The following is a 91,706-nucleotide window of genomic DNA, read 5'->3' as shown; positions in this document are numbered from 1 at the left end:
CTGGGAGAAAGGAAAAATCCAATTACCATCTAAGATAATTGGATTATACGTGAAGTCAATGAACACGCAAATCATTGCCATTGCCAACCAGAAGGGCGGCGTTGGCAAAACCACCACCTGTGCCAATCTTGGAATCGGTTTGGCGCAGGCCGGAAAGAAAGTCCTGCTGATTGACGGAGACCCGCAAGGAAGCCTGACGATCAGCCTGGGCAATCCCCAACCGGACAAGCTGCCCTTTACGCTGTCGGACGCTATGGGTCGTATCCTGATGGATGAGCCGCTTCGTCCCGGCGAGGGTATCCTGCACCACCCAGAGGGCGTAGACCTGATGCCTGCGGACATCCAGTTATCCGGTATGGAGGTATCTCTGGTAAATGCCATGAGCCGTGAGACTATCTTGCGGCAATATCTGGATACGCTGAAGGGACAATACTCCCATATCCTCATCGACTGCCAGCCCTCCCTAGGGATGCTCACAGTCAATGCGCTGGCCGCTGCAAACAGGATCATAATTCCCGTTCAGGCGGAGTATCTGCCCGCCAAAGGGCTGGAACAGCTGCTCTCCACGGTAAACAAGGTAAAGCGGCAGATCAACCCCAAGCTCCAGATAGACGGTATCCTGCTGACGATGGTGGACAGCCGAACCAACTTTGCCAAAGAGATCTCCGCGCTCCTGCGGGAGACCTATGGCAGCAAGATCAAAGTATTCGGCACAGAGATCCCCCATTCTGTCCGGGCAAAGGAAATCAGCGCCGAGGGAAAAAGCATTTTTGCCCATGATCCCAGTGGCAAGGTGGCAGAGGGCTACAAAAATCTGACGAAGGAGGTGTTGAAACTTGAAAAGCAGCGCGAAAAAAATAGAGCTGGCCTCGGTAGATGATCTGTTTTCCACCGAAGAAGGCCGCCAGGATGCAAAGCTGGAAAAGATTCAGGAAATTCCGCTGTCTGAACTGCATCCCTTTAGGAACCATCCATTCAAAGTCAAGGATGACGAAGCCATGATGGAGACCGCTGACAGTATCAAGCAGTATGGCGTTCTGGTTCCGGCCATTGCCCGACCGGACCCGGAGGGCGGTTATGAGCTGGTAGCCGGACACAGGCGGCACAGAGCCAGTGAACTGGCAGAAAAGGAGACCATGCCGGTCATTGTTCGGGATTTGGACGATGATGCCGCTACAATCATTATGGTTGACAGCAACTTGCAGCGAGAAAGCCTGCTCCCAAGCGAAAGGGCCTTTGCCTACAAAATGAAGCTGGAGGCCATGAAAAGACAGGCTGGCAGACCGAGTAAAGAAAATTGTTCCCAAGTTGGGAACGATTTTGGGAAGAAGTCCAGCGAGGTTTTGGCAGAGCAAGTAGGTCAGAGTAAAAACCAGATTTTTCGCTATATCCGTCTGACAGAGCTGATTTCTGAATTGATGGATATGGTGGATGAAAAGAAGATTGCCCTGAACCCTGCCTATGAACTGTCCTTTCTCAAAAAGGACGAACAGGTAGACCTGCTGGATGCCATGGACAGTGAGCAGGCTACCCCTTCCCTTTCCCAAGCCCAGCGGCTCAAGAAATACAGTCAGGAGGGGCATCTGACCCTCGATATGATGCGTGTCATCATGGGTGAGGAAAAGAAAAGTGATCTGGACCGAGTAACATTTACCTCTGACACTTTGCGGAAGTATTTCCCCAAAAGCTATACGCCCCAGCGGATGCAGGAAACCATCATCAAGCTGCTGGAGGCATGGCAGAAAAAGCGTCAGAGAGACCAGGAACGATGAAAGGAGCCGCCTATGAGGGATATTTCAGCCCGTGAGCTGAAAGGACACAACATTCTCGCCGTAGAGAGGTTTTGGGATAACACCCGCTGGATGATCGAGTTTTCCGTCCTGCGTCCCAGCACTGCTTACGGAAGCCCCGGAGATGAAATGCGGTTGTTTTTGACTGAGGACGGGTATCAGGCCGCCCTGCAAAGCCAGCAGCGCCGGGAGATCAAGATCAAGCGTTACGCTCGTGTGATTGAGGGACATATCCTCGATTTCAAACCGGGAAAACGCCGCCGCTCATAAACCCATACAACGAAAGGAAAGGAATGACTATGTGTACGGTAAAGGAAATTCAAGAAGCAATCCGGGAAGATTGCAGATCTCAGCATGACATGGATTCAACGGATATTGACCGCGTGATGCAAACACTTCCTTTCGCCCAGGATGAGCCATTTACAGAGGTGCGTCCCCAAAAGCCGCTGTTTTGGTTCTATGCAAGAAAATTTGAAAAGCGCTAAACACCGCAATTTTTTGAAATGAGGATTGCGGTTTTTTTGTACCCAAAATTCGGAAGGAGTGAGGTCGATGGCCGTTTTTCGCATTGAACGGACCCGTGATTATACTGTGATGAGCAATCATCATTTACGAAATGCAAACCTGTCGTTAAAAGCCAAGGGGCTGCTTTCCATGATGCTGTCTTTGCCAGAGGACTGGAACTACACCACCCGTGGCCTTGCAAAGATCTGTAAGGAGGGCGTGGATGCCATCGGTGCTGCCCTGCGTGAACTGGAAGGAGCCGGATATATCGTGCGCCATCAGAGACGCGATAAAAGTGGGCGGATCACAGATACCGAGTATGTCATCTATGAACAGCCCCAGCCAGATATGTCCCAGCCGGATACGGCTTCACCAGATACGGAAAACCCGGATATGGTAAAACCGGATACGGAAAAGCCCGCAGAATTAAATATAGAGAAATCAAATACAGAAAAATCAATTACTTATGGATCAAGTACCGATTCCATTCCCTTCCGGGAAACAGCGGCGGAAAGACCGCCGGAACGGAAAGGAAGGGATGCGATGTCTGTCACAGAGATAGAAAATTATCGGGAGTTGATTTTGGAGAATATCGAGTATGACTGCTTGAAGCAGCGTTATCCTCTCTACCTGGATGACCTGAATGAGATCGTAGAGCTGTTGGTCGAAACGGTCTGTGCCAAACGAAAGACCACCCGGATCTCTGGGGCAGACTTCCCTCACGAGATCGTGCGTTCCCGTTTTTTGAAACTGGACAGCTCCCACATCGAGTTTGTCATGGACTGTCTGCAAAAGAATACCACCCAGGTACGCAACATGAAGCAGTACCTGCTTGCGGTGCTGTTCAATGCGCCTACCACCATGAATAACCACTACACTTCACTGGTCAATCACGATATGCACGCAGGCGGCTGGTAAAGGCCGCCTTTTATCATGCCAAAGGAGGCACGACATGAACCAGATGGAAATTTTCAAAAACCCGGAGTTTGGCAGTATCCGTGTCATTGAGGAAAACGGCAAATACTTGTTCAGCGGAACGGATGTGGCTGCTGCGCTGGGGTACAGTAATCCCCGCGATGCAATTATCCGCCATTGTAGGTATGTCGTGAAACGCGACGCACCTCACCCACAAAGCCTCGACCGCAAAATCAGTATGACTTTTATCCCAGAAGGCGATTTGTACCGCCTAATCGTTCACAGCAAATTGCCATCGGCAGAGCGGTTTGAACAGTGGGTATTCGATGAGGTCTTGCCTACTATTCGTAAGCACGGGGCCTATCTCACAAAAGAGAAGCTGTGGGAGGTTGCCACTTCCCCGGAGGCTCTGATGAAGCTCTGCTCAGACTTGTTGGCTGAGCGTGAAGCGAATATTTCTCTGCGTAAGGAAAATGCACAGCTGGAGGGCAAAGCCGCTTTCTATGACCTGTTCATCGACTTAAAGCACAGCACCAATCTCAGGACTACCGCCAAAGAGTTGGATGTCCCGGAGCGCCGGTTTGTTCGGTTTCTGATAGAACGGCGGTTTGTGTACCGCACGGCATCCGGCAATGTGCTGCCTTATGCCAATGTGAAAAATGCAGGGCTGTTTTGCGTCAAAGACTACTGCAACCACGGTCATACCGGTTCCTACACGCTGGTCACGCCCCAGGGCAAGCTCTATTTTGCTCAGCTGCGGGAGATGATCTTGCTGGTCTTATAAGAACAGAAAGGAAGTGGGTTTTATGCAGGAAGGAAAAACAATCGGTCAGCTGATGGAGGAAATGCGTCAGAAAGCCGGGGCGCAGAACTATCACGGCCATGACTACATGGATCTTCAGCGATTTGCGGAGAACACCCGGCACATGATTATTTTTGATGTGCTGACGAATGACTCCCCGGTGGGCTGGAAAGGAGAACGAACCCGCCTGTTTTTGTCAGATATAGGCTATGAAAAAGCTCTGGACAGTCAGGCAAAGGGGCAGATCAAGATTCTCAGCCATGCAAAGGTCAGAAATGGAGATTTGTTTTATGACCACAAAGAACAGATACGATAGGAGGAATCTGATATGAATGAGGAAAAGAAAGTCCCCTTCAAGTGGGAATATGGGGAAGAAACCATATCGCTGCAACTTGGGATGTATGCGAATAATCAGCGGCTTTATATCGGCATGATTACCCATACAGAAGATGGAGCAGAACCGTTTGCAGATATGACGGTGAACCTACCGGGATATTCCCTGGACCCCGGAGAGGCGTTTATTTCCGGTGACATCAGCAAGGACCTGCTGCGATTCATCAAAGAGAACAAATTGGGGAAGGTGCTTCCCTATCAGGTGCAGTCCGGTTATGGAAAATATTCTGCCGTTGCCTTTGATCTGGAGAAGTTGAAGGTATTTGATCCCAAAGGTGTGGCAGAGTTTCGGGAAGAGTGGAATTTGCCGGATAAGAAGCCGGTAAAGAAAAAGAGCCGCGGGATGGAGCGATGAAGAAATATTTTCTCCGGCGGCTGGTGGTCCCGCCTTAGAAGAAAATGCACCACCCCTGCACATTTTGTGGAAAGGAGGCGATGAAAATGCAGGAAGAAGTGGAAAACAGAACTTTAACGCTGGTTGTCAGTGGAACAAAGTTCACCGGCAGGCTGCTCAAAGCCGCCATCAGCAAGTACATGGCCCACCGCAAGGAAAAGAAGCTGCAAAAGCAAAGAAGCCGTGACGCTCCTGTGACACCCCACGGAAAACAGACCGTCAAGCAGCTCATTGGTCAGAATCAGGGGATCTCCAATATCGAGATCACAGACCCTTCCATCAAGGAATTTGAGAAGATCGCCCGGAAATATGGTGTGGACTATGCGGTGAAGAAAGACCGCAGTAGCTCCCCACCCAAGTACCTGATCTTTTTCAAAGGCCGTGACGCCGATGCGCTGACCGCTGCATTTACCGAGTACACCAGCAAAAAGGTCAAGAAGGCCGAGAAAACAGAACGCCCGTCTGTGCTGGCAAAACTCAGTCAGTTCAAAGAGATGGTCAAAAATGCCGTGGTGGACCGCACCAAGCGAAAGGAGCTGGAACGATGAAAAAGCAGTTTGACATCAAAAAGCTCGTTTTGCTGAACCTGCCCTATCTCCTGATGGGGCTGTTTACTACCAACTTCGGGGAGGCATGGCGACTGGCTCAGGGGGCAAATGCTTCAGAGAAATTCCTTTCTCTGTTTGCTGTCCTGCCTGGGGCGCTGCAAAGCTTCTGGCCCAGCCTGCACCCGCTGGATCTGCTGGTGGGGCTGTGCTGCGGTGCTGGCCTGCGTCTGGCGGTGTATCTCAAAAGTAAAAACGCCAAGAAGTACCGTCACGGCATGGAGTATGGTTCTGCCCGTTGGGGAACCCGTGAGGATATTGCTCCCTACATCGACCCGGTGTTCCAGAACAATGTCATTCTCACAAAAACCGAAAGCCTGACCATGAACAGCCGCCCCAAGGACCCAAAGACCGCCAGAAACAAAAATGTGCTGGTGATCGGCGGCTCCGGTTCCGGTAAGACCCGCTTCTGGCTCAAACCAAATCTGATGCAGATGCACAGTTCTTATGTGGTCACAGACCCAAAGGGAACCATTTTGGTGGAGTGCGGGAAAATGCTCCAAAGGGGCGCACCCAAACTGGGAAAGGACGGAAAGCCCATGAAGGATAAGCACGGCAAGGTCATTTATGAGCCTTACCGGATCAAGGTCCTCAATACCATCAACTTCAAGAAATCCATGCACTATAACCCTTTCGCCTATATCCATAGCGAAAAGGACATATTGAAGCTGGTCACGACGCTGATCGCCAATACCAAAGGCGAAGGCAAGGCCGGAGACGATTTCTGGGTCAAGGCAGAAACGCTTCTCTATTGTGCGCTCATTGGCTATATCCACTATGAGGCTCCGGTGGAGGAGCAGAACTTCTCCACCCTTATTGAGTTCATCAACGCCATGGAGGTCCGGGAGGATGACGAGGAGTTCAAAAATCCCGTGGATCTGATGTTTGACGCATTGGAAGCAGAAAAGCCAAACCACTTTGCGGTGCGCCAGTATAAGAAATATAAGCTGGCGGCAGGAAAAACAGCCAAGTCGATCCTGATTTCCTGTGGTGCGCGCCTTGCGGTATTCGACATTGCAGAGCTGCGTGAGGTCACAGCCTATGATGAGCTGGAGCTGGACACTCTGGGAGACCAGAAAACTGCCCTGTTCCTCATTATGAGTGATACAGATGACAGCTTTAACTTCCTGATCTCTATGTGCTACACCCAGCTGTTTAATCTGCTCTGCGAAAAAGCCGACGATGTGTATGGCGGCAGGCTCCCGGTCCATGTGCGCTGTCTCATTGACGAGTGCGCCAATATCGGCCAGATCCCTAAGCTGGAAAAGCTGGTGGCCACCATCCGAAGCCGTGAGATTTCCGCCTGTCTGGTGTTGCAGGCACAGAGTCAGCTGAAGGCGATCTATAAGGATAACGCAGATACCATCATCGGCAACATGGATACTTCCATCTTCCTGGGCGGTAAGGAGCCAACCACCCTCAAGGAGCTGGCTGCCGTGCTGGGAAAGGAAACCATCGACACCTACAACACCGGAGAGAGCCGTGGGCGTGAAACTTCCCACTCTCTCAACTATCAAAAGTTGGGGAAAGATATGCCATACTTGTTCGTGAAGAGTTCAGTTGCCTTGAATTTATCATGAACAGGGACACGATCAACTGGATTCTGAAATAACTGAATACAGGAGGTCGAACATGGAGCATTTACCAAAGAAAATCCATCAAAACGGAATCAGCTACACGCTGGTGGGAGACTACTACATCCCCGATCTGGAGCTACCGGAGGAAAGCCGCCCCATTGGGCGGTGGGGCCGGATGCACAAAGCGTTTCTGCAAGAACACCGGCCCGGCCAGTACAATGCCCTGCTTCTGTCGGGAAAACTCTGGACATATCTTGCTGACCTGAACGAACAGGCCGCTGACCGGCTGGCGTGTATCGTCTCGCAGATGCAGGAGGCGGAGGGTGTCACCGAGGAACTGAAAGCCCGTGACCAGCTTGCGTGGGTCGGGGGCATGAACAGCATTCGCAGCCGAGCAGAGGAAATCATCCTCTCTGAGATGATTTTTGTTTAAGGAGGTGCCTGTCTATGAGATACCGTATCGAATACGCCGATGGGCGTTATTGTAACTTTGCCAACGGCAGGGCTGAGCTGCTGAAATGGCTGAAACTGCTGAAGCAAGAGGAAATCTCCGACATCCGCAAAGTATATAAAAGCGGTGTGTCAGATTCCGTCCTGGAAACATACCGGAATTATATCCGCCCAGCATAAGGAGGGGCGCTTATGGGTACAGATATAGAAAAATTGGTTGATTTGATGATTCAGGAGCGGATGCAGAGCCAGTTTGCTAAGTGGCGGGAGGCAGAAACCGGCACGGAGAAAAAAGAGGACTGCCTTCGCTTGGAAAACGAGTATGAAAAAGCAATCAGCGCATTGTCTGAGGAACAGAAGGACGCTGTAAGACACTACTGTGATTCTATTTTCGATTCTGGTGCAGAAAGCGAGTGCTTCTTTTACCGGCTGGGCCTCAAAGATGGCATCCGTCTCTGGAAGTTTATGAAAAAGCTGATGAAAACGGTCAGCTAACGGATGTATAACCACATATTTTATTCCGCCCACAAACGGGTCGAAAGCCGTCCAACGGTACAGATTGGGCGGCTTTCCTGTTATCTGCGTTTCTTCCGCTTGGGCGCATAGTACGGCTGCGGCTTGGCCTTTCCTCTCATGTTGTTGGGATTTTTGAGCATTTTGGACAGGCTCAGTATCCGCAAAAATGCAGAGAAGTCCTCTGAGGAAATCTTCTCGAAGGGTATCTGCATTCTGTCGCAAAATTCGTGGATTACCACTTCCTCTTGGCTGCCCTGTTCGAGCGCCTGTTCAAACTTTTCCTTGACGTCATCCAGCGTGGGCTGCGGGTCGGCGGTGGTCTTGTCCTTGCGGTGTGCTTCCCGGATGTCCCGGACGATGCTGTCCAGATCATCGTGCATGACATGGCTGTAAAAATCGCTTTCCTGCACCTGCCCCAGTTCCAGCGTCCGCATATAGAGGTCATCTTCTCCGGGCGCATACTTGCTCATGACGGTCTGCCGGGTGGCCTCCAACACCAGATTCATCTGCTCCACCCGCATATTGGCGATCTGGTCGATGCAGATTTCCATATCTATCATCAGCCGCCGGAAATTCGGGTGGGCAGCCAGTTCGCAGAGAAGCCGGTTGTTGATTTTGCCGCTGCTCAAAAGTTCCACCATATCATCACTCAGATGCAGAGATTGAAGTTCTGTGTTTGGGTGATTTTTATTTTCCGTCAGCCCCATCAGATAGTCGGTGGACACGCCGTAAAAGTCCGCCAGCGTTGCAATCGCAAACGGGCTGATGTCCTTGTAGTCATCGGTTTCGTATTTTCCCAGCGCGGATTTAGACAGGCCGGTCTGCTCCGCCAGTTGTTCCAGCGTCAGGTGCTTGTCCACCACCCGCAGGTCTTTGAGCCGCTCCGGGATTGTCAGCTTTGCGTACATCCAAAGCCCCCTCTCTCGTTATCTTTTTCAGTGATTACACCCATTATAGCACGATTCCATAAGCGTGGAAATATGCGGATTTCGAGCGTTTTTCCGACGTTTTGGATATACGGGAAAGGGCCTCTTTTTTCGGTAAACTGGTTCTTGCAGACAGGCACAGAACCTTGAAAATCGAATGACCGGCTGCAAGGGGTATGGCCTCCGGGGAAGTGACGCCAGGACAGAAATCGAGCACACCAAAGAGGCCGATACGCCGGGAGAAATTCCGGGCAGGAGCGGCTTGCAGGCAGACCGGCGGACAGGAAACAAGTTTATCATGCGGGGCGCATGGCTCCGCAGCAAAGAAATGGAGGAAATCATTATGACACTGAGTATGAAAGAAAAGAAGATTCTCTACGCTTACGGCTGTCTCAGCCACCACAATACGGTGACACGGCTGAAATGGCTGACGGCTCTGACGGTTGACCCGGAGGCCAAACGCCGGATGCTGGGGCTGGCCCGGAAGGTGGAGACGGAGATGAACGAAAGCTGGTACGAGGATTTTTATCACCATCTGCGCATGGAGATGGACGAGTACCGCCGTCTCAAGCGCAACCTGCGTGTGCTGAAATCTTACACCGATTATGAGGAGGATCTGTATGAAGAAGCTGTCTAAGTATGAGAAAGAAACCATCATCAACTGGAACGAGGCGGAGAACCTTGCCAGCGTCTACACCTTCAACGCCAGCTTGAAGCGCAGGCTGGCTGATTTCAGCCGGAAGTACCCACTGTTGTGCCGGTTGGAGCGCAGCACGCCGGAGGGCAGCGTGACCTATGTGCTGGACAAGTCCCGGCTGTCGATCCGGCTGGTGCCTCCGTACAGCGAAGAACGGAAAGCCGCCGCAAGGGAGTACGCAAAGGAGCATGGCTTTCAGGTGGTGGTAACGGAAGAAAAAATCGCCTAAAATCGGGGTGTTTACGGGAAAAATGACGGGTCTGCACCCGATGTTTTGACCGGCAATCCCCGCAGGCGTATTCCGTATCCACTCCCCGCCTATGGGCGCAAATGTGTGGATACGGAGCCGGTGAAACTGGCAAACACCGTTCCTGCGGTGGAAGCCAGCTTCGCCGGTGCGGAAGTACAGAGGGCGGCCAGCCCTTTGTGGCGGGGTGCAGGGGCGGCAGCGCACTGCTGGGGTCAAGGGGCAACGCCCATTGGCAGGTTAAGGGCGGCAGCCATTATCGGGTCAAGGACGAAGTGCCTTGGCAGGTTGAGGGCAGCCGCCCCATCGGGTCAAGGGTGAAACGCCTTGCCCAGGGAAAGTTGATGCCTGCGTCAACTTGTATTGGGTATTACCTGACGCAAAATTCGCAGGATTTGCGGCTTCGCCGCCCCTTCCCCGGCCCCAGAACATCTTCGCAGGAAGGAGGAAATCTGTTTGAAACTGACACGACACAATGGACGCTCCGGCAAGCATGGCACCTATAATCCCCGCCACAATGACCGCCGGTTCGATGTGGAGAACAGCGAACACATTGACGCAGAACGGGCAAGGCAAAATGTCTACTGGGACTGCTACCGGGGCTTTACCACCCATGAGTTCCGGGAGAACCCGGAGCAGCCGGATTTCAGCTTTGAGGAAATCGAGCGGATGTATTACTACGAGCATTACGGCGGCTATGTGGAAGCTCAGAACGCCCGGAATGAGAAAACCCGGCACACCGAGCGCAACCGCACTGTGGAGGACTTGCTGAAAAACAACAAGACCTGCCCGGAGGAAAGTATCTACCAGATCGGCACGATGGGAGAATCCGTCTCGCCGGATACGCTCTTTTCCATCGTCAATGAGTTTTATCAGGAATTTGAGCGCCGCTTCGGTTCCCATATCCACATCCTGGACTGGGCGCTCCATCTGGACGAGGGGACGCCCCACATCCATGAGCGGCACGTCTTTGACTGTGAGAACCGCTATGGGGAACTGTGCCCCCAGCAGGAAAAGGCGCTGGAAGAACTTGGCATCCCTCTCCCCAACCCGGAGAAGCCCAAAGGCCGGAACAACAACCGCAAGCAGACCTTTGATGCGGTCTGCCGGACGATCCTGTTTGACATCGCCAGACGGCATGGGCTGCATCTGGATCAGGAGCCGTCCTACGGCGGGCGGGACTATCTGGAAAAACAGGATTATATCCTGATGAAGCAGAAGGAGCAGCTTGCGGCGCAGGAGCAGAAGCTGGAAGAACTGACGCTCAAAATCGAGGACGTGGAGACGCTGTTAGATGATGTTTCCGATGCGGCCTATGACAAGGCGGTGGAGGTGGTGACCGATACCGTCCGGCAGGAGACACACAAGGAAGATATTCGTCTGGTGGAAGAATCGAAAAAATGGGTGCTTTCGCCGGAGCGCAAGGCCCCGAAGAAGGAGCGTGACTACGCTGCCGCCCGTCTGGATGGAGTGATTACCAAAATCAAACGGGTCATGCAGAACGCCCTGGCAAAAATCCAGAAAACTCTCATGCAGCCGGAGGTCAAGAAGGCCGGTAAGGAGCAGATTAAGGAGAAGGCCAGAGAATCCATCCGGGAGAAGCTGGCGAAAGGCAGGCTGAACGCTGACCGAGATAACCGGGAACGCTGGGAACGTGAGGGGCGGATTGCTCCGAAAAAGAAACACGATATGGAGTTATGAGGCACCTGATTTTCTGCGGAAACGGGTGCTTTTTTCTCTGCCTGGAGGTGAGAAAATCGAATATATTTGAAGCGGTGAAGGAGTCTGTCACCACAAGGCAGGCTGCGGAATATTACGGGGTGCAGGTTGGCAGGAATGGCATGGCCTGCTGTCCCTTCCATGATGACAAACATCCCAGTATGAAGATTGACCATCGGTTCCACTGCTTTGGCTGTCAGGCAGATGGGGATGTGATTGATTTTACCGCCCGTCTGTTTAGTCTGAGCAGTAAGGAGGCGGCGCTGAAGCTGGCGGAGGATTTCTCTGTCCACTATGACGCCAAAGGCCATGACCCGCCCCGCAGGAGGCCGGTCAAGCGAAAAATCAGCGAGGAACTGCGTTACCGGCAGGCGGAGCAGAAATGTTTCCGGGTGCTGTGCAATTACCTGCATCTGCTGGAACGCTGGGAGAAGGAATACGCCCCGCAGACGCCGGATGAAGCGTGGAATCCGCTGTTCGTGGAGGCCCTGCAAAAGAAACCGTACACGGAATATCTGCTGGATATTCTCTTGTCCGGCAGCATGGAGGAACGTGCTTCCGTGGTCGCTGAGTATGGAAAAGAGGTGAGGAAGATTGAGCAGCGAATATCAGAGTTTACCGCTAGCCACCCGGCAGGCCGCCATGAGCGCAGCCGAAGCCTTAGCGCCGGAGCGGAGCGTTGATGAGGTGCGGGAAAGCCTGTCCGTCACCGAGAAGGGCCAGCCCGCCAACACCATCGGCAACTGCCGGACGGTGTTCTGCCATGACCCTCTCCTGCGTGGGGCGATCCGCCTGAACCTTTTGACTGACCGGGTGGACATTGTACAGGATTTAGGCTGGCGCAGGAATACCAGTGCCCTGACGGATACGGACGTGAAATATCTGCTTCTCTATTTTGAGCAGACCTATGGCCTGACCAGTGAGAAAAAGATGACGGCGGCGCTCTCCATCGTGGCGAATGAGAACTGCTACCATCCCATACAGGACGTGCTAAACGGCCTTGTCTGGGACGGGACGCCCCGCATCCGCTCCTGTCTCCATCATTTCTTAGGTGCGGACGAGAGCGACTATGTGGAGGAAATGCTGAAACACTTTTTGCTGGGGGCTATCCGGCGGGTATTCCGCCCCGGCTCCAAATATGAGGAAATGCTCTGTCTGGTGGGCGGTCAGGGGGCTGGCAAGTCCAGCTTCTTCCGCTTGCTGGCGATCCGGGACGAGTGGTTCAGTGACGACCTGAAAAAACTGGACGATGACAGGGTGTATCTGAAGCTGCAAGGACACTGGATTATCGAAATGTCGGAGATGCTGGCTACCAGCAGCGCCAAAAGCATTGAAGAAATCCGCTCCTTTATCAGCCGCCAGAAGGAAACCTACCGGACGCCCTACGAGGCCCAGCCCAAAGACCGGCTGCGGCAGTGTGTGTTCGGCGGTTCGTCCAACACACTGGACTTCCTGCCCCTTGACCGGGCCGGAAATCGGCGCTTTTTGCCGATCATGATTTACCCGGAGAATGCAGAGGTTCACATTTTGGAGGACGAGGACGCCTCCAGAGCCTATCTTTTACAGGTCTGGGCGGAGGCCATGACGATTTACCGCAGCGGCCACTACTCTATGAAGTTCAGCAAGTCCATCCAGCGCCAGCTGGTGGAGGTGCAGAAGGATTTCATGCCGGAGGACACCGAGGCCGGACAGATACAGGGCTTTCTGGAACACTACACCGGCAGCATGGTCTGCTCCAAACAGCTGTTCAAGGAGGCGCTGGGCCACACCTACGATGAGCCGAAGCGGTGGCAGCTGCACAATATCAACGAGATCATGAACACGGTGGTGACGGGCTGGAAACCATTCTCCAATCCCCGGATGTTCACCGGATATGGCAGGCAGAGGGGCTGGGAACGGGACGTTTCCGGCAACGAACTGCCCGGCAACGAAGATGGATTTGTGGAGCTGACCGAGGAAGAATGCTGCCAGCTGGAACTGCCGAAGGAGTGGATCGCATAAAATTAGCGGTCTGTTGCCGGGATGGTTGCCACTTGGTTGCCGGGTTTGTTGCCGGGGATTCTCCGGTCTGGATACGGAAAAAGCCTGTAAATAAGGTATTTTCTAATATCTATCTCTATCTCCGGCAACGAAAACAACGAGATTTTTCAAGAAAATTGATAAAGTAAGATTTGCAGGTCAGACGGTAGTTTACAGGTTTTCAGAGGTTCGTTGCCGGACTTCGTTGCCAGTGCTGCCGTCTGGCCTGCTACTCTATGGAGGTAGCCTATGGAAAAAAGCAAACAGCAGAAAAATAAAGTCCGTTTTGTGGTGGTGCGGGAGTTCTCCGGGGAGAAGTCCATGCGGGAAGCCTTTGAGCAGCTGATTGAGCGTCAGACCTGCGAACACTTCGAGGAATGGCGTCAGCAGCGGGAAATGGCCGAAAACGCTGCGTAAAAACGGTTGATTCAGGGGCAGGGACATGGTACTATAATGGTATCGTGTCCCTGTTCATAGAAGGAGAACGCTATGAGCAGGAAAAAACAAGTCTATGAGAAAATCACCGCTCTCTACTGCCGCATCTCTCTGGATGACGGCGGCGACAACGAGAGTATGAGCATCAGCAACCAGAAAATCATGCTTCGGGACTTTGCTGAAAAGCATGGAATGTTCCAGTATGAATATTATGTGGATGACGGCTATACGGGCCGCAATTTCAACCGCCCTGCCTTCCAGCGCATGATCGCTGACATTGAGGCGGGGAAGATCGGCTGCGTCATCACCAAAGACCTATCCAGGCTTGGTAGGAACTATATTGAAGCTGGCAGCTATATCGAAATCTTTTTCCCCAAACACAATGTACGCTATATCGCCATCACGGACGGCGTGGACAGCCTGACCCGTCAGGAGATGGACATTACGCCCTTTAAGAATATCCTGAACGATATGTACAGCCGGGATATTTCTAAAAAGGTGCTGGCAGGCATCACCACCCGCTCCCGGCAGGGGAAGTTCTGCGGAGGGACGCCGCCCTTCGGCCTGATGCGTGACCCGGAGGACAAGGGGCATCTCATCATTGACCCTGAGACAGCGCCAATCATCCGCAAAATCTATGACTATGCCCTTGACGGGCTGGGCTGCATGAGGATTTCCAAACGTCTGATGGAAGAAAAAATCCCAATCACCCATGTCAAAGCCAACACGGAGTTTGACGCCAACTATTATTTCTGGGGCGGAGCCAGAATCAGTCACATCCTGAGAAATCCATTCTATAAGGGCGCACATTTGGTCTTTCGGACGCATCAGAAAGGCATCCGCTCCAACACCTATGACATTATTCCCCGTGACCAGTGGGAAGTGATCGAGGGCTGCCATGAGGCCATTGTGACGCCGGAGGAATGGGAACAGGTGCAGGAACTCATTGACCGCAGGCCGACCATTCAGGGGAATTCCTGCCCCTTTTATAATCTGTTCCACGGTCTGGTCTACTGCGCCACCTGCGGGAAGTCCATGCAGGTGCGGTATGAGAAAGTGGGCCGAACCGGGAAGAACCGCTTCACCGGCGAAATGCGGGAGCCGATTGACAAGGCGTACTATATCTGCCAGACCTACAACCGCATGGGCTGCAAGGTCTGTTCCAGCCACAAGATCGAGGCCAGGGATTTATACAATCTGGTGCTGAAAGACATTCAGGAACTGGCGGCGCAGGCTATGAAGGATGCCGATGCGTTCTACCAGCGGCTCAGCCGCCGGATGGAGCACCGGTATCTGGTGGACGCCTCCCAGACAGAAAAGGAACGCCTGCGGCTGGAAGCCCGAAATCAGGAAATTGACGGGATGTTCCTGAGCCTGTACACCGATAAGGCCAAAGGCATCCTGACCGAGCAGCGGTTTGTGAAGCTGACGGCGGCGCTGGAACAGGAGCAGGAATCCAACCAGAAACGCCTGCATGACCTGGCAATGATGCAAGGTCGTGCCGATGCGCAAGAAAGCGAAGTCCGCACTTTTATCAAGGAAATCCGGCGCTATGCCGCCATCGAGGAACTGGACGAGGCGGTGCTGAACCGGCTCATTAGCCGGATTCTGATTGGAGAAATCAAGAAGATTGATGGTCAGAGGACACAGGAGGTTAAGATTATTTACAATTTTGTTGGGGAAATGTCAAGGTAGAATTTAGACGCTAAATACTTTTAATTTATATCAAAAGTGATACAACAATTTTCTTTTAATGCTATCAGGCAATAAAGTTATTCCTTTGGCCAGAGTAAAAGGGATAACTTTATTTTGCTAAAGCATACTAAAAAGGGCGCGTTGCAGAAAATTATCCGCAACACGCCCTCTTCTATAAGTCCTTATGTCAAAATCAAATTATTGGTAATCTTGAATATTGGGATAAGCGGCACCGTTATTATGCGCGTAAGCTGCTTCAAAGTAGTCGAGGCTTTCAAAAGTAATGCCCTGATAGTTTCCGACATTCAACACATCAAAAGTTAGATTCAGAACATCACCAGCGGAATATTGGTCAAGAAGATTTCCTGCAAATTTCCATCCTATGTTTTCCTCATAAGTATCCTCGGTAAAATAAAATGTAGTCGCATCCTCAGTCGCATCATAACTAATGTCAATAATTATATCAGAGAAATGAACTTGATCTCCAGCATTAAAGTCTTTGAGATAATCTACAGTTTTTCCATCAGCAGGATTAATAAATTGAGCATTAAGTTGTGTCATATCAACAACCTCTGGAGGAAGAGAATTAAGTCTGTAAGATTCTGCAACAGAGAATTGATAAACTCTGTTATTATCCCCAAAGTAAAATCCATCTTCCGTCATAGGAACACTTGAACGAGCATTGGCATTGTAATAATGGGCATAATACAACTGCCATTTGTATGTCTCAGTTGAAACAAACTGTGCTTTCCATGTACCAGAACTGTCTCCTGCTTTCTTTGTATAAAACATATACTGATTTGTACCAGTAGTTGCTTGACTTACCGTATCACCAGAGGCATCTGACAAGATGAGTGCAATCTGTGTAAAAATATCGACAAAGATAATCCTATGTCCATGCATACGGATAGAACCAACGCTGTTATCTACTTCTGGACGAAAATAAACCTCAGGCCCCATATCACCCGTGTTATATTCTATGCTAGGTGAAACAAGATAGGCCCAACTACTATCCTTTTCACTCTGTCCATCGAGATCGATAAGCTTTTCCACATAATCTGAAAGGATAATCCAGCCAATCTTCCACCAATTCACTTTGCTTGCTTCAGCAGAAGAACTGATATTCTCGTTGTCGGCATAAGCAAAAGTAGTGTTAGAAAAACTTATGCACATAACCAAGGAAAGAGTAAGTGCAACAATCTTACGTGTTAGCTTTTTCATTAAAAGCCCCCCTTCTCTTATAAAACCAAAACAATAATGCAAATGATGGATGCAATAAAAAAGAATACTCCAGCAACCCGCATCAAACCAAGATATAAATCTGTAGGTTCACCGCCTTTTACAGAAAAGAAGTGTTCAATTTTCCATAAAAGTTCCGGCTTAAAAATCATAAAAAAACTTAATAGAAGCAAAAGGATAAGCCATATGTTATCTATGTATAACACTTCCTTTCTGCTAATACTGAAAATTCAAATAAAAAAGCGCATAAGTAGACAAATAATCATGCCTAACTTATGCGCAAATAGAAACAATTTTAATTCTAAGCCTCCAAAGCTGGCAGCGTCGGTAAAAATGCTCCATTATTAAGTTAGGCAACTTAACCTTAAAACAAATCATCGGTCTTACCTCCCAACAATATAAATTTCGACTTTTCACTTTTATTTTATCACCTAAAGCAGAACTTGTCAATGAATTTGTCTAAAATAAGTCGATTTTCTTTTTTGATTATGTGCATTTTTAACTAATAGAAAGAAAGTTGTATTGAGGGCGATTGGTGTTCCTTATTCCATATGTCGGAACTGTATGAAGTGAAAATAGTTTATCCGTTGAAGAGTCACTCCACAGGTTATGCTTGATTCTTTCAAAGTTATGTTTCTATAATATGCATCCGTACTGTCATATTATAATTCACATTATTGGATAATATAAATTGACAAGTATAAGATAAACAGACAAGGAGTCGCTGCCACCCGTAAAACGGGTGGCTCGGGACGCAGGCTTTAAGCCCACTCTACTTGGCCGCGCCTCAAGGCGCTAGCTTTCTCTTTTAGGCTATACTAAAGTTTTTATTTCCCTGGTACAACCGGGGATTTTTTTGCTTCAAGCCGCCAATTAGAACGGCAGCCACAAAGATTTTTCTTTGCGGCTGCCGTTTTCTTGAATTCATCACTTGACAATGTGGCAAAGAGCTGATGAGCCAGGATGAGCTTGCTGTTATGGATGGCGGCAAGTGTATTCTCCAGCTGCGCGGTGTGCGTCCTTTTCTTTCGGACAAGTACGACATTACCAAGCACCCCAATTTCAAGTACACTGCCGACGCGGATGACAAGAACGCTTTTGATATTGAAGCATTCTTGTCCGCAAGGCTGAAACTCAAGCCCAATGAGGTCTGCGATGTATATGAAGTAGACACAAAGGGCGCTTAATTTCGTTCCGCTTTAGAAGGGAGTGATCTTATCTATTCGCCGCACCTGCCCTCTATGGGCCATTGGCGTACAAAGCGGACAATCGCAAGAAAAAATAATGAAAAAGGAGGACAGCCGGAATCATGCCCCCCGGAAACCGGGCGGCAGATTGTTCCGGCTTTTGTATGCCTATGAAACATGACAAACCTATTTTTTAATCAGATTCCGGCTAACAAACTATATGGCATTTTTTGAACAGGCAATCACCGTTCTTCAGACCCTCGTTATCGCGCTCGGTGCCGGTCTCGGTATCTGGGGCGTTATCAACCTGCTGGAAGGTTACGGCAACGACAACCCCGGCGCCAATGCTCATGTGCCATAAAGTAACACACAAGAAGTTGATAGACAACAGCCCGTTATTCCGTAAAAATTTCAAAGTAGAATTTCATGGAAGCCATACAAATTGTGTGGCTTCTTTTGCTTAATAAGCAAAGATAAATTTTCTAATACCCTATTGACAAAAGCGTTTGCCTTGAATATAATGTACTTGTACGATAAGTACATTATAGAACAAAGGAGGGGCGTTGTGGAAATTATCATAAGCAGTAATACGAGCAAGCCAATTTATGAGCAGATAACTTCACAGATAAAAGCCATGATTATGAGTGGCGAGTTAAAAACCGGCGATCCTATTCCCTCTATGCGGGCGCTGGCAAAGTCCATTCATGTGAGTGTTATTACCGTTCAAAAAGCGTATGAAGATTTGCAAAGGGACGGTTTTATTGAAACAACGGTAGGCCGAGGAAGTTTTGTGTCGGCACAGAACAAAGACTTTTATCAGGAAGAACAGCAGAGATTGGCCGAAGAACATTTGCAAGAGGCCGCCGATATTGGGCGGATAAGTGGAATATCGTTGGAAAAACTGATTGAATTACTGACGATATTTTATCAAGAGGAGGATTAACTATGAACGCTATTTTGCAGGTTGAGAACTTGACAAAGCAATACGCCGATTTCAAGTTAGACCATGTTTCGTTTTCGGTTCCGAAAGGAACAATCATGGGGCTTATTGGCGAAAATGGAGCCGGAAAAAGCACAACTATCAATGCTATTCTTGATTTAATTCATAAAGATGATGGAACAGTTACTTTTTGGGGGCAGGAATTATCGTCCACAAAACAAATCAAAGAGGATGTTGGCGTAGTGTTTGACGGAATTAACTTCTATGAAACGCTCACTCCGGCCAAAGTCGGGAAAATTGCTGGTGCTGCCTACAAACAGTGGGACGGCCATCTGTTTCAAGACTATCTAAAGCGGTTTCAACTTCCAGCGGATAAGGAAATTAAATCTCTGTCCAAGGGAATGAAGATGAAGTTGTGTATTGCCGTCGCCCTTTCCCATAACCCCAAGCTACTGATTTTGGACGAAGCGACAAGCGGCCTCGACCCTGTAATGCGTGATGATATTCTTGATGTATTTCTTGAATTTGTTCAGGACGAAAATCATTCCATTTTGATGTCCTCGCATATCACAACAGATTTAGAAAAAGTCGCAGATTACATTACATTTATCCATCAGGGCAAGGTTCTTTTTTGTAAAACGAAAGATGAACTTCGTTATAACTATGGTATTATCCGCTGTGGCGCAGCACTGTTCGACCAGCTCGATAAAGCGGAAATTCTGGCTTACCGCAAAGATGATTATCAATGGAATGTGCTGGTAGCTGACAAGGAAAAAGCCCGGAGGAAATATAAAAATGCCGTAGTGGACGACGCAACAATCGACGATATTCTGCTGCTGTATGTGAAAGGAGAGCAAGCAAAATGAAAAGTCTTGTTTTGAAAGATTTATTTAATATCGGCCACAATGCGAAATCTATGCTATTCATCCTTGTGGTTTTTGCCGTTGCGCTTATTCCGTTTTCCGGCGTAGAAGGCTATATTTTTGTATGTGCGATTTTGTGCAGCATGATGATTGTAACAACCTTTTCTTTTGATGACAGTTCTAAATGGACACGGTATGCTATGATAATGCCAGTTTCCAAGAAAGAATTGGTTGCTGGAAAATTTATGGTGCTGGCTATCTTCTGCGCCATTGGCAGCCTCTTTGGGCTGATTATTGGTTTTATCGGTGGCCTAATCACAGATAAAATCGTACTCGACATAGTAGGGATTGGAGAGCTTCTGTTTTTGACACTCGTTGCATGGGTAATCTCCCTTATTTTTGGAAGTATGTCAATTCCTCTTGTGTTCAAGTTTGGCGCAGAAAAAGGCCGTGTTCTGCTATTAGTATCATTCCTCATTCCGGCAGGGATTTGCTTTGGAATATATCAGCTTCTTACTATGCTGGGAGTTGCATTGACAGACCAGATTGTATTTATTCTTCTCTGCTGCTCACCGCTTCTGGCGTTGGCATGGTGCTATGTGATGTATCAAATCAGTTATCGCATTTTTGTAAAGCAAGAGCTTTGATTTCTATTGGGAGGTATCTATATGGGAAGCAGAAGATTTGAAATTACTGAAACCGCAGGAAGTGTGAAAGGCTTTTATGTGGTAGTGGACAGAGAAACCGGGGTCAATTACCTTGTGGCAAAGTTTGGAACTGGCGGGGGGATTTGTCCCTTGATTGACAAAGACGGAAAACCGATTATCAGCGAGTAGCAAAGCCAGCCGAGCCAGTCAACGGTCAAGATAAACAGCGCATACTGCGCTGCCGTTGACAGCCCCGCCCGCCTTTGCAGATAGGCAATCAAGGGGCGACAGCAAGGAGTGCTGCCGCCCTTTCCCATAATCGAAGAAAGGGGGATTTTCCATGACTGAATACGAAGCCTATCAAGAACATATCCGCTATACCCATGATACCTATTGCCGGATTGTTATTCGCCATGCGTCCTTTGACGCTGCCCGTATGCTGGCGGCGAGATGGAAACGGGAAATCTCCCTTGAATATCTGACCGAAGAAAAGTTTGTCCAACTAAGCACCACAGACGAGTATTTTCAAGTGCCGGACTATGGCGAAACTTATCCGTTCTCTGTCCGGGGGCAGACGATACTTTTAGATAGCTGTTCTCTTGCGGCTGCTCTTGCCCGATTGCCGGAACAGACGCAGGAAGAAATCTTTTTGTACTACTTTCAGCACTTGACGCAGAAAGAAATCGGAGAACAAAGCGGCTGGACACGCAGCACAATCGGGCGGCATATACGGCTTGCCTTGAAGCGGCTGAAAGAGGAAATGGAGGTGCTGTCCCATGAGTAACCGACTTCTCCCCTATGACACTATCATAAAGGCACATGAGGGCGACCCCATAGCGATACAAGCCGTCCTTGACCGATACGCTGGATATATCCGCTACTTCTCTAAGATGAACGGCTATTACAACTCTGATATGGAGGACTACATCAGAACAAAGCTGATTGAAAGCCTGTTCAAGTTCCGGCTTGACCGATAACATAGAAACTGAATATCCCGCCGCCCCGCAGCGGCACATGAAGCAGTAAATCCGAAAAAGATTTGCTGCTTTTTTTGCGCTCATTTTTGGCAAATTTCCAAAAGTTCCGTATTAGATAGTGAAACCAAAAAATGCCGTTTTTTTTAGACAGCGGGCAAAACGCAGCTTCCGAAACGCCTTATTGTCGGGAAAGACCGAGCCGCCGGAAAAGTTCTTGCCGGAAAGTCCGTCATTTTTGCTTTTTGCGGTGTTGTAGGGAGTAAGGGAAGAACGCCAGCCCGCAGCCTTTTATAAAAAAGCTGGTTGCGATTTCCTGAAAAAGTGGCAGTAGGAAGTGAGTGGCAGTCTGGCAGTTTCTTAGAGCAAGATTCTACCGAGGTGCCAAAATTCGCTTTTCGCTCATTTTGCCCCTGCGGGAATCTTGTTGGGGAGTGCCTTCCCCAAACCCTGCTTATGCGGCTTGCGCCGCTTAAAAATCCCTCAAAATATTTTTTCGGATTTTTTCAAAAACAGTTCCGTTTTACCCCCTGTTTTTCTCCTATTAGTGAGAGAACACCACGCACAGAAAGGAGGTCTGCCGACCATGAAAAGATACAACACACCGCACCGCAGCCGGGTAGTCAAGACACGCATGACCGAGGAAGAATACGCCGAGTTTGCGGAAAGGCTTTCTGCTTACCACATGAGCCAAGCCGAGTTTATCCGGCAAGCCATAACCGGGGCAGCCATACGCCCCATCATAACCGTTTCCCCCGTCAATGACGAGCTGCTTGCCGCTGTCGGGAAGCTGACCGCCGAATACGGCAGGATCGGCGGCAACTTAAACCAGATAGCCCGGACGCTGAATGAGTGGCACAGCCCCTACCCGCAGCTTGCCGGGGAGGTACGGGCGGCGATTTCCGACCTTGCTGCCCTAAAGTTTGAAGTCTTGCAGAAAGTGGGTGACGCTGTTGGCAACATTCAAACATATCAGCTCTAAAAATGCCGACTATGGCGCAGCGGAAGCCTACCTCACATTTGAGCATGACGAGTTTACCATGAAGCCCACCCTTGATGAAAACGGGCGGCTGATACCGAGGGAGGATTACCGCATTTCTTCCCTCAACTGCGGGGGCGAGGATTTCGCCGTTGCCTGTATGCGAGCCAATCTCCGCTATGAGAAAAACCAAAAACGGGAAGATGTGAAAAGCCACCACTATATCATCAGTTTTGACCCACGGGACGGGACAGACAACGGCTTGACCGTAGACCGGGCGCAGGAGCTGGGCGAGCAGTTCTGCAAAGAGCATTTCCCCGGACACCAAGCCCTTGTATGCACCCACCCGGACGGGCATAACCACAGCGGCAATATCCATGTGCATATCGTCATCAACTCCCTGCGGATTTACGAAGTCCCGCTTCTGCCCTACATGGACAGACCAGCCGACACACGGGCGGGCTGCAAGCACCGCTGCACCAACGCCGCTATGGAATATTTCAAGAGTGAAGTCATGGAGATGTGCCACCGGGAGGGGCTTTACCAAATCGACCTCTTGAACGGCAGCAAGGAACGGATAACGGAACGGGAATACTGGGCGGCAAAGAAAGGGCAGCTTGCCCTTGATAAAGAGAACGCTGTCAGAGAAGCCGCAGGACAGCCGACCAAGCCCACCAAGTTTGAAACGGACAAGGCGAAGCTGCGCCGGACGATACGGCAGGCACTTTCCCAAGCTGGCAGCTTTGACGAGTTTTCTTCCCTTTTGCTGCGGGAGGGCGTAACTGTCAAGGAGAGCCGGGGGCGGCTTTCCTACCTCACGCCGGACAGGACAAAGCCTATCACAGCCCGGAAGCTGGGGGACGATTTTGACAAGGCTGCTGTCCTTGCCCTGCTCACGCAGAACGCCCACAGAGCCGCCGAACAGACCAAAGCCATACCCGAATACCCCCACACCCAAAAGGGACGCTTGCGGGAGGAAAAAGCCGCAAAAACCACCCCGGCAGACAACACCTTGCAGCGCATGGTTGACCGGGAAGCCAAGCGAGCCGAGGGCAAGGGCGTGGGCTATGACCGCTGGGCGGCAAAGCACAACCTAAAGCAAATGGCAGCTACTGTTACCGCCTATCAACAGTACGGCTTTTCTTCCCCGGAGGAACTGGACGAAGCCTGTTCTGCCGCTTATGCCGCCATGCAGGAAAGCCTTACAGAGCTGAAGCAGGTGGAAAAGACGCTGAACGGGAAAAAGGAGCTGCAACGGCAGGTGCTTGCCTATTCCAAGACCCGCCCTGTCCGGGACGGGCTGAAACAGCAGAAAAACGCCAAAGCAAAAGCAGCCTACCGACAGAAGCACGAAAGCGACTTTATCATAGCAGACGCAGCCGCCCGTTATTTCAAGGAGAACGGCATTTCCAAGCTGCCGAGCTATAAAGCCCTGCAAGCAGAGATTGAAGCCCTTATCAAAGAGAAAAACAGCGGCTACAACGATTACCGGGCAAAACGGGAGGAATACCGCCGCTTACAGACTGTCAAGGGCAATATCGACCAGATTTTACGCCGGGAGCGCAAGCCTGTGAAAAGGCAGGAACAGGAACGATAAAAACCACCCCAAAATGTACCCGAACCCATACAGAACAAGGGGGCTGCCCCGTACTCTACCCGCAATACCAAAGGATTTTTTAACGGGCTTACAGGGCAGAAAAACCCCGAAAATGATACCGAGATGATACAGAATTACCGTCGATACCGCCACACCAGCGGAAACGGCAGAAAGGAGCGCACCCATGCCAAGAATGAGCAAGAAACGGCGGCTGGAATGGTCTTTTTTCCTGCGGCAAGTAAAAGTCGGGAATACCACCTGCGACCGTATCACATACAACGACCTCTGCCGGGGCTGTACCCATAGCTGTAAGCAGAGCTTCCGGGCGGTTATCATACTTTGCCCCCGCTACTACTCCAAACGCCGGAAAAAGGAGGACAGGGACAATGGCAGATAACCGCAAGTATTACTACCTCAAGCTGAAAGAGAATTTTTTTGACAGCGACTCCATTGTGCTGCTGGAAGATATGAAAGACGGGATTTTATATTCCAATATCCTCTTGAAGCTGTACTTAAAATCTCTGAAAAACGGCGGGAAGTTGCAGCTTGACGAGCATATCCCCTACACAGCGCAGATGATAGCGACACTGACCCGCCACCAGATAGGGACGGTTGAAAGGGCTTTAGAGATTTTCCGGCAGTTGGGGCTTGTGGAGCAGCTTGACAGCGGGGCTTTTTATATGACCGATATTGAGCTGATGATAGGACAGTCCTCTACCGAAGCCGAGAGAAAACGGGCTGCAAGGCTGGAAAACAAGGCACTTTTACCGCCCCGGACAAAAGGCGGACATTTGTCCGACATTCGTCCACCAGAGATAGAGATAGAGTTAGAGAAAGAGATAGAAAAAGAGAGAGAGGGAGAAACGGGACACCCCGCCCCCGCCGCTTATGGCAGATACAACAATGTGATACTGACCGATACAGAGCTTTCCGGGCTGAAAACAGAGCTGCCCGACAAGTGGGAGTATTATATTGACCGGCTTTCCTGCCATATCGCTTCCACCGGGAAGCAGTACCAGAGCCATGCAGCCACCATTTACAAGTGGGCGCAGGAGGACGCTGCCAAAGGCAAGGCTGCCCCGAAACAGGGCATACCCGATTATTCATGTAAGGAGGGCGAGAGCTTATGAAAAACGAGATTGAAGCTATGATTACGGATATTACAACCACTACCGCCGAAGCGGAGGACTACACAGGCGAGGACGGGCTTTTATACTGCGGCAAGTGCCATACGCCCAAAGAAGCCTACTTTTCAAAAGAAACCGCCCAATGGTTAGGGCATGACCGACACCCAACAGACTGCGACTGCCAGCGGGCAGCCCGTGAAAAGCAGCAAGCCGCCGAAAGCCGACAGAAGCACCTTGAAACAGTGGAGGACTTGAAACGCCGGGGCTTTGCCGACCCCGCTATGCGGAACTGGACATTTGAGCATGACAACGGCAGAAACCCACAGACCGAAACCGCCCGCTTTTATGTGGAGAGCTGGGAAACCATGCAGGCTGAAAATATCGGCTACCTGTTTTGGGGAGGCGTGGGGACAGGAAAAAGCTACCTTGCCGCCTGTATCGCCAACGCCCTTATGGAAAAAGAGGTTGCCGTTCGCATGACAAACTTTGCAACGATACTCAATGACCTTGCTGCCAGCTTTGAGGGCAGGAACGAATATATTTCCCGCCTTTGCAGCTACCCCCTGCTGATACTTGATGATTTCGGTATGGAGCGAGGGACAGAATACGGGCTGGAACAGGTTTACAGCGTGATTGACAGCCGTTACCGAAGCGGCAAGCCGCTGATCGCCACGACCAACCTCACGCTGGAGGAATTGCAGCACCCGCAGGACACACCCCACGCCCGTATCTATGACAGGCTGACTTCCATGTGCGCCCCTGTCCGCTTCACGGGCAGCAACTTCCGAAAGGAAACCGCACAGGAAAAGCTGGAACGCTTAAAGCAGCTGATGAAGCAGCGAAAGGAGAGCCTATGACAGAAACGAAACAGACAAGCACCACCAAAACAGACCGCCGCCCGGACTGTGTAACGGAAATCCGCATGGGCAACTCCGTCCTTACCGTTTCCGGCTTCTTCAAGCAGGGCGCAACCGACACCGCAGCCGACAAGATGATGAAAGTGCTGGAAGCGGAAGCTGCTACACAAAAAACGGCGATTTGACCGACCATAAAGAAGCAGATTTGACGCTTTTGCCGCTATACAGACAGCCGCCCCATGTGGTACAATCAAGGTACGGAATAGTGGGGCTGGCTGTCGGAAACGGAGGATTTTATGTTAAGACAGACCAACCAACAACCAATTACCGCCCTTTACCCAAGACTTTCCCATGAGGACGAGCTGCAAGGCGAGAGCAATTCCATTTCCAATCAGAAGCGTATCCTTGAAACCTATGCAAAGCAGAACGGCTTTTCCAATCTGCGCTGGTACACGGACGACGGTTATTCTGGTGCGAACTTTCAAAGACCCGGTTTTCAAGCCATGCTTGCGGACATTGAAGCCGGAAAAGTCGGGACAGTTATCGTAAAGGATATGTCGAGGTTAGGGCGAAACTACCTGCAAGTGGGAATGTACACAGAAATGATTTTCCCACAGAAAGGTGTCCGCTTCATCGCTATCAATGACGGAGTGGACAGCGCACAGGGCGACAATGACTTTGCCCCGTTGCGGAATATATTTAACGAATGGCTGGTGAGAGATACGAGCAAGAAAATCAAAGCAGTAAAACGCTCAAAAGGTATGAGTGGCAAGCCCATCACAAGCAAGCCTGTGTATGGCTACCTCATGGACGAGGACGAAAATTTTATTATTGACGAGGAAGCTGCACCCGTAGTCAAGCAGATATACAACCTCTGCCTTGCTGGGAATGGTCCGACTAAGATAGCCCGTATGCTCACAGAGCAGCAAATCCCCACGCCGGGGACGCTGGAATACCGCAGGACGGGCAGCACCCGCCGCTACCACCCCGGCTATGAGTGCAAGTGGGCGACTAATACCGTAGTGCATATCCTTGAAAACCGGGAATACACAGGCTGTCTGGTAAATTTCAAGACAGAAAAACTTTCTTACAAAGTCAAGCACAGTGTAGAAAATCCCCTGGAAAAGCAAGTGATTTTCGAGAACCACCACGAGCCTATCATAGACACCCAAACATGGGAACGGGTGCAGGAGCTTCGCAAACAGCGCAAACGCCCCAACCGCTATGATGAAGTGGGTTTGTTCTCCGGCATACTGTTCTGTGCGGACTGCGGCAGCGTGATGTATCAGCAGCGATACCAGACGGACAAGCGCAAGCAGGACTGTTATATCTGCGGCAACTACAAGAAGCGCACCCATGACTGTACGGCGCACTTTATCCGCACCGACCTCTTGACCGCTGGTGTACTCTCCAATCTGCGGAAAGTGACAAGCTATGCGGCAAAGCATGAAGCCCGGTTTATGAAGCTCTTGATTGAGCAGAACGAGGACGGGGGCAAGCGCAGGAACGCCGCCAAGAAAAAGGAACTGGAAGCCGCCGAGAAACGCATAGCCGAGTTATCCGCTATCTTCAAGCGGCTGTATGAGGACAGCGTGACCGGGCGCATATCAGACGAGCGTTTCACAGAGCTGTCGGCAGACTATGAAGCAGAACAACGGGAGCTGAAAGAAAGAGCCGCCGCTATCCAAGCGGAGCTTTCCAAAGCACAGGAAGCCACCGTGAACGCAGAAAAGTTTATGAATGTTGTCCGGCGGCATACCAGCTTTGAAGAACTTACCCCTACTCTGCTGCGGGAGTTTGTAGAGAAAATCGTTGTGCATGAGTGCAGCTATGACGAGAACAAGACCCGCAGACAGGACATTGAGATTTATTATTCTTTTGTTGGCAAGGTGGACTTGCCCGAATAACCGCCCGACCTATCCGACACAATGCGCAAGTGCCGGATAGGAACGGCAAAATTTTTTACACTTCTTTTACTTCTTTATCTCACTTGAGCAAAGAGCCAGGGCATGAAGCAGTTCATGGCTAATTAGTTGGAACAAAAAACGAAAGGAAAAGCACAATCCAGACGGTATCAGCGGCAGGCTACAAGAATAAATTGTGATTTCACAAGATTGGTGCTATAATAAGAGAAAAGTTCCTGCCGGGGCAGCCGCCCCGGTGGTATAGATAGAAAGGCAGGAAAACAATATGCACATCAGCTATAAGCCACTCTGGCACACACTGTTAGAGCGTGATATGAGAAAAGAGGATTTAAGGCTTGCCGCTGGTATGACAACAAATATGATTGCCAACATGAGCAAAGAGGGAAAGCACATCAGCATGGATACATTAGCCCGTATCTGCGAAACGCTGAATTGTGAGATTACCGATGTGATTGAGTTAGTACCAGACGAGCCTGCTTCCACAGGAGGTAAGGAACATGAGCGAATTGAAACCAAGAATAACGGAAAACGGAATTGATTATATCCTTGTCGGAGATTATTACATCCCGGACTTGAAACTGCCGGAGGAACACCGCCCTATCGGAAAGTACGGACGGATGCACCGGGAATATTTAAGGGAAGTCCACCCAGCCAGATTGAATACATTGATACTGACCGGGGAATTGTGGACATATCTTGCAGACCTGAACGAACAGGCACAGGAACGGTTAGACACCATCATGGAGCAGATGAAAACTGCCGAGGGCGTAACCGAGGAATTGAAGCGTACCCACCAAATGGAATGGGTGCAGCGTTGCAATAACATTCATAACCGGGCAGAAGAAATTGTTTTGCATGAGATGATTTATTCATAACGGGAGCAATTAAATCGGAGGTATATAAGATGATTGAAATTGTATTTGGTGAAAGTGCCTGTGGAAGTTTGAAAATTGCCCAAACTTACGGCAAGGGAAAGTATAGAGGAAGTGCTGTTTCAATATTTATGAGGCATGAAGACGGGAGTGTTCCATCTTCAGATGAAATGAAAAAAGCACAGCTTCAAGCACAGGAACAAGAACGCATTGCTTGGGAGAATGCTATTCCATTGGGAGGCAAGAGCTGTGATGTTTATTGTTTTGATATGGCTCTTAGTGTGGGAGATATTTCTGATAATGGAATTGGCGAACAGCGGAAAAATGTTTTCAAGAAAATGCTGTCTGTCTGCTTTGTAGAGGATTTAGATTATCAGGTTGAAGAAAAAATACAGAAAATTAAAACTACATTGACCTCAGTGATTGAACGATATGTAGCTGGGGAAGAAATTCGCATTTGGTATAGCTATAATCCAGATGAGCTTTGTGGTATGTATTGGCTTATGAAACAACTTCAACCCTTAAACTGCCAGACAACAATTTATTTGGTTAAGTTACCTACATGGGAATATGGAAAAGAAAATACTATGACATCCAAAATAGCATGGGGCGAGGTCTCTCCTGGCGAATGGGGAAACTATATAACTCTACAAGAGAAAGCTAATCCTGTATTTCTTTCAGCTTGTGCTATGAAATGGAATCAACTTCAAAATGAAAATGCACCTTTGCGTGCAATGTTAAATGGTAAATTGCAAAGCGTTTCAGAAGATATATATGATAGTTTCATTCTTCGTGAAATTGCGGAACAGCCAGAGCAATTCAAAATGGCTATTGTCATAGGTAATGTTTTAGGAAAATATCAACTTGGAATTAGTGATGTATGGATTTCCAATCGCATTGATAAAATGCTTGAAGATGGTGTGTTGGAAATTATACAGGACGCACCAAAGGGAGAAACAAATTATCGCCGAATATTAAGAAAACGAATGAAGTAATAACCACAGCACAAACCGCTGCTACATGGAATCCAACAAACCATGCAACAGCGGTTTTCCTTTACCGTTTTTTCCTCTGGTTGATAGGCGTTCCCGTTTTCTTTGATTTTTGGAGAATCCGAATAAGCCAGCGAAATTCTTCATCTGACAGATTTTTATAGTTGATACCGAGCTGCTTGCAGTAAAGCACTGCCAGTTTTTCCAAACGGCTGCCCTTGAAATTTTCGACCGCTTCCAGATTTTCTTTCAGTTCATTGGCAACAGTGGTCTGGGGCGCACTCTCACTATCCTTTTTATGGGTTTCCCGAATATCCCGGATAATCAGGTTTAGGTCATCCAGAACCATGTGGCTGAAATATTCATCATCACTGATATGGGCGGCTTGCAGCACTTTCAAATGTGGGTCATCTTCGCCAGGGCGATACCGTTCTATGATTTCATGTCGGACAGTATCGACAAGGGTGTTGAGGTTTTGAATCTGCATGGTGGCAATCCCATCCACATAAATCTCAATGTCCGCAAGAAACTTGATAAAGTCCTTATGGGTGGCAAGTTCGCAGAGCAGACGGTTGTTGATCCGACCGCTTTTCAGAAGTGCAACCATTTCATCGTTCAAATGCAGCTCCGTCAGTGGCGTGTTGATCTGCTCCCTGTTCTCTGTCCGGCACAGCAGATAATCGACGGAAACCCCATAGAAGTCTGCCAGCGTGATAAGGTTGCCATGATTGATTTCCTTAAAATCTTCTTTTTCATAACTGCCAAGGGCTGATTTAGAAATACCCGTTAGTTTTGATAGTTCTTCCAGATTTAAGCCTTTGTCCTTGCGGAGTTCCCAAAGGCGTTCCTGTATGCTTGTTGCTCCTTTCATGGGCACACGCTCCTTTCCAACGGTTTCATTGCTGCCGCTTATCTGGATTATATCACACTTTCCGTAATCGTGGAAATTTCTGATTTTTACCCTTAATTCCTACTTTGTGGACATACGGCACAGGGCACAAAAATGTTCTATGATACAGGTAGTTCATCGATGGATTATTCCAATCGAATGACCAGCCTGTGTGGGATATGCTTCCCCGGCGATGTAGCGCCATGAATTTTGGCAGGGATATGGAGGAACCCTGACCAAAACGAGCGTACCAAAGGGAGCGATACGCCGCTGTGAGATTCAGGGGAGGAACGACACCGGGGAGAACTGGCGAACTGACACCGAAATGATACCGAAACACAACAATCTGATAGGGGGACAGTCTACCCTATCGCTGATACTTCGGGAGATTTTAAGCGGCTCTATGGCTGTAATTTTACCGAAAATCGCCCCGAAACCATACACTAAAACGGGAGGAAGCGCAATATGCCGAGAATGAGCAAAAAGAGGAAGTATGAGCTTTCCTTTTACCTCAATGACCGGGGGCGTGTCACTTACAACGAATTATGCCGGAAATGCCAGCATGGGTGCAAGCAGAGCTTCCGGGCGGTTGTGATTGACTGCCCCTGTTATTTATCCAAACGAGCAAAGAAAAAGGAGGAACACACAGAATGAATTTTGAATTTATGACGATAGACACACCATTGCCGCCCTGTATGCCTTTTCCCAGAGCGTTGACAGGATTTCCAGTCAGCAGCACCGCAAAGGTCATGTACTGCCGGATGCTGGACGCTATGCTCTCCAAAGGGCAGGAGGACGAGAACGGAATCCTCTTTGTCTGCTTCCCTGTCACAGCCATTGCCGCAGTCCTGTCCCGCAGCTCCATGACGGTCAAGCGTTCTCTGAATGAACTGGAAACTGCCGGACTTATCATGCGGGTGCGTCAGGGCATTGGAGAACCAAACCGGATTTATGTGCTGATACCGGGAAAGGAGGACGCTGCCCTTGCCTGATACCTCAAAGCTGGAAAAACTCAATCGGGAGTTGGAAAAAAGCGAAAAGAAACTGCGGAAAGCCATCAATGATGAAAAGGCATTGCAGCACCAGTTGAAACAGCTTACCCGAAAGGAACGGACGCACCGGCTCTGTACCCGTGGCGGTATGCTGGAAAGTTTTCTGCAAGAGCCGGAACGCCTGACAGATGATGATGTCATGCTGTTGTTGAAACTCATTTTTCACAGACAGGACACGCAGGAACTATTGAAAAAACTGCTGGAACGGGAGATGCCGGAACCCCCTTAGTTTACTAAGGGCGCAATTATACACCACCCAAAGGTTGGTGCATTGCGTTCTCCGAAGGCTCCTCGCCGGAGGGCTGTGATTTTCCGCAGTCATGGTCTGCTCCAAATCATACAGGGGACGCTACGCTTCCCCTGCGCTGGCTGTCGCCAGCTACCCTTTTGTGGACTTGCCGCCCGGAAACACCTTGCGCTGCAAGCTGTTCCCGTCCAGCAAGTTTTATCAGTCGAGCTATCCTTATCTACGGTAATTTAGTATAATAAGGTCAAAAAACAGAACGCTATCATTGTGCAACCGATATGCAACTGATAATTGCTTGATAGTTGGTGGTAGCAACACGGTAATTCAGATAGAATAAAGCCAACAAAGAAAGGAGGTCATCCAAATGTTAGTAAACATCATTATGATTGTAGTCGGAATAGTTTTCTCATGTATCTTTGTCGGCTTGCTTATCCTTGTTATTCGTGCATTGCTTAAATATATCCGTACAGAGAAATGAAGCCAACAGCAACATTAGGAGGTGGTCAAATGAAAGTAACCGTATTTATGATAATCGTTGGAATAATTTTCTTATGTATCTTTGTTGGTTTGCTTACCCTTATTGTTCGTGCATTACTCAAATATATCCATTCAAAAGATGTACGGCAGGAAAAATCCGTAGTGAGGAAATCGTTGGGTGAAGCACTCAAAGTACACAGAACACAGTGCAAAATGACGCAGGAATTTGTTGCTGAAACGATTGGTGTTAGCAGGCAGGCTGTTTCAAAATGGGAAAATGGAGTTTCCCATAGTTAAAGATACCACACCAAACATAACAACACCACGCTTATACGGGACTTAGCACACCCCAAAAGAACATACAGAAATCCCCCATAAGCAACAAGGTTTGCTTTATGGGGGATTTCTTGTTTTAATTGTCGTTTTTGATATTATTCAACAGTCTCAATAGAATCCACAATGCTCATTCTTGCAATAGAACGCAGAGGAATTGCCGTTGCAAGCAGGCAGGCCACAATAGAAATAATCGCAGCTTCCACAATCGCCATAACCGGAACAGCGACAAGCTGTAAAGCATCGGTCTGTGCTGCTCCGACAAAGATACAGCAGACATAGCCAAACACTGCTCCAATCACTGACGCAATGATACCGTAATAAGCGCCCTCTCACAGAAATGTTTTATAAAGGCTTGCGGCACTCATTCCAATAGCCCGCTGCATCCCGATTTCACCGACACGAGTATGAATATTGCTGTAAACGGTATTGATGATGTTCAGGATGCCAATGATACCGATAAAGATGATAAGCACCCAGCACAGCATTTTGATCTGTTCAAAGCTTTCTATCATCTCATTGCTGCTTTGGAGATAGGAAAGCCAATGTGTTCCTGGATAATTGCTGCACCAGCTATCCAACCAGCTTTCAAAGGTATCTGTATCGGCGTTATCCTGTAATGTAGGATAGACTTCTGAATAACTGTCGTTTCCGAGCAGTGAACAGTATATTTCGTCATTCACGATGAGTTGAACACCATTCGTAAAGCCATCATTATTGATTGTGATTGCTGTATCGATCAATCCTAATACAGGAAGTGTTCTGTCTCCCAGTTGAATGGTATCACCTACGGTAAGATCAGTCTGCTGAACAGTTGTATCTCCATAAGAAAAGGCAATGGGATTTTTTACAAGGCAGCCTGTTCCATCTTTCAAAGCCTGTTTATCCTGAGCAGACAAGTTAGGAGCATAGATTTGTAATTGTGCTTCATCCACATTTACAAGCTGCAAGGTTTCATGGCTCTGTACGGAAAGATCAGTTTCAAAGGGCAGTATATCACCGGCACCTGGCATAAATACAGAAAGCCGTGTAGTGGAAACACTTTCTACTGCGTCATTTTCCGCTAATGTTTTTACGGCTTCTGATGGGATGCCAACGGTTTCATTTGTAACTGCATAGTCGCTGAAATACATGTCCTGAACGGAACTGCTGGCATCAAGCAGCCCTGTAAAGCTCTGCAAGGCAACAAATACGGTAATACTCATAACCAAAGACAGAATGGTAACTGCTGTTCTTCCACGCCCTCGTTTTAGGTTGAGCCTTGCATAATAGGCTTCAAAATTACGGATGTTGCGGTTCCTTTTTATCCTGCGTTTGATTTTCACAGTCTGCCCCGACATAGCAACAGTAGGAGATACATGGGATGCGTACCGGGCAGCAGGAAAGGCAGCCAGCAGAGCAAACAGAAGTATGACTGCGATACTGGCAAAGAGCATCGGTAGTTTTACCGTACTGGCGGTGTTGATTGCAGAGTTCAATTCGGAAGTGCTGTTTGCCATGAACAGATCGGGATTGAGAAGCCCCGTAGCCGCAATCAATACACCTTTTGCCGACAATATACCGAGCAGCAATCCGATAGGAATACCGGCTCCACAGAGAATCAAAAGCTGCAAAGAAACCAAACGATAGATTTGCCCTCGTTCTCCACCAATCGCACGAAGTGTTCCGTATTCTTTGATGCGTTTTGTGATAGAGATTTTCAGAATGTTGTAGATTACCAGCCCAGCCGCCAGCAAGACCAGAACACCCACCAAAATACACGCCGCAGTCATAAATGAAAATCCCGTACCGGTATCGCTGTCTGCCGCTTCATCATAGGAAATACCAATAGCGTCAAGCAAAACCCAGTTATATTGGATATACCGTTCATCCACGTTCAAATCTTCTGCGAGAGCATAAATGATGCTTTGAAAATTTTGCTTGTCATAAGTCTTAAAATCTGTGGAATAAAGCAGATACTCTTCTGGCAACAGTTCTTCTGCGGTTCCCTCACCGACAATCCCCTCAACCGTACCAGATGCGTAGCCGATATAGCTGCTTTCCAGAATGCCCGTCAATACAAAATCAGCAGAATATTCTAACTCTGACAGCGATCCATCCATAACGGAAACACTCAAATCCAGAGAAACGGTATCGCCAATTACAGCGTCCAATCCAAGATATTGAAGCGCATCCTCCGACAGGGCAATCTCAATCGCTTCCTCTGGTAATCGTCCCTCTTTTACGTTTCCGATTGCCGGGTACATAGATAATGCGTTATCGTGATATTCCCGAAGATATAAAGATAAACTACTGTTGCCTAATGGTGTGCTGCCGATAAAGATCGTATCGCCTACATCATATAGGCGATCATCTTCATGCAGCTTTTGCGCTTGTTCCTTGCCAAGCTGATGAAAGGTTGCATAACGGTTTCCGTTCAGACCCGCCGCCTGCTGAATACGCATGGATTGCAATATACCAATAGACTGACCGATCACTGTCGTCATAATCGTGGACATGATAACTGCAACCAAGATCAGGATTGCCGTGATTTTCTGTGCTTTCAGTTCTTTCCATGCAAGAGCTAAATAAGATTTCATCTTGCTGTCACCTCCGAAAGAACACCGTCCACAATTACAAATTGCCGGTCTGCCATTCTTGCAATGCGGCTGTCGTGAGTGATGATAACAAGCGTTTTCCCCATCTTTTTCCATATGCTTTGCAGCATTTCCATAACCTCGCCGCCGCTCTTGCTGTCCAGATTTCCAGTCGGTTCGTCAGCAAAAATAATATCCGGCTTTGCGATCAGGGCGCGGGCAATCGCTACACGCTGTTGCTGACCGCCGGAAAGTTCATGGGGCAAATGGGTCAGCCGTTCACGAATACCTAACAAATCCGTAAGCTGATTTAGATATACTTCGTCCGGCTGCTTTTTGTCCAGAAGCAGGGGCATGATGATGTTTTCTTTTGCGGTCAGCACAGGGAGAAGATTGAATTGCTGAAAGATAAATCCGATGCGCCGACGGCGAAATGAGGACAGTTCTTTGTCATTAAAACGATAAATGTCTTTTCCATCGTATGTCAGACTGCCGGAAGTCGGCTTGTCCAGTCCAGACAGCAGGTGGAGCAAGGTACTTTTGCCGCTGCCAGATGGTCCCATAATAGAAATAAAATCGCTGGATGCAATTTCAAGGTTGACTTTATCCAACGCAACGACACGGCTCTCGCCGCTGCCGTAGATTTTCGATAGTTCCTTTGCTTCAATGTTCATAAAAAACACTCTCCTTGTTTATAATATAAGGAGAGTGTAAAACAGAAATCTCAAAAAACGCTCAAGGTTTCTGATTTATTTGGAAAGAAGCAGTAGCCGTTGCGCCATAACTTTTGCTGTTTTCCAGTGTAAGTGTTCCTCCATGCTTCAGACATAGTATCTGGCTGCTGTATAGCCCCATACCAAAGTGTGCGGAGTCTTCTTTCATTTTTCCAAACGGTTTCGGGCCGCTTTGTATTAACTCCACAGGATAGCCTGGCCCATCGTCTGTAACTGATAGATGCAAGAAGTTTCCTTTCCGTTCCAAATGAATTTCAATTTTACTCTTTGCAAACCGAGCCGCATTTCCAATTAGATTTTCAGCAACGGTTAAAACCAATCCATGATCTAATTGTATTGTCCCCTTATCAGGTGCGGAAACAGACGGTTCTAATGCTCCTGCAAGAATTTTTGCTGTTTCCTCTAATTCAGAATGTAGCAGTGAATAGGAATACTCGTTTATCCGCACCGGCATTTGTTCTAATCGTTGGATGCTACTCATAGCTTCTGCATACTGTTCAATCCGTAATGTATAGCTTTCCAATCTGTCAATGGCTTGTTCATCTGCTGTTCCCTGCCGCAGTAATTTTATAGTTCCCTTTAAGACCGTGATCGGATTGCGCAAGTCATGGGAAAAGGCGGCATTTAGCCTTTTCCGTTCTTCTGCCTGCCGCCACAGTTCCTGATTTGATTTCAGAAGTTCTTCGCGCATAGTATCAAAGGCGGTGCAGAGCTGCCCCAATTCATCATCAGAATGGACAGGCATAGAAAAGTCAAGGTCATGGTTCCGAATCCGTGAAATCCCATTCCGTAGCGTGGAGATCGGCTGTTTCAATTTGATATGATAATATAATATGCCGGATAGAGCCAGCCCGCCCATAGGGAGAACAATGCAGGACACAATTTGAATGATTCCAAGCATGGACAATATATTTTGCTGGGTCTCTGTGGGGGTTTCCATTTTAACGATTGAACCGTCTGCTAAAATTTCTATTCCACCGGAGGGAAAGTTGCTGCTGATTGAATTGCATATCATAAAGACTAAGCCTAACATCAGGAGAGCCACCAAAACACAGGAAGCAGATAGGACGAGAAAAGTTTTCTTTAATTCCATATTTTTCAGACGTTCCACCGATAACCACACCCCCAAACTGTATCAATATAACTGTGAAGCGTACAAGCAGCCAGCTTCGCCCGGATTTTCCTGATATGTTCCATGACAGTATCACTGTTACCCTCGCCGTCAAGTCCCCACACTGTTTCATAAATACGCTCCCGGTCAAATACCTGTCCGGCATTCAGCGAAAGCAGCTCCACAATATCAAATTCCCTTTTTGATAAAGCAACAGGTTCACCCGCCACTGTGACGGTTCGGGCTGAATAATCAATCGTCAGTTCACCAAAGAAGCGAATTGTCGCTTTATTCCTGTGTCGCTGCTCCCTCCTCAGATGTGCGGCAACTCTCGCCCCTAATTCGTCCAAATCAAAAGGCTTAATGATATAATCGTCGGCACCTGCCTGAAAGCCGATGATTTTATCGGCAGATTCGACCCTTGCCGTCAAAAAAAGAATGGGGCAAGTAATAAGCTCCCGAATTTTCTGACAAAGGGTCAATCCGTCTATGTCCGGCATATTGATGTCGAGCAGGATTAAATCGGGCTGTCTTGCTAATTTTTGAAGTGCTTCATTTCCGCAATAAGCGGTCAACACCTCATATTGAGAAGAAAAATAACTCGCCATCATATCTACAATTCCCGGTTCATCATCAACAATAAGAAGCCTTTGTTTCATGCTATCATCTCCATTTGCAATTCATAATATTTATCGTAACAGCCAAATCTCAAAAAACGCTCAAACTTTTGCCGTCAGGAAAGTATAAAATCAATAGACTGATAAATTTATTATAATATTACTCTGCTGATACAGCCAGTCCGTAAATTCTTTCGGGCTGGCTGTCTTTTCTTTTACAGCCTTTTTTCTCTTCAATGCTTCTTTCTTGAACGCTTCAAAAGCAGTCAGCATTTCTTCCAGCTGGTCAGCCGGGAATCCCGCTGTCCTCTTCGCTTTGTTGATCTTATTGCGCCAGTTCTGGCATTCATTTTTATAAAGCAGGTCATAGTTATTTTCTCTTGCCCTCTCGTCAAATTCCCGCTTGTTTTGAAGCGCCTGTGCTTTTCGGCAATTGTCGCTGCACAGCTCATACCGCTGGCTCTTTGCCAGAAAATATTTTCCACAAACCTTGCACCGCCGGAAGCAAAGCCCCCAGTCATTCAGCCTGTTCAGATAATAGGTAATCAACGGGTAGAGGGACGCATAGGCAGACACACATTCTTCTGTGCGCCGGTTGTCCGGGAACCAGAGGTCAAGCCGGGTATCTTCTGACGGTGCGCCTTTGAAATAAAGGCTGCCAGCTTGAAAATGTTTCGGTTTTCCTGTCTCCCTGTCAAAGCTCATGGTTTCGTTATGGAATACACCGGTCAGGCTGCTCATTTTATCCATGAAGCGGTCACAGGCAGCGTTACGGTCACGGGGTTCTCTGGCAAGCAGATAGCTGTTCCAGATACGGAACGCCACATACATTTTCAGAGGGTCGTTGCTAAGATATTTCTCCCAAAGAAATTCGCTTGCCGCCTGCTCCAGCTCCGGCTGTTCCCATCGGTTGGAGTGGAGGGCTTGCCGCAGCGGAGAAAGCCCGTATAAGTTCCAGTCTCTGTCCGTGTCACGCTCAAAGTTTATCAAAAAAGTTCCCAGTGGGCGTGTCATATCACAAAGCACCTCTGCGTTTTGGCTCCCGTTCAAACGGAAGCGGATCTGCTGTTCTTCCCCAATCAAAATCCGTTCTTTCATTTTCTTCCTGTCCAGCGTCAGGACAAACAAAATCCTTTCAAAACATGGCTCATGCCGTATAAATTGATTCTCCATCCCTATCCCCTGCCTTTGTTTATGGTAATTATATAATTTAGTTATATCCATTACACTCATGGTATCGCAGAAGCATTGTTTTGTCAAGGATAGTCCGCTATGATGATTGCAGTTGGTAATTTCGTACCAAACAGTACTTTGACAAGTGAATGACCGTCCAAAAAGGATATGACCGGCAGGAGAAGTGACGCATCCGGCGCACCAATGCAGGGAAACACCGCAGGAATGGGGCAGGAAAACGGATTTTGGGGAGAACGGCAACAGGAAGCATTTTAACCTATTTGATTTATGGGAGGAACAGAATGAACGATAAAAAGAGATTGAACAGCTACGAGGATTTACCGCTGGTTCTGGATGTGGCGGACATCCAGCGGATTATGGGAATTTCAAGAGCGAGCGCCTATGAGCTGGTACACACCCCCGGCTTTCCGGCGTTCCGCAGGGGCAGGCTTATCAAGGTCAGCAAGATTGCTTTCTTTGAATGGATGGCAAAAGGCTCCGAAACCGTACCGGGAAGTGACAAATAAGCGTGAGGTATCATTCCCTGACTGCAATACTGCCGCACTTTCCAAAGGGGCATACAGAGGGAAAAACCTTAAAAATGATACCGAGACGCTACACCAAAACAGCCTATCTGCGTACATCAGATAGAAACGGAGAAAGGAGCCGGTTATGGCAAGAATGAGCAACAAGCGACGGCTGGAATGGTCTTTCTTCTTAAATGACCGCAGCCGTATCACTTACAACGAACTGTGCCGGAAATGCCAGCACGAATGTAAACAGAGCTTCCGGGCGGTTGTGGTTGACTGCCCGAAGTATCTTTCCAAGCGTTCCAAGAAAAAGGACAAGACTGCCGGAAACGGCAAAATCCCTTAGGAACTAAGGGCGCACTTCTATACATAGTCTAAAGACCATGTATCGTGCGTCCTGCGGAGCTTACCTCTGCCGCTGATAAAATCAGCAATCCGAGGTCTGCGTTCGCTTTGCTCCGACAAGGTGGCTACACCCCCTTGCGCCGCTAAAGCGGCTATCCCCTGTGTACCCGCCGCAAAGAGAAATCCGCTCTGTGGTTTTCCCTTTTCATCGGGCTTTATAGAAGCACTGACACAGACTGTCTGCGGATGGTCTTTCTTTATCTTATAAGCAAAGGATGTGAGAACATGGAAAAATCTTTGGAACAGTTAAAGCAGGAATATGAAAAAACCACTGTCCTGCTGGAACGGGAAAAACGGAAAATGCAGCGTTTGAAAAACCGGCAGGCGTATCTGGAAAGCGGTTCCCGGAAACAGAGGACGCACCGGCTGATTACCCGTGGGGCAGCCGTTGAGAGCATTGTGCCACAGACAAAGGAGCTGACCGAAACGGAATTTTATTCCCTCATGGAAAGCATTTTGAATCTGCCGCAGGCGGAGCCTTTCATCCGGTCTGCCGCAGAAAACCACGCCCGTATTTCCGGGCAGGAGAAAGGCGGTGACTAAGGATAGCACTTTATCATTTTTCAATCGCACAGATAAAGCGCAGCGCCGGTCAGAGCGCCATTGCCAGCGCAGCCTACCGAGCCGGGGAGCGTCTTTACAGCAGCTACTATGGAGAAGTCAGCGACTACACCAAAAAGGGCGGCGTGATCGCTTCGGAAATCATGCTGCCGCCCCATGCGCCGGAAATATATCTTGACCGGGCGACCCTCTGGAATGCTGTGGAGAACTGCGAGAAACATCCAAAAGCACAGCTTGCCTATTCATTTGATATTGCCATGCAGAATGAATTGACGCTGGAAGAAAACATGGAGCTGGCGAGGAAGTTCGTGCAGGAGCAGTTTGTGGCAAAAGGCATGATTGCCGATCTTGCTTTTCACAGTCCGGAGAAAGAGGACGGCGGTATCCCAAACCCGCATTTCCATGTGATGACAACAATGCGCCCTTTGAACCCGGATGGCACATGGGGACAAAAACAGCGGCGGGAATATCTTCTTGATGAAGATGGAAACCGAATCCGGGATAAAAATGGCGATTATATGTTTAATGCTGTCCACACAACAGACTGGCACGAGCCGGAAACACTGGAACACTGGCGGGAGCAGTGGGCGGCTGCCGTTAATACAAAATTTGAGGAAAAAGGACTGGATGTGCGTATCGACCACCGTTCCTATGTGCGGCAGGGGCTTGACCTGATACCTACTGTCCACGAGGGAGCTAATGTCCGGCAGATGGAAGCAAAGGGCATCCGCACCGAGAAAGGGGAACTGAACCGCTGGATTAAAGCCACCAACCGGCTCATGCAGGATGTGAGGAAGAAGATCAAAGCCCTGTTTGTCTGGATGGCAGAGGTAAAAGAAGAACTTTCCAAACCACAGACACCGAACCTTGCCGACCTGCTGATCGCTTATTACAACCAGCGCAACGCAGGGGCATGGAGCAATAAAGCCAGAACCGGAAACTTAAAGCAGTTTGCCGAAGCCGTCAATTATCTGACGGAAAACAAGCTGCTCACATTAGAGGATTTGCAGGAGCGTCTTTCCTCTGTCAGTGAAGAATTTGAAGCATTAAGCGGCTCCATGAAAAAGAAATCTGCCAGGATAAAGGAATTGCAGGAATTGATACGGGAGGGCGAGAATTACCAGCGGCTAAAACCTGTCCATACGGAATTGAACAATATCAAGTTTAAGAAACAGAGGGAGAAATTTGAAACATCCCACGATGCGGAGTTACGGCTGTTTTATGCCGCCCGCCGTATTCTGAAAGAAAAACTGGACGGAAAACCCATTGCCCTGAAAGCATGGAAACAGGAATACGCACAGTTAAAAACAGAGTATGCCGAACTGTCTCCGCAGCACAAGCCACTCCGGGAGGAAGTCATACGGCTGCGGCAGGTGCAGAACGCCGTAGATACCGCACTGCGCCGGAGGGAGCAGCCACAGGAAGTACAGAGAAAGAAACATGAGATGGAGCTATGATATAACCGGCAGCTTTACCGCTACCGGTATTTTTACGGAGGGAGCATTTGAATGTATTTGAAGCGGTGAAACAGTCTGTTACCACACGGCAGGCTGCTTCATTCTATGGAATCCGGGTGGGGAGAAACGGCATGGTCTGCTGTCCATTCCACAATGACCGCACGCCCAGCATGAAAGTGGACAGCCGCTTTTACTGCTTCGGCTGCGGGGCTTCCGGGGATGTGATCGACTTTGCCGCTTTGCTGCATGGATTGGGGAAACGGGAAGCTGCGGTCAGGCTTGCGGAGGACTTCGGCGTTTCCTATGAGAAATCCGGCAATGCGCCGCCAGATAGGAAGCGTCACAACAGGTCACAGCCCCGGCAAAAATCAGCGGAGCAGAGATTTCAGGAAACGGAACGGTATTGTTTCCGGGTGCTATGCGATTATCAGCGCCTGCTGGAGCATTGGAAAACAGCATACGCCCCACAGCCGCAGGATGCCATCTGGCATCCTCTTTTTGTGGAAGCGTTGCAGAGGATAAGCTACACAGAATACCTTTTGGATATTTTGTTATACGGAGAAATAGAAGAAAAAGCGGCATTGATCGCCGCACAGGGAAAGGAGGTGCTGCGGCTTGAACAGCGAATTTCAGAGCTTGCCGCCGGAAACGCAGGAAGCGGTCAAAAGGACGATGGACACAATGGAACCGGCGCAGACACCGGAAGAAATCCGGGAGACATTAGAGGGGACGCAGAAAGGCGGCGTGAAGAACAGCATCCGAAACTGCCTGACGGTGTTCCAGCGTGACCCGCTGTTTCGTGGGGCGCTGCGTCTGAACCTTTTGACGGAGCAGATTGACATTGTGAAGCCGCTAGGCTGGGAGCGCACCAGTACCACGCTGACCGACATGGACATGAACTACCTGCTTTTGTATCTGGAAGAAAATTACGGGCTTATCAGCGAGAAAAAGGTGCAGAGCGCCATCAAGATTGTTGCCAATGAAAACCGCTACCATCCGGTCAGGGATTACCTGAACAACCTGCAATGGGACGGCACAGAGCGCATCCGTTATGCCCTGCATCACTTTCTGGGAGCCGATACGGACGAATACACTTATGAAGCCTTGAAACTGTTCCTGATGGGAGCCATCCGGCGGGTATTCAGACCGGGGAGCAAGTTTGAGGTCATGCTCTGTCTGGTTGGTGGTCAGGGAGCCGGGAAATCTACCTTTTTCCGGCTGCTGGCAGGCAGGGACGAATGGTTTTCAGACGATTTGAAGAAGCTGGACGATGAAAATGTGTACCGCAAGCTTCAAGGGCATTGGATTATCGAGATGTCGGAGATGATCGCCACAGCCAACGCCAAGAGTATTGAGGAAATCAAGTCATTCTTAAGCCGCCAGAAAGAAACCTACAAAGTGCCGTATGAGACACATCCGGCAGACCGGCTGCGGCAATGTGTATTTGGAGGGACGACCAACCGGCAGGACTTTTTACCCCGTGACCGCACCGGCAACCGGCGCTTTCTCCCCGTGACGGTGTACCCGGAACGGGCGGAGGTTCACATACTGGACGATGAAGCGGCGGCGAGGGCGTATATCGAACAGATGTGGGCGGAAGCCATGACGGTTTACCGCAGTGGGAAGTATAAGCTGTCATTCAGCATGGAAATGAACCGATACCTGAACGCCCATCAGCAGGACTTCATGCAGGAGGACACACAGGCTGGCATGATCTACGCCTATTTGGAGGACTACACCGGCGACAGGGTATGTTCCAAGCAGCTTTATGAGGAAGCGCTGGGGAACTTAAATTCCCCGGCAGACTGGGAGACACGGGCAATCTGCGAGATTATGAATACCGGCATTGCGGGCGGCATCATACAGGGCTGGGCAGCCTACAAAAGCCCGAAGCGGTATAAGAAATACGGTTCTCAAAAAGGCTGGGAGCGTGTCAACCAAGACCCGCCGGAGGGGGACGGTTTTCAGGAAATCACGGAAGAAGAAGCCCGGCAAATGGAACTGCCATTCTGAAAAGCCACCGGTTGACAGTTTGGTTAACGCTTCGGTTGACAGCCGGTTGACGGGGAAAAGCCTGATATTTGGGGCATTTCTCTCCTTTGTCAACCATGTCAACCAAGAAATCAAAGAAAAAGTAAAAAGTAATCATAGAGCGCCTATGGATTGTTTTCAAAGTCTTTTCTGCCGGTTGACACAGTTTGGTTGACATGGAGACAGTCTGCGGCTGTACACCTGCCTGACATTCCCTTGTCGGGCATATTTCATTTATGGAGGTAACTGCCTATGGCAAAAAGCAAAAACGAGAGCAATAACAAAAACAGCGGCACCCTGCTTACCGAAAAAGACGGCACCCAGTATTTTGTCATGGGGAAAGTCCGTATCAAAGTATCGGAGCATTTCGCACAGGATGGGAAGCCGCTTGACAGTCTGCTGGAAGATGTGATCCAGCACGCTGCCGCCGCTTCCTGAAAAAATACGGAATAACGACTGTCAATCAGCCCACGCTTATGATATACTTGTACCAGCGAGTATTGTATAAGCGTGGGTTGTTTCTTTTAGAAGGAGGATTTTTAACCGTGAAACAACCATACAATACAACGATTTATAACACTGCACTATATTTGAGATTGAGCCGTGACGATGAATTACAGGGGGAAAGCGGCAGTATCCAGACCCAGCGCATGATGCTTAGGCAGTATGCCGCAGAGCATGGGCTGACCGTTGTAGACGAGTACATTGACGATGGATGGAGCGGGACAAATTTCGAGCGTCCAAGTTTCCAAAGGATGATTGATGACATCGAGGACGGGAAAATCAACTGCGTTGTCACAAAGGATTTATCCCGTCTGGGAAGAAACTATATCCTGACCGGTCAGTACACGGAAATCTATTTCCCCAGCAAGGGAGTACGCTACATTGCCATCAATGACAATGTGGACACCATCAACGGAGAAAGCGAGCTTGCCCCGTTCTTAAACATCCTGAATGAAATGCACGCCCGACAGACCAGCAAAAAGGTCAAGGCTGCCATGCACACAAGATTTGCCAATGGCGCACACTATGGAGCCTATGCACCGCTGGGCTATGTAAAAGACCCGGACAAAAAAGGTCATCTTCTGATCGACCCGGAAACACGCTGGATTGTAGAGAAGATTTTTGACCTTGCCGTACACGGGAGGGGTGCCGCCAGCATTACACGGATTCTGGTGGAAGAAAAAGTACCTACCCCCGGCTGGCTGAACTATGAAAGATATGGGACTTTCGCCAATATCTACGCCGGTGCGCCCGCAGAAAAAGCCTATGCGTGGACGATAGCACAGGTCAAGAGCATTTTGAAAGAGGAAACCTACATCGGTCACAGCGTTCACAACAAGCAGAGCAACATTTCATTCAAGAACAAGAAAAAGGTGCGGAAGCCGCAGGAAGAATGGTATCGTGTGGAAAATACCCACGAAGCCATCATTTCCGAAGAAGTGTTCCAAAAAGTTCAGGAGCTGATTGCAAGCAGACGCAGACGACAGAAGAATGGCACAACGCAGATATTTTCCGGGCTGGTAAAATGTGCGGACTGCGGATGGTCATTGGCTTATGGTGTAAACAGCCAGAACAAAAATCCCTATGCACACTACCATTGCAGTAAGTACGGACAGGGATTACGCCAGTGTTCCATGCACTATATCCGCTATGATGTACTGTATGCCTATGTGCTTGCAAGACTGCAATACTGGTCTATGATGGTACAGAAAGACGAGGACAAGCTGCTGAAACGGCTGCTCAATGCCAGCGACAGGGAAAGAAACTCTGCGAAGAAAAAGCAGGCTGCGGAGCTGAAAAAGGCAGAGAAGCGTAAAGCCGAGGTTGACGGGCTGTTTGCTAAAATGTATGAGGACTGGTCTGCCGGACGCATAACCGAGTATAACTTCAATATGCTGTCCGAGAAGTACCAGAACGAGCAAAAGGAACTTGAAACAAAAATAAGACAGCTTCACGAAACGATGGAAGCCGCCGTACAGACCGCAGCGGATGCTGAAAAGTGGATTGCCCTAATGAAACAGTATGTCAACCCTGTGGAGCTGACCGCCGAACTTCTGAACACTCTAATTGAAAAAATAACCGTCCACGAAGCTGTCAAGGGCGAGGACGGAAGTCGTGAGCAGGAAGTAGAAATCTACTACCGCTTCATCGGCAAAATCGACTGACCTTTCTTTTTTACCCAACAATATCTTTAATTAAGGGAAACGGGAACATCCGACCCTTCCACATCAAATCTTTTTGCACTTGCAAAACTTTACGGTATTTCTGTTGAAGAATTACTAAAAGAAGTTGAATAATCTTCATGCAGATATTTTATTTCATCATCGGGCCACCCTGACCCGAACTTTCAAAACTGAATACCAGCCGCCCACCGGCGGCACCACCGAGCAGGAAATCTGAAAAGGTCTCCTGCTTTTTTTCTGCCCCAAATGAGGTGGTAAAACGCCACCCCATCCACCAATTACCGAAAGGAGGGACACGAAATGCCCTGCCCACACAACGAAATCACGATTGTTCAGCGCAGCCAGCGACAGTCTGCGGTTGCCGCCGCTGCTTACCAAAGCGGCGAAAAGCTGTTCTGTGAATACGACCAGCAAGTGAAGCACTACCCGGAAAAGCGTGGTATTGTCCACAATGAAATCTTGCTTCCGGCAAATGCCCCACGGTCGTATGCAGACCGCAATACTTTATGGAACGCCGCCGAAGCGGTGGAGAAGCAATGGAATTCCCAGCTTGCAAGGCGGTGGGTGCTTACCATCCCCAGAGAGATACCGCCCGACCAGTACGCCGCCCTTGTCCGGGATTTCTGCAATCAGCAGTTTGTTTCCAAAGGAATGTGCGTGGATTTTGCCATCCATGACAAAGGGGACGGAAACCCTCACGCTCATGTCATGCTGACTATGCGGGCAATGGATGAACATGGGAAATGGCTTCCCAAGAGCCGCAAGGTTTATGACCTTGACGAGAACGGGGAACGGATAAAACTTCCGTCCGGCAGATGGAAAAGTCACAAGGAAGATACGGTTGACTGGAACGACCGCAAGTATTGTGAAATCTGGCGGCATGAATGGGAGATCATCCAGAACCGCTATCTGGAAGCCAACAACCGCCCGGAGCGGGTGGATCTCCGTTCTTATGAAAGACAGGGGCTTGATATTATCCCTACCGTCCATGAGGGTGCTGCTGTCCGGCAGATGGAAAAGCGAGGGATTCAGACCAACATCGGAAATCTGAACCGGGAAATCAAAGCCGCCAACAGCCTGATGAAGTCTATCCGGCAGCTTATTAAAAATCTCAAAGGCTGGATTATCGAGCTTAGTGAAAAACGAAAAGAACTGCTTGCGGAAAAAGCTGCGGAGGAAGCGGTATTTCTTCCCAATCTGTTGATGAAGTACATGGAGGTACGAAAGGCAGAACGGAGCGACTGGACACGGGCGGGACAAAACCGTGGAACTTCCAAAGACTTAAAGGCAGTCAGCGAAGCCCTGTCCTATCTTCAGAGAAAGGGACTTTCCACCGTGGAGGATTTGGAAAACTTTATAGAAACGTCCGGGAAATCTGCCGCCGACTACCGAAAGCAGATGAAGCCAAAGGAAACCCGCAGCAACGTGATTGACGCTATCCTTGCCGCCCGGACGGACTGTAAGGAATGTAAGCCCGTTTATGAGAAATACCAGAAGATATTTTTCAAGAAAACTAAGGAAAAATTCAAGCTGGAACACCCGGAGGTTGCCCGGTTTGAGAAAGCCAGTGCCTACCTTGCCAAGCACCCGGATGATAAGGACAGCACGAAAAAGGAGCTTTTGCAGGAACAGGCGAAGCTTGTGGGCGAAATCGCAGACTTGAAAGTACCGTTGACCGAGGTGCAGGAAGATTTGAAGAAGCTGCGGGACATCCGCTACTGGGTACGGAAAGCCACACCCGGCACAGAGGAAAGCAAAGAGCCGCCCAAGAAGCAGCCCCTCAAAGAAGTCTTGCAGGATAAGGCTGACGAGAAGAAAGCACAGAAAAACGCCCCGGCGCAGACGAAACACAAACAACAGGATATGGAACTTTAACAGGCACTTGCCATTTTCAGATTGAGAATGATAAGTGCCTTTTCTTTTTTACAAGGAGGAATTGATTTGAATGTATTTGAAGCTGTGAAGCAGTCCGTTACGACAAGACAGGCTGCGGAGCATTACGGAATCCGGGTAAACAGAAACGGGATGGCTTGCTGCCCGTTCCACAACGATAAGACCCCCAGCATGAAGCTGGACAAGCGTTTCCACTGCTTCGGATGTGGTGCAGATGGGGATGTGATTGATTTTGTAGCTGCCCTGTACGGGCTGGGGAAAAAGGAAGCCGCCGCACAGTTGGCGAGTGACTTCGGGCTTGCCTATGAGGACTGGAAGCCACCGGGCAGGGCAAGGAAGCCCAAGCCCCGGCAGAAATCCCCGGAAGAACAGTTCCGGGAAGCAAAGGCACATTGCTTCCGTGTCCTTGCCGATTATCTACACCTCTTACGGGTATGGAAAACCGACTATGCCCCGCACTCCCCGGAGGAAGCGTTTCATCCCCGGTTCGTGGAAGCCTTGCAGAAGCAAGCCCATGTGGAATATCTGCTGGATGTGCTGCTGTTCGGGGAGACAGAGGAAAAAGCGGTTTTGATTATGGACTACGGAAAGGATGTGATACAGCTTGAACAGCGAATGGCAGAGCTTGCAGCCGCAGACGCAGCAAGAACTAAAAAACACCATGAACGCCATGCAGCCGCCCCAGAGCGTTGAGGAAGTAAAGGCAACTCTGGAAACCACCGAGAAAGGCGGCGTCCGCCAGAGCATACGGAACTGCCTGACCGTATTCCAGCGTGACCCTGTGCTTGCCGGGGCAATCGCCTACAACATCCTGACCGACCGCAAGGACATCATAAAGCCCATCGGTTTTCACAGAGAAAGCACAGCCCTGACCGATACGGACATGAAGTATCTGCTTCTCTATCTGGAGGAAACCTACGGGCTTACCAGTGAGAAAAAGATTGAAACCGCCATCGGGATTGTGGCGAATGAGAATAAGTACCACCCCATCCGGGATTTTCTGAACAGCCTTGCATGGGACGGGACTGAGCGCATCCGCTTCTGTCTGCGGCACTTTCTGGGAGCTGATGTGGACGATTACACCTATGAAGCCTTGAAGCTGTTCATGCTGGGGGCGATTACAAGGGCATTTAAGCCCGGAAGCAAGTTTGAAATCATGCTGTGTCTGGTAGGCGGTCAGGGGGCTGGCAAATCCACCTTCTTCCGGCTGCTGGCAGTCCGGGACGAGTGGTTTTCCGATGATTTGCGGAAGCTGGACGATGATAACGTGTACCGCAAGCTGCAAGGTCACTGGATAATTGAAATGTCGGAAATGATGGCAACCGCCAATGCCAAGAGCATTGAGGAAATCAAGTCCTTTCTAAGCCGCCAGAAAGAGGTTTACAAAATTCCCTATGAAACTCACCCGGCAGACCGCCCCCGTCAATGCGTGTTCGGCGGCACTTCCAACGCCCTTGACTTTCTCCCCCTTGACCGTTCCGGCAACCGCCGATTTATCCCGGTCATGGTGTACCCGGAGCAAGCCGAGGTTCACATTTTGGAGGACGAAGCCGCTTCCAGAGCCTATATCAGCCAGATGTGGGCGGAAGCAATGGAGATTTACCGAAGCGGCATGTTCAAGCTGTCATTCAGCCCAGCCATGCAGCGGTATCTCAAAGAACACCAGCGGGATTTTATGCCGGAGGACACCAAAGCCGGGATGATACAGGCTTACCTTGATAAGTACACCGGGGAAACGGTCTGCTCCAAGCAGCTCTACAAGGAAGCCTTAAACCACACCTTTGATGAGCCGAAGCAATGGGAAATCCGGGAAATCAACGAGATAATGAACCAGTGCATTACCGGGTGGAACTACTTTTCCAATCCGAGGATGTTTGCGGAATACGGCAGACAAAAGGGCTGGGAGCGTGAAATCCCGGCAACGGACACCGACAACCCGCCCGAAAAATCTATGGACGGTTTTGTGGAGGTCACAGAGCAGATGGAGCTTCCATTCTGAAAATGACAGCCCGTTGCCGACTTCGTTGCTATCCCGTTGCCGAGCCGGTTGCCGGGGAAAATCCCTTATTTCCGGGCTTTTTCCCTCTCTGACAACCAAAACAACAGAAAAATAAAAGAAAAGTATAAATAGTAATCAACGCCAGATTGAGATTGTTTGCAAGGTCTTTTGAAGCCCGTTGCCGGACTTCGTTGCCGACCGTTCTCTGTCTGGCTATTTTCATGTATGGAGGATAACTGCCTATGGCGAAAAATAAGACCAAGATTGAAGTGACAACCGTATTTGACGGGGAACTGGACGCCACCGATGTGTTCGTCAGCCTGATTTCCCAGAAATACGGCAAAACAAATACAAAAGAATATCTTGCTAAAAAGAAAGATTTGAAGTATAATGAAGATGAGGTTCAACAGAGCCAGATACCGTCTGGATTGTGTGGGTAAATGGCTATGATGAACGAAATGGAATACAGAACAATCGGTTCAGCACTTGCCGGGGGCTATCGTGCGGCGGTCTATTGCAGGCTGTCAAAGGACGATGACCTGCAAGGCGAAAGTGCCAGTATCGCAAACCAGCGTGATATGCTGGAAAAATACTGCGAAAAGCAGGGATGGGAGGTTGTGGCAGTCTATCAGGACGATGGCTTCACAGGTCTTAATATGGAGCGTCCTGATTTACAGAGAATGTTGAGAGCCATTGAGCGCAGGCAAATCAACCTTGTCATCACGAAAGACCTCAGCCGACTGGGGCGTAACTATTTGCAAACAGGGCATTTGATTGAGGACTTTTTCCCAAGAAACGGTGTCCGCTATATCGCCATGAATGACGGTATCGACACCCTGCGGGATAACAACGACATCGCCCCGTTCAAGAATATCCTGAACGAGATGTACAGCAAGGATATTTCCAAGAAAGTCCATTCCTCTTATCTTCTGAAAGCGCAGAAAGGACAGTTTACCGGGTGTCTTGCCCCGTTTGGGTATCGGAAAGACCCGGAGGACAAAAACCATCTGCTCATTGACGAGGAAACCGCCCCGATTGTGCGGCTGATTTTCGGATATGCCCTAAACGGTCATGGTCCGAACTATATCCGCAGACGGCTGGAGGAAGAAAAAATCCCCTGCCCCACATGGTGGAACCGGGAACGGGGGCTTCGCAATACCCGCACCAAATGGGAAAAGAAAGACCCGGAAAACGGGCGGTATATGTGGGACTTTTCCGTTATCAAAGACCTTTTGATGAATCCCGTTTACACTGGGGCGATTGCTTCCCAGAAAAAGGACTACCGTTTCAAAATCGGCACGATTGGGGAAAAGAAGCCGGAGGACTGGATTGTAGTGGAAGGACAGCATGAACCGCTGATTGACCGCATGAGCTTTGACATTGTGCAGAACAAGCTGAAATCCCGCCAGCGTCCGGGGCAGACCAATGAAATCAGCCTGTTTGCCGGACTGATAAAATGCGGCGAGTGTGGGAAGTCTCTGACGGTACGCTACACAAACGCAAAACATCCCCAGCAGATTTACTCCTGCAAGACCTACAATGCCTTTGGAAAGAACCACTGCACCCAGCACCGGATTGATTATGACACCCTTTACAGTCATGTGCTGCGGAAAATCCGGGAATGTGCCAGAGCTGCCCTGATGGACGGGAAAGCGGTTGCTGACCGCCTGACCAATACCTGTGAAGCCGAGCAGCGGGAACAGCGGGAAGCAATGGAACGCTCCCTTACAAGGGACGAGGAACGGATTGAGGTTCTGGACAAAATGGTAATGCGGCTTTATGAAGATATGATTGCAGGGCGTATCAGTGAGCAGAACTTCAACACCATGCTGGAAAAGACACAGACCGAGCAGACGGAACTTAAAACAAAAGTGTCCGAGGGCAGAAAGCGGCTGTCCGATGAAGTCCAGCTTGCCAATGACGCAAAACAATGGGTGGAAGCCATTCAGGAATATGCCAACATCACAGAGTTGGACGCAGCCACCCTCAACCGCTTAATCAAAGAAATCGTCGTGCATGAGCGCATTGACGAAGATAAAACAAGACACATTTCTATCGAAATTCATTTTAATCTCAAACCCATCCCGGAGGTGGAACAGGTCACTGCCTGACCTGTCCCGCCGGGACGGTTCTCTTAAAAACACCATATAGATTTTTTGTACGCCGCCGCCCGCCATCGAGCAGAGTTTTACACCTAATTGGGGATAAAACAGCTCATGGCGGGCGGCGGCGTTGCCCTTATCGGCATGACCCTTGTACCGCTGCTTTCCGGCCTGTTCGGTTAAGAAGCGCGGGTAAAGGCTTATGCAGAGCATACTTGACGCGATTAACGAATGGATAAAGGAAATCCTCATAGGAGCCATAAACGGTAATCTGTCAACTATGTTCGGGGACGTGAACGAGAAAGTCGGCACTATCGCCGCAGAGGTAGGGCAGACCCCGCAAGGGTGGAACGCGGGTATCTTCTCCATGATACGCACACTATCGGAGAATGTAATCGTACCCATTGCGGGGCTTGTCATTACCTACGTCCTATGCTATGAGCTTATCAGCATGGTAACGGAAAAGAACAATATGCACGACGTTGACACTTCCATGTTCTTCAAGTGGGTATTCAAGGCTTACGTCGCAGTCTACCTTGTGACGCATACCTTTGACATCACTATGGCGGTGTTCGATATGGCGCAGCACGTTGTTTCCGGCGCGGCGGGGGTAATCGGCGGCAGCACAAATATTGATGTTGCCGCCGCCCTTGCTTCCATGCAGAGCGGGCTTGACGCTATGGAAATCCCCGAACTGCTCTTACTTGTCATGGAAACAAGCCTTGTGAGCTTGTGCATGAAGATAATGTCCGTACTGATAACCGTTATCCTCTACGGGCGCATGATAGAGATTTACCTTTACTGTTCGGTATCGCCTATCCCGTTTGCAACATTCACTAACCGGGAATGGGGACAGATAGGAAACAACTACCTAAAATCCCTGTTCGCCCTTGGCTTTCAAGGCTTCCTCATAATGATATGCGTCGGCATTTACGCCGTATTGGTGAACAACATGATAATAGCGGACAACCTGCACAGCGCGATATTCTCCCTTGCAGCCTATACCGTTATCCTCTGTTTCTCCCTGTTCAAATCCGGCGCACTGGCGAAGTCGATTTTCTCCGCGCATTAGCGGCGTGTCAAGGGTAGGGTGGAGATTTTCAGAGCAAAGCGGCGAAAATACTACCCGACCTTGACGCGGGAAAAACCCCATAGAATAGGGACGGGCAAAGGGCAGAAATTGACCTTTGCCTTGATTGCCCCTATGGGAAGTTACAGCAACACAAAACATAACGAAAGGAGGTTTTCACTTGGCGTATGTACCCGTACCCAAAGACTTATCCAAAGTCAAGACAAAAGTAGCGTTCAACCTTACCAAACGGCAGATTGTATGTTTTGCGGCGGCTCTCATTATAGGTTTGCCGCTTTTCTTTCTGCTCAAAGACAGCACAGGCACAAGCCTTGCGTCTATGGCTATGATTGCGGTCATGCTGCCCTGTTTCCTCTTTGCCATGTATGAGAAGCATGGACAGCCCCTTGAAGTGGTGGTGAGGAACATCATACGGACGAAATTCATAGCCCCAAAGGAACGACCATACAGGACTGAAAATCTATATGCTGACCTTGAACGGCAGCGAAAACTTGAAAAGGAGGTATCAGCGATTGCAAAAGGAAACACGAAGAAACAGCGTGGCGGGAAACGCGCCTGCAAAGGCTAACCCGCCCCACAAGCTCACCCGCGCCGAAAAGAAACAGATTGCGGAAATCATCAGACAGGCAAAGGGCGACGGGAAAGCGCACACCGCGCAGCAGACAATCCCCTATATCCAGATGTACCCGGACGGTATCTGCAAGGTTACGGAACGGAAATACTCAAAGACCATAGCCTTTGAAGATATTAACTATCAGCTTGCACAGGCAGACGACAAGACCGCCATTTTTGAAAACTGGTGCGACTTCCTCAACTACTTTGACGCTTCCGTTTCGGTGCAGCTCTCTTTCATCAATCAGGGGACGCAGCGGGGCGAAGCGGAGAAATCTATCCATATCCCGGCACAGGACGACGCTTTCAACTCTATCCGCAGCGAATACCGGGATATGCTCAAAAACCAGCTTGCAAAAGGCAACAACGGGCTTGTCAAAGCAAAATATATCACCTTTGCCATTGAAGCCGACAGTCTGGGCGCGGCGAAATCCCGCCTTGCCCGTATCGAAACGGACGTACTGAACAACTTCAAGCTCTTGGGCGTGTCTGCCCACCCCATGACAGGCTATGAACGCCTTAAAATGCTGCATGGGATTTTCCACCCGGAGGGCGGGCAGTTTGCCTTTGATTTTTCATGGCTTGCCCCGTCTGGGCTTTCCACAAAGGACTTTATCGCCCCGTCCTCTTTCCGTTTTGGCGAGGGGCGTTACTTCCGCATGGGGCGCAAAATCGGCGCGGTTTCATTCCTTGAAATCCTTGCCCCGGAATTAAACGACCGTATCTTATCCGACATACTGGACTTGGAAACGGGCGTTATCGTCAATCTGCATATCCACAGTATCGACCAGACCGAAGCCATAAAGACAATCAAGCGCAAGATTACCGACCTTGACAAAATGAAAATTGAGGAACAGAAGAAAGCGGTACGCAGCGGCTATGACATGGATATTATACCGTCCGACCTTGCCACATTCGGCAGCGAAGCGAAGAACCTCTTACAGGACTTGCAGAGCCGGAATGAAAGAATGTTCCTTTTGACGTTCCTTGTGGTGAACATGGCAGATACGAAGCGGAAACTGGAAAATGACGTGTTCGCGGCGGCGGGCATTGCACAGAAGAACAACTGCGCCCTCACCCGCCTTGACTACCAACAGGAAGCGGGGCTTATGTCCTCTGTACCGCTTGGGGAGAACCTTATCCCCATACAGCGGGGGCTTACCACGTCAAGCACAGCTATCTTTATCCCCTTTATCACACAGGCGCGGCGTTGTACTACGGCTTAAATGCCCTGTCTAACAACATGATACTCTGCGACCGCAAGCAGCTAAAAAACCCCAACGGCTTAATCTTGGGGACGCCGGGAAGCGGGAAATCCTTTGCAGCCAAACGGGAAATGGCAAACGCTTTCCTCATTACGGACGACGACATTATCATCTGCGACCCGGAAGCAGAGTATTTTTCCCTTGTGCAGCGGCTTGACGGGCAAGTGATACGCTTGTCGCCTACGGGCAAGGGCATTGACGGGAAGCCCCAGTATGTGAACCCTATGGATATTAACCTCAACTATTCCGAGGACGACAGCCCGCTTGCGCTGAAATCCGACTTTATCCTCTCCCTCTGCGAGCTTGTCATAGGCGGCAAGGAGGGCTTGCAGCCCGTCGATAAGACCGTCATTGACCGCGCTGTTAGGAACGTGTACCGTCCTTTCCTTGCAGACCCCGACCCGGAGAAAATGCCTATCTTGGGCGACCTCTACGACGAGCTTTTGAAGCAGCCGGAACCGGAAGCGGCGCGTATCGCGTCGGCGTTGGAGCTGTATGTTTCCGGGAGCCTTAACGTCTTTAACCACAGGACGAATGTAGAGCTTTCAAACCGCCTTGTCTGCTTTGACATCAAGCAGCTTGGGAAGCAGCTCAAAAAGTTAGGTATGCTCATTGTGCAAGACCAGGTATGGAACCGCGTCACTATCAACCGGGCAGAGAGGAAATCCACCCGCTACTACATGGACGAATTTCATCTTCTCTTGAAAGAGGAACAGACCGCCGCGTACAGCGTGGAGATTTGGAAGCGTTTCCGTAAATGGGGCGGCATACCCACAGCCATTACGCAGAACGTCAAAGATTTGCTTGCTTCCCGCGAAGTGGAGAATATCTTTGAAAACTCTGATTTTGTCCTCATGCTCAATCAGGCGGCGGGCGACCGGGCTATCCTTGCGAAGCAGTTAAACATTTCCCCGCAGCAGATGAAGTATGTCACCCACACCGAAGCGGGCGAGGGGCTTATCTTCTACGGGAACGTGGTGCTGCCCTTTGTAGACCGCTTCCCGAAAGATACCGAGCTTTACCGGGTAATGACGACGAAGCCGGAGGAAGTGGGCGAAGCATGACAGAGCTGAACATAGACACCATTATCAACCGGGACGCGCTCTATGCCTTGCGGGAGCTTCCAGAGGAAAGCGTACACTGTTGCGTCACAAGCCCGCCCTACTACGCACTTAGGGATTACGGGCTTGACGCACAGATTGGGCGGGAGGACACGCCGGAGCAGTACATTGACAGGCTTACCGAAGTTTTCCGCGAAGTGCGCCGGGTACTGCGTACCGACGGTACTTTCTGGCTGAATATCGCGGACACCTACTGCGGCACAGGGAATAAAGGCTACCATGCAGACCCGAAGAACCCCAGAGGGAGGAACGGTCAAGCCGTATCAATCGCAAGACAGGCGGCGGGCTGCAAGCAAAAGGACTTAATCGGTATTCCGTGGCTCTTGGCTTTTGCCCTACGCGCTGACGGGTGGTATTTAAGGAGCGATATTATCTGGCAGAAAGAGAACCCCATGCCGGAGAGCGTGAAAGACCGCCCTACCCGCTGCTATGAACATATCTTTCTGCTTACGAAGTCAAAGAAGTATTTCTATGACGCAGCCGCCATAGCCGAGCCGTTAGCCCCTACAACGGCGGCGCGGTACCGCACCGGGCGCAGCGCGGGACAGAAATATGCGGACGAAGTACCCGGACAGGGGAAAGTACAGGGGCTTAACCGGGCAAGGAGCGGCAGCTACTACGACGAAGCCCTCATGCCGACCATGCGGAACAGGCGGGACGTGTGGCTTATCAATACCGTTCCCTACAAGGGCGGGCATTTCGCCGCGTTCCCGCCGAAGTTAGCCGAAACCTGTATCAAGGCGGGCTGTCCGAAAGGCGGCGTTGTGCTTGACCCCTTTTTCGGCAGCGGCACGACGGGGGCAGCCGCAAAGCAGCTTCACAGGCATTATATAGGCATTGAGATAAACGCCGAATATTGCGCCCTTGCAAGGGCGCGGATTGGAGGGACAGAAAAATAAAACAGTATAAAGCGCGTGAGAAAGTCACGCAGAAAATGACCCGCGAGGGAGCCGTTGAGGTAAACGCCGCCACAGGCAAGAAGAAGCGTATCAGCAACCGCATAAGGGACGCTGACCTTACCAGAAAGGAAGCCGCCCCGCAGCAGCCGGAACAGGCAGCGCAGCCCCTACCGGGCGGCACAGCTCCCGCGCCCACAGCCGACGCGCCGACGCTTCCCCATGCGCCGGGGGCAGAACGGGAACAGGACACCGCCGCAGCCGAGCGCGTCATGGAGCATATCGACGGGGCGCATACCAGAAAGACGAGCAAAAAGGCGGCGAGGAAAGCACAGGCAGAAGCCGAAGCCCGCACCCGTACTTCCCGCTTGCAGTTTACCGAGGAAGAACGGGCAACGCCGGAGCTTGAAAAGTATATCCGAAAATCGGACAAAGCAGCCGACCGTCTGGACGCGGCAAAGGCAGCTATCCCCAAAGAAAAGAAACTTGTGGGGGAGCGCACCTTTGACGAAGCCACCGGGAAAGGCAAGACCCGCCTACGCTTTGAGGAACGGGAAAAGCCCATAGGAAAGAACAAGCCCCACAATAACCCGCTATCCCGCCCCGCACAGGAAGCGGGTATTTTCGTCCACAACAAAATACATTCCGTTGAAAAGGACAATTCCGGCGTTGAGGGGGCGCACAAATCCGAAGAACTGGCAGAACGCGGCGCAAAGTACGGGGCGCGGAAAGTCAAGGAGGGCTACCGCAGCCACAAGCTCAAACCCTACCGGGCGGCAGCAAAGGCAGAGAAAGCGGCGTTCAAGGCGAATGTGGATTTCCAGTACCACAAAGCCCTACATGACAATCCGCAGATTGGGGGCAACCCCCTTTCCCGCTTCATGCAGAAGCAGCAAATCAAGCGGCAGTATGCAAAGGCGGCAAGGAAAAACGGCGCAAAAACGGCACAGAAAGCCGCAGAGAACACCCGCAAGGCAGCGAAGAAAACAGCCGAGGAAACAAAGAAAGCGGCGGCGTTTGTGGCAAGGCACCCGGCGGGCGTTTGTATCGCCGTTGCCGCGCTGCTCTTATTCATTATGATTTCGGCGGGGCTTTCCTCTTGCGGCTCTATGTTCTCCGGCTTGATGAACGGCATTGTCGGGACTTCCTACACGTCGGAGGACAGCGACCTTGTGGCGACGGAGAACAATTACGCCGCAAAGGAAAACGAGCTTCAGCAGCGGATTGACAATATCGAGCGCGACAATCCGGGCTATGACGAATACCGCTATGACCTTGACAGTATCGGGCATAACCCCCATGAATTAGCGTCCTACCTCACCGCGCTTTTCCAGACCTACACCCCGCAGAGCGCACAGGCAGAAATAAACCGCGTCTTTGATATGCAGTACACTTTGACGCTGACGGAAGAAATCGAAGTGCGCCACAGGACGGAAACCCGCACAGGCACACGCACCGTCACCGACCCGGAAACGGGAGAAACCTCTACGGAAACCTACGAATACGAGGTTGACGTTGCCTATAACTATTACATTCTCAACGTGAAGCTGACAAACAAGCCTGTTTCCGAGATTGCGGAGGAACTTCTTACGCCGGAGCAGCTTGAAATGTACCGCGTCTATCTGGAAACAAGCGGCAACAAGCCGCTGATTTTCGGCGGCGGTTCTCCCGATACGGGCGCGTCCGAGGATTTAAGCGGCGTACAGCTTGTGAACGGCACACGCCCCGGCAACACCGCCATTGTAGAGCTTGCGAAGCGGCAGGCCGGAAACGTGGGCGGGCGGCCTTATTGGAGCTGGTACGGCTTCAACAGCCGCGTGGAATGGTGCGCCTGTTTCGTTTCGTGGTGCTACGGACAGGCGGGGCTATCGGAGCCGCGCTTTGCCGGGTGCCAGTCACAGGGCGTACCGTGGTTCCAGTCACGCGGGCAATGGGGTGCGAGGGGCTATGCGAATATCGCCCCCGGCGACGCTATCTTTTTCGACTGGGACGGGGACGGGAGCGCAGACCATGTAGGGCTTGTTATCGGGACTGACGGGGAGCGCGTCTATACCGTCGAGGGCAATTCCGGCGACGCTTGCAAGATAAAGAGCTATCCCGTTGACTATGGCTGTATCAAGGGCTACGGCTTAATGAATTGGAACTAAAAACTGAAAATCTGAAAGGAGAAATTGATTTATGGCTATGAATAAGATTGAACGTATCGACAAGGAGATTGCAAAGACCCGCGAGAAAATCACCGAGTACCAGAATAAATTAAGGGGGCTTGAAGCGCAGAAAACCGAAGCGGAAAATCTGCAAATCGTACAGCTTGTGCGCTCCATGCGCCTTTCCCCGCATGAGCTTTCCGCTATGCTGAAAGACGGCGGTATTCCGGGCATGGAATCCGCGCCGGGCTACCCCGCAGAACCCGCAGACCACGACACCGAAGAAATGGAGGACACCGAGAATGAATAAGAAAATCCTTAGAACCTTGACCGCACTCTGCGCCGCCCTCATGCTGACGGGCGGCTTTTCCGTCACCGCCTTTGCACAGACCCCGGAGGGCGAGGACGCCACCGACGACAGCGGCGTTGTCTATGAGGAACCCCAAAAGGAAGAACCCCTTACCCCGGACGGGAACGCGACCCTTGTAGACGATTTCGGCGGCAACAAGCAGCTTATCACAGTGACGACCAAAAACGGCAATTACTTCTATATCCTCATTGACCGGGACGACGAGGGCGAGAACACCGTACATTTCCTTAATCAAGTGGACGAAGCCGACCTTATGGCACTCATGGAGGACGGAAGCACCGAAACAGCAGCCCCGCCCGCTGTTTGCAGTTGCACCGATAAATGCGAGGCCGGGAAAGTGAATGTGAGCTGCCCCGTCTGCAAGGACAACATGACCGCTTGCAGCGGCAAGGAAGCGGAGCCGGAAACCGAGGAACCGCCGGAGCAGCCCAAAGAGAAAAGCAATACGGGCGGGCTTGTGCTTTTCCTTGTCGTGGCACTTCTTGGCGGCGGGGGCGCACTCTACTATTTTAAGTTTATGAAGCCGAAGCAGAGCGTCAAGGGCGGCACCGACCTTGAAGATTTCAACTTTGACGACTACGACGAGGACGAGCCGGAGCCGGACGACGGGGAGGGCTTGGACGTTCCCGAAGATGAAGAAGCGGAGGACAGGGACGCATGACGCTTTTCACCGAGAACCCTTTAGAAAGAATGATGATACAAAGACCCACCGGGCGGCGTGACAATGCGCCGCCCGTTCCAAAATCCCCGGCGTGTATGCGCTGCCCTTATAAGGCGCAATCCCCCTGTATCGGCTATTGTCTGAAACAGGCACAGGAGAAGAAGCATACCGCGCCGGAACGCTGAAAGGAGGATTTTTTCATGGCACTTAGACTTGTGATTGCAGAAAAGCCGAGCGTGGCGCAGACTATCGCCGCCGCGCTTGGCGTTAAGGGAAAACAGGACGGATATATCGAGGGCGGCGGCTACCTCATTTCATGGTGCGTCGGGCATTTGGTACAGCTTGCGGAAGCCGCCGCCTACGGGGAGCAGTACAGGAAATGGCAGCTTGACAGCTTACCCATTCTGCCGGAGGAATGGCAGTACGCCGTTGACCCGGACAAGGGGAAGCAGTTTGCGACCTTAAAGGAGCTTATGCACCGCACCGACGTTTCGGAAGTGGTGAACGCTTGCGACGCGGGGCGCGAGGGAGAATTGATATTCCGCTTTGTCTACGAAGTGGCGGGCTGCAAGAAGCCCATGCGCCGCTTGTGGATTTCCTCAATGGAGGACGGGGCAATCAAGGCGGGCTTTGCTTCCCTCAAAGACGGGCGGGAATATGACGCGCTCTTTGCGTCTGCCCTCTGCCGCGCAAAGGCTGACTGGCTTATCGGCATTAACGCCACCCGGCTTTTCTCATGCCTGTATGGAAAGACCTTGAACGTGGGGCGCGTCCAGACCCCGACCTTGAAAATGCTCACCGACCGGGACGCGGCTATCTCCCATTTCCAGAAAGAGAAATATTACCATGTGCGTCTTGACTTATCCGGCGCGGAAGCGGCAAGCGAGAGGATTTCCGACAAGGCAGAAGCCGACGCGCTGAAAGGGGCTTGCGAAGCGGGAAAGGCGGTATGCGTTTCCCTCACCAGAGAGAAGAAAACCGCAGCCCCGCCAAAGCTCTTTGACCTTACCTCTTTGCAGCGGGAAGCGAACCGCATTTTCGGCTACACCGCGAAGCAGACCCTTGACCTTGCACAAGCCCTTTATGAAAAGCAGCTGTTGACTTATCCGAGGACGGACAGCAGCTTCCTCACCGACGACATGGGCGATACCGCAGCGGGCATTATCACGCTGCTTTGTGAAAAGCTCCCCTTTATGGCGGGCGTGGGCTTCACACCGGGGATTGCAAAGGTATTAGACAGCAAGAAAGTATCAGACCACCACGCAATCATTCCCACTATGGAGCTTGCAAAGACAGAACTTGCCGCGCTGCCGGAAAGCGAGAGGAATATCCTCACCCTTGCGGGGGCGCGTCTGCTCTCTGCTACCGCCGAGCCACATATCTTTGAAGCGGTTACGGCGGTTTTCTCATGCGCCGGGACAGACTTCACCGCAAGGGGAAAGACCGTACTTTCGGACGGTTGGAAAGAGATTGAACGCAGATACCGGGCGACGCTGAAAAGCAAACCCGACCCGGAGGACGGGGAAAATGAGGGTGTGACGCTGCCGGAGCTTTCCGAGGGACAGAGCTTTGAAAAACCCGCCGCAAAAGTAACGGAGCATACCACAACGCCGCCGAAGCCCCACAGCGAAGCGTCGCTTCTCTCTGCTATGGAACGCGCCGGGAACGGGGACACCGACCCGGACGCGGAACGCCGGGGGCTTGGCACTCCCGCCACCCGCGCCGCAGTCATTGAAAAACTGGTAAAGGGCGGCTTTGCGGAGCGTAAGGGCAAGCAGCTTATCCCCACACAGAACGGAGCCGCCCTTATATCAATCTTGCCGGATATGCTCACTTCCCCGCAGCTTACCGCAGAATGGGAAAGCAATCTGACGCAGATAGCAAAGGGAGCCGCAGACCCCGGAGAATTTCTGTCCGGCATTGAAGCTATGGCGCGGGAGCTTGTGCAGACACACGCCGCAGCACTGGACGGGAAAAAGGATTTATTCAGAGAGGAAAAGCCCTCTATCGGGAAATGCCCCCGTTGCGGTTCCCCCGTTCATGAGGGGAAGAAAAACTACTATTGCAGCAACAGGGAATGTGCCTTTGTCATGTGGAAGAACGACCGTTTCTTTGAGGAACGCAAGACCGCTTTTTCCGCGAAGATTGCCGCCGCGCTCCTTAAATCCGGCAAGGCGAATGTGAAGAAGCTCTATTCCCCGAAAACAGGCAAGACCTACGACGGGACTATCGTTTTAGCTGACACTGGCGGGAAATACGTCAACTACCGTATCGAAGTGCAGAAGAACTAAAAACTGGAATAGCAAGCATAGGAAGCGGGTACCCACTTCCGTAAATCCCCGTTACGACGCTGACGCGCCGGACGGGGATTTTGCTTGTTGGGAAGTTTCCCAAACCCTCTTTTGCGGAGGGCTTCACCCTCTGAAAATCTTCAAAAAACTTTGGCAGAAATGCGGGTGTGCCGTAGTAGGCTATGCAGCCAAAAAATGCAGCTTATGACGCTGCCCCAGAGAAAGGAGGTTTTTCAACTATGGCAAGTTTACGGGACACCGTAAAGGACTATCAGGACGAGCTTAGGGACGGTATCGCATGGGTGGCGTTCTGGAAACAGGGGCGTTCATGGAACGCGGAATATTTTCATCTTGATATGGACGATACGCTCTACCCGGAGGACAGGAGCCGGTTAGAGGAAATCAAAAGCACCGACCCCGCCGCCGTTATCCTTAACGGCTACTATTGCGGGCATTTAGGCGAGGATATGAGCCTTGACGAGCTGACCGCCGGAGTGCGCTACCACTACGAAAACAGCATGAACGATATTGACGGTTTTATCGGGGCGCATGACGACAGGCTTCCCCCGGAGGTTATCGAGGAAGCAAGAGCCACCGCCCATGAAGCGGGGCTTCCCTTTTCCGAAAACCCCTACCGGGACGGGGAGGATTTTAACCCCTATGTATTTGACGGGAGCATGAGCATTGAAGATTTTGAGCTTATGCACCGCATGATGGAACAGGAAAGGAGAGAAAAAATGAGCGAGCAGTTTTCGATTTTGATTGACAGCCGCACCCGCTTTGAAACAGGCGAACCGGGCGGCGTGTGGCTTCCCATGCCGACTACAACGCAGCAGCTTCACGCGGCTATGGAAAGCGTCGGCATTACCGCAGACAACCCACAGGATTTTTTCATCAATGGATTTGCCAACACCGAGCAGCAGCCCTTTGACGTGCCGCTTGCCGTTATCCAGAGCGCGGGGATTGACGAGCTGAACTATCTGGGGAAGCTCTTGGAAATGCAGAGCGACGAGGACAGGGACAAGTTTACGGCGGCGGTGACGCTTGGGGAACGCGCCGGGAACATCAAAGACCTTATCAACCTTGCACAGAACCTTGATTGTTACTGGCTCTATCCTACCGTACAGAGCGAGGAAGATTACGGCTATTACCTTATCGACGAGCTGGACGAATTGGAGCTTCCCGAAGAAGCGAAAAAGTATTTCATGTATGAGGAATACGGGCGGGACGCAGCTATCAATGACGGGGGACGCTTTACCGACCAGGGCTATATCTACAACAACAAGAACACCTTTACGGAGTGGTACAACGGGCGCGAAAGCGATATTCCCAAAGAGTATAAAGTAATGAGCTTCCCACAGGCAGAACGCCCCGACCCGTCAAAGGTAGAAATGGACGCAGCCGCGCCGGGGCAGAGAACGGCACAGTCCGCAGAGCAGCCACAGGAGCCGCGCCCGGTTATCCCTATCGTGCTGACGAGCGAGAAGCCCGCCGAAAAGCTCAAAGAGATTACCGACCGTCTGGAACAGGGCATTACGGAACTCTTTGACAGCGAGCGTTACAAGGAATATCTGCGCGTCATGTCAAAATTCCATAATTACAGCTTCAACAATACGCTGCTTATCGCCATGCAGAAGCCGGACGCTTCCCTTGTGGCGGGCTTTTCCGCTTGGAAGAATAATTTCGGGCGCAACGTGATGAAAGGGCAAAAGGGGATTAAAATCATTGCCCCGTCGCCGTTCAAAATCAGACAGGAAGTGGAGAAGATAGACCCGCACACACAAAAGCCCATTATCGGCAAGGACGGAAAGCCCGTCACCGAGGAAAAGGAAATCAAGATACCCGCCTACAAGGTAGTGTCTGTTTTCGACGTTTCCCAGACCGAGGGAAAGGAGCTGCCGGACATTGCGGTGGACGAGCTGACGGGCGACGTTGACCGCTACAAGGATTTTTTCGCAGCCCTTGAAAAGACTTCCCCCGTCCCTATCGCCTTTGAGAATATCGAGGGCGGCTCTCATGGCTACTACCACTTGGAGGACAAGCGCATTGCTATCAACGAGGGCATGAGCGAATTGCAGACCTTAAAGACCACCATTCACGAAATCGCCCATGCGAAGCTGCACGACATTGACCTCAACGCGCCCAAAGATGAACAGCAGCCCCGCGTTGACCGCCGCACCCGCGAAGTCGAAGCGGAAAGCGTCGCCTATACCGTCTGCCAACATTACGGGCTTGACACGTCGGACTACTCTTTCGGCTACGTCGCCGGGTGGAGCAGCGGGCGGGAGCTGTCCGAACTGAAAAGCTCCCTTGAAACGATACGCAGCGCAGCCGCCGAGATTATCAATTCCATAGACGAAAATCTTGCGGAACTGCAAAAGGCACAGGACAAGGAGCAAACCGCCGGACAGGAGCAGCCCACCAGAGAGGAACAGGCAGCCGCGCCGGAGCAGCCGCAGCCGGAAGCCCCGGAAAAGGCAGATACAGCCGGGAAAGAGAAGCCGGAGCCGGAAGCAGACGCACCGGGGAAATCCGGCGCACAGGAAAAAGCGGACGCAGCCCCGAAAGAAGCCTTTACCCCGGAAACGATTTACAGAGTGCGCCGGAACCCTTACGGCGACAGCCGGGAAAACAGCTACCTCTTGCAAGCCTATGTGACACAGGAGAACGGGCGGGCGAAAATGGGCGACGTTCTTTTCGCCGGAACGCCGGAGAAATGCCGCGAGCTTATGGGGCAGCTCAAAAGCGGGGAGCTGACCGAGGGCGACGTAAAGCAGCTCTACGCAAAGGCACAGGAAACGGCAAAGACCGCCGAGCCGGACAAGGACACCTTTTCCATTTACCAGATAAAAGGCGGGGACGAAACAAGGGACTTGCGCTTTGAGCCTTACGACCGCCTGCAGGCGGCGGGGAATGTGGTTGACAGGGCGAACTATGAGCTTGTCTATTCCGCGCCCCTTGCGCCGGGGACTTCCCTTGAAGATATTTATACCCGTTTCAATATCGACCACCCCAAAGACTTTAAGGGACACAGCCTTTCCGTTTCCGACGTGGTAGTGCTTCATCAGGACGGACAGGACGCGGCGCACTATGTTGACAGCGCGGGTTTCCGGCAAGTGCCGGAGTTTTTACAGGAGCAGAAACAGCTTACCCCGGACGACTTGGAAACGGGCGAAACTGTCAAAACATCGAGAGGGACTTTCCATGTAACCGCCATGAGCCGGGAGCAGATAGAAGCCGCCGGATATGGCTTTCATCATCAATCCGACGACGGAAAGTATCTGATTATGGGGAACGGGACGCGGGCGTTTGCCGTTGCCGCAGAGCAGCCGGAAAAGGCAAACCCTTTGAAGCACGTCGAGGACACCGTAGAGCAGAACGACAACAACTTTGACGGTATCATCAACAACACCCCTACCGTTGACGAACTGGAAGCAAAGGTCAAGGCGGGAGAAACGATTTCCCTTGTTGACCTGGCTAATGCGGTCAAAGCCGACAAGGAGCGCGTCAAGGGAGCGAAGCCGGAAAAGAAGCCCTCTATCCGGGCGCAGCTTAGAGCCGACAAGGAAAAGGCGCAGAAGAAAAACGCAAAGCAGAAGTCACAGGACTTGGAAAGGAGCTGACCCATGCCGGAACAGAGCAGATTTGAAAACGTGGATTTGTTCGCTTCCCTTGAAGCGATTATGAAGCAGAATACAGGCTTTTACCAGAGCGACTTGGAGATTGACAAGGAGATTATCGCAAAGGCGGCGGCAAGCCCCCACAGGGAGGACAAGACCCTTTTGTGGTTCTGCCGCCCGTCCGGGACGCATTGCTTTAGGGAGCGCGACGTTTTCCTAAAGGACACCGCGCCCCACAATACATGGCGTTTCTACATGGAGCAGACAAGCGACCGCGTACTTGCCTATGCAATCGAGCTGACGGGAAAGGAGCGCGGGAAAATCAAGGGCAATCTGTATGAGCTTGACTATTCCCGCCATTATGAGCGCGTCAAGGAAAAGGAGCTGCCCGCCGATACGGTGAAGCTGTTTTATGAGCGTGGGGAAAGGGTACAGAAAGCCGGGAGATATTTTGACGGAACCCCAGACCCGCAGCTTGGGAAGTTTGAACGCTTTGAAGCCGTACCCAACGACCCGGACGCGCTGCAATCGCTCTTACAGGAAGAACGGCGCAGCCGGGAGCAGCTTCCGCCGGGAGATTTCAAGGCGCATATCGCCGCATTGCGGGACGGGCTGATTGAAACGGAAGCGCGGCGCATTGTGTGGGAAATGAAGCGGCACGACACGCCGAACAGCCCAAACAAGACCCATTTCATGGTAGAGCTTTCCCCGGCGTTCATGCAGCTTGCGGCTACAAAGGACACTGACCGTCTTTTCTCCATGCTGCCCTACAAGACCCTTTCCTTTTCCAAAATCGAGGGCAGACATGGGACGTATGCGCTGATTGACAAGAGGGAGAACCGGGACAGGGAGATACGGAAGCCCCGCCCCTCTATCCGGGCGCAGCTTAAAACAGACAAGGCAAAGACCGCCCCGAAAAAGGCGGCGGCAAAGAATAAAAATCACGATTTGGAGGTGTGAACATGACAAAACTGACCGTAGAAGAAACAAACCTTTTGAGCATTTACAAGACCGGGAGCCGACAGGGGCTTATCGTCGCCATGAACGCCGCGCTGCCCTTTATGGACGGGGAAATGCGGGGCTTTGCTGCCCGTACCCTCTCCAAAGTGGAAGCCATGACCGAAGCGGAGTTTGCGGGGCTTCCCATTTACGCCGCTGATGAAGTATGAGCGAGGTCAAGCGGCTGACGCCGCCCCAGAGCCGGAAAGTCAACGCCCTTGTGCGCCGGACGTGCTGCAACTGCGATAATGGAAACTGTATCTTACTGGACGACGGGGACGAGTGCGTATGTCCGCAGCTCATTTCCTATTCGCTTCTCTGCAAGTGGTTTAAGGTTGCGGTGCTTCCCGCTGATAAGCTGCTCTATGCGGAGCTTTACCAAACCGGGGACAGGAAGAAATGTACCGAGTGCGGCACGTCCTTTGCGTCAAGCTCTAACAGCGTCAAATACTGCCCCGACTGCCGGAAGCGTATCACCCGCAGACAGGCCGCCGAGCGCATGAGGAAAAGACGCGCCCCTGTTACGCAGTAGGCGCGGAAAATCCCTTGATTTGCAAGGCTTTCCGGGCGGGAAAATCGGATAGGCGATACTTTATACCTTTTCCCCCGAAAATGGCGTTCTATTGCGTAACATTTACCACAACAGCACCCACAAAAAGACAGGGCGCGGAAGTCATATACTGACTTTCCGCGCCCTGTTCTTTTTATTTCTTTGGCAAACATTTGTATGTATTTGTAATCCAATCATCAAATTTTTGACCCTTTTCAAATTCCATTACATCATACATTTCTGCCGCGATTGTTTTGAACGCTTCCTTGAATAATTGTAAATCTAATTCTTCCATTGATTTTTCACGTTTGATACGTAGAAAAACTTTAGTAAAGTCTTTTGTCTTAAAACCAATATCTTTACGTCCTAAGCGAATAGGATTTCCGCGGTAAGTAATCCCCATAGCTTGTGCTGCTCTAAATGCTTCCTCTTTAACTTTATAAACTTTGTCATGGAGAGCAAGACGAGTAATAACATCTCTTGATTGTTGACAATCATATTGTTTTAGTTCATTCAACGCAGCAAGCCTAATTTTCCATGATGATTTATTGTTTGCGTCTTTGACAAGCTGACTAATATTAGCTGGTGTTCCTTTTGTCATGTACTATCAAATCCTTTCAAAAGTTGTAGATAATTTTATTATACCACATACCGCTTTCTGTTTCTATACGAAAATCATTTTTTGCTTAATCAGTGTTCCATTCCCTTTTCCCGTTCCGGCTGTCTGTCTGCCTGTAAAATGTTGTCAATGTTCTGCTTGATAATGTCATATTCCCGGACTTTCTTTTTCAGCTTCCCATAGTCGGCGTAAAGGGCTTCTTTCTGCGCTTGAAGGGCTTCATACTCCGATTGCAGCGCGGCGAGGTTCGGGAGCTTTGCAATGCCCGTTGCTTTCAATGACCTTGCAGCGGCTTCATGTAAGATAATCGCCTGTTCCTGTCCGGCGCGGTATTTCTCCCTGTTCCTTGCCTTGCGGTATGCGTCATAGACGGGCTTTGTCTTTTGGTAGGTGGAAACATTCTTGATAAGCACCGCCATGTCCGCAAGCCGCTTTTCGGCGTTCTTCAATGCGTCTGCCGCCTGTCCGCTTTCCGCTGCCATTTCCTCAATCCGGCTAACTAAATCCGCGTACTGTTCAATCTTGTTTTCGGTGAGAAAGTTCATAGTCTTTGCCGCCTGTTTCAGATTGTGGATTTTCGCCCACTGTTCATAGCCCTTACTCTGCGCCGCCTTGATACTGTTCTCAATGTCGATAAGCAGCGAAACGCCGCGCTGCTCTCTGGGGGCTTTCGCCGCCTTTGTCCGTCTGCCCGCTATCCGTTCCCTTATGGCTTCCTCTGTATAGTCTGCGCCGAGGGTTTTTAGGCGGGTGAAGCGTTCCTGTCCGGGGGCGCGGCATGATACATATTTCCCCGGCTTTATCTCATAGCCCGCCGCCTGTAACCGCGTTAGCAATTCCTCAAAACTGGAAACTTGGGGGATAAGTGCGTCAACGGCGGTTTTCAGTTTGCCTTTCCAACTTGTACCCGTCTTTTCTGCCTGGTACTCTGCATAGCTCTTTCCCTTGCTGCCCTTGCCGGGGACGACGACGGACAAGCCATTTTCCCGGCACAGCTTGTCGCTCATGTTCCGTATACCGTAATAGCTCCTTTTGTTGGAATTGTATTTGTGGTGGTCTACGAAGTTCACCGCGCAGAAAATAATGTGGTTATGGATATGCCCCTTGTCAATGTGCGTCGTCACAACATACTCATGTTGCCCCTTTGTTACCGCGTCGGCAAGCTGCTTTCCGATTTCATGGGCTTTCTGATAATCCACTTCCCCCGGCTCAAAGGACTGTATCAGATGAAAGGCTAAATTGTTCCCCTTTTGGAGTGCTTGGGACAATGTATATTCAAACTCAATATCTGCCGTTTCATAGGAGCAGCCGAAAGAGGACACAAGCATTTTTCCGTCCGTCTTGTCCGGGTTTTCGATATAGTCAAGGGCTTTGCTTAGAGTGCTTTTAATAGGCTTAATCTTTGTAACCGCCATATCTCCGCAAGCACCCCCTTTATTTCCTCTATGTCCTCTTGGTATGCGTTCCCCGTCGCGTTTACGCGGCGTGCTATCTGGTTGACGTTGACACCGATTTTTTGTATCTCTGCGGTCATAGCCTTTATGTCGGCGTGGTCTATCTGAATGATATATCCGTCAATGGCAATCTTCCGCAGATACGCCGCCATGTTCCGGGTGGGTACGAGCTTCATTTTTTCCAGTATTAAATCCCGTTCCGCTTCCGTCACTCTGAATTTGATTTGTACCGTCCTTTTGCGTCCGTCCATGTATTCGCTCCTTTCCTTTCCGTTCCGAGGGTTTGGGACACTTCCCAACAAGCAATTTTCAACCGACGCGCCGCAGCGCGGGAGGGGGAAAATACGGAAGTGGGTACCCGCTTCCTATGCTTGCTACGAATGTTTTTATCCTTTAGGCTCTTATCCCCTACTACGGAGAAAAAGCGATTTTGCCAAACTTCCGCAAAAGAAAAACGCTGCAATCTCAAAAAAGATTACAACGCTCTCTAAATCCTGTTCAGTTTTAAGCCGGACATTCCTATTCGCCCTCTTTTTCGACTTCGGAAATCTCTTTTGCCGTTGCGGTCACAATCCATATGCCTGTATCGCTCATACCGTCAAGGAGCGCGTCAAGCTGCCGCCGCTTTGTGTCCTTTGCAGCGGGCGTGTCTAACAGGAATTGGTCTACGGATATATGGTAACGCTGTATCAGCTCAAAGAATATCTGTAAACTTGGGTGCTGCCCCTTGTTCTCAATGTTCGCAAGGTAGCGCGGCGAGATAAACATTTCGTCGCCTACTTTCTTGCGGCTTTCCTTGCGTCCTTCACGCGCTGCCTTTATCGCTGCCCCAAAAGCCTTGAAGTCGTATTTTGGTACTGGTCTTTTTGCCATAGTTATTCACCCTCTTACATTTTACTGTTCCCCTTTCTTCTTGGATATGTCTACATAGTTCTATCAGTTAGCCAAAATAATTCATATATATATATGTTGACAACAAGCTGCTTTTGTATATAATATTATATAAAAGGGGGGGAATGTTTATGTTACATAGCATGCGTATTCGATAAGCATTGAAATCAAAAAAGATTTTTCCCATTTTCAATATGGGCTTTTTTGTCATGCTTATTTTGCGTATGCTATACAACAAAACTAACGACGTATAGACATAGTATAAAAACTATGCCTTAATTTTGTTGTAGTATTATATGTATAAATGCAGGTCAATGCTCATGTTGAGAATTGACCTGCATTTTTTTGCGCAAAAGGAGAAATATTATGCTTGAAAAATATTGGATAAAATGTCCAATTTGTAACGGAAAGACGAGGGTTCAAGTATTTTATAATACGGTATTAAGAAATTTTCCTCTTTTCTGCCCTAAATGTAAATTAACGCATATCGTTGATGTTGAAAAACTAGAAATCATAATCAAAAACTCTGAAAAACAAACTTTTTAATTTTGAAAAGGAAGGATATTTAAATGAAACACTTACCTAAAAGTACACCTACGGAAATATTGAATGACCCATACGGATTTACTTACAAAGAAATGTCGGAAGTAATTGGAGAGGATAAAGCAAGAGCCTTATATACGGAATTGTATAAACAGCCATTTCACAAAGAAAATCTATCAATATCAACAAAAAAAGTCTATAAAAGTAGCGATACTGAAAAGTATGTTTATGAATTGAAAGATAACAGGTATATTGAAACGGTTTTTATTAAACGGCGAGATGGTGGGACTGTTTGCGTAAGTACGCAAGTTGGTTGTTCTGTTGGCTGTATTTTTTGTGAGTCCGGACGCAATGGTTTTGTTCGTAATCTAACACCGTCTGAAATTGTGCAGCAGGTTGTATTGATACGTCAAAAAGTAAATCGTATCGTTTTTATGGGAATGGGAGAACCTTTATTCAATTACGACAACTTGATTGCAGCAATCCATATTCTTCGAGATAGAAATGGACTTAACTTTCCAACCGACGGCATTACCGTATCAACAGTTGGTCCAGTTAATCAATTAAAAAAATTGCGCGAAGAACATCTAAAAATTCAGTTGACAATATCTTTACATGCAGCAACACAGGCTGCGAGAAACTGTATCATTCCTCATATGCACATGTACGCTATTGAAGATGTTGTTAAGCAAGCATTGTCCTATTCTCAAAGGCATAATCGAAAAGTGGTATTTGCGTATTTGCTTTTACCAGGTATAAATGACCGTTCCTCAGATATAAGGCAACTTGCAAAATGGTTTAAGGGCAAAAATGTTATGATTAACGTGCTGCAATACAACCCGACGAGTAATTCAAAAATTAGAGCACCACAAAAACAAGAAATGGTTGCGTTCAAACATCAATTAGAGCAAACAGGACTTGAAGTTACCATGAGAGTTTCTCATGGTAGAGAGATTAAAGCAGCTTGTGGACAGTTAGCTAATACATATAATAAAGCCAAAAAACAACAGAAATAATTTAATTAAAAGAGCCAGACGCACAGACGCAGAGCCGATAATATGCAGTTTGAAATACTGCTGTTATCGGCTCTTTTTTGATTTTAATTTGTGCCCCTAATAACCATATTGGAGCAAAATCAGAACTGTTGCTTGTCGTTCTTTGATTTCCGCAGCAGCTTTGAAAAATCAAAGCCGCCGTTTCTTTTTATCTTCTAATGAAATGACGCGGTATCACTGTTAAAAGCGGCGGCTAAAGGAGGTAGCCGCCATGAAGCACATACCCTATCGACAAAATCCGACGGTCATTGACATATCAAAAAAAGCCCGACCACCGCCGGGAACCTCTCTACCCTTGACTATGAACTGTCTAATCATCTAAATACTGCTTACAATACCTATACGCCTGTCCGGGCTTTTCGGACAGGCGTATTTTGCTGCTCAAAAAATTTTTTGAAAAAATTTCAAAAAATCTTCGGCGTTTTTCAAAAACGCCGTATTGCCCCGCGAAAAGGGGGAAGCACCACCAACTTTCCAACGAGAAAGGAGGTGAGAATGTGGAACCTAATAGCAGGGAGTTTTACAAACAATGTGCTTTTCAGAAGTTTTGTAATACGGTGCTGCACAATGAAGCGTGTGACGCTCACAGGGAGCTGCACAGGCATAAGGCAAGGGAAGTCACCTTTTCCGATTTGCCCTTAGACGAAGCGCGGCAGCTTCATACCTTTGATGAATATTTCAAACGGGAAACCGCCGAAACCGTCTTTGAGAAAGCCGGGAAGAAAATCACGCCGAAGCTGCTTCTTGAAGCAATCCGTACTTTGCCGGAAGAAAAGCGCAAAGCCGTACTCCTGTACTATTTCGAGGGAATGAACGACACCGAGATTGCGAAGTTGTTCAATACATCGAGAAGCACGATACAGTACAGGCGGACAAGCTCTTTTGAGAAATTAAGAAAATATCTGGAGGAAAATGCTGATGAATGGGACGAATGGTAACGAACCCGGCTACCCGGAAAATGCCCTTGTTCCCTATCCTGTCATTGTGGCAGCGACAAAGGGTGACCCGGACGCCATGAAGATTGTCTTGCAGCATTTTAGCGGCTACATAGCCCGCCTCTCCATGCGGAAGCTGTACGACGAGCGCGGGAACGTCTATTTCGGCGTAGACCACGACATTCGGGAACGGCTGCAAGCAAAACTGATGATGGCTGTCCTCACCTTTAGGACAGAGGAATAACCGCAACGGCGGCGGGACGCTTTCTCTCACCCCCTTTTCCGTTCCGCTGTTGACGCGGGTAGCACAGCCATTTTGAACCTTGAAAAAGAAAGCGGCGCAAGATAACGGCGGCGCAGCATAGGGCAAATCGGATACGTTCCTTTTGCGTCGAGCCATACGGCGGGTGCGCCATGACGCTATCCGGGCGAGGTTATCACCGCCCGGACAGCCGAGCGACCAACACCGCGCCGGAAAGCAAGTGTAGCGGTTTGCGGGCAACGACACGCAGAATATACAATGATACTTCCTTACAGCCACAGTCCGAGCGTTAAGAGCGTCGCAGGCAATGGGTAGGGCTGCATGAGAACCATGCCGGGGTGAAATTCCCATGAGGTTATGCTAATAACCGTCCGATTAAAGCCTTTGTTTTATTGAATAGTGGACTTGCTGCTATTCATAGACTGTATTATATGTTTGCGAAAGAAAGGGGGATTTTCTTTGACGCAAAACCAAACGCCCGTTACCACAACGGAGCATAAAATCGGAAAAGTTACTTACCTTGTATGTTCGTCTGCAAGTGAACGCGCAACGGACACACTGGATAAAAAGATAAAAAAGCTCATTCGCAAAGACATGGAGCTGAACCCCGCAAACGCCCGAAAATAGGGCGTTTCTTCACATTTTATACATGACACAGGCAGCGGTATGTGGTATAATATAGACAGTACAAATACCATGCTTGTCTGTCGTCGGAAAGGAGGACAAAATGTTACAGACAGACAAGATTACCGCTTTATATTGCAGATTGAGCCAGGAAGATATGCAGGCCGGGGAAAGCGAGAGCATACAGAACCAAAAGCTGATTTTACAAAAGTACGCTGACGAACACCACTTTTTCAATACGCGCTTTTTTGTAGACGACGGATTTTCCGGCGTGAGTTTCGAGCGTGAGGGGCTTCAAGCCATGCTGCATGAGGTTGAAGCCGGGAACGTGGCGACCGTCATAACAAAAGACCTTTCCCGTCTGGGACGCAATTATCTGAAAACCGGCGAACTGATAGAGATTGTTTTCCCCGAATATGAAGTGCGCTACATTGCCATTAACGACGGTGTAGACACAGCGAGGGAAGATAACGAGTTTACCCCTCTGCGGAACTGGTTCAACGAGTTTTACGCCCGCGACACCTCAAAGAAAATCCGGGCTGTTAAACAGGCAAAGGCACAGAAAGGCGAGCGTGTCAACGGCGAAGTGCCGTATGGTTACATAGCCGACCCAAACGACCGCAATCATCTATTGCCCGACCCGGAAACGGCGCACATTGTAAAACAGATTTTCGCTATGTATGTGCGCGGCGACCGTATCTGCGAAATCCAGAACTGGCTACGGGAACATGAGGTACTTACTGTTTCAGAACTGCGCTACCGTCGTTCCGGCAGTTGCCGCCACCCGCGCCCGCACCCGACCTGTATTTATAACTGGCCGGATAAGACACTGTATGATATTCTTGGACGCAAAGAATATTTGGGGCATACCATTACGGGCAAGAGCTATAAGGTATCTTACAAATCGAAAAAGACGAAAAAGAACCCGGAGGAAAAGCAATACTTTTTCCCCAACACGCACGAACCTTTGATTGACGAAGAAACCTTTGACCTTGCACAGAAACGGATTGCTACCAAACACCGCCCTACAAAGGTTGATGAAATTGACATTTTTTCGGGACTTCTCTTTTGTGGGGATTGCGGCTATAAAATGTATCTGCAACAGGGAGCCGGGACACTGGAACGCAAACACGCCTACACTTGCGGAAAGTACCGAAACAGGATAAGGACTGGCGAGCTTTGCACTACCCATTATATCCGAAAGAGCGTCCTTAAAGAACTTGTCCTTGCTGATTTACAGAGGGTGCTGTCCTATGTGAAAGAGCATGAACAGGAGTTTATCGAAACCGCCAACGAGTGCAGCGCAAAGGCAGTACAAAAGACGCTGACACAGCAGCGGAAAGAGCTTGACAAGGCGCAGAGCCGCATTAGCGAGCTGAACATCTTATTCCGCAAGCTCTACGAGGACAACGCTTTAGGGAAACTTTCTGATGAACAGTTTGCTTTTCTGACTTCCGGCTATGATGAAGAAAAAAAGACGCTGACCCGGAGGATTGCGGAGCTGTCACAGGAAATCGACAACGCCACCGAGCGCAGCGCGGACGTGAAAAGGTTTGTCGCACTGGTACGCAGATACACCGCCATTACCGAACTGACCTACGAAAACGTCCATGAATTTATTGACCGTATTCTTATTCACGAACTGGATAAGGAAACGAACACCCGCAAAATCGAAATCTTTTATAGCTTTGTCGGCAGAGTTGATACGGGCGACAAGCCTACCGAAAGTATCTCCTATTTCAGACAGATAGGAGCCGACGTAAAGAGTTATGCTATCTAACATACATCAAAAAGAGGTAAGATAACGCCCTCTGCAAAAAAGGTTACGTTATCTTACCTCAACAAAGTTCGTCCCCGTATAACCGTCATCCACCAGAATTTTCAGGTTTGTATACCCGTGGTTACGGGCATATCGGGTTAAATACTCTCGCTGATTTGCGATACTGTTACTCTCTCCATCTTGGGCATCCTCATTGCTCAAACGACAGTAGAGAATGGTAATTTTCTGCTGATCCAACATAATATCCTCCTTCGGTTGTTGGTCAGCCGACAGTACCGTTGTGCATACTGGAATTATATCATGCTTTTGTGTCGCAGTCATTAACAAATCACCCCCTTGTCAGAAAAAATGAGCCGTTTTACCTTGTCGGCAAGCGGCTCATTCCCGTCACATTCTGTTTCAATCACATACCATGTGTTCCCGATCTTACGCTCAATGGTTTTGCGGAAAGAAGACTGCGCTGTTTCCCAATGCTTGCGGCATTCTTCCAAAAAATCAATGGGCGGCTCAAAAATCGGGTCGAAGCAGGAGTAAATATCAATATAGCCGATGGCATCATTGATTTCTTCCATCGGGGCATCTTCCATAATCATCTTGTTAATTTCCTCTACGGTTTTATTCATAGGCAAATAGTTCCTTTCTTAAATTTCCATATCCTGCCTACGCTTACGGGCAGGGTGCTTATGTTCCTGTGTTTCCTTTCCTCTGGCGAGAATGGCATGAACAAAAGCCCAAACCCTTTCAGACGCAATCTCTATCGCATCCAAGAAAGGCTGGGCTTTCTGTTTCAGTTCCATATATTTTTCGTTTACTGCTTCATACCGCTGTTTCCAGATGGAAATTGTTTTTTCAGCAGAAGCCAGTTTCTCTTTCAAACGCTTATTGTCAGCATTGGCAATAATGCCGTTGACCGCATAGCGTTTGAGTGTATCGCACTGATCCGGCGTGAGCGAGACATTTCCGGTGAGGGCATTTTTCTTGCCCATTTCCTCAATATCCTGCACCGTCAGCGCAATGGTCTTTGCTGCCTTGGTTTCCTTTTGCAGAGCTTCCAGTTTCTTTTTCTGCTTCTCCGTAGCAGCCTTGGCATCCGCCAAACTCTGCTCGGCCTGTTCCACCTGTCCGGTCACAGTTTCCAGGCGGTGCTGTTCGGCCTGTACCTTGAACTGTGTCACCGTCAGATGTTCCTCGGTACTGCCACGCTCTCCACGCTCCACATCGGTATATCCGGCGGCTCGCATGAAATTAAAAAAGTCATCCTGCAGCACACTGTAGGACGACTTCAAAATCTTTTTCCCTTTTGCGTTCAACATCGGATTGCCATCTTCATTGAGAACGGGTTTGGATTCCCATTTCTTACTGCGGCTGACCTGTGTGATCGTTTCTTTTACCGTTCCCCGGAGGAATTCATCCTTGCACCGCTTCGACCACAGGATTTGCTTTTCCACCACCGGGATATAAACCACATGGAGGTGGTAGTGATACACATCCTCGCCCAGGGCTTCGGACATTGCCCGGTTGCGCTCATCGGCGTGCATCACAGCGGAGAGGATATACTGCTCGCCGCCCACAATCTCCACGGCGGCTTTGTAGGCATCGGCATAGAACTGTTTGGCATATTCATAGCCGCCGTGGTTGTGGAAGTAGGCAGAGTTTACATCAAACAGCAGCTCCCCATATTTCACCGCATCGGCTTTCAGACCACGGGTGGAGATAACACCATCTGCAATCATCTGATCGAACATGGCGGCATAGCTGTCGGTAGGTTTCTTGAAGTGGACATTGCGGTGGGTCTGGGTGGTATCAATATCTTGATTGGAGTAGCTGTCTTTTTCTCGCTCGTTATGCTCCTGAACTTTCGCCACATCGTCGAGGGTGGGCAAGTCCTGGTTACGGGCAAAGGTACGGTCAATTCCATCGTTTCTTGCCATAGGTTTTTTCCTTTCTTTCGAGAGTAGCAGACGGGCGGGGCTGCGGGGATGCACTTCTGCGGAAGTGTAATAACCCACTATAACACTTTCATCCATTCTGGCTGCAAAGTGCCGTGGGCTCTCCCGAGGGGGTATGCGGTCACTGCGGTGACCTCTGCTGACCAAGGCAAAATGTCTGCAACTTTTCCCATGGTCAGCCCGTCTGCATGAAGCTGTTCTGCGGAACGTTTCTTGCAGACGTTGGCAGCGTCTTTCACTGCCATCCATAGGCAGCACTGCGGTGTGCCTATGGGGACGGGAGATGCGAGGGGCTGTTGCCGGGGGCATCACTTCTCCCGTCTTTGCTGCCATACAATGTCGCATCCCAGCACATCGGCAAGCTCCAATACTTCCTTGTATCGGATGCTTTCCCGCTGTAATTTTGCGGACAGGTTGGAAACGCTGTCGCTCCATCCGTACTCGTCCGAGAGCAGGTCAACAACTTCCTGCATGGTCATCCCAGCACGGATGATCTGTGCCTTGATTTCATTGCGTACATTCATATTGAAAAATCCTTCATAATTCTGTTTGTGGTTCGGTACAATCTCTGCACCCCAAAACGGAACAGATACACCGAACAGTGAAAAATCTGCAATCTCTGAAATCCGTTCAGAATTTTGCTTGTGATGTCCTGTCCATATATGACCATATCCCGCTTTACTGTTTCGTGTGATTTGGTCTGGAAAAATGAAAACATCTATTGTTCCGTGAACAGGGTACACGGTTCAGAGAAGCACGATTTCGTGAAATAGCTTCGTCCTGCGGTCAAAAACTTTGCTGTTTCCATTGCCATTGATTTTCAATACCCGAAAACAGGTTGTCTCTGAAAGCCGTTGTTTCCTATAATGGGAGAAAACAGGGGTAAATGCTGCGTACATACGTACAGAGCATGACTGGCAAAATCAATCCCGCCATTCCTCCGGTACGTACGTACATGACGAAACATCGTAAAACCCATTTATATGAGGTCTTGCCACAGCTTCCACACCCATAAATCCCCACACCCGCCGTCCGGCAGAGTTGGTGATGTTGTTGCAATGTTCCAGATTGAATCTCCCGGCATTGGCAATCATGGCGTCGCTGAAGCTGCGGGCTTTCAGCGGTGCAAGGGAATTTTCTTCGCACCACATCCGGTAGATTTCATAGAAATCCTTGGAGCTGATGGACGCATCCGCTTTGCACCGGATGTATCCCTCCGATTCCATGAAATCAAAGATATTATTATTGTCACGCTTGACCGCTTCCCGGTTTTCCCGGATACGGTCACTCTCTGTGAATTTGAAGTTGTTGGCAACAAGCCGCTGCAATCCCTCCAATGCCCACAGGAAGATGCCCTCGGCTTCGGCTTTCATCTTCTCCGCAAGGTCAGGATCATCAGCTCTATCCACAGGCTTTTCCTTGGTGGTCAGCACAAGCTGTCTGCGATAAAATCCGTCACTGCGATCATAAAGAGCTTGCAAATCACCGTTGCTGAACGCAAGCAGCCGGGCGAACATCCAGCCCTGATAACTCTGCTTGCCCTTGCGTTCCAAATCCATCTTGCCCTGTGCTGTCACGATGGATTTCACATAGTTGGTCTGGCGCAGAGCTTCCATCCGCATATCATCATCCACGCACAAGAGGATATGTTCCAGATCGGCACGGGCAAAGCGGTTTTCGGAAATCTTTCCGATGCTGCCGTCTTTCATATTCATGCCAAAGATTGCCGAAAGCACCGCACCGATTTGGGATTTACCCTCGCCGCCGTTGCCCTTAATCACCATCATGCGCTGTCCTTTGTTGGAGGGAATCAGGCAGTAGCCGATAAACTCCTGCAAAGTGGGAATGTCCTCTGTATGAAGCAGGTCATCCAGAAAGTTCAGCCAGACCACAGGAGCAGGAGCATCGGGATTGTAGGCAACAGGCAGACGGCTCCGCACGATAGCAGGTCTGCCCTCAGTGAATGTTCCGTTCTGCAGCAGCGTACCGTTGGCAACATGAATCCGATCCTGCTCCGGAGGAAAGTCAGGCACTTGTGCTTCCAGTTTCAGCACCTCCAGAATATTGGTGATCTTCCGGGGGATGTTGTTCACGGCACAGAATTTCAGCTTGTCGTAAATCTCACCCCGGAGAGGGAGATCGTCTGTTACCCGACCATCGGGCGTAAAAAAAGCTCCGTTTGCGAAGATGATTCTGCGCTCACGCAGAAATTCTTCACAGAACAGAGCTTCATTGATGTTCTGCCCGTCAAACCAGATCGGCAGATTCATATCCGGCATTTTACCTTTCTTCCCCATGGGACAACCCCTCCTTTCGTTTCCGTGCCACATAGTTCCGAAGGAAAGCAATCTTGCTCTCCTTCATTAGCTCGTCCACCACGGCAACCCGTTCTTCTAAATCACCGACTGTCAAAATATCTGCCAGATATTCGATATAATCAATCATCTGGCAGGCTTCCACAAAACGGTCATCCAGATCATCGTCCGGTGTTTTCGGTGCATATCGCACTTTCCAATCTTCCAGCAGATGCAGATAATCCATCAGCACCCGGAAGCACAGCATTTCGTCCTCCCGAAACTGACGGATATAGGGACGTTTGGGCTTGAGCATAGCTGCGGAAGTGGGCGGTTTCGGGTCAAGCCCAAAATCCGAAGCCAGCTTTTGTGCTGCTTCATAGCTGCTCAGATCGAACGACCTTGCCACGAAGTCGATCACATCCCCCTTGACTCCGCAGCCAAAGCAGAAGAAATAATCCTCATTCAGCCTCATGCTCGGATGCCTGTCATTGTGGAACGGGCAGCAAGCCATGCCGTTTCGGTTGACTTTCAGCCCGTAGTGTTCGGCGGCTTGCTTTACGCTGATTGCCACCTTGATGGTTTCATAGATTGTCATAGAAAACCTCCGTTCATAGTATTCAGAAAGCACGAAACACCCGCCGTGATTGGCAGGTGCTTCGCTCCGTCTACTATTGTTATGCCGGATTTTTCAAAAAACAGGCTAATCGGTGGACAACCCCATTTCAAAAAACAGGACAGCTTTTCGGAGGATGTAGATTTCTTCACATTTGCATGATATAATGAAAGAAATGAAAAAACAGGACAGGAGAGCAAGCATGAATCAAGAATTGATGACATTGGATTTTTGGCAGGATACAATCATATATGAGGACAAAGCACTTCCTATCGGCACTCTTGCCTGTGATGCGCTGAATGTTTCGGCGGATACTCTTGCCAAAATGAATGAACAATGCCAGAAAATTAATCTACTGCTTGGAATGCTGAACGCCGGACAGGACGCTTCTGCACTCTTTCCTATGGCAAGGGAAGCTGCATTGACAATGTTAGAGATTCTCAGCAAAACGCCGCCGTTCTCCTATATGGATATACCAAAGCACCGGGAACGGATAGAAAAGGTTTTTACTGCGGACAGCGCACAAAAATATGTGGAGTTTGCTACAAAAGCTGCAACCAATTCTTTACCGTTTGAAGAAGTTCCGAAATATGCTGATGCGGCGATGCTCCAACGTTATACCGCTGTATTCGGACATTTGGCATATTCTCTTAGGGAATACCAAACCGCAGTGCTTGATTTTGCGGAAAAATCAGACAGCAACGAAGCAGACCGTACCGCAGAGGGCTTTGCAAAAATGTTCGGCAGCTATTTCCCGCCGGAGTTTTCTATCACGGAGGGCAATGCCTGGATGTCTGTTGCGAACAACTCTATTCAGTATGTGACAACTGTCCGTCCCGGCGAGGATGTGGCGAAGCTCGTCAAACGGATGCACTATGTATCCTTTGTGGGAATGTTCCGTTCTGATCTCTTTGAGGGCTTGTGTGTTGGTCATGCACCGAAAAAATGCCGGATCTGCGGCAAATGGTTTCTGACCACCAACGCAAGGCACACCAAATACTGCGGCGGTTATGCACCGGGAGATAAGCTGCACCGCACTTGCCGGCAGATCGGCAATCTGAAAGGCAGAGAACAGCGGGAGCTTGCGGACGATCATCCGCTGAAACAGATTTATGAGAAGCGGCTGAACACCATAAACCGCTATGTGAAGCGTGGTACTCTGGACGCTGATCTTGCAGAGGTTATGAAGAAACTGGCGAAAGATAAAATGCTCCGGGCCTTGAGCAATGTTGCTTATGCCAAGGGCGATTATGAAAAGGAAATGGGACAGGCTGCCTTGAAAAAGGAAGCTTACAACAAAAAATGACAAGGAGATAATACATGGCACGAAAAGCTGATGTTAAAGGCGGTAATGGTGATGTGGTATTCGATACTGAAACCGGAACTGCGAGAAAATACCTTCGAAATACGTCTACCGTTGAAAAAGTCGCACGCTTCAAACGAGAACTTGCTGTATTTCAGGAATTATGCAAGAATCCAATTCCCAATGTTGTTGAGGTGACGGATGTTTATATTAACGAGGATAAAATTGCTGAATCTTATGTTGAAATGAAAAAATATGACGGTTCGGTATACGATATACTCGAAGTTACCAAAGGGAATGTTAAATTAGCATTTGAACTGCTTTTGCCGGTCATCAAAGCACTCTATACACTTTCAACCGGAAATCCGCCCTTGTATCACAGAGATATAAAGCCGGATAATATCTTGTTTTTGAAAAAAGGTGATGAATACACACTGTATCTTACAGATTTTGGAACGTGTTTTCTTAACGATGGGAGCGAACGACTGACACCGGAAACTATGGCAGTTGGTCCCAGGATGTATATTGCCCCAGAATACGAAACAGGTCGTGTAGAGGAAGTAACTGAAAAAGGAGATATATTTTCTTTGGGTAAAGTTCTTTGGTGTATGATCAATGGTGAGCCGGAGGACTTTATGCCTTCAAACTTCTGGTTTGTTGATGAATATGATTTGACCAAGCGTTTTCCCGGAAATGCTGATATGATTGTTGCTAATACAATTATTGCATCATGTTTGAATATTGCTCCTGATGAGCGCTGCGCATATTCAAGTTTGATTGGACAGATTGAGAACTTCATTGCAGAGGGCAATATGACGCCAGGGGAAGAAGAACAGTATCGAGTACGAGTATATCAAGAGAAACGGAATTTAGAACTCTTGGAGATAAAAGAAAAGAATCGGCTAATTGTAAATTCCTTTAGTCAGTATTATATAAAGGCGTTAGAAGAATTACTGAATACATACCCTGATTTTGAGCTGATTCAAAAACTCTACGATGAATACCGTAAAAATTCAAAGGATGGCATTGATTATACATCCGTAAATGTTGAAAACAATGCCAGCCATTATCTCTATAGCGGAACTTATGACCGAATCTATTTTTCAATTAATTATGAACCCGCTCGTGGAACTGATAGGTATTGCAGCATCACGATAAAATACACAATAGATAGTTGGAAGACGATACGGTTCTATTATTCCGAAGATGGTACGATTTTAAGTGACCATAACGGCGTAGTAAAGCTGATGTGCGTAGAATCATTGTATAATATTTTGAACTCCATAATCATGGAATACATTTCATAAAACAGAATGGCATACAGAAGGGAGGTGCGCTATGCTGAATGATTTTACATGGAATATGACCGGATACATACCAAAATACCAAGTCAATCCGCACGGTGACGGCATCATTCCCTATGTGGCAGAGCGCATCTTCCAACTGGAACCGGAGCCGCCATCAGTGGGCAATCTGAACGAATATATCCTGTCTGCTTTGCATGAAAAGAATTTGCTACATTTTTCGTTCTTTCTACATCACTACGAGCCGCAGCTTAATAAGCGCATCAAGAGCTTTCTTGGTGTGGATGGCGGCGATTTGTACGATACAGACCGTTTTCTGGATATAAAACTGTCCTGCCGGGAGCAAATGCTCCAAAAGCTGATGGACTATGATCCTGCCAAGGGTGCGGAGTATGCTACATACATTTTTCCGTTCATCCGGGATGCTATGCTCCGTTTCCGCATGGGCGAAGAAAAATGGTCGGTATCCTCTCTGACTAATTACAAAATGGTGCGGTCAATGGCTTGGCTGTACCACAATACCAAGGATGCGGTCAACGAGTTTTCCAAGAAATACAACTGTGATCTTGCTCTTGCCGAAGAATATCTGAAAGTTGTCCGAGGTATCCGCAATCAGCAGCCATTCTATGTGACAGACGAGGACGGCGAGGAAACTGGCGAAGATGTCGCCCTTGACGATAGTTGGAACTATACCGACATCCTCTGGAACGGCATACAGGCAGAAAAGGTGCAACGGGCATTTGAGAAACTGAATTACCGGGAGCAGACCTTGCTCGAAAAACGGTTAGCAATTTGCATGACCTGTGGGCGTGTTGGCTCATGGAAGAACCGCCCCACCTTTGAAGACCTGGCGGTTATGTTTGAGGGAAGCACAGCCAGCGGTGCAGAGCGGGCTTACCGGAAAGCGATGGATAAGCTGACAGAGCTTCTGGTTGCCGAGGGTGCTATCCATGCAGTCCGGCTGAAACAGAAATCCAAAACCAAGCGCAAAAAGAAAATCACCGCCGCAATCTACGAATACCAGGCAGACTGCGACGGCGAATGGGGCGAAATATCAGTTGATTTTGAGAACGGCACAGCAGAAATCATTCGGCTTGCTGATTGGGATACAATTAAAACGAACTGGTTTGCCAATGAGGCGATCCGGTATATTTTATCATTGTCGCCTGATGCTCTTAAAAAATATATGCTCGTCCCCCTTGAGCCGCCACTTATATCCTGAATCCTTACAACAACTGTAAGTGGTATTTGCTGTGTTCCCATGCTATCATTTTATTACAAATGATAGGAGGTATTCACATGAAACCCATTTTGAATATTGAAAATTTAACAAAAATCTATGGCAATGTGCCAAGTCAAACAAAGGCACTGAATGGGATCACCTTCCAGGTGATGCCGGGAGAGTTTCTCGGCATTATGGGAAGCAGTGGTTCCGGTAAATCCACGCTTCTCAACTGTATTGCAACTGTGATTCAGCCCACCGGTGGGAGCATTCAGGTGGAAGGCGATACTCTGCAATCCCTCAAGGGAAAGGCTCTTGCAGAGTACCGTGGCAAAAAAGTTGGTTATCTATTCCAGAACTTTGAATTGCTGGACAACCTGACTGGCAGGGAAAACATCCTGCTCCCGACTTCCTTGCATGGGGTATCCGAAGCAGAAAGCAGCCAGCGGCTGAAGCAGTTGGCTGACTATCTGGAAATCACTGATGTTCTGGATAAGTTTCCGTCCAAGATGTCCGGCGGCCAGCGTCAGCGTGTTGCGGCAGCAAGGGCTCTGATCTTACATCCCCAAATGATCCTTGCCGATGAACCGACGGGTGCGCTGGATTCTAAGAACGCAAGAAGTCTTATGGAGAAGCTGTCCGGCCTGAATCGTGACGAACAAGCTACGATCCTGATGGTAACCCATGATTCCAATGCCGCCAGCTTCTGTAAGCGCATCCTGTTCATCCAGGATGGCGTGATCTTTCATGAGCTTCGGCGTGGAGACGAAAGCCAGCAGGAGTTCTACGGGCGCATCCTGAAGGTGATGGCGCAACTGGGAGGGGGCAGCGCAAATGTTCTCTAATCTCATTCTTCGGAACAGCCGCCGCAGCCGAAAGGAAAACGGTCTGTTTTTCAGCTCCCTGGTGATTTCTATTGTTGCCTTTTACATGATTCTTTCCATCTCCACTCAAGATGTGATGCTCTTTTTGCAGAAAATGGAGAGTGACGCAGTTGACAAACTCCTGCTTCTGATTCCTGCGTTTTATGGGATGACCCTCGGTATTCTGTTCTTTTTGATCTATTTTGCCTGCAAGTATCAGTTCGAGCGCAGACGGCATGAGTTTGGTGTTTATCTAATGTTGGGGATGCGTAGAAGTAAACTGTTTGGTATGCTTCTGGCGGAAGATTTCCTGACCAGTATTCTTGCCATGCTCATAGGCTTACCTGTGGCTGTGGTGCTTTCAGAAATTGTCAGTCTTGTCACCGCCAAGCTGGTAGGCATGGGGATCATCGGTCATCAGTTTTCTTTATCCTGGTCTGCGATTGAATGGACGCTGGCAGGATTTCTGGCAATTAAGCTGACGGCACTTCTGATTTTGAGTGGACGAATCAGCCGCCAGGAGATCGGTACTTTGCTATCCCAGCCAACGAACCGCCCCAAAAAGCAAATGCCATCTGTTATCTATGGACTGGCTGCTATATGCGGAAGTGTGATGTTGGCAGTGGCTTACTACATGGCGATTCAGGGAATTGCATGGACAAAGGTAAGTATGATGGGACTGACTTTGCTGTTGGGCATAGTTGGTACGATGCTGCTTTTCTATGGGATGCGTGCGCTGATTGCTTTGATTGTTAAGAAAGGAAAAGGAAATAAGCAGCTTCATGTATTTACCTTCCGGCAGATTCAGGAGAATGTCATTCATCAGTCAAACTCCATGGCCATCAGCTCCCTGCTGATTCTGGCGGCGCTGTGTTGTTTTGGTGCGGGCGTAGGAATTGCAGGAACGAATAACCTGTCTTCTGGCCATGTAATCGACTATACTTTTGAAGATCATACTGCAGAAGATTCATCGCAGGTTCTTCCGAATATAAAGGCAGTCCTGAAAGAAAACAGTTTGGAAAATCAATTTTCAGAGCTTTTTGAAATGAGGGTTGGGCGTATTCGCACCACAGAAGATTATGATAATGCCTACAGCATGGACGCTGTTATGGACTCTCTTCGGAGCCTGCCCCAGTCGGAAGACCGGGATGTCCTTCTGAACAATCTTGGTTATGCCACATACCCATATTTGATTTGTTTATCGGACTATAATCGTTTGTTGGAATTGTCCGGCAATCCGGCTCTCCAATTAGGCGAAAAGGAGGCCACTGTCTATATTGATACAGAGTTTACTACGGCAAGCCGTACCGCAATGCTGAACCAAGTATTGGCCGGGCAGCCCAAGGTGGAACTGGATGGTAGTCCGATTCATCTTACAGGAGAGGTTCAGTCTGTGAATTTGGTCACGGACCGTTCTATAACCTTGTCCTTTGCATTGATTCTTCCGGATGAAGCATTCCTATATTATAGTCAGGGAATGTATGATACCTATGTCAATGCGGTGCTCAGTGAGCAAGCTCTGAATGGAAATAGCCTTATGACTGCATATTTGGATTTGAACGAGAAGCTGGACGAAATTGACATTGAATATGAAAGCTATCTTCAGAATATGGGTCGTCAGCTTTTCTACACCATAGCATCCAGTTATATTACCCTCTATCTTGCGATTGTTTTCCTGGTAGTTGCCAACACCATCGTGGGTGTTCAGTTCCTGATGAGTCAGCAGAAAACCGGGCGCAGATACCAGACTCTGATCCGCCTGGGAGCTACTTACGAAACCCTTTGCCAGTCTGCTGGAAAGCAAATTACCTGGTTTATGGGACTTCCTGTATTGGTTGCGGCTGTCAGCAGTTTGTTTGGAGTCAGGGCGTTATTTACAGGGATACTCTCGTCCCGAACCCGTGGGACAGTGGCTGAAATGATGTTTGTATCTGCTGCTATGATTTTGCTGCTTTGCGTGATAGAATATATTTATATGAGAGTGGTCAAGCGCTCCAGCGATCGGTATTTGCTGACACTGATGCAGCCACAGAGAGAAGAATAATTTGGAAGGAGGTGCTGTCGTGAAAAGAATTGCTGTTGTGGAAGATGAAGTCTATATGCGGGAAGAACTCTGCAATATGCTCCAAAAGGACGGGTATCTTGCGGAGGCAATCACCGAGTTTGAAGATGCCGCTCGGCTCCTGGCAGCCCTCCGTCCTGACCTTGTGATCTTAGACCTGAATTTGCCGGAGATCAGTGGCTTTCAAATCTGCCAGGAACTAAAGAATAAAACCGCTATCCCCGTCCTGGTACTAACTTCCAGAGATCAGGTAAAGGATGAACTGCAAGCGTTCCACTTGGGTGCCGATGAATATTTGACGAAGCCGTGCAGAAAAGATCGACTTCTTGCCAGGGTATCCAATATTCTCAAAAGGTATGAAGGCCGTACCAATCTCATAGAGGGACCAGATTTCCTGTTAGACCAGCAGACCTACACGCTTTATATTCATAATACCTCTGTCGTGCTTCCAAAAAATCAGGGAAAACTGTTGGTTGCTCTTTTGTCCGGCGGCGATGCTCTGGTCACGACGGAGCAACTTTGCATAGCACTATGGGGAACCACGGAATACATAGACGAAAATGCCTTGCAGGTTAATCTGACCAGGCTGAAAAAGACGATGTCCGGTCTTGAGATGAAGCAGCGAATCGTTGCGGTTCGTGGGATGGGCTATCGTCTGGAAACGGGGGTGGCTCCATGAAGCAGCTTTGGCGCATAACAGAGCGATACTACCCCTGGCTATTGTTGCTGTTGGGCGTGGATTGCTTTTGTGCTATCATTCTTTGGATTTCTGACATTCAGGCATTTCAAACCTTGATTGGGTTAGTAGTTCTGACAAGCCTCCTTTTGTTTTCAGTGATTCTGTTTGTACTAAACAAGCGGGAGACTACCCGCCGAGAGCTGTTCCGGGATTTCCTCAGTGATCCTACCATCTGCAACGAGGAACGGCTGCTCAGTGCCATCAGCCGGGAAGAAGGAGAATCTATCCGGCTTCTGGCATCAGTTTTACAGGAACACAAAACTGAGAGTAACAGTATGGCAGATGCCCTACAGGACTATGAAGAATATGTGGAGGGCTGGGCACATGAAGCGAAAACGCCCCTATCGTTGTTGACCATGCTCCTGGATAATCGGAGCGACGAAATATCTCCTCCCCTGCAAGCAAAGCTGGATTATGTCCGCAGTCAGCTTCAGGAGGATGTCACTCAAATGTTATACTATGCCCGGTTAAAGAGCAGTACAAAGGATTATCAGTTTGAGGATATCAATTTGAATCAGTGCTTGGGGGAAGTTCTGGAGGACTATGCCCCACTTCTGGAAGAAAAGCAGTTTGTAATTCTCAATAAACTGCAATCTGAAACAGTCTATACAGACCGTAGAGGGCTTCAGTTTATGTTGGGACAGATCGTGAGCAATGCCATAAAATATAGCAGCGATAGTCCCATGCTAACGATCTCTATGATACATTCGGAGACCGCAGATGTCCTTTCAGTTGAGGATAACGGCATCGGTGTAAAAAAATATGATCTGCCGTATATTTTTCAAAAGGGCTTTACCGGGGATTCTACTGACAGCAGAAAGAAAGCTACCGGTATAGGGCTTTACCTGGTTAAGAAGATGGCTGACGATCTAAACCTTCGTCTGGAAGCTGCTTCCCAGTGGGGAAAGGGCTTTAAGATAGTCATCTTCTTTCCAAAATTGAGATCCAACGGAGGAAAATAAATAAATAAACAGAAAAACGCCCGCAGGATTTTCTCCTGCGGGCAGCGTGTTGTCAGCTATCCAAAGGCTTGTATTCTGTTACAGTTTTCAGATAGGTTTCGGGATCGCCATTCAATATCAAGTCAGCATATGCTATCGGGTCATTGTAGATCAAATAATCCAACTCTGACCGCTGATACATATTGTCTGCAATCTCGTTCTCAACAGCGATAGTGTCAATCGCAATCATTCTGCCGTCCCTGAATTTCAGTTCCACACAGCAATTATCCATAGTGTAAGCACAAGATATTAAGGTTTTCATGGTATGTCTTCCATAATTCGAAATATAAAGCGAAAATCCCGTCTGACTTCCTGTTAGAAATCAGACGGGATTTGTCCGTATGCACCCCGGAAACCGTCAGCTAACAGTTGATAAGTAAATTAGTTCCTTATCACTGTTAAGCCAAGGTTTTCCGGGCTTTTGCTATATCTAAACGGGCTGATATAGTTTGACCTCATTTGACCAAACGAGAGCCGTTTTCACCCAATTTTTAGTGGTTAAGTATAGGGCAACCGGCAAAAATGGGGTCAAAAAACGGCCTTAGTGGTTAAAAAATAGGACAACCAGAGAGCAATTTCGGGGGTATTTTTGAGGGTGATTTTGGCACTCTCAGACACCGGATTTTTCGCTGGAGGGTTTGGCATAATCTGACCAAATCTGAACAATTAAATACGATTCTAATGCAGGCACTCAGTAACAAATAACTGGGTGCTTTTTTGTTTTAGAGATTCCGGCATTAGAAAGGGCCGTCACTTTATGATTTTGAAGTGGCGGCTTTTTCTATTTCCAGAAGCAACAGCAATAATTAGAAATGAGGTGAAGTCAATGAACACGCAAATCATCGCCATTGCCAACCAGAAAGGCGGCGTTGGCAAGACAACGACCTGTGCCAACTTGGGAATCGGGCTGGCGCAAGCCGGAAAGAAAGTCCTGCTGATCGACGGAAACCCGCAAGGCAGCCTGACGATCAGCTTGGGCAATCCCCAGCCGGACAAATTGCCCTTTACGCTGTCGGACGCTATGGGGCATATCCTAATGGATGAGCCGATTCATTCCGGCGGGGGTATCCTGCACCACCTGGAGGGAGTAGACTTGATGCCCGCCGACATTCAACTTTCCGGTATGGAAGTATCCTTGGTAAATGCTATGAGTCGTGAGACTATCTTGCGGCAATATCTGGACACACTGAAGGGGCAATACTCCCATATCCTCATCGACTGCCAGCCCTCCCTTGGTATGCTCACAGTCAATGCGCTGGCCGCTGCGAATAGGATCATCATTCCCGTTCAGGCAGAGTATCTGCCCGCTAAAGGGCTGGAACAGCTGCTCTCCACGGTAAACAAGGTAAAGAGGCAAATCAACCCCAAGCTCCAGATTGACGGTATCCTGCTGACGATGGTGGACAGCCGAACCAACTTTGCCAAAGAGATTTCCTCGCTCCTGCGGGAGACCTATGGCAGCAAGATCAAAGTATTCGGCACAGAGATTCCGCACTCTGTCCGGGCAAAGGAAATCAGTGCAGAGGGAAAAAGTATTTTCGCCCATGACCCTGGCGGCAAAGTGGCAGAGGGGTATCGAAATCTGACGAAGGAGGTGTTGAAACTTGAAAAGCAGCGCGAAAAAAATAGAGCTGGCCTCGGTAGATGATCTGTTCTCCACCGAAGAAGGCCGCCAGGATGCAAAGCTGGAAAAGATTCAGGAAATTCCATTGTCTGAACTGCATCCCTTTAGGAACCACCCATTCAAAGTCAAGGATGACGAAGCCATGATGGAGACCGCCGACAGTATCAAGCAGTATGGCGTTCTGGTTCCGGCGATTGCTCGACCGGACCCGGAGGGCGGTTATGAACTGGTGGCCGGACACAGACGGCACAGAGCAAGTGAACTGGCAGAAAAAGAGACCATGCCGGTAATTGTCCGTGATCTGGACGATGATGCAGCCACAATTATTATGGTTGACAGCAATCTGCAACGAGAAAGTCTCCTCCCCAGTGAAAGAGCATTTGCTTATAAAATGAAACTGGATGCTATGAAACATCAGGGAGAGCGAGTTGATTTAACTTGTTCCCAAGTTGGGAACAAGTTAGAGGGCAAGAAGTCCAGTGAGATTTTGGCAGAGCAAGTAGGTCAGAGTAAAAACCAGATTTTTCGCTATATCCGTCTGACAGAGCTGATTTCTGAATTGATGGATATGGTGGATGAAAAGAAGATTGCCCTGAACCCTGCCTATGAGCTGTCCTTTCTCAAAAAGGAGGAACAGGTAGACCTGTTGGACGCGATGGACAGCGAACAGGCTACCCCTTCTCTTTCT

General features: G+C 49.4%; 102 protein-coding genes and 5 pseudogenes. 85 read left to right on the top strand and 22 right to left on the bottom strand.

Annotated elements, in window-relative coordinates:
• Positions 1-58 precede the first annotated feature (58 nt).
• From DXD92_RS02045 to DXD92_RS18845, 13 genes and pseudogenes are all read left to right on the top strand, one after another.
• Positions 59-880, top strand: coding sequence for a ParA family protein (locus tag DXD92_RS02045; protein ID WP_009272673.1), 822 nt, complete (start codon positions 59-61; stop codon positions 878-880).
• Entirely contained in the window at positions 837-1,772 is a 936-nt protein-coding gene (locus DXD92_RS02040; RefSeq protein WP_118639942.1) for a ParB/RepB/Spo0J family partition protein, read from the top strand. The genes DXD92_RS02045 and DXD92_RS02040 overlap by 44 nt, the downstream gene beginning before the upstream one ends.
• A 12-nt stretch (positions 1,773-1,784) precedes the next feature.
• Complete coding sequence (locus DXD92_RS02035; protein ID WP_006775625.1) at positions 1,785-2,060, top strand: DUF5720 family protein; 276 nt, start codon at positions 1,785-1,787, stop codon at positions 2,058-2,060.
• A 23-nt stretch (positions 2,061-2,083) separates the two neighbouring features.
• Positions 2,084-2,275, top strand: a complete 192-nt coding sequence (locus DXD92_RS02030; protein ID WP_425463780.1) for a hypothetical protein — start codon at positions 2,084-2,086, stop codon at positions 2,273-2,275.
• A gap of 67 nt (positions 2,276-2,342) precedes the next feature.
• Positions 2,343-3,212, top strand: a complete 870-nt coding sequence (locus tag DXD92_RS02025) for a DUF6017 domain-containing protein (RefSeq protein ID WP_009272670.1) — start codon at positions 2,343-2,345, stop codon at positions 3,210-3,212.
• A gap of 34 nt (positions 3,213-3,246) precedes the next feature.
• Positions 3,247-3,993: a BRO family protein gene (locus tag DXD92_RS02020; RefSeq protein ID WP_009272669.1), complete on the top strand. Its 747-nt coding sequence runs from the start codon at positions 3,247-3,249 to the stop codon at positions 3,991-3,993.
• Positions 3,994-4,015: 22 nt separating this feature from the next.
• Positions 4,016-4,327 (top strand): DUF5720 family protein, encoded by a 312-nt coding sequence (locus DXD92_RS02015; protein ID WP_006775629.1) that lies wholly within the window; start codon positions 4,016-4,018, stop codon positions 4,325-4,327.
• Between the two features lie 12 nt (positions 4,328-4,339).
• Positions 4,340-4,759 carry a DUF4313 domain-containing protein gene (locus DXD92_RS02010; RefSeq protein WP_006775630.1) on the top strand — a complete coding sequence of 140 codons (420 nt, stop codon included), beginning with the start codon at positions 4,340-4,342 and terminating at the stop codon, positions 4,757-4,759.
• A gap of 86 nt (positions 4,760-4,845) precedes the next feature.
• Complete coding sequence (locus DXD92_RS02005) at positions 4,846-5,346, top strand: PcfB family protein (protein ID WP_118639941.1); 501 nt, start codon at positions 4,846-4,848, stop codon at positions 5,344-5,346.
• Positions 5,343-6,938 (top strand): annotated as a pseudogene (locus tag DXD92_RS02000) (VirD4-like conjugal transfer protein, CD1115 family); the annotation flags it as partial. The gene DXD92_RS02005 and the pseudogene DXD92_RS02000, both read left to right, overlap by 4 nt.
• 97 nt (positions 6,939-7,035) lie before the next feature.
• Entirely contained in the window at positions 7,036-7,413 is a 378-nt protein-coding gene (locus tag DXD92_RS01995) for a TnpV protein (protein ID WP_055219871.1), read from the top strand.
• Between the two features lie 14 nt (positions 7,414-7,427).
• Positions 7,428-7,610 carry a hypothetical protein gene (locus DXD92_RS01990; RefSeq protein ID WP_055219873.1) on the top strand — a complete coding sequence of 61 codons (183 nt, stop codon included), beginning with the start codon at positions 7,428-7,430 and terminating at the stop codon, positions 7,608-7,610.
• A 12-nt stretch (positions 7,611-7,622) separates the two neighbouring features.
• On the top strand, positions 7,623-7,925 hold the full coding sequence (locus tag DXD92_RS18845) for a hypothetical protein (protein WP_055219875.1): 303 nt from the start codon (positions 7,623-7,625) through the stop codon (positions 7,923-7,925).
• Positions 7,926-8,005: 80 nt separating this feature from the next.
• Here DXD92_RS18845 and DXD92_RS01980 read toward each other — a convergent pair whose 3' ends face one another.
• Positions 8,006-8,854: a helix-turn-helix domain-containing protein gene (locus DXD92_RS01980; protein ID WP_055266762.1), complete on the bottom strand. Its 849-nt coding sequence runs from the start codon at positions 8,852-8,854 to the stop codon at positions 8,006-8,008.
• Positions 8,855-9,029: 175 nt separating this feature from the next.
• On the opposite strand from DXD92_RS01980, the gene DXD92_RS18840 reads away from it, so the two are divergent.
• The 7 genes from DXD92_RS18840 (at position 9,030) to DXD92_RS01945 (ending at position 15,684) form a co-directional block, all read left to right on the top strand.
• Positions 9,030-9,509 (top strand): hypothetical protein, encoded by a 480-nt coding sequence (locus tag DXD92_RS18840; RefSeq protein WP_226906287.1) that lies wholly within the window; start codon positions 9,030-9,032, stop codon positions 9,507-9,509.
• Positions 9,493-9,798 carry a hypothetical protein gene (locus DXD92_RS01970; RefSeq protein WP_055222220.1) on the top strand — a complete coding sequence of 102 codons (306 nt, stop codon included), beginning with the start codon at positions 9,493-9,495 and terminating at the stop codon, positions 9,796-9,798. Before DXD92_RS18840 ends, DXD92_RS01970 begins: the two co-directional genes overlap by 17 nt.
• Positions 9,799-10,272: 474 nt before the next feature.
• Entirely contained in the window at positions 10,273-11,517 is a 1,245-nt protein-coding gene (locus DXD92_RS01960; RefSeq protein ID WP_117760454.1) for a serine/arginine repetitive matrix protein 2, read from the top strand.
• A complete protein-coding gene (locus DXD92_RS01955) occupies positions 11,514-12,218 on the top strand; it encodes a CHC2 zinc finger domain-containing protein (RefSeq protein WP_055266766.1) in 705 nt (234 codons plus the stop codon). The genes DXD92_RS01960 and DXD92_RS01955 overlap by 4 nt, the downstream gene beginning before the upstream one ends.
• Positions 12,178-13,536, top strand: coding sequence for a virulence-associated E family protein (locus DXD92_RS01950; RefSeq protein ID WP_055221981.1), 1,359 nt, complete (start codon positions 12,178-12,180; stop codon positions 13,534-13,536). The genes DXD92_RS01955 and DXD92_RS01950 overlap by 41 nt, the downstream gene beginning before the upstream one ends.
• 267 nt (positions 13,537-13,803) lie before the next feature.
• Positions 13,804-13,971 carry a hypothetical protein gene (locus DXD92_RS18660; RefSeq protein ID WP_171027916.1) on the top strand — a complete coding sequence of 56 codons (168 nt, stop codon included), beginning with the start codon at positions 13,804-13,806 and terminating at the stop codon, positions 13,969-13,971.
• A gap of 72 nt (positions 13,972-14,043) precedes the next feature.
• Positions 14,044-15,684 carry a recombinase family protein gene (locus DXD92_RS01945; protein ID WP_055221983.1) on the top strand — a complete coding sequence of 547 codons (1,641 nt, stop codon included), beginning with the start codon at positions 14,044-14,046 and terminating at the stop codon, positions 15,682-15,684.
• A 198-nt stretch (positions 15,685-15,882) separates the two neighbouring features.
• Here the strand turns inward: DXD92_RS01945 and DXD92_RS01940 are convergent, their stop codons facing one another.
• Together DXD92_RS01940 and DXD92_RS19430 are read right to left on the bottom strand one after the other, a co-directional pair.
• Positions 15,883-16,905 carry a hypothetical protein gene (locus DXD92_RS01940; RefSeq protein ID WP_055221986.1) on the bottom strand — a complete coding sequence of 341 codons (1,023 nt, stop codon included), beginning with the start codon at positions 16,903-16,905 and terminating at the stop codon, positions 15,883-15,885.
• A gap of 17 nt (positions 16,906-16,922) precedes the next feature.
• Complete coding sequence (locus tag DXD92_RS19430) at positions 16,923-17,129, bottom strand: DUF6199 family natural product biosynthesis protein (RefSeq protein WP_334291862.1); 207 nt, start codon at positions 17,127-17,129, stop codon at positions 16,923-16,925.
• Positions 17,130-17,864: 735 nt separating this feature from the next.
• Between DXD92_RS19430 and DXD92_RS01930 the strand changes: the two are divergent.
• The 19 genes and pseudogenes from DXD92_RS01930 to DXD92_RS01845 all read left to right on the top strand — a co-directional run.
• A pseudogene (locus DXD92_RS01930) lies at positions 17,865-18,110 on the top strand (VirD4-like conjugal transfer protein, CD1115 family); the annotation flags it as partial.
• Between the two features lie 220 nt (positions 18,111-18,330).
• Positions 18,331-18,471: a Maff2 family mobile element protein gene (locus DXD92_RS01925; RefSeq protein WP_080637056.1), complete on the top strand. Its 141-nt coding sequence runs from the start codon at positions 18,331-18,333 to the stop codon at positions 18,469-18,471.
• Between the two features lie 204 nt (positions 18,472-18,675).
• A complete protein-coding gene (locus DXD92_RS01920; protein WP_035394499.1) occupies positions 18,676-19,053 on the top strand; it encodes a GntR family transcriptional regulator in 378 nt (125 codons plus the stop codon).
• A gap of 2 nt (positions 19,054-19,055) precedes the next feature.
• Entirely contained in the window at positions 19,056-19,916 is an 861-nt protein-coding gene (locus tag DXD92_RS01915) for an ABC transporter ATP-binding protein (RefSeq protein WP_005933713.1), read from the top strand.
• The gene (locus DXD92_RS01910; RefSeq protein WP_118014177.1) at positions 19,913-20,560 is read left to right on the top strand and encodes an ABC-2 transporter permease; all 648 of its coding nucleotides are present in this window, start codon (positions 19,913-19,915) and stop codon (positions 20,558-20,560) included. The genes DXD92_RS01915 and DXD92_RS01910 overlap by 4 nt, the downstream gene beginning before the upstream one ends.
• Positions 20,561-20,581: 21 nt before the next feature.
• The gene (locus DXD92_RS18655) at positions 20,582-20,749 is read left to right on the top strand and encodes a DUF6440 family protein (protein ID WP_005933716.1); all 168 of its coding nucleotides are present in this window, start codon (positions 20,582-20,584) and stop codon (positions 20,747-20,749) included.
• Between the two features lie 151 nt (positions 20,750-20,900).
• Positions 20,901-21,344 (top strand): sigma-70 family RNA polymerase sigma factor, encoded by a 444-nt coding sequence (locus tag DXD92_RS01905; protein ID WP_006555732.1) that lies wholly within the window; start codon positions 20,901-20,903, stop codon positions 21,342-21,344.
• A complete protein-coding gene (locus DXD92_RS01900) occupies positions 21,337-21,537 on the top strand; it encodes a helix-turn-helix domain-containing protein (protein ID WP_006858003.1) in 201 nt (66 codons plus the stop codon). The genes DXD92_RS01905 and DXD92_RS01900 overlap by 8 nt, the downstream gene beginning before the upstream one ends.
• Before the next feature lie 583 nt (positions 21,538-22,120).
• Positions 22,121-22,516, top strand: coding sequence for a plasmid mobilization protein (locus DXD92_RS01895; RefSeq protein ID WP_109215851.1), 396 nt, complete (start codon positions 22,121-22,123; stop codon positions 22,514-22,516).
• Positions 22,488-24,110 carry a relaxase/mobilization nuclease domain-containing protein gene (locus DXD92_RS01890; protein ID WP_109215852.1) on the top strand — a complete coding sequence of 541 codons (1,623 nt, stop codon included), beginning with the start codon at positions 22,488-22,490 and terminating at the stop codon, positions 24,108-24,110. Before DXD92_RS01895 ends, DXD92_RS01890 begins: the two co-directional genes overlap by 29 nt.
• Positions 24,111-24,294: 184 nt before the next feature.
• On the top strand, positions 24,295-24,507 hold the full coding sequence (locus DXD92_RS01880) for a hypothetical protein (RefSeq protein WP_005927784.1): 213 nt from the start codon (positions 24,295-24,297) through the stop codon (positions 24,505-24,507).
• Positions 24,497-25,240 carry a phage replisome organizer N-terminal domain-containing protein gene (locus DXD92_RS01875; protein ID WP_109215853.1) on the top strand — a complete coding sequence of 248 codons (744 nt, stop codon included), beginning with the start codon at positions 24,497-24,499 and terminating at the stop codon, positions 25,238-25,240. Before DXD92_RS01880 ends, DXD92_RS01875 begins: the two co-directional genes overlap by 11 nt.
• On the top strand, positions 25,237-26,094 hold the full coding sequence (locus tag DXD92_RS01870) for an ATP-binding protein (protein ID WP_098924872.1): 858 nt from the start codon (positions 25,237-25,239) through the stop codon (positions 26,092-26,094). The genes DXD92_RS01875 and DXD92_RS01870 overlap by 4 nt, the downstream gene beginning before the upstream one ends.
• Positions 26,091-26,279: a transposon-encoded TnpW family protein gene (locus DXD92_RS01865; protein WP_002569233.1), complete on the top strand. Its 189-nt coding sequence runs from the start codon at positions 26,091-26,093 to the stop codon at positions 26,277-26,279. Before DXD92_RS01870 ends, DXD92_RS01865 begins: the two co-directional genes overlap by 4 nt.
• A gap of 111 nt (positions 26,280-26,390) precedes the next feature.
• Positions 26,391-28,001 (top strand): recombinase family protein, encoded by a 1,611-nt coding sequence (locus tag DXD92_RS01860; protein WP_098924870.1) that lies wholly within the window; start codon positions 26,391-26,393, stop codon positions 27,999-28,001.
• Positions 28,002-28,022: 21 nt separating this feature from the next.
• Positions 28,023-28,085: pseudogene (locus tag DXD92_RS19600) on the top strand (Maff2 family mobile element protein); the annotation flags it as partial.
• Positions 28,086-28,284: 199 nt separating this feature from the next.
• Entirely contained in the window at positions 28,285-28,557 is a 273-nt protein-coding gene (locus tag DXD92_RS01855) for a helix-turn-helix domain-containing protein (protein ID WP_002593556.1), read from the top strand.
• A complete protein-coding gene (locus DXD92_RS01850) occupies positions 28,517-28,894 on the top strand; it encodes a TnpV protein (RefSeq protein ID WP_005927690.1) in 378 nt (125 codons plus the stop codon). Before DXD92_RS01855 ends, DXD92_RS01850 begins: the two co-directional genes overlap by 41 nt.
• Positions 28,895-28,923: 29 nt before the next feature.
• Positions 28,924-29,886 (top strand): DUF3658 domain-containing protein, encoded by a 963-nt coding sequence (locus DXD92_RS01845; protein ID WP_005927687.1) that lies wholly within the window; start codon positions 28,924-28,926, stop codon positions 29,884-29,886.
• A gap of 61 nt (positions 29,887-29,947) precedes the next feature.
• Here the strand turns inward: DXD92_RS01845 and DXD92_RS01840 are convergent, their stop codons facing one another.
• The gene (locus tag DXD92_RS01840; protein ID WP_005924756.1) at positions 29,948-30,754 is read right to left on the bottom strand and encodes a helix-turn-helix domain-containing protein; all 807 of its coding nucleotides are present in this window, start codon (positions 30,752-30,754) and stop codon (positions 29,948-29,950) included.
• A 483-nt stretch (positions 30,755-31,237) separates the two neighbouring features.
• On the opposite strand from DXD92_RS01840, the gene DXD92_RS01830 reads away from it, so the two are divergent.
• The 4 genes from DXD92_RS01830 to DXD92_RS01815 all read left to right on the top strand — a co-directional run bounded on the left by DXD92_RS01830 (position 31,238) and on the right by DXD92_RS01815 (position 32,845).
• Positions 31,238-31,426, top strand: a complete 189-nt coding sequence (locus DXD92_RS01830) for a hypothetical protein (RefSeq protein WP_005927683.1) — start codon at positions 31,238-31,240, stop codon at positions 31,424-31,426.
• Positions 31,423-31,764 (top strand): DeoR family transcriptional regulator, encoded by a 342-nt coding sequence (locus DXD92_RS01825; protein WP_005927681.1) that lies wholly within the window; start codon positions 31,423-31,425, stop codon positions 31,762-31,764. Before DXD92_RS01830 ends, DXD92_RS01825 begins: the two co-directional genes overlap by 4 nt.
• Positions 31,757-32,053 (top strand): DUF3847 domain-containing protein, encoded by a 297-nt coding sequence (locus DXD92_RS01820; protein ID WP_005927679.1) that lies wholly within the window; start codon positions 31,757-31,759, stop codon positions 32,051-32,053. The genes DXD92_RS01825 and DXD92_RS01820 overlap by 8 nt, the downstream gene beginning before the upstream one ends.
• Before the next feature lie 525 nt (positions 32,054-32,578).
• Complete coding sequence (locus DXD92_RS01815) at positions 32,579-32,845, top strand: helix-turn-helix transcriptional regulator (RefSeq protein WP_046442306.1); 267 nt, start codon at positions 32,579-32,581, stop codon at positions 32,843-32,845.
• A gap of 134 nt (positions 32,846-32,979) precedes the next feature.
• Here the strand turns inward: DXD92_RS01815 and DXD92_RS19235 are convergent, their stop codons facing one another.
• The 6 genes from DXD92_RS19235 to DXD92_RS01790 all read right to left on the bottom strand — a co-directional run bounded on the left by DXD92_RS19235 (position 32,980) and on the right by DXD92_RS01790 (position 39,092).
• Positions 32,980-33,183, bottom strand: coding sequence for a hypothetical protein (locus tag DXD92_RS19235; RefSeq protein WP_330427558.1), 204 nt, complete (start codon positions 33,181-33,183; stop codon positions 32,980-32,982).
• Between the two features lie 30 nt (positions 33,184-33,213).
• Positions 33,214-35,460 carry an ABC transporter permease gene (locus tag DXD92_RS01810; protein WP_330427557.1) on the bottom strand — a complete coding sequence of 749 codons (2,247 nt, stop codon included), beginning with the start codon at positions 35,458-35,460 and terminating at the stop codon, positions 33,214-33,216.
• Positions 35,457-36,131 carry an ABC transporter ATP-binding protein gene (locus DXD92_RS01805; protein WP_004850548.1) on the bottom strand — a complete coding sequence of 225 codons (675 nt, stop codon included), beginning with the start codon at positions 36,129-36,131 and terminating at the stop codon, positions 35,457-35,459. Before DXD92_RS01805 ends, DXD92_RS01810 begins: the two co-directional genes overlap by 4 nt.
• Before the next feature lie 61 nt (positions 36,132-36,192).
• Complete coding sequence (locus DXD92_RS01800; protein WP_308796015.1) at positions 36,193-37,302, bottom strand: HAMP domain-containing sensor histidine kinase; 1,110 nt, start codon at positions 37,300-37,302, stop codon at positions 36,193-36,195.
• A complete protein-coding gene (locus DXD92_RS01795) occupies positions 37,290-37,961 on the bottom strand; it encodes a response regulator transcription factor (protein ID WP_004850543.1) in 672 nt (223 codons plus the stop codon). Before DXD92_RS01795 ends, DXD92_RS01800 begins: the two co-directional genes overlap by 13 nt.
• Before the next feature lie 90 nt (positions 37,962-38,051).
• Complete coding sequence (locus DXD92_RS01790) at positions 38,052-39,092, bottom strand: DUF6076 domain-containing protein (RefSeq protein ID WP_024730559.1); 1,041 nt, start codon at positions 39,090-39,092, stop codon at positions 38,052-38,054.
• A 302-nt stretch (positions 39,093-39,394) separates the two neighbouring features.
• Here DXD92_RS01790 and DXD92_RS01785 point away from each other — a divergent pair, with 302 nt between their 5' ends.
• From DXD92_RS01785 to DXD92_RS01645, 27 genes and pseudogenes are all read left to right on the top strand, one after another.
• Positions 39,395-39,619, top strand: coding sequence for a helix-turn-helix domain-containing protein (locus tag DXD92_RS01785; RefSeq protein ID WP_005362423.1), 225 nt, complete (start codon positions 39,395-39,397; stop codon positions 39,617-39,619).
• A gap of 145 nt (positions 39,620-39,764) precedes the next feature.
• Positions 39,765-39,968, top strand: a complete 204-nt coding sequence (locus tag DXD92_RS01780; RefSeq protein WP_004614949.1) for a hypothetical protein — start codon at positions 39,765-39,767, stop codon at positions 39,966-39,968.
• A gap of 284 nt (positions 39,969-40,252) precedes the next feature.
• Positions 40,253-40,570 (top strand): DUF3847 domain-containing protein, encoded by a 318-nt coding sequence (locus tag DXD92_RS01775; protein WP_019162597.1) that lies wholly within the window; start codon positions 40,253-40,255, stop codon positions 40,568-40,570.
• 2 nt (positions 40,571-40,572) lie between these two features.
• On the top strand, positions 40,573-42,045 hold the full coding sequence (gene mobQ / locus DXD92_RS01770; protein WP_072850453.1) for a MobQ family relaxase: 1,473 nt from the start codon (positions 40,573-40,575) through the stop codon (positions 42,043-42,045).
• A gap of 47 nt (positions 42,046-42,092) precedes the next feature.
• Positions 42,093-42,833, top strand: coding sequence for a CHC2 zinc finger domain-containing protein (locus tag DXD92_RS01765; RefSeq protein ID WP_044997810.1), 741 nt, complete (start codon positions 42,093-42,095; stop codon positions 42,831-42,833).
• The gene (locus DXD92_RS01760) at positions 42,718-44,058 is read left to right on the top strand and encodes a virulence-associated E family protein (RefSeq protein ID WP_117994939.1); all 1,341 of its coding nucleotides are present in this window, start codon (positions 42,718-42,720) and stop codon (positions 44,056-44,058) included. The genes DXD92_RS01765 and DXD92_RS01760 overlap by 116 nt, the downstream gene beginning before the upstream one ends.
• A gap of 270 nt (positions 44,059-44,328) precedes the next feature.
• Entirely contained in the window at positions 44,329-44,514 is a 186-nt protein-coding gene (locus DXD92_RS01755) for a hypothetical protein (RefSeq protein ID WP_004849804.1), read from the top strand.
• A gap of 107 nt (positions 44,515-44,621) precedes the next feature.
• Entirely contained in the window at positions 44,622-46,244 is a 1,623-nt protein-coding gene (locus DXD92_RS01750; protein WP_032508026.1) for a recombinase family protein, read from the top strand.
• A gap of 318 nt (positions 46,245-46,562) precedes the next feature.
• Complete coding sequence (gene mobQ, locus DXD92_RS01740; protein ID WP_118639939.1) at positions 46,563-48,137, top strand: MobQ family relaxase; 1,575 nt, start codon at positions 46,563-46,565, stop codon at positions 48,135-48,137.
• A gap of 66 nt (positions 48,138-48,203) precedes the next feature.
• On the top strand, positions 48,204-48,848 hold the full coding sequence (locus tag DXD92_RS01735; RefSeq protein ID WP_025544160.1) for a CHC2 zinc finger domain-containing protein: 645 nt from the start codon (positions 48,204-48,206) through the stop codon (positions 48,846-48,848).
• Positions 48,817-50,154 (top strand): virulence-associated E family protein, encoded by a 1,338-nt coding sequence (locus tag DXD92_RS01730; protein ID WP_008394605.1) that lies wholly within the window; start codon positions 48,817-48,819, stop codon positions 50,152-50,154. The genes DXD92_RS01735 and DXD92_RS01730 overlap by 32 nt, the downstream gene beginning before the upstream one ends.
• A gap of 242 nt (positions 50,155-50,396) precedes the next feature.
• Entirely contained in the window at positions 50,397-50,594 is a 198-nt protein-coding gene (locus DXD92_RS01720; protein WP_002595176.1) for a hypothetical protein, read from the top strand.
• Entirely contained in the window at positions 50,595-52,265 is a 1,671-nt protein-coding gene (locus tag DXD92_RS01715) for a recombinase family protein (RefSeq protein ID WP_008394601.1), read from the top strand.
• A gap of 90 nt (positions 52,266-52,355) precedes the next feature.
• Positions 52,356-52,439: pseudogene (locus DXD92_RS01710) on the top strand (Maff2 family mobile element protein); the annotation flags it as partial.
• 19 nt (positions 52,440-52,458) lie between these two features.
• A complete protein-coding gene (locus tag DXD92_RS01705) occupies positions 52,459-53,328 on the top strand; it encodes a VirB6/TrbL-like conjugal transfer protein, CD1112 family (protein ID WP_118248612.1) in 870 nt (289 codons plus the stop codon).
• A gap of 178 nt (positions 53,329-53,506) precedes the next feature.
• Positions 53,507-53,914 carry a PrgI family protein gene (locus DXD92_RS01700; protein ID WP_076776092.1) on the top strand — a complete coding sequence of 136 codons (408 nt, stop codon included), beginning with the start codon at positions 53,507-53,509 and terminating at the stop codon, positions 53,912-53,914.
• Positions 53,859-56,287: pseudogene (locus tag DXD92_RS01695) on the top strand (VirB4-like conjugal transfer ATPase, CD1110 family). The gene DXD92_RS01700 and the pseudogene DXD92_RS01695 overlap by 56 nt, the downstream one beginning before the upstream one ends.
• Entirely contained in the window at positions 56,284-57,243 is a 960-nt protein-coding gene (locus DXD92_RS01690; protein WP_076776098.1) for a DNA-methyltransferase, read from the top strand. Before DXD92_RS01695 ends, DXD92_RS01690 begins: the two are co-directional and overlap by 4 nt.
• Before the next feature lie 35 nt (positions 57,244-57,278).
• Complete coding sequence (locus DXD92_RS01685) at positions 57,279-59,387, top strand: C40 family peptidase (RefSeq protein WP_076776100.1); 2,109 nt, start codon at positions 57,279-57,281, stop codon at positions 59,385-59,387.
• Between the two features lie 31 nt (positions 59,388-59,418).
• The gene (locus DXD92_RS01680) at positions 59,419-59,697 is read left to right on the top strand and encodes a DUF4315 family protein (protein WP_076776103.1); all 279 of its coding nucleotides are present in this window, start codon (positions 59,419-59,421) and stop codon (positions 59,695-59,697) included.
• The gene (locus tag DXD92_RS01675; RefSeq protein ID WP_076776106.1) at positions 59,690-60,418 is read left to right on the top strand and encodes a DUF4366 domain-containing protein; all 729 of its coding nucleotides are present in this window, start codon (positions 59,690-59,692) and stop codon (positions 60,416-60,418) included. The genes DXD92_RS01680 and DXD92_RS01675 overlap by 8 nt, the downstream gene beginning before the upstream one ends.
• Entirely contained in the window at positions 60,415-60,603 is a 189-nt protein-coding gene (locus tag DXD92_RS01670; RefSeq protein ID WP_076776107.1) for a hypothetical protein, read from the top strand. Before DXD92_RS01675 ends, DXD92_RS01670 begins: the two co-directional genes overlap by 4 nt.
• Positions 60,604-60,618: 15 nt before the next feature.
• Positions 60,619-62,709 (top strand): DNA topoisomerase 3, encoded by a 2,091-nt coding sequence (locus tag DXD92_RS01665; RefSeq protein ID WP_118209246.1) that lies wholly within the window; start codon positions 60,619-60,621, stop codon positions 62,707-62,709.
• A gap of 239 nt (positions 62,710-62,948) precedes the next feature.
• On the top strand, positions 62,949-66,332 hold the full coding sequence (locus tag DXD92_RS01660) for a YodL domain-containing protein (RefSeq protein ID WP_118209245.1): 3,384 nt from the start codon (positions 62,949-62,951) through the stop codon (positions 66,330-66,332).
• Between the two features lie 3 nt (positions 66,333-66,335).
• Positions 66,336-67,289, top strand: coding sequence for a hypothetical protein (locus DXD92_RS01655; protein WP_009447125.1), 954 nt, complete (start codon positions 66,336-66,338; stop codon positions 67,287-67,289).
• Positions 67,290-67,291: 2 nt separating this feature from the next.
• The gene (locus DXD92_RS01650; protein WP_009447124.1) at positions 67,292-67,498 is read left to right on the top strand and encodes a transposon-transfer assisting family protein; all 207 of its coding nucleotides are present in this window, start codon (positions 67,292-67,294) and stop codon (positions 67,496-67,498) included.
• Positions 67,495-67,860, top strand: a complete 366-nt coding sequence (locus tag DXD92_RS01645; RefSeq protein WP_009447123.1) for a cysteine-rich VLP domain-containing protein — start codon at positions 67,495-67,497, stop codon at positions 67,858-67,860. Before DXD92_RS01650 ends, DXD92_RS01645 begins: the two co-directional genes overlap by 4 nt.
• 172 nt (positions 67,861-68,032) lie before the next feature.
• On the opposite strand, the gene DXD92_RS01640 is transcribed toward DXD92_RS01645, so the two are convergent.
• The 4 genes from DXD92_RS01640 to DXD92_RS01625 form a co-directional block, all read right to left on the bottom strand.
• Complete coding sequence (locus DXD92_RS01640) at positions 68,033-68,479, bottom strand: HEAT repeat domain-containing protein (RefSeq protein WP_009447122.1); 447 nt, start codon at positions 68,477-68,479, stop codon at positions 68,033-68,035.
• A gap of 89 nt (positions 68,480-68,568) precedes the next feature.
• A complete protein-coding gene (locus tag DXD92_RS01635; RefSeq protein ID WP_118209243.1) occupies positions 68,569-69,912 on the bottom strand; it encodes a relaxase/mobilization nuclease domain-containing protein in 1,344 nt (447 codons plus the stop codon).
• Positions 69,873-70,202: a plasmid mobilization protein gene (locus tag DXD92_RS01630; protein WP_002569185.1), complete on the bottom strand. Its 330-nt coding sequence runs from the start codon at positions 70,200-70,202 to the stop codon at positions 69,873-69,875. The genes DXD92_RS01635 and DXD92_RS01630 overlap by 40 nt, the downstream gene beginning before the upstream one ends.
• Positions 70,203-70,470: 268 nt before the next feature.
• Entirely contained in the window at positions 70,471-70,824 is a 354-nt protein-coding gene (locus tag DXD92_RS01625) for a helix-turn-helix transcriptional regulator (protein WP_118639938.1), read from the bottom strand.
• Between the two features lie 384 nt (positions 70,825-71,208).
• Here DXD92_RS01625 and DXD92_RS01620 point away from each other — a divergent pair, with 384 nt between their 5' ends.
• The 6 genes from DXD92_RS01620 to DXD92_RS01585 all read left to right on the top strand — a co-directional run bounded on the left by DXD92_RS01620 (position 71,209) and on the right by DXD92_RS01585 (position 76,041).
• Entirely contained in the window at positions 71,209-71,388 is a 180-nt protein-coding gene (locus DXD92_RS01620) for a cysteine-rich KTR domain-containing protein (protein WP_002588768.1), read from the top strand.
• A gap of 23 nt (positions 71,389-71,411) precedes the next feature.
• Positions 71,412-72,401, top strand: coding sequence for a 23S rRNA (adenine(2503)-C(2))-methyltransferase RlmN (rlmN, locus tag DXD92_RS01615; RefSeq protein WP_002569187.1), 990 nt, complete (start codon positions 71,412-71,414; stop codon positions 72,399-72,401).
• Positions 72,402-72,937: 536 nt separating this feature from the next.
• Positions 72,938-73,378 carry a sigma-70 family RNA polymerase sigma factor gene (locus tag DXD92_RS01605; RefSeq protein ID WP_050636981.1) on the top strand — a complete coding sequence of 147 codons (441 nt, stop codon included), beginning with the start codon at positions 72,938-72,940 and terminating at the stop codon, positions 73,376-73,378.
• Complete coding sequence (locus DXD92_RS01600) at positions 73,359-73,619, top strand: helix-turn-helix domain-containing protein (protein WP_016289899.1); 261 nt, start codon at positions 73,359-73,361, stop codon at positions 73,617-73,619. The genes DXD92_RS01605 and DXD92_RS01600 overlap by 20 nt, the downstream gene beginning before the upstream one ends.
• 417 nt (positions 73,620-74,036) lie before the next feature.
• The gene (locus DXD92_RS19150; protein ID WP_004607973.1) at positions 74,037-74,264 is read left to right on the top strand and encodes a transposon-encoded TnpW family protein; all 228 of its coding nucleotides are present in this window, start codon (positions 74,037-74,039) and stop codon (positions 74,262-74,264) included.
• Positions 74,265-74,364: 100 nt separating this feature from the next.
• The gene (locus tag DXD92_RS01585; RefSeq protein WP_009447114.1) at positions 74,365-76,041 is read left to right on the top strand and encodes a recombinase family protein; all 1,677 of its coding nucleotides are present in this window, start codon (positions 74,365-74,367) and stop codon (positions 76,039-76,041) included.
• Positions 76,042-76,089: 48 nt separating this feature from the next.
• Here the strand turns inward: DXD92_RS01585 and DXD92_RS01580 are convergent, their stop codons facing one another.
• The 7 genes from DXD92_RS01580 to DXD92_RS01545 all read right to left on the bottom strand — a co-directional run bounded on the left by DXD92_RS01580 (position 76,090) and on the right by DXD92_RS01545 (position 80,882).
• The gene (locus tag DXD92_RS01580) at positions 76,090-76,281 is read right to left on the bottom strand and encodes a recombinase family protein (RefSeq protein WP_118594704.1); all 192 of its coding nucleotides are present in this window, start codon (positions 76,279-76,281) and stop codon (positions 76,090-76,092) included.
• An 80-nt stretch (positions 76,282-76,361) separates the two neighbouring features.
• Entirely contained in the window at positions 76,362-76,664 is a 303-nt protein-coding gene (locus DXD92_RS01575) for a hypothetical protein (protein ID WP_085531218.1), read from the bottom strand.
• 18 nt (positions 76,665-76,682) lie between these two features.
• Positions 76,683-77,972: a plasmid recombination protein gene (locus DXD92_RS01570; protein ID WP_117788320.1), complete on the bottom strand. Its 1,290-nt coding sequence runs from the start codon at positions 77,970-77,972 to the stop codon at positions 76,683-76,685.
• A gap of 77 nt (positions 77,973-78,049) precedes the next feature.
• A complete protein-coding gene (locus DXD92_RS01565) occupies positions 78,050-78,235 on the bottom strand; it encodes a hypothetical protein (protein WP_117522849.1) in 186 nt (61 codons plus the stop codon).
• 63 nt (positions 78,236-78,298) lie between these two features.
• Positions 78,299-78,514, bottom strand: coding sequence for a phosphoribosylglycinamide formyltransferase (locus DXD92_RS01560; RefSeq protein ID WP_109258817.1), 216 nt, complete (start codon positions 78,512-78,514; stop codon positions 78,299-78,301).
• Between the two features lie 399 nt (positions 78,515-78,913).
• Positions 78,914-80,287, bottom strand: coding sequence for a DNA primase family protein (locus DXD92_RS01550; protein WP_227143262.1), 1,374 nt, complete (start codon positions 80,285-80,287; stop codon positions 78,914-78,916).
• Positions 80,271-80,882 (bottom strand): CHC2 zinc finger domain-containing protein, encoded by a 612-nt coding sequence (locus tag DXD92_RS01545; RefSeq protein ID WP_117522847.1) that lies wholly within the window; start codon positions 80,880-80,882, stop codon positions 80,271-80,273. The genes DXD92_RS01550 and DXD92_RS01545 overlap by 17 nt, the downstream gene beginning before the upstream one ends.
• Positions 80,883-81,102: 220 nt before the next feature.
• Here DXD92_RS01545 and DXD92_RS01540 point away from each other — a divergent pair, with 220 nt between their 5' ends.
• From DXD92_RS01540 to DXD92_RS01510, 7 genes are all read left to right on the top strand, one after another.
• Positions 81,103-82,206: a DUF6076 domain-containing protein gene (locus DXD92_RS01540; protein ID WP_117522886.1), complete on the top strand. Its 1,104-nt coding sequence runs from the start codon at positions 81,103-81,105 to the stop codon at positions 82,204-82,206.
• A gap of 14 nt (positions 82,207-82,220) precedes the next feature.
• Positions 82,221-83,510: a protein kinase family protein gene (locus DXD92_RS01535; protein ID WP_117522846.1), complete on the top strand. Its 1,290-nt coding sequence runs from the start codon at positions 82,221-82,223 to the stop codon at positions 83,508-83,510.
• A gap of 31 nt (positions 83,511-83,541) precedes the next feature.
• Entirely contained in the window at positions 83,542-84,729 is a 1,188-nt protein-coding gene (locus DXD92_RS01530) for a hypothetical protein (RefSeq protein ID WP_117522845.1), read from the top strand.
• A gap of 77 nt (positions 84,730-84,806) precedes the next feature.
• Positions 84,807-85,574, top strand: a complete 768-nt coding sequence (locus DXD92_RS01525) for an ABC transporter ATP-binding protein (protein WP_033121505.1) — start codon at positions 84,807-84,809, stop codon at positions 85,572-85,574.
• A complete protein-coding gene (locus tag DXD92_RS01520) occupies positions 85,564-87,636 on the top strand; it encodes an ABC transporter permease (protein WP_118144834.1) in 2,073 nt (690 codons plus the stop codon). Before DXD92_RS01525 ends, DXD92_RS01520 begins: the two co-directional genes overlap by 11 nt.
• 19 nt (positions 87,637-87,655) lie before the next feature.
• The gene (locus DXD92_RS01515) at positions 87,656-88,333 is read left to right on the top strand and encodes a response regulator transcription factor (RefSeq protein WP_033121503.1); all 678 of its coding nucleotides are present in this window, start codon (positions 87,656-87,658) and stop codon (positions 88,331-88,333) included.
• Positions 88,330-89,355 carry a sensor histidine kinase gene (locus tag DXD92_RS01510; RefSeq protein ID WP_117522843.1) on the top strand — a complete coding sequence of 342 codons (1,026 nt, stop codon included), beginning with the start codon at positions 88,330-88,332 and terminating at the stop codon, positions 89,353-89,355. The genes DXD92_RS01515 and DXD92_RS01510 overlap by 4 nt, the downstream gene beginning before the upstream one ends.
• Positions 89,356-89,407: 52 nt before the next feature.
• Here the strand turns inward: DXD92_RS01510 and DXD92_RS01505 are convergent, their stop codons facing one another.
• Entirely contained in the window at positions 89,408-89,656 is a 249-nt protein-coding gene (locus DXD92_RS01505) for a DUF6061 family protein (protein ID WP_085531192.1), read from the bottom strand.
• Between the two features lie 564 nt (positions 89,657-90,220).
• Here DXD92_RS01505 and DXD92_RS01495 point away from each other — a divergent pair.
• Positions 90,221-91,042, top strand: a complete 822-nt coding sequence (locus DXD92_RS01495; RefSeq protein WP_118639937.1) for a ParA family protein — start codon at positions 90,221-90,223, stop codon at positions 91,040-91,042.
• On the top strand, positions 90,999-91,706 hold a 708-nt coding region (locus DXD92_RS01490; RefSeq protein ID WP_118639953.1), incomplete at its 3' end, for a ParB/RepB/Spo0J family partition protein. The genes DXD92_RS01495 and DXD92_RS01490, both read left to right, overlap by 44 nt.

Origin of the sequence: Blautia sp. TM10-2, assembly GCF_003480845.1 — a bacterium.
Lineage (GTDB): Bacteria > Bacillota > Clostridia > Lachnospirales > Lachnospiraceae > Fusicatenibacter > Fusicatenibacter saccharivorans.
Note: the sequence above shows the minus strand (reverse complement) of the source record. Positions and strands in the feature narration are given on the sequence as shown.

What these genes read in the sequence shown, in the direction of transcription:
- DXD92_RS02045 (WP_009272673.1), top strand. Translation starts at nt 59, where the DNA reads ATGAACACGCAAATCATTGCCATTGCCAACCAGAAGGGCGGCGTTGGC.
- DXD92_RS02035 (WP_006775625.1), top strand. Translation starts at nt 1,785, where the DNA reads ATGAGGGATATTTCAGCCCGTGAGCTGAAAGGACACAACATTCTCGCC.
- DXD92_RS02030 (WP_425463780.1), top strand. Translation starts at nt 2,084, where the DNA reads ATGACTATGTGTACGGTAAAGGAAATTCAAGAAGCAATCCGGGAAGAT.
- DXD92_RS02025 (WP_009272670.1), top strand. Translation starts at nt 2,343, where the DNA reads ATGGCCGTTTTTCGCATTGAACGGACCCGTGATTATACTGTGATGAGC.
- DXD92_RS02020 (WP_009272669.1), top strand. Translation starts at nt 3,247, where the DNA reads ATGAACCAGATGGAAATTTTCAAAAACCCGGAGTTTGGCAGTATCCGT.
- DXD92_RS02015 (WP_006775629.1), top strand. Translation starts at nt 4,016, where the DNA reads ATGCAGGAAGGAAAAACAATCGGTCAGCTGATGGAGGAAATGCGTCAG.
- DXD92_RS02010 (WP_006775630.1), top strand. Translation starts at nt 4,340, where the DNA reads ATGAATGAGGAAAAGAAAGTCCCCTTCAAGTGGGAATATGGGGAAGAA.
- DXD92_RS02005 (WP_118639941.1), top strand. Translation starts at nt 4,846, where the DNA reads ATGCAGGAAGAAGTGGAAAACAGAACTTTAACGCTGGTTGTCAGTGGA.
- DXD92_RS01995 (WP_055219871.1), top strand. Translation starts at nt 7,036, where the DNA reads ATGGAGCATTTACCAAAGAAAATCCATCAAAACGGAATCAGCTACACG.
- DXD92_RS01990 (WP_055219873.1), top strand. Translation starts at nt 7,428, where the DNA reads ATGAGATACCGTATCGAATACGCCGATGGGCGTTATTGTAACTTTGCC.
- DXD92_RS18845 (WP_055219875.1), top strand. Translation starts at nt 7,623, where the DNA reads ATGGGTACAGATATAGAAAAATTGGTTGATTTGATGATTCAGGAGCGG.
- DXD92_RS01980 (WP_055266762.1), bottom strand. Translation starts at nt 8,854, where the DNA reads ATGTACGCAAAGCTGACAATCCCGGAGCGGCTCAAAGACCTGCGGGTG.
- DXD92_RS18840 (WP_226906287.1), top strand. Translation starts at nt 9,030, where the DNA reads ATGACCGGCTGCAAGGGGTATGGCCTCCGGGGAAGTGACGCCAGGACA.
- DXD92_RS01970 (WP_055222220.1), top strand. Translation starts at nt 9,493, where the DNA reads ATGAAGAAGCTGTCTAAGTATGAGAAAGAAACCATCATCAACTGGAAC.
- DXD92_RS01955 (WP_055266766.1), top strand. Translation starts at nt 11,514, where the DNA reads ATGAGGCACCTGATTTTCTGCGGAAACGGGTGCTTTTTTCTCTGCCTG.
- DXD92_RS01950 (WP_055221981.1), top strand. Translation starts at nt 12,178, where the DNA reads ATGAGCGCAGCCGAAGCCTTAGCGCCGGAGCGGAGCGTTGATGAGGTG.
- DXD92_RS18660 (WP_171027916.1), top strand. Translation starts at nt 13,804, where the DNA reads ATGGAAAAAAGCAAACAGCAGAAAAATAAAGTCCGTTTTGTGGTGGTG.
- DXD92_RS01945 (WP_055221983.1), top strand. Translation starts at nt 14,044, where the DNA reads ATGAGCAGGAAAAAACAAGTCTATGAGAAAATCACCGCTCTCTACTGC.
- DXD92_RS01940 (WP_055221986.1), bottom strand. Translation starts at nt 16,905, where the DNA reads ATGAAAAAGCTAACACGTAAGATTGTTGCACTTACTCTTTCCTTGGTT.
- DXD92_RS01925 (WP_080637056.1), top strand. Translation starts at nt 18,331, where the DNA reads ATGGCATTTTTTGAACAGGCAATCACCGTTCTTCAGACCCTCGTTATC.
- DXD92_RS01915 (WP_005933713.1), top strand. Translation starts at nt 19,056, where the DNA reads ATGAACGCTATTTTGCAGGTTGAGAACTTGACAAAGCAATACGCCGAT.
- DXD92_RS01910 (WP_118014177.1), top strand. Translation starts at nt 19,913, where the DNA reads ATGAAAAGTCTTGTTTTGAAAGATTTATTTAATATCGGCCACAATGCG.
- DXD92_RS18655 (WP_005933716.1), top strand. Translation starts at nt 20,582, where the DNA reads ATGGGAAGCAGAAGATTTGAAATTACTGAAACCGCAGGAAGTGTGAAA.
- DXD92_RS01905 (WP_006555732.1), top strand. Translation starts at nt 20,901, where the DNA reads ATGACTGAATACGAAGCCTATCAAGAACATATCCGCTATACCCATGAT.
- DXD92_RS01900 (WP_006858003.1), top strand. Translation starts at nt 21,337, where the DNA reads ATGAGTAACCGACTTCTCCCCTATGACACTATCATAAAGGCACATGAG.
- DXD92_RS01895 (WP_109215851.1), top strand. Translation starts at nt 22,121, where the DNA reads ATGAAAAGATACAACACACCGCACCGCAGCCGGGTAGTCAAGACACGC.
- DXD92_RS01880 (WP_005927784.1), top strand. Translation starts at nt 24,295, where the DNA reads ATGCCAAGAATGAGCAAGAAACGGCGGCTGGAATGGTCTTTTTTCCTG.
- DXD92_RS01875 (WP_109215853.1), top strand. Translation starts at nt 24,497, where the DNA reads ATGGCAGATAACCGCAAGTATTACTACCTCAAGCTGAAAGAGAATTTT.
- DXD92_RS01870 (WP_098924872.1), top strand. Translation starts at nt 25,237, where the DNA reads ATGAAAAACGAGATTGAAGCTATGATTACGGATATTACAACCACTACC.
- DXD92_RS01865 (WP_002569233.1), top strand. Translation starts at nt 26,091, where the DNA reads ATGACAGAAACGAAACAGACAAGCACCACCAAAACAGACCGCCGCCCG.
- DXD92_RS01860 (WP_098924870.1), top strand. Translation starts at nt 26,391, where the DNA reads ATGTTAAGACAGACCAACCAACAACCAATTACCGCCCTTTACCCAAGA.
- DXD92_RS01855 (WP_002593556.1), top strand. Translation starts at nt 28,285, where the DNA reads ATGCACATCAGCTATAAGCCACTCTGGCACACACTGTTAGAGCGTGAT.
- DXD92_RS01850 (WP_005927690.1), top strand. Translation starts at nt 28,517, where the DNA reads ATGAGCGAATTGAAACCAAGAATAACGGAAAACGGAATTGATTATATC.
- DXD92_RS01845 (WP_005927687.1), top strand. Translation starts at nt 28,924, where the DNA reads ATGATTGAAATTGTATTTGGTGAAAGTGCCTGTGGAAGTTTGAAAATT.
- DXD92_RS01840 (WP_005924756.1), bottom strand. Translation starts at nt 30,754, where the DNA reads ATGAAAGGAGCAACAAGCATACAGGAACGCCTTTGGGAACTCCGCAAG.
- DXD92_RS01830 (WP_005927683.1), top strand. Translation starts at nt 31,238, where the DNA reads ATGCCGAGAATGAGCAAAAAGAGGAAGTATGAGCTTTCCTTTTACCTC.
- DXD92_RS01825 (WP_005927681.1), top strand. Translation starts at nt 31,423, where the DNA reads ATGAATTTTGAATTTATGACGATAGACACACCATTGCCGCCCTGTATG.
- DXD92_RS01815 (WP_046442306.1), top strand. Translation starts at nt 32,579, where the DNA reads ATGAAAGTAACCGTATTTATGATAATCGTTGGAATAATTTTCTTATGT.
- DXD92_RS01810 (WP_330427557.1), bottom strand. Translation starts at nt 35,460, where the DNA reads ATGAAATCTTATTTAGCTCTTGCATGGAAAGAACTGAAAGCACAGAAA.
- DXD92_RS01805 (WP_004850548.1), bottom strand. Translation starts at nt 36,131, where the DNA reads ATGAACATTGAAGCAAAGGAACTATCGAAAATCTACGGCAGCGGCGAG.
- DXD92_RS01795 (WP_004850543.1), bottom strand. Translation starts at nt 37,961, where the DNA reads ATGAAACAAAGGCTTCTTATTGTTGATGATGAACCGGGAATTGTAGAT.
- DXD92_RS01790 (WP_024730559.1), bottom strand. Translation starts at nt 39,092, where the DNA reads ATGGAGAATCAATTTATACGGCATGAGCCATGTTTTGAAAGGATTTTG.
- DXD92_RS01785 (WP_005362423.1), top strand. Translation starts at nt 39,395, where the DNA reads ATGAACGATAAAAAGAGATTGAACAGCTACGAGGATTTACCGCTGGTT.
- DXD92_RS01780 (WP_004614949.1), top strand. Translation starts at nt 39,765, where the DNA reads ATGGCAAGAATGAGCAACAAGCGACGGCTGGAATGGTCTTTCTTCTTA.
- DXD92_RS01775 (WP_019162597.1), top strand. Translation starts at nt 40,253, where the DNA reads ATGGAAAAATCTTTGGAACAGTTAAAGCAGGAATATGAAAAAACCACT.
- DXD92_RS01760 (WP_117994939.1), top strand. Translation starts at nt 42,718, where the DNA reads ATGGACACAATGGAACCGGCGCAGACACCGGAAGAAATCCGGGAGACA.
- DXD92_RS01755 (WP_004849804.1), top strand. Translation starts at nt 44,329, where the DNA reads ATGGCAAAAAGCAAAAACGAGAGCAATAACAAAAACAGCGGCACCCTG.
- mobQ (WP_118639939.1), top strand. Translation starts at nt 46,563, where the DNA reads ATGCCCTGCCCACACAACGAAATCACGATTGTTCAGCGCAGCCAGCGA.
- DXD92_RS01730 (WP_008394605.1), top strand. Translation starts at nt 48,817, where the DNA reads ATGAACGCCATGCAGCCGCCCCAGAGCGTTGAGGAAGTAAAGGCAACT.
- DXD92_RS01720 (WP_002595176.1), top strand. Translation starts at nt 50,397, where the DNA reads ATGGCGAAAAATAAGACCAAGATTGAAGTGACAACCGTATTTGACGGG.
- DXD92_RS01715 (WP_008394601.1), top strand. Translation starts at nt 50,595, where the DNA reads ATGGCTATGATGAACGAAATGGAATACAGAACAATCGGTTCAGCACTT.
- DXD92_RS01705 (WP_118248612.1), top strand. Translation starts at nt 52,459, where the DNA reads ATGCAGAGCATACTTGACGCGATTAACGAATGGATAAAGGAAATCCTC.
- DXD92_RS01690 (WP_076776098.1), top strand. Translation starts at nt 56,284, where the DNA reads ATGACAGAGCTGAACATAGACACCATTATCAACCGGGACGCGCTCTAT.
- DXD92_RS01685 (WP_076776100.1), top strand. Translation starts at nt 57,279, where the DNA reads ATGACCCGCGAGGGAGCCGTTGAGGTAAACGCCGCCACAGGCAAGAAG.
- DXD92_RS01680 (WP_076776103.1), top strand. Translation starts at nt 59,419, where the DNA reads ATGGCTATGAATAAGATTGAACGTATCGACAAGGAGATTGCAAAGACC.
- DXD92_RS01675 (WP_076776106.1), top strand. Translation starts at nt 59,690, where the DNA reads ATGAATAAGAAAATCCTTAGAACCTTGACCGCACTCTGCGCCGCCCTC.
- DXD92_RS01670 (WP_076776107.1), top strand. Translation starts at nt 60,415, where the DNA reads ATGACGCTTTTCACCGAGAACCCTTTAGAAAGAATGATGATACAAAGA.
- DXD92_RS01665 (WP_118209246.1), top strand. Translation starts at nt 60,619, where the DNA reads ATGGCACTTAGACTTGTGATTGCAGAAAAGCCGAGCGTGGCGCAGACT.
- DXD92_RS01660 (WP_118209245.1), top strand. Translation starts at nt 62,949, where the DNA reads ATGGCAAGTTTACGGGACACCGTAAAGGACTATCAGGACGAGCTTAGG.
- DXD92_RS01655 (WP_009447125.1), top strand. Translation starts at nt 66,336, where the DNA reads ATGCCGGAACAGAGCAGATTTGAAAACGTGGATTTGTTCGCTTCCCTT.
- DXD92_RS01650 (WP_009447124.1), top strand. Translation starts at nt 67,292, where the DNA reads ATGACAAAACTGACCGTAGAAGAAACAAACCTTTTGAGCATTTACAAG.
- DXD92_RS01645 (WP_009447123.1), top strand. Translation starts at nt 67,495, where the DNA reads ATGAGCGAGGTCAAGCGGCTGACGCCGCCCCAGAGCCGGAAAGTCAAC.
- DXD92_RS01640 (WP_009447122.1), bottom strand. Translation starts at nt 68,479, where the DNA reads ATGACAAAAGGAACACCAGCTAATATTAGTCAGCTTGTCAAAGACGCA.
- DXD92_RS01635 (WP_118209243.1), bottom strand. Translation starts at nt 69,912, where the DNA reads ATGGCGGTTACAAAGATTAAGCCTATTAAAAGCACTCTAAGCAAAGCC.
- DXD92_RS01630 (WP_002569185.1), bottom strand. Translation starts at nt 70,202, where the DNA reads ATGGACGGACGCAAAAGGACGGTACAAATCAAATTCAGAGTGACGGAA.
- DXD92_RS01625 (WP_118639938.1), bottom strand. Translation starts at nt 70,824, where the DNA reads ATGGCAAAAAGACCAGTACCAAAATACGACTTCAAGGCTTTTGGGGCA.
- DXD92_RS01620 (WP_002588768.1), top strand. Translation starts at nt 71,209, where the DNA reads ATGCTTGAAAAATATTGGATAAAATGTCCAATTTGTAACGGAAAGACG.
- rlmN (WP_002569187.1), top strand. Translation starts at nt 71,412, where the DNA reads ATGAAACACTTACCTAAAAGTACACCTACGGAAATATTGAATGACCCA.
- DXD92_RS01600 (WP_016289899.1), top strand. Translation starts at nt 73,359, where the DNA reads ATGAATGGGACGAATGGTAACGAACCCGGCTACCCGGAAAATGCCCTT.
- DXD92_RS01585 (WP_009447114.1), top strand. Translation starts at nt 74,365, where the DNA reads ATGTTACAGACAGACAAGATTACCGCTTTATATTGCAGATTGAGCCAG.
- DXD92_RS01580 (WP_118594704.1), bottom strand. Translation starts at nt 76,281, where the DNA reads ATGTTGGATCAGCAGAAAATTACCATTCTCTACTGTCGTTTGAGCAAT.
- DXD92_RS01575 (WP_085531218.1), bottom strand. Translation starts at nt 76,664, where the DNA reads ATGAATAAAACCGTAGAGGAAATTAACAAGATGATTATGGAAGATGCC.
- DXD92_RS01570 (WP_117788320.1), bottom strand. Translation starts at nt 77,972, where the DNA reads ATGGCAAGAAACGATGGAATTGACCGTACCTTTGCCCGTAACCAGGAC.
- DXD92_RS01565 (WP_117522849.1), bottom strand. Translation starts at nt 78,235, where the DNA reads ATGGCAGTGAAAGACGCTGCCAACGTCTGCAAGAAACGTTCCGCAGAA.
- DXD92_RS01560 (WP_109258817.1), bottom strand. Translation starts at nt 78,514, where the DNA reads ATGAATGTACGCAATGAAATCAAGGCACAGATCATCCGTGCTGGGATG.
- DXD92_RS01550 (WP_227143262.1), bottom strand. Translation starts at nt 80,287, where the DNA reads ATGGGGAAGAAAGGTAAAATGCCGGATATGAATCTGCCGATCTGGTTT.
- DXD92_RS01545 (WP_117522847.1), bottom strand. Translation starts at nt 80,882, where the DNA reads ATGACAATCTATGAAACCATCAAGGTGGCAATCAGCGTAAAGCAAGCC.
- DXD92_RS01540 (WP_117522886.1), top strand. Translation starts at nt 81,103, where the DNA reads ATGAATCAAGAATTGATGACATTGGATTTTTGGCAGGATACAATCATA.
- DXD92_RS01535 (WP_117522846.1), top strand. Translation starts at nt 82,221, where the DNA reads ATGGCACGAAAAGCTGATGTTAAAGGCGGTAATGGTGATGTGGTATTC.
- DXD92_RS01530 (WP_117522845.1), top strand. Translation starts at nt 83,542, where the DNA reads ATGCTGAATGATTTTACATGGAATATGACCGGATACATACCAAAATAC.
- DXD92_RS01525 (WP_033121505.1), top strand. Translation starts at nt 84,807, where the DNA reads ATGAAACCCATTTTGAATATTGAAAATTTAACAAAAATCTATGGCAAT.
- DXD92_RS01520 (WP_118144834.1), top strand. Translation starts at nt 85,564, where the DNA reads ATGTTCTCTAATCTCATTCTTCGGAACAGCCGCCGCAGCCGAAAGGAA.
- DXD92_RS01510 (WP_117522843.1), top strand. Translation starts at nt 88,330, where the DNA reads ATGAAGCAGCTTTGGCGCATAACAGAGCGATACTACCCCTGGCTATTG.
- DXD92_RS01505 (WP_085531192.1), bottom strand. Translation starts at nt 89,656, where the DNA reads ATGAAAACCTTAATATCTTGTGCTTACACTATGGATAATTGCTGTGTG.
- DXD92_RS01495 (WP_118639937.1), top strand. Translation starts at nt 90,221, where the DNA reads ATGAACACGCAAATCATCGCCATTGCCAACCAGAAAGGCGGCGTTGGC.